Annotated in this window: 65 protein-coding genes and 6 pseudogenes (1 of these 71 running past the window's edge); 18 read left to right on the forward strand and 53 right to left on the reverse strand. The window is 41.8% G+C overall.

The genetic code is table 11. The features are described 5' to 3' along the window. Positions 1-155: 155 nt before the first annotated feature. The 5 genes from BSCG_RS14515 to BSCG_RS14495 all read left to right on the forward strand — a co-directional run bounded on the left by BSCG_RS14515 (position 156) and on the right by BSCG_RS14495 (position 9,830). Positions 156-1,046, forward strand: a complete 891-nt coding sequence (locus tag BSCG_RS14515) for a carbohydrate kinase family protein (protein ID WP_008775984.1) — start codon at positions 156-158, stop codon at positions 1,044-1,046. A gap of 247 nt (positions 1,047-1,293) precedes the next feature. Beyond that, positions 1,294-4,359, forward strand: a complete 3,066-nt coding sequence (locus BSCG_RS14510) for a SusC/RagA family TonB-linked outer membrane protein (protein WP_008775985.1) — start codon at positions 1,294-1,296, stop codon at positions 4,357-4,359. 64 nt (positions 4,360-4,423) lie between these two features. Continuing rightward, positions 4,424-5,956, forward strand: a complete 1,533-nt coding sequence (locus BSCG_RS14505) for a RagB/SusD family nutrient uptake outer membrane protein (RefSeq protein WP_008775986.1) — start codon at positions 4,424-4,426, stop codon at positions 5,954-5,956. 142 nt (positions 5,957-6,098) lie between these two features. Continuing rightward, entirely contained in the window at positions 6,099-8,408 is a 2,310-nt protein-coding gene (gene bglX, locus BSCG_RS14500) for a beta-glucosidase BglX (protein ID WP_008775987.1), read from the forward strand. A 48-nt stretch (positions 8,409-8,456) separates the two neighbouring features. Beyond that, positions 8,457-9,830 carry a glucoamylase family protein gene (locus BSCG_RS14495; RefSeq protein WP_008775988.1) on the forward strand — a complete coding sequence of 458 codons (1,374 nt, stop codon included), beginning with the start codon at positions 8,457-8,459 and terminating at the stop codon, positions 9,828-9,830. A 27-nt stretch (positions 9,831-9,857) separates the two neighbouring features. On the opposite strand, the gene BSCG_RS14490 is transcribed toward BSCG_RS14495, so the two are convergent. The 10 genes from BSCG_RS14490 to BSCG_RS14445 all read right to left on the reverse strand — a co-directional run bounded on the left by BSCG_RS14490 (position 9,858) and on the right by BSCG_RS14445 (position 29,692). Beyond that, positions 9,858-12,422: an outer membrane beta-barrel family protein gene (locus BSCG_RS14490; protein WP_008775989.1), complete on the reverse strand. Its 2,565-nt coding sequence runs from the start codon at positions 12,420-12,422 to the stop codon at positions 9,858-9,860. 213 nt (positions 12,423-12,635) lie between these two features. Further along, complete coding sequence (locus BSCG_RS14485; RefSeq protein WP_008775990.1) at positions 12,636-16,616, reverse strand: two-component regulator propeller domain-containing protein; 3,981 nt, start codon at positions 16,614-16,616, stop codon at positions 12,636-12,638. A 175-nt stretch (positions 16,617-16,791) separates the two neighbouring features. Further along, positions 16,792-17,694, reverse strand: coding sequence for a glycerophosphodiester phosphodiesterase family protein (locus BSCG_RS14480; RefSeq protein WP_004322301.1), 903 nt, complete (start codon positions 17,692-17,694; stop codon positions 16,792-16,794). 27 nt (positions 17,695-17,721) lie between these two features. Beyond that, complete coding sequence (locus tag BSCG_RS14475) at positions 17,722-19,950, reverse strand: fimbrillin family protein (protein WP_008775991.1); 2,229 nt, start codon at positions 19,948-19,950, stop codon at positions 17,722-17,724. Positions 19,951-19,967: 17 nt separating this feature from the next. Continuing rightward, a complete protein-coding gene (locus tag BSCG_RS14470) occupies positions 19,968-20,867 on the reverse strand; it encodes a fimbrillin family protein (RefSeq protein WP_008775992.1) in 900 nt (299 codons plus the stop codon). 22 nt (positions 20,868-20,889) lie between these two features. Then, positions 20,890-22,350 carry a right-handed parallel beta-helix repeat-containing protein gene (locus tag BSCG_RS14465; protein WP_004322305.1) on the reverse strand — a complete coding sequence of 487 codons (1,461 nt, stop codon included), beginning with the start codon at positions 22,348-22,350 and terminating at the stop codon, positions 20,890-20,892. A 52-nt stretch (positions 22,351-22,402) separates the two neighbouring features. After that, a complete protein-coding gene (locus tag BSCG_RS14460) occupies positions 22,403-24,178 on the reverse strand; it encodes a RagB/SusD family nutrient uptake outer membrane protein (protein ID WP_032849516.1) in 1,776 nt (591 codons plus the stop codon). A gap of 12 nt (positions 24,179-24,190) precedes the next feature. After that, on the reverse strand, positions 24,191-27,187 hold the full coding sequence (locus BSCG_RS14455; RefSeq protein WP_008775994.1) for a SusC/RagA family TonB-linked outer membrane protein: 2,997 nt from the start codon (positions 27,185-27,187) through the stop codon (positions 24,191-24,193). Between the two features lie 30 nt (positions 27,188-27,217). Further along, entirely contained in the window at positions 27,218-28,393 is a 1,176-nt protein-coding gene (locus BSCG_RS14450; protein ID WP_032849517.1) for a glycerophosphodiester phosphodiesterase family protein, read from the reverse strand. Positions 28,394-28,594: 201 nt separating this feature from the next. Continuing rightward, complete coding sequence (locus tag BSCG_RS14445; protein WP_008775997.1) at positions 28,595-29,692, reverse strand: family 43 glycosylhydrolase; 1,098 nt, start codon at positions 29,690-29,692, stop codon at positions 28,595-28,597. A gap of 282 nt (positions 29,693-29,974) precedes the next feature. Between BSCG_RS14445 and BSCG_RS14440 the strand changes: the two genes are divergently transcribed. The 3 genes from BSCG_RS14440 to bglX (BSCG_RS14430) are packed head-to-tail and all read left to right on the forward strand — an operon-like array spanning position 29,975 to position 35,415. Then, positions 29,975-30,967, forward strand: a complete 993-nt coding sequence (locus tag BSCG_RS14440) for a glycoside hydrolase family 43 protein (RefSeq protein ID WP_004322309.1) — start codon at positions 29,975-29,977, stop codon at positions 30,965-30,967. A gap of 40 nt (positions 30,968-31,007) precedes the next feature. Then, positions 31,008-33,119 carry a beta-galactosidase gene (locus BSCG_RS14435; protein ID WP_032849518.1) on the forward strand — a complete coding sequence of 704 codons (2,112 nt, stop codon included), beginning with the start codon at positions 31,008-31,010 and terminating at the stop codon, positions 33,117-33,119. A gap of 16 nt (positions 33,120-33,135) precedes the next feature. Then, positions 33,136-35,415 (forward strand): beta-glucosidase BglX, encoded by a 2,280-nt coding sequence (bglX, locus tag BSCG_RS14430; protein ID WP_008775999.1) that lies wholly within the window; start codon positions 33,136-33,138, stop codon positions 35,413-35,415. 147 nt (positions 35,416-35,562) lie between these two features. On the opposite strand, the gene BSCG_RS14425 is transcribed toward bglX (BSCG_RS14430), so the two are convergent. After that, entirely contained in the window at positions 35,563-36,000 is a 438-nt protein-coding gene (locus BSCG_RS14425) for a hypothetical protein (RefSeq protein WP_008776000.1), read from the reverse strand. A 977-nt stretch (positions 36,001-36,977) separates the two neighbouring features. On the opposite strand from BSCG_RS14425, the gene BSCG_RS14420 reads away from it, so the two are divergent. Beyond that, on the forward strand, positions 36,978-38,531 hold the full coding sequence (locus BSCG_RS14420; protein WP_004322320.1) for an ATP-binding protein: 1,554 nt from the start codon (positions 36,978-36,980) through the stop codon (positions 38,529-38,531). 47 nt (positions 38,532-38,578) lie between these two features. Here BSCG_RS14420 and BSCG_RS14415 read toward each other — a convergent pair whose 3' ends face one another. The 4 genes from BSCG_RS14415 to BSCG_RS14405 all read right to left on the reverse strand — a co-directional run bounded on the left by BSCG_RS14415 (position 38,579) and on the right by BSCG_RS14405 (position 45,152). Further along, a complete protein-coding gene (locus tag BSCG_RS14415) occupies positions 38,579-39,430 on the reverse strand; it encodes a DNA/RNA non-specific endonuclease (protein ID WP_032849519.1) in 852 nt (283 codons plus the stop codon). A gap of 210 nt (positions 39,431-39,640) precedes the next feature. Further along, positions 39,641-41,713, reverse strand: a complete 2,073-nt coding sequence (locus BSCG_RS30245; protein WP_032849520.1) for a DUF6359 domain-containing protein — start codon at positions 41,711-41,713, stop codon at positions 39,641-39,643. A gap of 20 nt (positions 41,714-41,733) precedes the next feature. Then, entirely contained in the window at positions 41,734-42,576 is an 843-nt protein-coding gene (locus tag BSCG_RS14410) for a DUF5689 domain-containing protein (RefSeq protein ID WP_008776004.1), read from the reverse strand. Positions 42,577-42,623: 47 nt separating this feature from the next. Further along, positions 42,624-45,152, reverse strand: coding sequence for a TonB-dependent receptor (locus tag BSCG_RS14405; RefSeq protein WP_004299561.1), 2,529 nt, complete (start codon positions 45,150-45,152; stop codon positions 42,624-42,626). 200 nt (positions 45,153-45,352) lie between these two features. Between BSCG_RS14405 and BSCG_RS14400 the strand changes: the two genes are divergently transcribed. After that, on the forward strand, positions 45,353-46,378 hold the full coding sequence (locus BSCG_RS14400) for an endonuclease/exonuclease/phosphatase family protein (protein WP_004299560.1): 1,026 nt from the start codon (positions 45,353-45,355) through the stop codon (positions 46,376-46,378). Continuing rightward, positions 46,375-47,535 carry a DNA/RNA non-specific endonuclease gene (locus BSCG_RS14395; protein WP_004299559.1) on the forward strand — a complete coding sequence of 387 codons (1,161 nt, stop codon included), beginning with the start codon at positions 46,375-46,377 and terminating at the stop codon, positions 47,533-47,535. The genes BSCG_RS14400 and BSCG_RS14395 overlap by 4 nt, the downstream gene beginning before the upstream one ends. A gap of 160 nt (positions 47,536-47,695) precedes the next feature. Here BSCG_RS14395 and BSCG_RS14390 read toward each other — a convergent pair. The 6 genes and pseudogenes from BSCG_RS14390 to prfB all read right to left on the reverse strand — a co-directional run bounded on the left by BSCG_RS14390 (position 47,696) and on the right by prfB (position 53,658). Then, positions 47,696-48,957: pseudogene (locus BSCG_RS14390) on the reverse strand (ATP-binding protein). Positions 48,958-49,104: 147 nt separating this feature from the next. After that, on the reverse strand, positions 49,105-50,397 hold the full coding sequence (locus BSCG_RS14385; RefSeq protein ID WP_008776007.1) for an MgtC/SapB family protein: 1,293 nt from the start codon (positions 50,395-50,397) through the stop codon (positions 49,105-49,107). Between the two features lie 58 nt (positions 50,398-50,455). Further along, entirely contained in the window at positions 50,456-50,923 is a 468-nt protein-coding gene (locus tag BSCG_RS14380) for a CYTH domain-containing protein (RefSeq protein ID WP_008776008.1), read from the reverse strand. 111 nt (positions 50,924-51,034) lie between these two features. Continuing rightward, positions 51,035-52,087, reverse strand: coding sequence for a porin (locus BSCG_RS14375; RefSeq protein WP_008776009.1), 1,053 nt, complete (start codon positions 52,085-52,087; stop codon positions 51,035-51,037). A gap of 235 nt (positions 52,088-52,322) precedes the next feature. Next, a complete protein-coding gene (locus BSCG_RS30760) occupies positions 52,323-52,457 on the reverse strand; it encodes a hypothetical protein (RefSeq protein WP_004299554.1) in 135 nt (44 codons plus the stop codon). Between the two features lie 84 nt (positions 52,458-52,541). After that, positions 52,542-53,658, reverse strand: a protein-coding gene (prfB, locus tag BSCG_RS14370; RefSeq protein ID WP_143256892.1) for a peptide chain release factor 2 whose coding sequence is annotated in 2 segments (ribosomal slippage) — positions 52,542-53,594 and positions 53,596-53,658 — 1,116 coding nt in all. Because the reading frame shifts where the segments join, the coding sequence is not laid out codon by codon here. Between the two features lie 99 nt (positions 53,659-53,757). On the opposite strand from prfB, the gene BSCG_RS14365 reads away from it, so the two are divergent. After that, complete coding sequence (locus BSCG_RS14365) at positions 53,758-56,676, forward strand: M16 family metallopeptidase (RefSeq protein ID WP_032849521.1); 2,919 nt, start codon at positions 53,758-53,760, stop codon at positions 56,674-56,676. Between the two features lie 188 nt (positions 56,677-56,864). Here BSCG_RS14365 and BSCG_RS14360 read toward each other — a convergent pair whose 3' ends face one another. Then, entirely contained in the window at positions 56,865-58,679 is a 1,815-nt protein-coding gene (locus BSCG_RS14360) for an AMP-dependent synthetase/ligase (RefSeq protein ID WP_004305211.1), read from the reverse strand. A gap of 109 nt (positions 58,680-58,788) precedes the next feature. On the opposite strand from BSCG_RS14360, the gene BSCG_RS14355 reads away from it, so the two are divergent. After that, entirely contained in the window at positions 58,789-59,856 is a 1,068-nt protein-coding gene (locus BSCG_RS14355) for a M20 family metallo-hydrolase (protein WP_004299550.1), read from the forward strand. Between the two features lie 88 nt (positions 59,857-59,944). Here BSCG_RS14355 and BSCG_RS14350 read toward each other — a convergent pair whose 3' ends face one another. Continuing rightward, a complete protein-coding gene (locus tag BSCG_RS14350; protein ID WP_008997308.1) occupies positions 59,945-61,135 on the reverse strand; it encodes a TlpA disulfide reductase family protein in 1,191 nt (396 codons plus the stop codon). Between the two features lie 384 nt (positions 61,136-61,519). Here BSCG_RS14350 and BSCG_RS14345 point away from each other — a divergent pair, with 384 nt between their 5' ends. Beyond that, a complete protein-coding gene (locus tag BSCG_RS14345; protein ID WP_008776013.1) occupies positions 61,520-61,906 on the forward strand; it encodes a lipocalin family protein in 387 nt (128 codons plus the stop codon). 57 nt (positions 61,907-61,963) lie between these two features. Here BSCG_RS14345 and BSCG_RS14340 read toward each other — a convergent pair whose 3' ends face one another. The 3 genes and pseudogenes from BSCG_RS14340 to BSCG_RS14335 all read right to left on the reverse strand — a co-directional run bounded on the left by BSCG_RS14340 (position 61,964) and on the right by BSCG_RS14335 (position 65,074). Next, positions 61,964-62,938 carry a P63C domain-containing protein gene (locus BSCG_RS14340; RefSeq protein ID WP_004309561.1) on the reverse strand — a complete coding sequence of 325 codons (975 nt, stop codon included), beginning with the start codon at positions 62,936-62,938 and terminating at the stop codon, positions 61,964-61,966. Continuing rightward, a pseudogene (locus BSCG_RS28775) lies at positions 62,928-63,876 on the reverse strand (IS1595 family transposase). The gene BSCG_RS14340 and the pseudogene BSCG_RS28775 overlap by 11 nt, the downstream one beginning before the upstream one ends. 178 nt (positions 63,877-64,054) lie before the next feature. Then, positions 64,055-65,074, reverse strand: a complete 1,020-nt coding sequence (locus BSCG_RS14335) for a DUF2059 domain-containing protein (RefSeq protein ID WP_004309559.1) — start codon at positions 65,072-65,074, stop codon at positions 64,055-64,057. A 337-nt stretch (positions 65,075-65,411) separates the two neighbouring features. Between BSCG_RS14335 and BSCG_RS14330 the strand changes: the two genes are divergently transcribed. Continuing rightward, entirely contained in the window at positions 65,412-65,879 is a 468-nt protein-coding gene (locus BSCG_RS14330) for a hypothetical protein (RefSeq protein ID WP_004299546.1), read from the forward strand. Positions 65,880-66,100: 221 nt separating this feature from the next. On the opposite strand, the gene BSCG_RS14325 is transcribed toward BSCG_RS14330, so the two are convergent. Beyond that, the gene (locus BSCG_RS14325) at positions 66,101-66,736 is read right to left on the reverse strand and encodes an HU family DNA-binding protein (RefSeq protein ID WP_004309558.1); all 636 of its coding nucleotides are present in this window, start codon (positions 66,734-66,736) and stop codon (positions 66,101-66,103) included. A 333-nt stretch (positions 66,737-67,069) separates the two neighbouring features. On the opposite strand from BSCG_RS14325, the gene BSCG_RS14320 reads away from it, so the two are divergent. Beyond that, the gene (locus BSCG_RS14320; protein ID WP_032849523.1) at positions 67,070-68,413 is read left to right on the forward strand and encodes a VapE domain-containing protein; all 1,344 of its coding nucleotides are present in this window, start codon (positions 67,070-67,072) and stop codon (positions 68,411-68,413) included. Positions 68,414-68,596: 183 nt separating this feature from the next. Here the strand turns inward: BSCG_RS14320 and BSCG_RS14315 are convergent, their stop codons facing one another. From BSCG_RS14315 to BSCG_RS14245, 15 genes and pseudogenes are all read right to left on the reverse strand, one after another. After that, positions 68,597-69,685 carry an acyltransferase gene (locus BSCG_RS14315; RefSeq protein WP_008776017.1) on the reverse strand — a complete coding sequence of 363 codons (1,089 nt, stop codon included), beginning with the start codon at positions 69,683-69,685 and terminating at the stop codon, positions 68,597-68,599. Between the two features lie 26 nt (positions 69,686-69,711). Beyond that, positions 69,712-71,766: a beta-L-arabinofuranosidase domain-containing protein gene (locus BSCG_RS14310; RefSeq protein ID WP_008776018.1), complete on the reverse strand. Its 2,055-nt coding sequence runs from the start codon at positions 71,764-71,766 to the stop codon at positions 69,712-69,714. Positions 71,767-71,908: 142 nt separating this feature from the next. Next, positions 71,909-73,039, reverse strand: a complete 1,131-nt coding sequence (locus BSCG_RS14305) for an aldose epimerase family protein (protein ID WP_004305220.1) — start codon at positions 73,037-73,039, stop codon at positions 71,909-71,911. Between the two features lie 143 nt (positions 73,040-73,182). Then, a pseudogene (locus BSCG_RS14300) lies at positions 73,183-74,544 on the reverse strand (glycoside hydrolase family 125 protein); the annotation flags it as partial. 104 nt (positions 74,545-74,648) lie between these two features. Continuing rightward, positions 74,649-76,940 carry a GH92 family glycosyl hydrolase gene (locus BSCG_RS14295; RefSeq protein ID WP_004309552.1) on the reverse strand — a complete coding sequence of 764 codons (2,292 nt, stop codon included), beginning with the start codon at positions 76,938-76,940 and terminating at the stop codon, positions 74,649-74,651. 12 nt (positions 76,941-76,952) lie between these two features. After that, positions 76,953-79,430, reverse strand: coding sequence for a glutaminase domain-containing protein (locus BSCG_RS14290; protein WP_008776019.1), 2,478 nt, complete (start codon positions 79,428-79,430; stop codon positions 76,953-76,955). A 55-nt stretch (positions 79,431-79,485) separates the two neighbouring features. Further along, positions 79,486-80,745: a glycoside hydrolase family 76 protein gene (locus BSCG_RS14285; protein ID WP_008776020.1), complete on the reverse strand. Its 1,260-nt coding sequence runs from the start codon at positions 80,743-80,745 to the stop codon at positions 79,486-79,488. A gap of 232 nt (positions 80,746-80,977) precedes the next feature. Then, positions 80,978-82,447 (reverse strand): annotated as a pseudogene (locus BSCG_RS14280) (DUF4972 domain-containing protein). A gap of 22 nt (positions 82,448-82,469) precedes the next feature. Continuing rightward, on the reverse strand, positions 82,470-83,612 hold the full coding sequence (locus tag BSCG_RS14275) for a DUF4972 domain-containing protein (RefSeq protein ID WP_004322386.1): 1,143 nt from the start codon (positions 83,610-83,612) through the stop codon (positions 82,470-82,472). 25 nt (positions 83,613-83,637) lie between these two features. Further along, positions 83,638-84,960 carry a glycoside hydrolase family 76 protein gene (locus BSCG_RS14270; RefSeq protein WP_032849524.1) on the reverse strand — a complete coding sequence of 441 codons (1,323 nt, stop codon included), beginning with the start codon at positions 84,958-84,960 and terminating at the stop codon, positions 83,638-83,640. Between the two features lie 23 nt (positions 84,961-84,983). Further along, positions 84,984-86,903, reverse strand: coding sequence for a RagB/SusD family nutrient uptake outer membrane protein (locus BSCG_RS14265; protein ID WP_032849525.1), 1,920 nt, complete (start codon positions 86,901-86,903; stop codon positions 84,984-84,986). An 11-nt stretch (positions 86,904-86,914) separates the two neighbouring features. Continuing rightward, on the reverse strand, positions 86,915-90,346 hold the full coding sequence (locus tag BSCG_RS14260; RefSeq protein ID WP_032849544.1) for a TonB-dependent receptor: 3,432 nt from the start codon (positions 90,344-90,346) through the stop codon (positions 86,915-86,917). 159 nt (positions 90,347-90,505) lie between these two features. After that, positions 90,506-91,708, reverse strand: a complete 1,203-nt coding sequence (locus tag BSCG_RS14255) for a FecR family protein (protein WP_032849546.1) — start codon at positions 91,706-91,708, stop codon at positions 90,506-90,508. A 113-nt stretch (positions 91,709-91,821) separates the two neighbouring features. Beyond that, entirely contained in the window at positions 91,822-92,394 is a 573-nt protein-coding gene (locus BSCG_RS14250; RefSeq protein WP_008776026.1) for an RNA polymerase sigma factor, read from the reverse strand. 105 nt (positions 92,395-92,499) lie between these two features. Further along, a complete protein-coding gene (locus BSCG_RS14245; RefSeq protein WP_008024227.1) occupies positions 92,500-93,489 on the reverse strand; it encodes a glycoside hydrolase family 43 protein in 990 nt (329 codons plus the stop codon). Positions 93,490-93,901: 412 nt separating this feature from the next. Here BSCG_RS14245 and BSCG_RS14240 point away from each other — a divergent pair, with 412 nt between their 5' ends. Then, positions 93,902-95,716 (forward strand): glycoside hydrolase family 2 protein, encoded by a 1,815-nt coding sequence (locus tag BSCG_RS14240; RefSeq protein WP_008776027.1) that lies wholly within the window; start codon positions 93,902-93,904, stop codon positions 95,714-95,716. 539 nt (positions 95,717-96,255) lie between these two features. Continuing rightward, positions 96,256-98,817: a hypothetical protein gene (locus tag BSCG_RS14235; protein ID WP_008776030.1), complete on the forward strand. Its 2,562-nt coding sequence runs from the start codon at positions 96,256-96,258 to the stop codon at positions 98,815-98,817. Positions 98,818-98,941: 124 nt separating this feature from the next. Here BSCG_RS14235 and BSCG_RS14230 read toward each other — a convergent pair. The 11 genes and pseudogenes from BSCG_RS14230 to BSCG_RS14180 all read right to left on the reverse strand — a co-directional run. Continuing rightward, positions 98,942-99,178: pseudogene (locus tag BSCG_RS14230) on the reverse strand (two-component regulator propeller domain-containing protein); the annotation flags it as partial. 20 nt (positions 99,179-99,198) lie between these two features. After that, positions 99,199-100,500, reverse strand: coding sequence for a murein hydrolase activator EnvC family protein (locus tag BSCG_RS14225; protein ID WP_008776032.1), 1,302 nt, complete (start codon positions 100,498-100,500; stop codon positions 99,199-99,201). Next, positions 100,497-101,075 carry a DUF4292 domain-containing protein gene (locus tag BSCG_RS14220; RefSeq protein WP_008776033.1) on the reverse strand — a complete coding sequence of 193 codons (579 nt, stop codon included), beginning with the start codon at positions 101,073-101,075 and terminating at the stop codon, positions 100,497-100,499. The genes BSCG_RS14225 and BSCG_RS14220 overlap by 4 nt, the downstream gene beginning before the upstream one ends. After that, on the reverse strand, positions 101,072-102,844 hold the full coding sequence (locus tag BSCG_RS14215) for a tetratricopeptide repeat protein (RefSeq protein ID WP_008776034.1): 1,773 nt from the start codon (positions 102,842-102,844) through the stop codon (positions 101,072-101,074). Before BSCG_RS14215 ends, BSCG_RS14220 begins: the two co-directional genes overlap by 4 nt. A gap of 24 nt (positions 102,845-102,868) precedes the next feature. Next, complete coding sequence (gene dut, locus BSCG_RS14210) at positions 102,869-103,300, reverse strand: dUTP diphosphatase (protein ID WP_032849526.1); 432 nt, start codon at positions 103,298-103,300, stop codon at positions 102,869-102,871. Positions 103,301-103,594: 294 nt separating this feature from the next. After that, a pseudogene (gene bglX / locus BSCG_RS14205) lies at positions 103,595-105,873 on the reverse strand (beta-glucosidase BglX). Positions 105,874-105,918: 45 nt separating this feature from the next. Continuing rightward, positions 105,919-107,487, reverse strand: a complete 1,569-nt coding sequence (locus tag BSCG_RS14200; protein ID WP_032845068.1) for a hypothetical protein — start codon at positions 107,485-107,487, stop codon at positions 105,919-105,921. 19 nt (positions 107,488-107,506) lie between these two features. After that, positions 107,507-109,408, reverse strand: coding sequence for a sialate O-acetylesterase (locus tag BSCG_RS14195; protein WP_083793663.1), 1,902 nt, complete (start codon positions 109,406-109,408; stop codon positions 107,507-107,509). Between the two features lie 42 nt (positions 109,409-109,450). Continuing rightward, on the reverse strand, positions 109,451-110,437 hold the full coding sequence (locus BSCG_RS14190) for a DUF4973 domain-containing protein (RefSeq protein WP_032849547.1): 987 nt from the start codon (positions 110,435-110,437) through the stop codon (positions 109,451-109,453). Between the two features lie 19 nt (positions 110,438-110,456). Further along, entirely contained in the window at positions 110,457-112,562 is a 2,106-nt protein-coding gene (locus BSCG_RS14185; RefSeq protein WP_008776040.1) for a RagB/SusD family nutrient uptake outer membrane protein, read from the reverse strand. Between the two features lie 13 nt (positions 112,563-112,575). Beyond that, positions 112,576-115,343, reverse strand: the 3' portion of a protein-coding gene (locus BSCG_RS14180) for a SusC/RagA family TonB-linked outer membrane protein (RefSeq protein ID WP_032849527.1). 400 nt of this gene lie beyond the right edge of the window; 2,768 of the gene's 3,168 nt are visible here — the last part of the coding sequence; its start codon lies off the right edge, out of view — the gene reads right to left on this strand; the stop codon is at positions 112,576-112,578.

The following is a 115,343-nucleotide window of genomic DNA, read 5'->3' on the forward strand; positions in this document are numbered from 1 at the left end:
GGTGGCTAATTCGGTGGCATTGACTAAAATGAAGGCTCTGTAAATAACTGATAATAAGTGCGAAATAGCCAAAATGTTTTACGGCTATCAGCCGCACTAAAAATAAACTAGAAGCCTTCAAGATACTATCTTGGAGGCTTTTTAATTGGTTAGACATGAATAAACATCAACTTTGCTGCATCGGTCACATCACATTAGACAAAGTAGTCACTCCCCAAAACACTGTCTATATGCCGGGAGGAACGGCTTTTTATTGTTCACATGCCATCCGCCATTTTAACGACATCGATTACGCTTTAGTAACAGCAGTTGGTGCCACTGAAATGAACGTCGTGGAGCAACTACGTGAAATGGGTATTCATGTAACCGCCCTGCCAAGCAAATATTCCGTATACTTCGAGAATATCTATGGCGCCAATCCGGACGACCGTACTCAACGTGTATTAGCGAAAGCCGATCCGTTCACTGCCGGTCAGCTGAAAGATATAGATGCGCAAATCTACCATCTCGGCTCTCTGCTGGCAGACGACTTCTCGTTGGAAGTAATCAAAGAACTATCTCAAAAAGGGTTGATTGCAGTAGACTCACAAGGCTATTTACGTGAAGTGCGTGACACCCACGTCTATCCGGTGGATTGGATAGATAAGCGGGAGGCTCTGCAATATATCCATTTCCTGAAAGTCAACGAGCACGAGATGGAAGTGCTGACAGGTCTTTCCGATCCGCATGAAGCTGCCCGTCAATTATATGAATGGGGCGTGAAAGAAGTGCTTGTCACCTTGGGAAGCATGGGATCACTCATTTTCGACGGAAAAGACTTCTATCGTATTCCGGCTTATAAACCCAAAGAAGTGGTAGATGCAACAGGGTGTGGAGACACTTACACCATCGGGTATCTATACCAACGGGTATCGGGTGCCGGCATCGAAGAAGCAGGACGTTTTGCAGCAGCCATGTCAACTTTAAAAATAGAGAAATCAGGTCCTTTCAATGGCAGCAAAGAAGATGTCATTCAATGTATGACCACTGCGGAACAGATGTTTTAAAACAGGAAATCATAAAACGAACAGCGTATATATAGGATATACCTCCCCCGACGGGTAATCCTCATCCCATTATTCAGGCACGAACAACACCGGTTCGTGCCTGACTTTTTTCAACAGTCACCTCTCTTTTAGTGTTAAAATCAACCATTCCCTCTTTTTTCCAAAATCTTTTTTGAATTTCGTTTGTTTCCTTTGTTACTCTTGCCAAAAGACGGCAGAAAAAAGACTTCAACCTAAATAATAACAAATGGAAAAATTTAATGCAATGAGGACTAGACTTTTACAACATCTTCAGAAAAAAGCCATCAGGTCAAAGAGCATCATGACGCTTGTTTGCCTGCTACTGGCCTCTGCATCAGCCTTTGCACAGACAAAGACGGTGACAGGAACAGTGACGGACGCTGCCAATGAACCATTGATCGGCGCATCGGTACTCGTACAAGGAACTTCCACCGGAACCATCACGGACATGGACGGTAAATATTCAATCTCTGTCACTCCGGAGGACGTACTGGCATTTTCATACGTGGGGATGACTTCGCAAACCATTAAAGTGGGGACACAGAACGTCATCAATGTCACTTTAAAAGAAGATTCACAAGTACTAGCCGAAACAGTCGTTATCGGATACGGTAGTGCAAAGAAAAGAGACTTGACAGGTTCTATCACCAATATCAAAGGAGAAGAGTTAGCCAACAAACCGGCAATGAATCCGCTGTCTTCCCTTCAGGGGAAAGTGGCAGGTGTGCAGATTGTAAACTCCGGACGAGCCGGATCGGACCCGGAAATCCGTATTCGCGGAACAAACTCCATCAACGGATATAAACCGCTGTACATTGTCGACGGATTATTCAATGACAACATCAATTTCCTGAATCCGGAGGACATCGAATCCATGGAAATCCTGAAAGACCCGTCATCTCTGGCTATCTTCGGTGTTCGCGGTGCGAATGGTGTTATCATCATTACCACAAAGAAAGCCAAAGAGGGACAGACACTAGTCAATATTAATACTTCTTTCGGTTTCAAGAAAGTGGTAGATAAAGTGAAACTGGTGAATGGTTCACAATTCAAGGAACTATATAACGAACAGCTTGCCAATCAGAAAGATGACCCTTTCGATTATACCGGCTGGGATGCCAATACCGACTGGCAAGACGAAATTTTCCAGACTGCTTTCATTACAAACAATAACATCAGTATTACAGGGGCTTCGCCCAAACATAGTTTCTATCTGGGTGTAGGCTACTCTTACGAACAAGGCAACATCGAGCATGAGAAATTCAGTAAGGTAACCATCAACGCAAGTAATGATTATAAGATTACGGACTTTTTGAAAGTCGGTTTCCAATTCAACGGTGCACGTATGCTTCCTGCTGATTCCAAACAGGTATTGAATGCCCTGCGTGCAACTCCTATCGCTCCGGTGTATAACAACGAATACGGATTATATACGGCTCTGCCCGAATTCCAGAAAGCGCAGATCAACAACCCGATGGTAGACGTCGAATTAAAAGCGAATACTACCAAAGCGGAAAACTACCGGGCATCCGGTAACATTTATGGTGAGGTAGACTTCCTGAAACATTTCACGTTCAAAGCGATGTTCTCCATGGATTATGCGTCGAACAACGGACGGACATATACACCGATCGTAAAAGTATACGATGCCGCTGTCAACGGAGGGATCTCTACTTTGGGAACAGGCAAGACCGAGGTCAGCCAGTTTAAAGAGAATGAAACAAAAGTTCAGAGTGACTACCTGTTGACATACACCAACAGCTTTGATAATGGAAATCATAACCTGACAGCTACCGCCGGTTTTACTACCTATTATAATTCGTTGAGCCGATTGGACGGAGCACGCAAGCAGGGGGTCGGACTGGTTATTCCGGATAATCCGGACAAATGGTTTGTCAGCATCGGCGATGCAGCTACCGCTACCAATGGAAGTACTCAATGGGAACGCAGTACATTATCCGTACTTGCACGCGTGATCTACAACTATAAAGGTAAATACTTGTTCAACGGTTCTTTCCGCCGGGATGGTTCTTCCGCTTTCTCCTACACAGGCAATGAATGGCAGAACTTCTTCTCACTGGGTGGAGGTTGGTTGATGTCCGAAGAAGAATTTATGAAAGACATCAAATGGCTGGATATGTTGAAAATCAAAGCATCTTACGGTACGTTAGGAAACCAGAACCTGGATAAAGCCTATCCTGCCGAACCCTTATTGACCAATGCTTATTCGGCTGTATTCGGTAAACCGTCCATCATTTATCCCGGATACCAGCTTGCCTATCTTCCTAATCCTAACCTGCGTTGGGAAAAAGTAGAAGCCTGGGAAGCCGGATTTGAAACGAACCTGCTTCGCAACCGCTTGCATTTTGAGGGTGTTTACTATAAGAAGAATACCAAAGATTTGTTAGCCGAAGTTCCCGGAATTTCCGGAACTATCCCCGGTATCGGAAACTTGGGAGAGATCCAGAATAAAGGAGTGGAAATGGCTGTAACCTGGCGCGATCAGATTGGTGACTGGGGATATTCCGTCAGTGCCAACCTGACTACTATCAAGAATGAGGTAAAAAGTCTTGTTCAGGAAGGATATTCCATCATTGCCGGAGATAAGCAGCAAAGTTACACAATGGCAGGTTATCCTATCGGATATTTCTATGGTTATAAAGTGGCAGGCGTTTATCAGTCACAAGCAGATATTGACGCATCACCCAAAAATACACTGGCTACCGTTACCCCCGGTGACCTAAAATTCGCCGATGTGAACGGTGACGGAGAAATCACCCCGGAAGACCGTACCATGATAGGCAACCCGACTCCAAAGGTCACTTACGGTTTTTCTCTCGGAGTAGACTACAAGAATTGGTCGTTAGGCATCGACATGATGGGACAAGGTGGAAACAAGATTTTCCGTACATGGGATAACTACAATTTTGCCCAGTTCAACTACCTGGAACAACGCTTGGACCGCTGGCACGGAGAAGGTACGTCCAACACCCAACCGTTGCTGAACACCAAACATTCCATCAACAACCTCAACTCCGACTATTACATTGAGGACGGCAAATTCTTCCGTATCCGCAACGTACAGTTAGCGTATACGTTCGACAAGAGCTTAATTGCCAAAATACGTCTGCAAGCTCTGAAAGTCTATGTCAACATACAGAACTTGAAGACATGGAAACATAACACCGGATATACTCCCGAACTTGGAGGAACTGCCACCGCATTCGGAGTAGATAACGGCAGTTATCCTGTACCTGCAGTCTATACCTTCGGTATCAACCTAACATTCTAGTGACAAGGTGCCACTGCCAGTTTTCCATGCGGAACACAACTTTAATCTTTAAAACTATCATTATATGAAACTGAATAAATATATATTTGCAACCCTTATTACTTCAACTACATTATTTCTAGGCAGCTGTAGTGACTTTCTGGATCGTAGTCCACAAGGACAGTTTACGGAAGATGATAATCCGAACGCTCTGGTCAACGGGAAGATTTATAATGTCTATACGATGATGCGTAACTATAATGTGACAGCCGGCCCTCCTGCTTTTGCCATCCACTGTTTCCGTTCGGAAGATTCGGAAAAAGGAAGTATTGCCAGCGATGGCTCTGATGTAGCCGAAATGTATGATGATTTTGTGTATACACCGACCAACGGCCTACTGGGTGCTTATTGGGGACAGAATTATGCCATCATCTACCAATGTAATGAGATTCTTGATGCCATTGCAGAAAAAGAAACAGCCGGACAAACAGAAACTGAAGACATCATCAATAAGGGAGAGGCCTCTTTCTTCCGTGCTTATTGCTACTTCAATCTGGTAAGAGCTTTCGGCGAAGTTCCTTTGGTGACTTATAAAATCAACGATGCTTCGGAAGCCAATATCCCGAAGACAAGTGCTGATAAAATCTATGAGCAAATCGACAAGGACCTGAAAACAGCAGAAGAGTCATTGCCGGAAACATGGAGCAGCGAATACACCGGACGACTGACTTGGGGAGCTGCCCGTTCCTTACACGCGCGTACTTATATGATGCGCAACGACTGGAACAATATGTACACAGCCTCCACCGATGTCATCAAAAAGGGGCTCTACAACTTAAAGACTCCGTATAATGAGATTTTCACGGATGATGGTGAAAATAACGGAGGTTCCATATTCGAGTTGCAATGTACAGCTACTGCCGCTCTTCCTCAAAGTACCGTTATCGGTAGCCAGTTCTGTGAAGTACAAGGTGTACGCGGAGCAGGTCAATGGGACTTGGGCTGGGGATGGCACATGGCAACAGAATACATGGCGGAAGCATACGAACAGGGTGATCCACGCAAAAACTCCACCCTACTCTACTTCCGCCACTCGGACAGCGATCCTATCACTCCGGAAAATACCAACGAGCCATACGGTGAATCTCCGGTTTCTCCGGCAATAGGTGCTTACTTTAACAAGAAAGCCTATACCGACCCGGCTTTGCGTAAAGAATATACCAACAAAGGATTCTGGGTAAACATTCGTCTGATCCGCTACGCAGATGTACTGCTGATGGGAGCCGAATCAGCTAATGAAAAAGGTATTCCGGGTGAAGCAATCGACTATTTGGAACAAGTACGCGCACGCGCCAGAGGCACCAATACCAATATATTACCTAAAGTGACGACTACCGATCAGGGAGAATTGCGTGAAGCCATCCGCCACGAACGCCGTGTGGAATTAGGGTTGGAATTCGACCGTTTCTATGACCTCGTTCGTTGGGGCATTGCAAAAGAAGTGTTGCACGCAGCCGGTAAAACCAATTATCAGGACAAAAACGCACTGCTTCCACTGCCGCAGACAGAGATCGACAAGTCTAAAGGAGTGTTAGTACAGAACCCCGACTACCAATAAGAAAGTTCCTCGGTGCCGAACGGTTGTTTCCTCGGTGCCGAAACTACTGTTCCTCGGTGTCGAACAATGTCCTCCTCGGTGCCGAACATTCAACGCATCAGGAGGACTTTATATGAATAGAGATAAAATTAACTATAATAATATGATATACAAAAAGTTAAGTCTATCCGTCCTGTTGTTTGCTGCAGGTTTTCTAACCGCGTCGGCACAAAAGTCGCCACAGGATATGGATCGTTTCATCGACGTATTGATGAATAAAATGACGCTGGAAGAAAAAATCGGACAGTTAAACCTTCCCGTCACCGGAGAGATCACTACGGGACAAGCTAAAAGCAGCGACATTGCCGCAAAAATCAAGAAAGGCGAAGTGGGAGGATTGTTCAATCTGAAAGGAGTAGAGAAAATACGTGAAGTACAGAAACAAGCTGTGGAAGATTCACGGCTAGGCATTCCGTTATTGTTCGGGATGGACGTTATTCACGGATACGAAACGATGTTCCCTATCCCGCTCGGTTTGTCTTGCACCTGGGACATGACAGCCATTGAAGAGTCTGCCCGCATTGCAGCCGTAGAGGCAAGTGCTGATGGAATCTCATGGACTTTCAGCCCGATGGTGGATATTTCACGTGACCCTCGTTGGGGACGCGTATCCGAAGGTAGTGGCGAAGACCCGTTTCTCGGTGCCATGATTGCCGAAGCGATGGTGCGCGGCTATCAGGGGAAAAACATGGAACGGAATGACGAAATCATGGCCTGCGTAAAACACTTTGCGTTATATGGGGCAGGCGAAGCCGGCCGCGACTATAACACCGTGGATATGAGCCGCCAACGAATGTTCAATGATTATATGCTACCGTATGAAGCAGCCGTTGAAGCGGGTGTAGGTAGCGTGATGGCTTCTTTTAATGAAGTAGACGGTATTCCGGCCACTGCCAATAAATGGCTGATGACGGATATTCTCCGCGGACAGTGGGGATTCAACGGTTTTGTGGTAACTGATTATACCGGCATTTCAGAAATGATCGACCACGGTATCGGTGATCTTCAGACAGTATCCGCCCGTGCCATCAACGCCGGAGTGGATATGGATATGGTAAGCGAGGGTTTTGTAGGGACACTGAAGAAATCCGTTCAGGAAGGAAAAGTCTCTATGGAAACATTGAATACGGCTTGCCGTCGTATTCTGGAAGCCAAATATAAACTGGGATTGTTTGATAATCCTTATAAATATTGCGATCCGAAACGTCCGGCACGCGACATCTTTACCAAAGCCCATCGTGATGCAGCCCGCAGAATTGCAGCAGAAAGTTTCGTTCTTCTGAAGAATGACAGTCCCGACGGTAATCCGAACGGAAATCCGTTGTTGCCTTTCAACCCTAAAGGAAATATTGCAGTAATCGGTCCGTTGGCAAACAGCCGTAGCAATATGCCGGGTACATGGAGCGTAGCAGCTGTGCTCGACCGTTGCCCTTCTTTGGTAGAAGGATTGAAAGAGATGACAGCCGGAAAAGCGAATATCATGTACGCTAAAGGAAGCAACCTGATTAGTGATGCAAGTTACGAAGAACGGGCAACGATGTTCGGCCGTTCCCTGAACCGTGACAACCGCACCGACCAGCAGTTGTTGGACGAAGCATTGAACGTAGCCCGTCGGTCGGATATCATCATCGCAGCGCTAGGCGAATCTTCTGAAATGAGTGGTGAAAGCAGCAGCCGTACGGACTTGAATATTCCCGACGTACAACAGAATCTGTTGAAAGAGCTTTTAAAGACAGGCAAACCGGTGGTACTGGTGTTATTCACCGGACGTCCGCTTACGCTGAACTGGGAACAGGAGCATGTGCCTGCCATTCTGAATGTATGGTTCGGAGGTAGTGAAGCCGCTTACGCCATTGGTGACGCCCTCTTCGGTTACGTCAATCCGGGTGGAAAACTGACCATGACTTTCCCGAAGAATGTCGGCCAGATACCTCTTTATTATGCGCACAAAAATACCGGACGCCCATTGAAAGAAGGCAAATGGTTTGAGAAATTCCGCAGCAACTATCTCGATGTGGATAATGATCCGCTTTATCCGTTCGGTTACGGTCTTTCTTATACGACGTTCTCTTACAGCGACATCGACTTGAGTCATTCTTCCATGGACATGAACGGTTCGTTGACCGCGGCAGTGGAGGTTACCAATACCGGAACATGGCCCGGCTCGGAAGTGGTACAGCTTTATATCCGCGACGTTGTGGGTAGCAGTACCCGTCCCGTCAAAGAGCTGAAAGGTTTCCAAAAGATATTCCTCGAACCGGGAGAAATGAAGATTGTCCGTTTCAAGATTGCTCCGGAAATGCTTCGATACTATAATTATGACTTGCAACTGGTTGCCGAACCGGGCGACTTTGAAGTGATGATCGGTACGAACAGCCGTGATGTGAAAACCGCGAAGTTCACGTTAAACTAAACTTTTATGACCTTGATTATGAACGATAAATATAAAAGAATAATAGAAATGAGCGCACTTCCGCTCATGTTACTATTTCTATCCGCCGTTGCCCTGACTTTCCAGAGCTGTAAAGGGAAAAGCAAAAGCAACAACCTTTCCGCAGCCACCGACTCGTTATCGGACGACGCCCTGATGGATACCGTCCAGCGACGGACTTTCCTTTATTTCTGGGAAGGTGCCGAGCCGAATAGCGGCTTGGCTCCCGAACGTTATCATGTGGACGGCGTTTATCCTGAAAACGATGCCAACGTAGTCACTTCTGGTGGCAGCGGCTTCGGCATCATGGCTATCCTTGCAGGAATCGACCGCGGTTACGTCACCCGCGAAGAGGGACTGGCACGAATGGAACGCATCGTTTCTTTCCTCGAAAAAGCAGACCGTTTCCACGGAGCCTACCCTCATTGGTGGTATGGTGATACGGGCAAGGTGAAACCATTCGGCCAGAAAGATAATGGGGGCGATCTGGTAGAGACAGCCTTCCTCATCCAAGGTCTGCTGGCTGTACACCAATATTACGTCAACGGAAATGAGAAAGAGAAAGTCCTCGCCCAACGTATCGACCAGATTTGGCGGGATGTCGACTGGAACTGGTATCGGCAAGGCGGGCAAAACGTTCTTTACTGGCATTGGAGTCCGACGTATGGCTGGGAAATGAATTTCCCTGTACACGGCTACAACGAATGTATGATTATGTATATTCTTGCCGCCGCTTCTCCTACACACGGAGTACCTGCGGCTGTCTATCATGACGGTTGGGCACAGAACGGAGCCATCGTTTCTCCGCATAAAGTGGAAGGAATCGAGTTGCACCTCCGCTATCAGGGCACCGAAGCCGGACCGCTTTTCTGGGCTCAATACTCTTTTCTCGGACTTGATCCGGTGGGACTGAAAGATGAATACTGCCCCAGCTACTTCCACGAGATGCGCAACCTGACACTGGTGAATCGTGCTTACTGCATCCGCAACCCTAAACATTACAAAGGTTTCGGACCGGATTGTTGGGGACTGACCGCCAGCTACTCCGTCGATGGATATGCGGCTCACTCACCCAATGAACAAGACGACAAAGGAGTGATCTCCCCCACTGCCGCACTTTCATCCATTGTCTATACACCGGAATATTCCATGCAAGTGATGCGCCATCTGTATGGTATGGGAGATAAAGTGTTCGGTCCTTTCGGATTCTACGATGCTTTCAGCGAAACGGACAATTGGTATCCGCAACGTTATCTGGCCATCGACCAGGGTCCTATTGCTGTCATGATCGAAAACTACCGGACCGGATTATTATGGAAACTCTTCATGAGCCATCCTGATGTACAGGCCGGATTAACCAAACTTGGTTTTAACACCAACAAGCAAGACGTGAGACAGAAATAAAAGGGAATCCCGGTGTGCGGAAGTGGTCTACTGACCACCTCCACCACCGGTGTTTCCACCTCCTCCGCCGCCACCTTTCACATCGTCATTGTCGATGCTTCGTGCAGCCTTCTTCACACTGGCTTTCAACTCTCCAAGCCGATAGCTGATACTGAAACCGTAATACCTGCTCGGATATTTGCTCGAACTCTTCGAAATAAAGTTAGCTCCTTCTGTGTGATTATTGTAAGTTCTGTATTTCTCCAGAACATTGCTGCAATAAATATTCAAAGAAAGACGTTCTTCTTTCAGGAAAGAACGGCTCAATCCCAAACTATAATAACTATATCCTGAACCTTTTCCCTGCAAACTGATTCGGGGTGTGCTACCTCCGCCGTTCAGACTCAAACGTACTTTTCCCGGTAAGGTCTGCTGAATTCCTCCATAAGCAGAAGCATTCCATCCATAATTGTGCAGCTCTTGGGCAGGACTCCGCAAATCGCTATAATTGCCACGTCCATTGACGTAAATTCTCGTTTTAGGAGAAGCGTTCCAGTTCAAATAAAAGTTCAATCCTGTTTCCCGGCTCTTTCCGATATTACCGTATGTGCTATACAGTGCACCGTAGGGAGCTTTATGCCCACCTTCAAAGATTTCTCCGTCTTTATCAGTAATCAAGCGACTGATTCTTTCAATTCCATTGTTATTGAAAGAATGACGCAAAGAAAGATTGATGTTGAACTTGGACGTAAAACTGCTGTAAGACAAGTCGAACGAATGACTTTTCTCACTCTTCAAGTTCGGATTTCCCTGATTAATAAACATCGGATTCTGATTATCGAAATAAGGATTCAAATTCCAGATACCCGGACGCCAGATACGCATATTATATCCACCACGCAAATTCTGCATCTTTCCTAGTTTTATTCCCAAGGAAACGGAAGGAACCAGATCACTAAAATTCGAATCAAAGTTCTCGCCCGGACCCACCAGATACTTCACCTCTTGTATGGTTTGCTCATAACGTAATCCCGGTTTGAAAGTAAATCCCTTGTATTTCAGCGTATATCCGGCATAAGCAGAGAGAATATGATTCAAATGACGGTACTCGCTACTACGATTCTCATTATATGCATAGTTTTCACTTGCTCCCTCGGCTTCATAAAACCGATTATCACTGGAGTTACGTCGGAAAATATATTTGGCACCGGTTTCAATTGTATGCAGCTTTCCAATCGGAGTAGTATAGTCCACCTGGAAAGTCTGCTCCATCGTATTTGTCTTTCCGTCCGAATGGAAATTCTTTAATGACAATTCTTTAATGATATCCAGTTTATTCTCTTCAGGCTCGATGTCCAGATAAGTATTATATGAATCATTCGTTTGGGGTTGGGAATTGATTTTATAAGAAAACGTAATCATCCGTTCTTTATTCTTTCGGGAAGTACGTTGATAGTCTATATTTCCGTTGATAGAATACCATGACCCTTTTCCATGATTGTCGGTTCTATAACGGTACGCAAAATCCTGTCGGTCAGCTCCGTGCATAATCGTATTTCCGTCACTGTTACTTTTGTCACTACTGCCGTACATTCCGAAAGCCACGGTCAGCAGCCTCAACGTATCAATCTCGTAACTGGCTTCCAAATTGCCATACTGGAAATTCCCTTTCGACTTGGAGCTACTTTCCGATTCCAGATATTTTTCATTCTCTTTATCCGGTTCGTAGTTTTCGCGATAACTATCGGAATAGCTGCGCGGGCTATTATTATAATTGTAGTTATAGTTGGCAGAAACAGTCAGTTTACCTTGTTTCACCATTGCGTAAGTGCCGGCACCTACTCCGTTATTATTAGCATTTCCTCTGAAAGTAGCCGTGTATCCTTCAAATCCGGAACCTACTGTGACGATATTCAGAATACCTCCGATACCTTCCGCATCATATTTAGCTCCCGGTGAAGTTATCACCTCAATATATTTGATCGTGTTTGCCGGCATACTTTTCAGTACTTCCTTCGGATTATTACTCATCATATTATTGGGCTTTCCATTTACATGTATCTTGAAACTGCTACTGCCGTTCACCTGTACATTGTCTTCTCCATCCACCGTTACCAAAGGCACTTTCCGAAGCATCTCCAATATACTGTTCGATTTTGAGTCCGGGTCATCTTCAATATTATATTCAATCTTATCCACATCTACCTTTACCAAAGGTTTTTGTGCAACTACCTCCACTCCTTTCAATACGTTATTGGCCTCTGAAGAAATCATTGTGCCCAAGTCAACCTCCTTCACGGACGGTTTTAGAGTAAATTCCTTTACTATCGGCGCTTTACCAATCGAAGAAATAGTGATGATGTAATTGCCCGCAGCGACATTCAGTTTCTCCTGAAATTTACCATTCGCCCCAGTCACCGCCATCTTGACTGCTTTATCCGGAGCATTTTTCTTTGCTATTTTGATGGTAGCATACGGTTCTCCCTCTTGTGTTAAAGAATCAATAAGTACTCCTTTGACTGTATAAGAAGGAGCTGTGGATTTTTGTGCCCACCCCGCCGCCACGGAGGTAGCGAATACGAATAGAATTAGTAGTAACAGTCTGTGTTTCATGACTAGAAATATATTAGTTTATGTTTATTAGACGCAAGACATTCAAAAATGCTGTAAATTCGAGAGCCAAAAGTAGTTGGTTTATCTACACTTACGAATTTTTCGGAGTTAAGAATATAAAACGAATGGATAAAAAATCTTACTACAGTATATTTCTTGCATTTTTAAACTTCATTTACCCTCCCCTTATTTTTCCCATCATGAAAAGACTTGTTATCTATAATCTTTTGGCAACATTCCGAATTTCTCTTTAAAACATTTTGCAAAATGGGAAGAAGAAGCAAAGCCTAACCGTTCTGCAGCTTCAGCTATTCGAACACCATTTGCTATTAATTCAGCTGCTTTGTTTAAGCGGAAATTCTTAACATAGTTATTAGGAGGCATACCAAACAAACTTTTCATCTTCCGGTAAAGATTAGAATGACTCATATTCATTTGATCTGCCAATGTTTCAATTGAATAATTTTCATTAACAACCTGCTCCAATAAAATTGCATTGATCTTGTCTATAAATTCTACATCTTTTTGAGAAATGGCAAAATCCGAAAGTGAAGAGGATGAACCAATTGTGATGTCCGTCATCTGTTTATGAAACGCCAATCGCAGTTTTAATAAATTTTCGATCTGTTTATGGAGCTGCTTAATAGAAAACGGTTTCTCTAGATATACATCAGCACCACTTTCAAGTCCTTCCACTTTAGATTCCAATGTCGTTTTTGCAGTCAGCAAAACAACAGGAATATGAGAATAAGCCATATCGGATTTTACATGATTACAAAGTTCAAGTCCATCCATTTCAGGCATCATAATATCACTGACAATAACATCTACACCCTGGTGTGCAAGTATTTCCAGTGCTTCTTTTCCATTACCGGCACGTATCACCTTGAACCAAACACTTAAAGCTTCTCGAGTTAAATTTAACAATTCAATATTATCCTCCACCAATAAAACTGTGAATTTCCTATTACCGAATTCAGAAACAGAAGTCACTTCTTCTCCAACACCTACAACATCCGTTTCAGTCAATCCATCAGATGCATCTTCCGTTTCTACAACTCCCAATGGTAAAGATAACACAAATGAAGCCCCCTCCTCGGAACTATCTTCCAGAAACAAATTCCCATGATGGGCTTCTGCCAAGGATCTTGCAAATGCCAAACCAATTCCGGTACCCTTAGATGATGCCACCGGATCGTCAGGCAGTTGATAAAAAGCTTGAAATATTTTATCGTGTTGGTCCTCCGGGATGCCGGGGTCATCATCAGTAACCACTATCCTCACCTCGTCATCTACTGATAATACTTTCAATTCAATCCTGGATTTCGCATATTTCATCGCATTTCCCATCAGATTTACGAGAATCTTACTTATCTTCTCCGAATCAATCATCGTATTAATTTCTTCACGAGGCAAGCAAAGATGTAATGTCAGTCCTCTCAACTCCGCAGAACCGCTGAATTGATTAAAAATATCACTTACCAATGCATTAACATTGCATTTCCTCAAATTCAACTGCAAAGCACTACTTTCCAACTTCTGAAAATCAAGTAACTGATTGATGATTCCCAATAGATAATCTACATTCTTTTCTATCACAGAAATATACTTGTTCTCTTTCCCTTTGATTTCCTCTTCTCTCAATTTCTCCAACGGCAAACGAATCAAACTTAGCGGAGTACGTATTTCATGTACCAGATTAATAAAAAAATTGATTTTCGATTTATACATTTCTTTTTCTTTGGTAGTCTGATACTCCTCCATCCGACGTTTATACTTACGCCTGACATACAAATTCCAACGCCAACCAAGAAATACGATGACGGCAAGTAACAACAATGCATATACGACATAAGCAATAGTAGTCCGCCACCAGGGAGGAGTAACCACAATCCATAAAGAAATTGCCTTTTCATTCCAATAATGGTCATTATTCGAACCACGAACCAAAAACTCATACTCCCCCGGAGGAAGATTGGTATAGGAAGCCGTATTATTAGAAGAGTTGTTAATCCATTCCTTATCCACTCCGTTCAAAATATACGCATAACGGTTTCTAAGAGGATCTTCATAGCTAAGTGTCGCAAAACGGATGGTAAGACTGTTATTCTTATAAGGTAATCTTATCTTATCAACTGTATAAAAAGGCTTATCCAGCTGGAGCAGCCGCCTCACTTCCCGCTCATTATTCAAATTAGGAAAACTGATATCCATAACATAAACAGGAGGAAGGTAGGTGTTATCTGCAAATTCTTTCGGTTCAAAAACATTAAAGCCGTTCACTCCTCCCAAATACAACTTCCCCGTCGATGAAGCCAATGAAGATTGCGCCGTGAACTGATTCCCCTGCAAACCGTCATTTATAGTAAAAAGCCGGTTCTTATTCTTATCTGTAGGATTAAACTGATATAACCCGGAATTACAGGAAATCCAAAAATTGCCTGCCTGATCCTGCTCTATCGAATAAATAACCTTATCCGGCAACCAGACATTTTCCGGATCAAAATCAACAAAAGTTTCTGTTTCTTTGGAAAAAGAGCATAATCCTCCACCATTGGTCCCAAACCACATCGTACCTTTCCTATCTTCAAATAATGTTATCACAGAGTTACTCGTAATAGTAGTCAGGTCCTCCCGGATATGTTCAAAATGCTTCCACTCTTCACCAACTGTATTATAACAGAAAACGCCACGATTTGAGGTCGCAATCCAAAGATTATTGTACATATCCTCATAGATATCAGTTACAGAAGCCATAGCACCGACATTAATCACAGTTATAAAATTATCCGATTGCGGATTATAGCGACATAATCCCCAGCTTGTTCCGATAAAGATTTCTCCTTTACGGTCTTTAAAAAGGCTTAGTACATCATTACTGCAAAGCGTATTCGGGATATTACGGGAATAAGTATAACTTTTAATATTCCCGGTTTTCAGATTCAATACATGCAATCCTTCAGCATAAGTTCCCACCCAAAGATTATCGCCCTCCAACAACAAGCTACGTACATCGTATCTTATATTCGATTTCTTCAAAGAATACTCATAAAAAGAATGAGTTTGTGAATTGAAAAACCACAATCCATTCCGGGTTCCCACCCAAACATTCTTCTCCCGATCTTCACAGAAAGGTCCTATCCCCCTATCTGCTTTTTCCATCCCCGTCAAAGACAGGGAATAAGTAGAAAAACGCTTCGACTGTTTAGACATATAATTTATTCCGCCGGAATTAGTCATTACCCAAAGCGTGCCTTCATTATCCCACATCATCGCGTGTACAGTCGGATCACTCAAAGTCCATAAACCAAACGGAGAGTCTCCCCTACGAAATGTTTTACGCTCACGGTCAAACAAATAAACGCCATTGTCCGTACCAACCAGCATTTCTTTCTCGCTATAGTCCATCAGACAAAGAATAGAACTGAAACTCTCTGCAGATGTATCATATATTTTTAATTCCCAACTTCCTTCCTGATAACACCCTAACGAATTCGTCCCCACGCCACACCAAATCTCATGTTCAATACTATGGAGACAGTTAATCCTTTGATTGCCAATACTCAATTCGGATAAAACCGGATAGTTCTGCAGAAAAGTTCCCTCTTCATCAAAGCAAAGTAACCCCTCCTGCATAGAAGAAACATAGACAAGAGAATCCGTACCCTGGCAAATATCCCAAGCAAAAAAAGTCCGAATACTATTTTGAGTCAAAACATCTTTTGCCGGATCATAAATAAAGATGCCTTGCCCCAAGGTAGCGATCCAGATCAAGCCATTTTTCGTTTTTACAATTTTCTTGACTTCGCAACTAATAAACACTCCATATTTGGTTGTCTTATCAAAATACAAGAAATGATCGTCAGAGCGATCATAAATGTATAGTCCGGAACTTGTTCCTATCCAAAGGTCTTCACCCTCTTCCATCAGAGAACTGACAAAGTTGTTCCCTAAAGAATATTTGTCATTTAAAACATTCCGATAAATTTTATTTCCGCTACCATAATAGCAGTTCAGCCCGTTACTTGTCCCTATCCATAAAAAGCCATAGCTATCTTGAATTGCACACCAGGTTGTGTTATGAGACAGTCCGTTTTCTACCTGATATTTCTTAAAGGAAAACTCGGCAGATGCCATTAATGGCTCAATACAAAGAGTAATAAAACTGATAAATGCTATTATTGACTTTTTCATATTATATACCCATGTCGATTCAGTGAGCCAAATATAGCTATTTTAGTAACCTAAGCCAAATCTCAAATTTATTTTCATTTGGAGAATAGATAAAGCAACACAGATAACGTCTGTTTATATCATCGACGTTATCTGTGTGCCAAACAATACATTTTACCTCATTGTCTTCAGACGATTAATCATGCAATCCCTTTTTTCTCAAATAATCCAGCATGAATCCCGGGCGATCAGTCTGGAGAATCCGTGCCCCTAGCTCTTCAATCAGATATCCATAGTTTCCATCCGGATCTTTTAAAGCCTGATCGTCTTCATGCCCTCCCGCAAGAGAAGCCCACAACGTATTGTACCAGATCCGACTCTTTCCCAAAATAATCGATTTCACTTTTCGAGGCAAAGGACTGGAAGAATCCGAATAAACCAATTCGAAGGCAGCAGGATGCAGCTGTGTCATATAGTCCCTGACCTTCTTTTCGCCATCCTTTCCGTCAAGTCCTATCACCGGTATGTAAATCACTTTATCCAGATAATCTCCAAACTCACTTTTGACAGTTTCCACCGGCTGGCCTCCTTTCATTATCACCAAACTGGCAGTTCCGGTTTTCTCGAGCACAGCGTATACCTCGTCAAACACAGAATACGCCTTATCCAAGTTAAACATAATCTGACCTTTGCCTGCCAACAATGCCTCTTCCAATGTTGGAACAATATGTTCTGTCAGATTTCCATCCTTATCTTTCAGTTTCAACTTCTTGATTTCTGCCAATGTATAATCCTTAATCAATCCTTTACCATTGGTTGTCCGGTCTACACGGTCATCGTGCATCAATATTAATTGTCCGTCTTTAGTCTTGTGAATATCAATCTCCACAATATCCACTCCCATTTGTATGGCACTATCAATTGCCGCTACGGAATTTTCCGGTGCACTCCGCCAGTTCCCCCGATGTGCCACGACTAACACCTGATCGGACTTCGGATCTAAAAATGCCTTACGGATCGTTTCTCCCCGTTGTGCAAACAATATAAGAGGTTGCAAACAACAGAATATCCCTAACCATATCAGTTTGTAGTTTTTCATTGTCATTCGTTTAAATAAATTGTATCATTATTCTTGATAAGCTCCCGGCCACATCGCATTTTTATCACGCGGATTCCCCAACTGGTCAGTGGAAAAAGCATCCATCTCTTCCAACCATTTTCCAAACTCCTCACCTAAATTCTGGAAAGGACAACTATCCGGTTTAAAGCCGGTTGTGATCGCATTCTTAACAGCGTCGGAAGCAGTCCGGGTAAACTCATTCACATTCCCGTCCCAAGTATAGACAGAACGATTGGCATCCCATACGACATTTAAAGAGCTAATCGTACTGTTATACTTATCAAACTCTGATGTTGTAAACTTGTTGGTTGATGCAGGCATGATCGTACCGCCCATCAGATTATACCCTTTGGATGTCAAATGGCGAGTATCATCACCGGACATTTCAACAACCGGATTAGCTGCATTTTTATTCAGGATGATATTATTCATCAAGAATGATTGCCGGGCCGGCCAGGATTCACAACGAATAACAGCCCCGCTATTTTGAGCACCATCCTCGATAATGGTAGAGTTTACAATCAACATACTCCCCGCGCCGTTAATGGTTCCATCTCTACCACTATTATTGGTAACAGTTGTATTATTCATACATAAATGACCGTTTGACATTTGAATAGCATAACCGAACTGTCCGCCTTCATTGCCTGTAATGGAGCAATTATTCATAAAAAGAATACTCCCACTGTCATTGACGCGAATTGCGCCTCCACGCGAAGATGCCTTGTTGTTTCTCAACTGCACATGATTTAGTTTGGCTGTCCCCTTATACATGAATATACCGGAACCACCAGCCTCACCTGAACCATTTACTCCCGCATTATAGCACTTTTCAATGATACAATGATTCAACTGTAATGTTGCATTGCCACTGCTACCATTCGCAATCAGGAATCCACCGCTATAGCCATTTATTTTCTCATTGGGATGATAACCGCAAGAGAACGTACAACCTTCAAATGTAATATCTATCTGGTTTCCTAATGTAAACAAGGAATAATCACCCGCATCCGCAATGCCGTTATTATTTGCATCTCCTGTGAAAGTAGTCAGATACCGGACAGGATCACGCTTGCTTAAATCCTTACGGGTACTTTGAGGATCATATCCACCCACAACCTTTATTTCGACTTGTTTGCTATATCCGCTATACTCTATTTTCAGACCGGCTTCCTGATCTGCTATCAAATAGGTACCGCCTGCCACATAGATATTCTTACCATCCAATTTCTTAGCATTCGCAGTCGTGATCGCACTGTTAGTGTTAGTTCTCAATAGATTGCGTAACCCGTCTACTCCCATTGCATTATCCCAATCCATACCGGTAGCATTCCCTGTAGCATGCTCTTTCACATAATAAGCGTCCAATTGCAATTCCGTTGCATCTCCCCCATTGATTGTACCAGTCTCCCATGGAGTGACAATCGGTTCACTCAATATAATGACCGAACCTTCTACTTTCAAAGTAAATTCATAACAAAATCCGGCCTTTATTGCAGGAATGCCCGGCAATACCAGATCTTCCCCCTTGTAATTTAAAGAAACGAAAGTACTATTAGGATTTGCAGCTCCCGGAGCTACGATCGCCGTATATTTACATCCGCTTTGTCCGGCTTTCCCTCCTTCAGGAATAGTGACATACGGTGTAACAAGTGCAGTTCCCGATGAAACATTTCCGTCCGTATATCCCTGATAGGAACCGATTTTAACTCCTAGAGCTTTACTTTGTGAGTCTATATCGTCCAATGTCATGATAACTTTCGCCATTCTCCGGTTCATATTCAGATGAAGGACACTTGATCCCTCATTTATAGCATCTTCTACTGTGCAAGTCATGTAGTCTGCGCTCGCCAGATTTTCCAAACTCTGCTGATTAATAGGAAGAGAGAAGTTGGCTACGCTTGTTCCTTCAGTCACCGGATAAAAGGCAGAATAAGTAACAGGTTCATTTCCCCACCTAAGATAATAGTTATCCGTAGGAGCCCATTGCCCTCCAGACAACATATAAGTCACACTACCATCTTCGCAACTCAACAGAATCTGGTCTCCATTATTAAATTGCATTTGCTGTTCATTTGTTCCTGTAGGATTACTACGGGTATATGCAGCATCAATAACAGCATTGATCTTGATTGCACCGGAGTCTTCATTGAACACGGCTATCTCTTTATCCGTATCACAAGCTGCCATACCCGTTAATATACATGCAGCCAATATATGTTTAGTAATTTTCATAACTCATCTCCTCCTTTTTATTTCTGATAGATAATCTGACCGGTTGCCCGATATTTCATTTGCATGGTAGCCAACCGTGCCGTTTCATTTACATTCAATGCCAGCGTATGCTCTACTCCCTTTTGCAACTCAATGGGCTCTTCGGCAGTCCATATATACAATTTTCCGTCATAACTGAAATTGACAGAAAAGCCTTCTATTATTGTTTGCGGGAGAAGAATACATTCATACCCATCCGTACCCTTATAAGGGGCGATAGTTGTAGCTACAGCATCTTCCCGTGGAATGACTACCGGTTCCGGCACTGACAAATCACAAATACCACCCACTATTGTACCATTTACAGCCATATCGCCCAATTTACTGATCGCCGCATCTTCCATACCATTATTTACCGTCACTTTTATAATCAGCTTGCTCATGGCATGATCCAAAGTAACTTTCAATCTACCATCTGCGGTGAGATCCTGTTTCGGATCAACCATTGATTTAGTCAACAGGAAATCAGAAGCAATCACATTTTCTTCAGTAGTTTGGTTGCTTTGTATGTTGATAGCTAACGGAGTGTCCAAACTAGCTTCCGAAATGTAAGGAGCATACGCCACTACTGTTACCGGAGTTCTTGCATTATCCCAAAGCATTTGTTGCCCGTCCGCCGTATTCCAGTCATTATTAGATTTTACCATTTGCGAATTATAATCATAAGCAATGTTTTCACTGTTATGAATGATCAGTCCGAAACTCTCCAGATTACTTGCATCATATCCGGCACGCGACACAGGAGCCTTCACTTCTGTTACAACACGGATTATATGATCTTCGGGAAAGTTGCCGGTCGGCTGCGTCCCGTCTTCAATGTTTGAACAGCCTGTCAGACTAATGACCAAAGCGGTCATTATATAAAATTTGTTTTTCATATCACAATTACTTTTTAAAGATTCAGTTGGACAATACAGCATCATAAGCTCCCATTTGCATCTTATCAGGATTGCGTGTCACGCCACGCTGATCCAATCCGAAAGCATCTTCACCCATCCATTCCACGAATACCTCACCTAAATTAACCATAGGAGAAGCAGCAGGATTGAAACTTTTCACAGCATTGATTACAGCTTGTTTGGTAGCATAACCACCCACCTGTCCGATCTGGTCAATATTCCACTTATAAACACCCTCTTCCGTCAGGTTGCCATTCACAAGGGTAGGATAAGCAGTATCAGAAACGCCCATTGTGAAATTATTAACTCGCTGATACAAGTTATATCCCATGGAGTAAGCTTCTTTATTCGCTCCGTTCAAAATGAAGCTTGGAGCGGTAGAATTCTCGGAAATCAACAGGTTATTAATAAACTTAGTATCACCATCAATAGAGGTTTCACATCGAAAGGCGCCATACTCCTGATCAATATCATGCCCTACAATCGTACTATTAGCGAGCATGAAACTACCTCCCCCGTTTAAAGCAGCACCTTTTCCCGGATTTCCGACAATGGTTGTGTTATTCATACAAATATGTCCCGATGATATCTGAATACCGACCCCAAAAAGTTCTCTTACTGAATTGCCAGTTATCAGGCAATTATTCATAAACACAACAGCCTTATTGCTGTTACACCGTATTGCTCCGCCACGGCTATCCGCCGCATTATCCAGGAACTTCACATTGTTCAGTTTCGAGCTCCCGGAAGCAATAAGAATAGCTGTACCTCCCGCTACTCCTCCTTGCCCGTTGACAGCTTCCGTTTTACAATCCCTGATAATACAATCCGTTAATTCGACAGAGGTGCTATTGACGTTACCATTGATATAAATTCCGCTACCACACTCGTTAGACTTGGCATCATTATTAGAAAGGTACCCATATTGAAAAGTAACTCCTTCAATCCCAATAATCCCTCCTTTCACCAACAATAGTCCGCAATCACCGGAATCAGCCTGATTATTACCGTTTACATCTCCGCTGATCACTGTCTTATACGTATCAATACGACGATTAGTCAGATCTGTCCCTTCGCTCAACAAACTATATCCTCCTTTGATCGCTTTAATGTCTTTGCGGATAATCACCCCGAGTCCTCCGGTCTCGGACATCACATATTTTCCCTGGCTCATGTAAATAGTACTCTTGGACAGATCGATAGATCCACTCAATAATTTGCGAAAACCAGCTACATCCATTGCCTGATCCCATGAAGTACCATCCATGTCCCCTTCACCGAATTGAGTTACAAAATAACTTTCCAGTCCTTTTTGCAAGACAACTTCTTCATCCAGATCATCATCATAATCAGTAATCATCGGAGGATCAACCATCTCATAATCTTCCTGACACGCCTGGCTCACTAAAATAGTGAAGGCCAAAAGCCCAATCTTTGATATTGTGAGCAACTTATTTTTCATTTTTCTTCATTTTAAACTTGTACACTAAATTGAAATAATTACAGTTCACCGCTTAACGGGCAATATCCGGATAACCGGGATTCTGTTTCAGATATTCATTCTGCTCCAATTGGGTCTGTGAAAACGGGAACAATTCATAATGAGTATCTGCATCCCGTTTCTTGTCCCACCATGCATCCTGAAATCTTCCGAAGCGGATCAAATCCGTACGACGACGGCTCTCCGCAAGAAATTCCCGCCCCCATTCATCAAGCATTTCTTTTAGATCAAGTACCACGTTACCTTCCGGCTGATAAGCGATATCTGCAGTAAAGTTCTCATAGTTGCGTTTACGCACGCTGTTCAACAGCTTGCCGGCCTCGCCTGCCTGTCCGAGACGAAGAAGGCATTCCGCCTGCGAATAAATAATCTCCGCCAAACGGATTTCCGTATAATCCGACTCTATAAAATATCCTCCATCAAACGGATAGAAAGGATACTTCACACAGTAAAGCCCCGAGTTGAAATCTCCGTTTCCCAGTTTAGACTCCTGATAATTCGGGTTGGCAATATAACCGGATTCTGCGTTACCTTCAAAACGTCCCACTTGATCAAGTAGGTAAAGGACATATTGATTATCCGGATTCTTGGCATATCCCCCACTAATACTGGAATTAGCTATTTTCCCTTCCATGAAGAACATACCTTCCCGTGTATTATTACTCGTATTTACATATTGTTTATAACGTTTATCGCCTGCATATTTGACGAATTTCTGCGTAACCATGCCCAATTCATAATCAAACAATGCACGTGGTTGCTGGTTATTATAACTTGGCGAAAGTGCATATTTGGGATTTCGGCTGCCATTTCCTTCAATTTTCAGGTATTTCTCACAACCATAAGGAAGGGCCCGTCCGTAAACAGTTCTCTTGTCATTTTGCAGATGCCAGCTAGTCAATCCATAAGAACCGGGAAAACCGAGAATTACTTCATTACACATTTCATTATTCCAGTCAAAAGGTTCGTACCAATTATTAGCGATTGCATAATAGCCGAATTCTCCTCCGGTGATACGCTCACACATATCGATACATTCCTGCCATTTGGGCTGTCCAATCCACTTTTCCGCATTCAAATAAAGACGTACCAGCAATGCAGCAGCTCCCGCCTTGGTAAATTGTCCTTGTTGACCGCCATTACCAGATTGTCCGATTTTGGAAGGTAAAGCTACCAGACAGACATCTCTCAACTCACTTTCGATAAAATCAAACATAACCTGTGGAGATACCTGCTTCCGGTTTTCCGGCTGTTCATTGACCGCTTGGTCAGAAGTCGTAGTTAAGATACAATTACGGTAACTATTAAGCAGGCGAAGATAACAATAAGCTCTCATACAACGTAGTTGCGCTTTAAAACTATCAAACTCACTGTCACTTAAATTAAATTTAGAAGGATTCAATTGAGACAAATCATCCAACACCAGATTGCATTGACCGATACCGCCATACATGCCTTCCCACTCGTTTGTCCAGTCTTCCTGATTAATGTCATCGTATTGATGATAATGATATTTTTCCCATTTACCGCCATCATACCACCAAGTTCCCCGAGTAGGCGTTATCAACTGATCCCCTGTCAGTTCTTCGTGTTCATGACGTCTGACAATGGATTCATAGATATGCTCAAACGGACGAAAAACGGCGTTGATAACATCCTGTTTGGTATTATAATAGTTTTGAGACATGACCTGATCATACACCGTTTCCGACAGATCTGTACAGGATGGCAAACTAATGACTGTACCTGCCATTATCCCTAATCCAATGATATATTTTGTTATTTTCATAATCGTCTTTTATTAGAAACTTACTTGTAATCCTAAAATAAACTGAAAAGCAGACGGATAATAGTTATATCCTCCTCCGAAAGTACCCGGTGTCAGTCCGTTCACTTCGTAGGTAGAAGGATCTACACCGGTAAACTTCGTAAACGTATAAAGATTGTTGGCCGTACCGAACAAACGTATCTTTTCAATATATTTCTTATTCAGGTTCATGGTATATCCTAAAGTGACGTTGTCTATCTTCAGATAATCACCCGGTTCAATGAAGTAGTCGGTAATCACATTCTTACCTGTCGTGATATGTGCATTCTTCGAATAAGCGGTCGTCAACTGGTTGGTAGTCATGCTCTGCAATCCGAAATAGAAATCATGCACGTTGAATATGTCAAACCCGGCAGCACCACGGAGGGCAACAGACAAATCAAAGTTCTTATAAGTGAAGTTATGCGTCATAGAGCCGGTGAATTTCGGCAAACCGTTTCCGGTCACAGACTTATCCTCTTCCGTACCTTGGGCTACAGGAATCACATTCCCCTTTTTATCATAAATCAGCCAGTCACCTTTTTTATCCACTCCTGCATAACGATATGTAAAGTAGTTACCAATACGTTCCCCTTCTTCAATCCGCTGCAAATATCCCGGATTATTCGGATTCGCCATGCTACAGGTGGAGTAATATTTTTGTCCTTTATATATATCGTTGGAAAAACTGACAAACTTATTGTTATTAGTAGCCCCCACTAATGTGAAACTATAAGTGAAATCCTTTGTCCGGACAGCATTTACTGTAACATCAAGTTCGAAACCGGTATTACGCAATGTACCTACATTGGTATAGATGGTGGAGAACAAGTTAGGTGGTACCGGTACAGAATAATCTCCGAGCAAATCACTTTGTTTACGATGGAAATAGTTAAATGAACCGTTCACTTTGTGTGAGAAGAGTGAGAAGTCCAAACCCACATTCTGATTATGTCCTTTCTCCCAGCGCAATTCCGAGTTCGTATTTTTGCTCGGTCCCCATACATGAAAACGGTTACCATTGTATTGATACCAACCGAAAGCCCGGTAAGTAGCCAGAGAATTATAATTTCCTATTTCCTGATTACCTGTCACCCCATAATCATAACGTACTTTCAAGTCATCAATCCATGAAAGTCCTTTCATAAACTTCTCATCCGAGATACGCCAACCGACAGATACAGCCGGGAAATTACCCCATTTATGATTCTCGCCAAAGCGGGAAGACCCTTCGTGGCGTAAAGAGAAAGTAAACAGGTAGCGCTCTTTCCAATCATAATTAACACGTCCGAAGAAGCTGATTAACTTATGGTCATTCTTATAGGAGCCCATCATTGTTTTTCCATCTTTTGCCGCTTCCAGCCCGGAACCCAGATTATTATACGTCAATCCATCCGAAGAGAAATTCCAGTTTTCAGCAGACATTCCGGAATTTACACCATAATTATAGCTATACCCCACCATTGCACGGATCTGATGATTCTTGATACGTGTAGAGAAATTTGTTACCCATTCCAGATTGTTAGTCGTACTTTTGTCGAAGTCACGGCTGGCTTTTCCGGTGACACCATCATTTACGTTAGAACCATAAGTAGACGGTGTAAACCATCCGTTAAATTTATCAACTTGATATTGAGAAATAGTGACCTGCGACTTCAATACCATGTCCGGATTCTTCGGATTAAACAGAGGCAGCAGATTAACGGCAGCCGTAGCATTCCATTCCAGCAACTTAATTTCCGTACCATTCTCTTCTTCATTCAATTGCTCTACGATATTAGAACCTTCCGTTCCACTGGGAAAACGATAGTACCCATTAGCCGATTCCGAATCATAAATAGGCATTGTCGGATTGTTTTTAATAGCATTGCTATATACATTGGCTGATTTGTTCCGGTCGATAACACGAGGAGTTATATTAGCAGAGAACGTGAATAGCCCGTCTTTGGTTGTATGGTTAATATTGGCACGTGCTCCATATTCACGACGGTCGGAACGCAAATCAATACCACGGGCATTACGATAGTCGGCGGTCACCCGATAGTTGGTTCTCGCATTACCGCCGGAAAATGTCAATGTATGCATGTGAGTCACCCCCAATTGAGTAACGGCATCAAACCAGTCTGAATCAGCTCCCATATCGGAAAGCGGATTAGACACTGTGCGATAAGCACGGTATTCTTCCGCATTCATTATGTCGAGTTCTTTTTTAGCTTTATTAAAAGTAACGGAAGTACTATAGGTTGTATGAACCTGTCCATCTTTGGTCCCTTTCTTTAGATTAATCAGGATAACCCCGTTACTACCCCGCGTACCATAGATCGCAGAAGCAGCACCGTCTTTCAATACATCAATCGATTCAATATCGGCAGGGTTAATATTCGTCATATCACCTCCCGGCACTCCGTCTACCACAATTAACGGTCCTAAACCTGCATTACGGGAAGAGACACCACGAATCTGAATACTTCCTTGATTGTTCGGATCGGCCAGAGCTGTGTTAGAAACCGAAACGCTGGAAACTTTCCCCTGCAAAAGCATGGAGGCATCGAGGCTGGATATCTGATTCAGATCTTTCGCACCTATATGCGAAATAGCCGAAGTCATTTCTTTCCGTTTCATCGTACCGTAACCCACCACTACCACTTCATTCAAAGCGGTCGATTCTTCTTTCAATATGATCTTCAATAACTGGCGGTTTTTAACAGCCACTTCTTGTGTTTCATAACCGATATAAGACACTTTCAGGTGTCCATTCTTAGGTACGTTCACCAGAAATTTACCGTCTATATCTGTAATAGTACCCTGTTTCGATTCTACGACTACTACGGAAGCGCCAATAACTGGTTCGCCCTTTTCGTCCGTCACCGTACCTGATACCTTACTTTCCTGCTGAACTTCCAAAGAAGCTCCCTTTACCTGTATACCGGAAAACAGTATCAGCAATATACCTAACAGACAGGTACACGTTTTGAAATGAATATTCTTCATAAATAAATGATTTTATGTTAGATGATAAAGTTAACGCAATCCTCTTGCTTGTAAAGCGGAGATTAATACTTCCGGTGCATCTGTCTGTATCATACGTACTTCAGGATAAATCTGAAGAAGCTCATCCAGATAAGTCGCATTTATATCATATTCAGGTATTAATCCGGATAATACATGAAGCATATTGACTGTAGGAATCATCCCCTCACTGATAGCAGTCCCTATGGGAGTACTTTGTCCGTCGGGAGCATAAGAATATTGCACGAAGTAATTACCCGGAAGTCCTACCAGAGGTTTATAAGCGCTTTGTGCCCATGTGTACACGTGTGCCTTTTTAGAAATAGACAACACTTCTTCTGCTTTCTGGCTACTGTTACAATAGAAAAAGACTTGTTCCATCATATCCAGTTCCTTGACAACATTCATCACCTCTTGGGTAGAGGCTGTACGTGGAGAATAATCCAGATTGAAATATATTTTTCCACGCCCTGCTTTCAGAAACTCTTCCAATGTGGGCATCTTCTCATCGGTCACCCTTCCATTCCGGTCCAACAGATTATATTGCTGAATTTCAGCATAAGTCATTTTCGTAATATCCCCTGTGCCGTTAGTCGTAGCATTGATTGTCTGGTCATGGCACACCATAACTACTCCATCGCTTGTGAGATGAGTGTCACATTCAATCACATCCGCTCCTGCATTGATGGCAGCTTCTACAGCAGATATCGAATTTTCGGGAATAGTCTTGTCTGTTGTATGAGAGCGATGCGTCATAGCCCATACCATTTTGTTATCTGCATCCCTGAATTGCTTCATGGCTTCTGTCAGTGCCAATAAGTCGTAAATACGGATCCTTTTCTGTACTGCATGCTCACCCGCTGTCACTAACATCGTGTAGTCACCACTTTGTGTATAAGCATGAGTGATAGGCGTAGCTGCTTTCCCTTCCTTGACTGTTCCGTCACCAAAGTCGACAGTAACGTCAGTATTACTGTCGATATTGTTAAACACCACTTCCACTACCTCTTTCAGCATAGCACGGGTGCTCGTTTGCAGATAAGGATTCTTTTTTACGGGATCATCATCTGAACATGCCATAAAACTAATTCCGCATAAAACAATTAAACTGTATGCATATTTTATAGCCAGTAGTTTTAAGATTCTTCTCTTTATAAGAAGAATGGACAATAGATTTTCATTTCTCATTGCGCGTTTTACATTAGTTGATTTATTTAATAGATTACGTTGCAAACATAAGTAATACGCACTAAAAAAAAGGAAAAAAAACATTCAATAAAAGATGAGAATTTTTCTTTTTGTGAAAAAGAAGACCGTTTGAATAAGAAAAGAAAGAAATGGGCTCTTTTTGAATAAAACGGGCGTATTGCAAAAATACACCCCCTATTTTCACTTGCGTTCAGGAGTGCCTGACGGTTTGCGAAGCGGGACTCCTTCTTTCTGCGGAACTCCTAAAACAGGGATTCCTTCCTTATCCCACTCTATTTTCTGCATACGTGGCGTCCGGCTATCCAAAACAAGCATATCATACAAACTCTTGCGGGCGTGATAAAGCATATACCATTCCTTGCCGTCAGGTGAAGGAATAAAACAGATACTACCGGGCCCATATACATGATTCTCCGGTGCTTGTTTAAACAGAGGTTCCGGTGCCTTTTTCCAGGAAGCCGGATTAAGCAAATCACTGTCAGCATCGGCAGTCAGCAGTCCTACACAGTAGTAAGGAGTCCAATTACCACTTGCCGAATAATAAATCAACAACTTATCTTTCTTTAAAGAATAGAAGAATTGCGGCGCTTCATTGACGCGAATCGGATAAGCGGTTTTATTACCATCTATACTGATCCACTGGCATTCCCATTCATATTCTGGTTCGGAAATCAAAATACGGTCAGAAGCCAGAGTCCATGGATTTTCCATTTCGGCAATATAAATACATTGATTTTCCTGATAAACTCTACGTTTCTGCCATCCACACCAGATTAAATAACGCTTTCCTCCATGTTCAAAAGTACTGGCATGAATTGCCCAATTATTATCTTCATCAGTTGATATTCTTCCCTTCATGACAAATTCCCCTTTCATCGGGTCAGCCGACTCATTCTCAAGCACATAAATCTGACGATTATCAATATTTCCATCATCCGCACAACAATAAATATACCATTTATTATTAATGTAATGTATTTCAGGTCCCCAAAGATGAAATGCGTTTGACGAATTTTGAGGTACCCACACATCTTTCTGGGATGCTTCCGCCAACCGGGTTATATCATCTGTTGCCCATAAAGTGATGCGGTCGCTCATACTTTGGGTATAATAATATATTCCGTTATGGAATACCGCCCATGGGTCTCCTCCTCTTGACAAAAGCGGATTCGTATAAACAGGTACGGAATCGAGGTCTACCCGCTCATGTGTTTTTTTATTCTGACCGGATGAGCAACCCACTAAAAGAATAAGGAGAAAATACAATAAAATTCGCATAGTAATACTTATAATATATATAAATAATAGCCTGTTAAATGACCAATTAAGAAATTCAAGACAGATACAACGAAAATGGGACGGCAATATATAACAAAAGTGTTGAACCTGCAAACAAAGAAAGTGAAAAAACAAATCAAAACAGCCCTTTACAAGCAGCAATATATGAAATAATTATTTTTCCGGCAATTTGGTTGATTCTCGCTATTTATTGGCAAATAATCAACCTTTATTTCATTGATTTTTCATCATTTTTGTGGCATAACTTTAATATTTATAGACATGAATTCCAAAATAGTATTCTTTTTCATGATTATGTGTTGCTGTTCAGTAACCTTATTTGCTCAAACAAATACGGGCAAAAAACAGACAAGTACTAATCCGGTTTTTGACGGTTGGTATGCAGATCCCGAAGGAGTCGTTTTCGGTGATAAATACTGGATTTATCCGACTTATTCAGCTCCTTTCGAACAACAATTGTACATGGATGCCTTTTCTTCCCCAGATTTGGTACACTGGAGAAAACACCCGAAAGTCCTTTCTGTCGAAAATATCAGCTGGTTAAGGAATGCTTTATGGGCACCTGCCGTGATAGAAGCAAATGGGAAATATTATTTCTATTTTGGAGCAAACAACATATATCATGAGAGTGAAGTGGGAGGTATAGGTGTGGCTGTAGCCGATCGTCCGGAAGGTCCTTTCAAGGATGCGCTCGGAAAGCCGCTGATTGGCAAGATCGTGAACGGAGCGCAACCTATTGACCAGTTTGTTTTCAAGGACGATGACGGTCAGTATTATATGTATTACGGCGGTTGGGGACATTGCAATATGGTGAAGATGGGATCTGATCTAATCAGTATCGTACCTTTTGAAGACGGAACAACTTATAAAGAAGTGACTCCGGAAAATTATATAGAAGGACCTTTTATGCTTAAACACAATGGCAAATATTATTTCATGTGGTCAGAAGGCGACTGGACAGGCCCCGATTATTGTGTAGCGTATGCCATTGCGGATTCGCCTTTTGGTCCGTTCAAAAGAGTCGGAAAGATTCTGGAGCAGGACACTAAAATAGCTAATGGTGCCGGACATCATTCCATTATCAAAGGTCCGGGAAAGGATGAATGGTATATTGTCTATCATCGCCGCCCTTTGGGTGAAACCGATGGGAACTACCGCATTACTTGCATTGACCGAATGTATTTTAATAAAAACGGTACTATCAAACCTGTAAAAATGACCTCCGGCGGAATAAAAGCCAGACCATTGCGCTAACCAGTTATTTATTATAGCGATGAAACTTAAAATAATATCCATGAAAAAGTCCTTATTAGTCTTAGCTTTATTGTTTTCATTGGTATCCTTTGCTCAATCTCCGGTCGATAAATCTTTTCCTCCGGAAGAGTTGTTTGCTCTAGGATCTTACTATTACCCCGAGCAATGGGATTCCTCCCAATGGGAACGTGATTTGAAGAAAATGTCGGAGATGGGAATCAAGTTCACCCATTTTGCGGAGTTCGCCTGGGCCATGATGGAGCCGGAAGAAGGAAAGTATGATTTTGAGTGGCTGGATCGTGCCGTCTCTTTAGCAGAGAAATATGGTCTGAAGGTAATTATGTGTACTCCTACTCCCACACCTCCCGTCTGGCTGTCAAAAAAGTACCCCGACATACTGATTCAGCGGGATAATGGAGTTTCTATTCAACACGGACGGCGTCAGCATGCTTCCTGGAGTAGCGACCGTTACCGTCGTTATGTAGAAAACATCGTTTCCCGTCTGGCAATGCACTATGGCAACCATCCCGCTGTTATCGGCTGGCAGATTGACAACGAGCCGGGACATTACGGAGTAGTGGATTACAGTGAAAATGCACAAGCCAAATTCCGTGTCTGGTTACAGAAGAAATACGCTACTATTGATAAACTAAATGATACTTGGGGAGCCTCTTTCTGGAGTGAAACTTATCAGAACTTCGACCAAGTGCGTCTTCCCAGTCAGCAGGAAGTACCCGATAAGCCCAATCCTCATGCCATGCTCGACCTGAACCGTTTCATGGCGGACGAATTGGCGGGCTTTGTTAATATGCAGGCAGATATACTCCGGCAGCATATCAGCAGAGACCAATGGATCACTACCAACCTGATTCCTGTTTTCAATCCGGTTGATCCGGTACGGATCGATCATACGGACTTCCTGACCTACACCCGCTATCTGGTGACTGGACATAATCAGGGAATAGGTAGCCAAGGTTTCCGGATGGGGATTCCCGAAGATCTCGGATTTTCAAATGACCAGTTTCGTAACCGTGTCGGCAAAACATTCGGAGTGATGGAACTACAGCCCGGTCAAGTAAACTGGGGAGTGTATAACCCTCAACCCTTACCCGGCGCTGTGCGTATGTGGGTGTATCACGTTTTTGCAGGTGGTGGGAAGTTTGTGTGCAATTACCGTTTCCGTCAACCTCTGAAAGGCAGTGAGCAATACCATTACGGCATGATAATGACCGATGGGGTGACTCTTTCTCCGGGCGGTGAAGAATATGTACGTATTACGCAGGAGATGAAAAAGCTTCGTGCCGCCTACGATAAGAAAAGCCGTATGCCCAAACAGCTGGCTTCCCGACGCATTGGACTGCTTTTCGATATGAACAACTATTGGGAAATGGAGTTCCAGCGTCAGACAGACCAGTGGCGGACGATGCCGCACATACATAAGTATTACAACCTGTTGAAATCCTTTGCCGCTCCCGTCGATGTGATCTCGGAGAAGGAGGATTTTTCGGGTTATCCCTTCCTAATTGCGCCGGCTTATCAGTTGCTTGATAACAATTTGGTAGAACGTTGGACTGAATACGTGAAGAATGGAGGACATCTGATTCTGACCTGCCGTACCGGGCAGAAAGACCGTAATGCCAAACTGTGGGAGGCTCCTTTAGCTGCTCCCATCCACCAACTGGCCGGAATAAACAGCCTGTACTATGACCATCTACCTCACAATCTGTATGGAAAGGTAGATTTCGGGGGCATGAAATACGCCTGGAACAATTGGGCGGACGTACTAACTCCGTCTGTCGGAACAGATGTTTGGGCTGTGTATGCGGACCAGTTTTATAAGGGAGCTGCTTCTGTGATACACCGTAGACTGGGTAGAGGAACGGCCACCTATATCGGAACGGATACCGATGACGGCAAATTGGAGAAAGAAGTAGTACGTCGTGTATATACAGAAGCCGGCGTACCGACTGAAGATTTACCGTACGGAGTGGTGAAGGAATGGCGTGACGGTTTTTACATCGCCTTGAATTATACGTCGGACATTCAGGAAATAGTCATTCCCGATGAGGCAGAAGTACTGATTGGCAGTGCACGCCTTGAACCTGCGGGAGTAGTGGTGTGGAAAGAAAAATCGGACAACAAGTATAAATAACCCAATAACAAGAAAAATGAAGATAAGAAATCTTATATCTTGCGCCCTTTGCGGGCTTACTCTCTTTGCCTGCTCACCATCCGGGGGAGGGAAAGATAGGGAAATGGACCGTTTCATTACCGACTTAATGGACCGGATGACTCTCCGTGAGAAACTCGGACAATTAAACCTGCCTTCGGGCGGTGATCTCGTGACAGGTTCGGTGATGAACGGTGAACTTAGCGATATGATTCGCAAACAGGAAATAGGCGGCTTCTTCAATGTCAAGGGGATCCAGAAAATTAATGCCCTGCAACACCTTGCGGTAGAAGAAAGCCGGTTGAAAATACCTCTACTTGTAGGTGCAGACGTTATCCACGGTTACGAAACTATTTTTCCAATCCCATTGGCACTATCCTGTAGTTGGGATACGCTGGCCGTCGAACGTATGGCACGCATCTCCGCCATTGAGGCCAGCGCAGACGGTATTAACTGGACATTCAGCCCGATGGTCGATATTTGTCGTGATGCCCGTTGGGGACGTATCGCAGAAGGGAACGGAGAAGATCCTTACCTGGGTTCTTTAATGGCAAAAGCGTATGTGCGTGGTTATCAGGGAAACAATATGCAAGGCAACGATGAAATTCTTGCCTGCGTGAAACATTTCGCACTTTATGGGGCGTCCGAATCGGGACGCGATTACAATACAGTGGATATGAGCCGACTACGTATGTATAACGAATATCTGGCTCCTTATAAAGCTGCCGTTGACGCTGGTGTAGGCAGCATCATGAGCTCGTTTAATATCGTTGACGGTATTCCAGCCACAGCCAACAAATGGTTACTGACCGACCTGCTCCGAAATGAATGGGGCTTCGGAGGGCTATTGGTAACAGATTACAATTCGATAGCCGAAATGTCCTCCCATGGTGTCGCCCCTCTGAAGGAAGCCTCCATTCGCGCTTTACAGGCAGGAACGGATATGGATATGGTTTCATGCGGGTTCCTCAATACATTGGAGGAATCCCTGAAAGAAGCGAAGGTAACGGAAGAACAGATTAATATGGCTTGTCGCCGTGTATTGGAAGCCAAATATAAACTGGGACTGTTCTCCAATCCGTATAAATATTGCGATGCCCTACGTGCCAAAGAGAAACTTTATACGCCTGAACACCGTTCTGCTGCACGTGCGATTGCAGCTGAAACATTTGTTCTGTTGAAGAATGACAACAACCTGCTTCCACTTGAACAAAAAGGCAGGATTGCCCTGATCGGTCCAATGGCAGACGCACGTAATAATATGTGCGGTATGTGGAGCATGACATGTACGCCGTCTCGTCACAGAACATTGTTGGAAGGAATTCGTGCGGCAGCGGGTGACAAGGCTGAAATTCTATATGCGAAAGGCAGCAACATATATTATGATGCGGAAACAGAAAAAGCAGCTACGGGCATTCGCCCGCTGGAACGTGGAGACAACCGGGAACTGTTGGACGAGGCTTTACGCATGGCTTCCCGTTCAGACATCATTGTTGCCGCTTTGGGTGAATGTGCGGAAATGAGCGGTGAATCGGCTTCACGCACCAGTCTTGAGATACCCGATGCACAACAGGATTTATTGAAGGCTTTAGTGAAGACGGGCAAACCTGTCGTACTTCTTCTGTTCACGGGACGTCCTTTAGTCTTAAACTGGGAGGATGCGAATGTTCATTCCATATTGAATGTCTGGTTTGGCGGTAGCGAAACAGGGGACGCGGTTGCCGATGTATTGTTTGGCAAGATCACTCCAAGTGGCAAACTGACAACTACCTTCCCGCGTTCGGTGGGACAGCTGCCGTTATTCTACAATCATTTGAATACAGGTCGTCCTGATCCCGACAGTCATATATTCAACCGCTATGCCAGCAATTATCTGGATGAGAGCAATGAACCTCTGTATCCGTTCGGATATGGTTTGAGTTATACGGACTTTGTTTATGGTGAGTTGCAGATTAGCTCGGAAACCTTGCTTAAAAATGGTGAGTTGACTGTGTCTGTCACTGTAACAAACAAGGGGAACTACGATGGTTACGAAACTGTACAACTGTATCTTCGTGATATTTATGCGGAGATCGCCCGTCCGGTGAAGGAGCTGAAAGGTTTTGAACGCGTCTTCCTGAAGAGCGGGGAAAGTCGCGATGTTAAGTTTGTTATTACGGAAGATGACTTGAAATTCTATAATTCCGAATTACATTATGTTTACGAACCCGGAGAATTTGATGTTATGGTAGGACCGAACTCCCGTGATGTACAAACAAAAAGTTTCCAAGCAAAATAAAATAACATCTGATAAGTTACACCTGATACGGATTACACGGTCTTTTGATTGGCTAAAACTGTGTAATCCGTACCTAAAAAATAGTTATTGAGTACTTCTGTCACAGTCTCGATATACTTTCCATCAGATACTTGCCTCCATTCTTTATCATCGCATCAGCCGCCTCAAGCCGGCGCAAATTCTTCCAATCCAACAAACACTAAAGTTCTTCTCATATTTTGCGAAAATTTTCTCGCAATCCCGAAGTCGGTTATTTTGTCTTTTCATGACTGTTTGTATCTCTTTCATTCGAGCGATTTGCTCCCTTTGATACAAGAGTTCCTTGTCTTGACAGCCAATAATTTCAGCATATAAGTTACAGATATTTGCTTTTTCAATACATAGGTCTTCCAATGTGTCGATATACTCGGCTGTAACTCGATCCTTATTCTGATGCAGGAATCCGATAAGGCTTTCTTCATCGACAGTGGTGATACCTTTCTCATACGACATCGGGAATCTTTTCATATCCGCCCAAAGCCAGATTACTTCTTTGTTGATTCCATACTTGGCCGCCGCTTCTTCTACGCTAATCCATTTTGGCATAATGCTTTTGTTTTAATGTGTTCCACAATAAAGATTGAATATTATTTTGTTTATATGGAGCAACGGGCATTCACGTTTTCTGTATTTCGGGCGGACGGGAAATTGTTTAGGTTAGACTTTTTGGGGTAATCATAACCGACCGGACACAAAAAAGACGTGGATGCTGTTGCACCATTATCTACCTCCTAAGGCTAGCAATACCCTTGTACTAGACAATGATAACAACAGACACCCACGTCAATCGTTTATATATAACACATCTTTACCGGATATGTTGATATACAGTCGTTAACGTGGAGTATCTGTCGAATCATCTCTCCGTACAAAAGTTGCTAATTTTAGGAAGAGAGAGATAATACACATATACTCAATTAAGTAATATATAGCGCCTTCTACTAGTTCCATCACGCTGATGAGCAGAAAGCGTACGACAAAGATATACATATTTTTTTTAATGTGGTGGAAATATGGGAATAAATGCTAGAAGTTATGTATATTCAGCAAACCGGCCCAATTGTAATTCCTGGGAGATTTGGTTCAGGACAGCCATATCCCTGAAATTTGATTCATTCCAGACTGTTTTGAATAAAATAATGGAGTATTCTGAAAACGTTGTGATAAATCTGAAAAAGACGATTGAGTTTTTAAGATTCCCCGTTATCTTTTTATTATAAGATATGGGTCAAAGGTGAGGGATGGTGAGGGTAGATTTATAACTTTCGTATTTTTTTATAGATAAAAAAGGAGATAGTATAGAAAATAATAAAATAAAAGGTTATAAATCTACTCTCACCATCCCTCACCCTTGACCCATTCATTAGCGTACCGTTTAACTCGTTTCTGCACAAACAGTACGTACTGTTTTCTACACCTCATTCAGTTAAAAGCAACTATACTTATACTTTCCTTTTTTTAAAAGCTATGAAGTACCCGGAAATTTATTACCTTTGTGTAATTGATTTATAAAACCGGAGTATATGAGCACTAAAATTTATCCCATTGGTATACAGAATTTCGAAAAGATTCGTAATGACGGTTATTTCTATATTGATAAAACGGCATTGATGTATCAAATGGTAAAAACCGGTAGTTATTATTTCTTAAGCCGCCCGCGCCGCTTCGGAAAGAGTCTGCTCATCTCTACTCTTGAAGCCTATTTTCAAGGAAAAAAAGAACTGTTTGCAGGACTGGCTGTAGAAAGGTTGGAAAAGGATTGGATTAAATATCCGATACTACATCTGGACCTTAATATCGAGAAATATGACACTCTGGAGAGCCTGGATAATATACTCGAAAAATCGCTGACTGCTTGGGAAAAGCTCTATGGAGCCGAGCCATCCGAACGGTCATTTTCCCTGCGTTTCGCCGGCATCATTGAACGCGCCTGCAAGCAGGCAGGACAGCGCGTAGTCATTCTGGTAGATGAATATGATAAACCTATGCTGCAAGCCATCGGTAACGAAGAGCTACAAAAGAAATTCCGGGATACTTTAAAACCTTTTTATGGGGCACTTAAAACAATGGATGGGTGCATAAAGTTCGCGTTCTTGACCGGTGTCACCAAGTTCGGCAAAGTCAGCGTGTTCAGCGACTTGAATAATCTGGATGACATATCAATGCGGAAGGATTATGTTGAAATCTGCGGTGTCAGCGACCAGGAAATTCACGAAAATCTGGAAACAGAACTTCATGAATTCGCAGATGCACGCGGAATAACATATGATAGGCTCTGTACAGAATTAAAAGACTGTTATGACGGTTATCACTTTACGCATAATTCTATCGGCATATATAATCCGTTTAGTCTGCTCAATGCTTTCAAATATAAAGAGTTCGGTAGCTATTGGTTTGAAACGGGCACACCTACCTATCTGGTTAAGTTACTAAAAAAGCATCATTATGATCTGGAACGGATGGCACACGAAGAAACTGATGCACAAGTACTGAATAGCATCGACTCCGAATCAACCAACCCGATTCCAGTGATTTACCAAAGCGGATACCTCACCATTAAAGGATATGACGAACGTTTTGGCATATACCGTTTAGGTTTCCCCAACCGTGAAGTAGAAGAAGGATTCATTCGCTTTCTGCTTCCTTTTTACGCGAATGTGAATAAGGTGGAATCCCCATTTGAAGTTCAAAAATTCGTCCGTGAAGTAGAAACGGGAGATTATGATTCTTTCTTCCACCGCCTGCAGAGTTTCTTTGCCGATACGACTTACGAAGTAATCCGGGAGCAGGAACTACATTATGAGAACGTACTTTTCATCGTTTTCAAGCTGGTTGGCTTCTATACCAAGGTGGAATACCACACTAATGACGGGCGTATAGATCTCGTGCTACAGACAGAGAAGTTCATTTATATAATGGAATTCAAGCTAAACGGAACAGCAGAAGAGGCTTTGCAGCAAATTAATGACAAACGCTATGCGCTACCTTTCGAAGCGGATGGACGGAAACTATTCAAGATAGGAATTAACTTCAGTGAGAAAACCCGTAATATCGAAAAATGGGTGGTAGAATCCTGAAGTATACCCCGCCTTGAAAAGAGACTGTTATTATTAACGTGGTGATCTTATTCCAATCCCGGCCACGCTTTTGTTGAATACGTAGACTCAAGCGCATTTTCTAAATTATCATTCAGATTTGGGAAGAAATCAATTCCTGTCTTTTCTTCCAGTTCATCTATTGATAATGCATAGTCAACAAGTTTTATTGTTTTTGACGGTTTGCTGTCCGTATGTTCCATCCAGAAAGCAATTGCTTTGAAAGAATCTCCCTTTTTAAACAACAAAGCCATATAATAATATTTAGGAACAGGCTTGCTACGGTCGCCACCTATATATTCTTTGACTTGTTCTTCCTTATCAATCGTTCCGCCTTTTACTACATACAAGGTATCTGAAGCTGTACAGCTACGCCCCCATGACTGTACTTGCCCTTCCAATGCCAACCAAACACCTGTATTAAAATTGTTCCGTTGCGGACTCATATTCGTGTAATAAAAGGTTTGGTCGTTAGCTTCTTGTCGATAAAGTCTGTCGGCAGAAGCACAAAGATGCCCTCTATCATAACCTTTTTTCCCAAAATCTACTTGAGTACGCTGATATTCCGTATCAAGAGAAGGGTCCGGAATAAAATTATCGCCACGAGTTGCCCCTTGCAGTCTAGTTTGATTATCGAATCGAAAAGCAACCCAACGGGAATGCTTCTTACTCTTATCGTATTCCATACTGAAAGAGGTTACTTTCTGCCCATTGAAAGTGGTGTAGTGTGTTACAAACACATCGTTTGCACCATTGCGAAGTGCAGGTAGTTCTACGATGCCAGTGGCAAAATTATTGGAGTCGTTATTATCATCTTTATCACAAGCACAGAAACTTATACATAACAGACTCAACCCCCAATATAAAAATCTATAATTCATATATTGTATTATTATAATCAAACAAAATGGACGAAATTATATCTATCAAATAAATTCATTTAAATAAGCCATACAAGCTTCACGAACAAATATGAGAAACTCATAAAATTAGCATCTCTCTCATTCTTCTTTCCAGGATAAGAATAGAACAAGAGAGATGTTAAACTTAGATTAAAAGATTGCAATTAACTTATTGTCATAAAATGTATGTCATTCCTTCACTTCAACAACTTCAAAGTCATCAAAATAAATAAATCCAGAATTATCGCCTTCTTTATAAGTTCTCACTTCAAAACGTAATTTATTTGCTGTAGCTGGTGCTAGCAATGTTTTAGAATACAGTTGCCACTCTACATTATCAACAGAATAAGTACTAGGACGTAAATCATTAACATGATCATTCAAAGTAGTAGTTCCATCTACCCAGAATATCCACGGATGAGTTCTTGCATTTGGAGTATTATCCAAATACCAATATGATATTCGATAAGTTTTTCCTCCTTCAATTGTTATTTCCTGTTGAAGTTTATTGGTAGCTGTTGCATCCTGTTTCACGGAAAAGTTACCTCCGTGCACTATTGATGCTTCTTTGGTGATACCTGTATTGTAAGTTGCATTATCCCATGCCGTAGGTAAAGCCGCAGTCCAATTTTCAAATCCTGGATTAATCACCAAATTACCTTGTTCTGGCTCCGGGTCTACTCCTCCACCTCCTACAATACCTCCATCTTCAGTTTTCAAACTTGCATCATCTATCAACAAATCTTTTCCCGGACTTTTAGGATTCATAACAACCAAACATATCTTCTTTTCTTCTGTCAAAGAAAATGTGTAACTTTTTGTAACCCAATCCGCATTAGTGATCTCATTTACATATTCATCATATACATAACTTCCAGGTTTACCAGCTTCATCAATTGGAACATACCCCAAACGAGCACTAGTCTTATCAGCTGTAGCAGCCTTAAAATAAGCAGAAAACACATAAGTACCAGCCTTCAATGTCATTTCTATGCTACCTAGTCGCTTATTGCTTGATGGGTCTCCCTTTACTAAAACAGACGATGTACCACTCCGCTTATCAGTAGACTGTTCTAGAGTTGCACTGCTTGCTGTAGATACAGACTTCCAACCCGTCGGATATCCATCAGCCCAGTTTTCAAAACCTCCATTAGTTAACAATTCAGTACCTTCTCCCGGTCCAGGAACTTCTCCGCCTCCTTCACCATACAAAATATCATCAATTCCATAAGTCTGTACCTCTTCACCTCGCATTGCCATATACTGGAAACCAACAAAACCATTCTGCCCCGCATAAGTACTTAAATCTACCTTTAAATCACTTGTCCATTGATATGTACCAGAAGTAGGGATACCAGTAACAGATATTTCATGGCGTTCCATTTTACCATCTTTCATCTGCAAGAAGAATACCTTCAGAGACATTGTTTCAGAATACTTATTTACAGTAGCTTTAAAAGTAAATTGCTTATCGGCATTAACTGTAAAATAAGGAGTCACAAACCAATATTCTGCTGTCTCACCACTATTTACCCCATAAGTTGAAGCTGCCAAATATTTTTGAGGATCATAAATAGCACCTTGCCAAATTCTATTTCCTTTAACAGCCTTATTAATCCAACCAGCTTTTGAATAATCTGCCTGATGTTGAACATCGTCAAAATTATTAGATAAATCTACTAATGGAGCTACTGAAGTATCTAATCCCAGAGGATTATCAGGATCTAAATCTTCTCCACCTTGTTCTTCGCCAATCTCTTTATTATTAAATACTGCAGCTGTTGTATTTATCAATGCTGCTTTTCCAAAACCAGCACTTAACTCACCTTGAATCAACAAGATTCCTCCTTTATTTTCAGGATGGTCTTTCAAGTTTAAAGCAGTAGACAGTTCACTTCCATTCTTTATTTTAACCGGCAAGCATTTACTTTCATTGGTTTCATCTGGACTTTCAGCAATCAGCACATTAGATGTTATAGTAAAAGGAGCTGTAAAGCTGGCCTTATTGCCTGCAAATTCCCCTTTATCATCATATACATTTTCTATAGCACCCACAATATATCCTTGCACCCAAGCTATGGAACCGTCTTGTTTCTGTTGTGCAGCTTCTATATTATATGGATTCTCTTTCGTACCATCACCCGTCAGTCCCGGAACATCACCTTCTCCCAATATATCATAAGGAGCCGGTACATCACTACATGAACTAAATGTGAACACTGTAAGCAGCGTCAAGAATAAAGCATTTAGAATCTTTTTCATAATTATATGTGTTAATTGAATTAATTATTTCGTTTGATATCGTTTAAAGTACGAACAACAACCTCCCATTGGTTATTGTAACGCAATAAAATACCTGTAATATTTACACTGCCCTGTGGCATCACTTCCATTGAAAAATTAGCATAAGCGCTGGTATAAAGGAATAAGTTACTTCCACTCTCCGTACCATCGGCATAAGTAAAATAACGTTTTACCGATCCCTCATCACCCGGAGCGTAAGTCGCAATTCCATCTGCTTCGGTAAGTTTCACATTTTTGAAGGTAACCAATACCGGAGCTTCTTTCAAGTTTATAGCAGCAAGTTCGGCAGGAGTAGTAATTTCAATCGGTGTCAATTCCGAATAGTATAACTTAGGTTCGTTTATCAAACGTACATGTTGTTTCCATACATATTCCGGCATACGTCCTACTGCATTATTATAAACAGTTCCGATCTGCGCCTGTTTACGATAGCTACCTATCTGCAAACCCTTACAGTCAATCACTACTTTCTGACCTACCGGGCAGAATGCATACAATCCGGTTGCATTAACACCAATAACGATCGCTCCTGTTTCATCTGCCACCACGAGCTTCTTATACAAGTTTCCACTTTCATCATCGCAGGTAATTACTCCTTCAATACGCGTTTCACCTTCGATAGTCGTATAAGTATCTTTGCTTGTATCGATGAAATCATTGTATTTCTCTTTCAACGCCGCTATTGAAATCGTACGTCCTTCCGGGATCGAGTTATTGCCATAAGCATTTCCCGTCACCGGATTATCATAGTTCTCACAGGAAGTGAGGCCTGCGCCACATAGCAGTAATCCGGTACATAATATAGATAGTAATTTCTTCATAATTGTTTCTTCCTTTCTTTTTGTTTTGGATTGATAACTACACATTCTTAAAATCTATAACCAATGTTCAAGAAAGCATTGAACGGGAATGCGTAGAAATACTTAGAATTCTTGGAAAACTTGTAAACACGTGCGTCACCGTCTTTGTAATTATCATCACGGTTTTGTTCGAAACCACCTGTACGCAAATCTGTATTGTTCAGGATATTAGTCAAACTTAAATTGAGACTAATGCTCTTTCCATTGCGCAAACGGATATATTTTCCAATAGAAGCATCCAACATAAATCCGCCATCCAGTTTCTCCTGACCCGGTACATTGAGAACCGGATTTCCGTTAGCATCTACACCAGCACCATTCTTATCCAATACACTGCCAAGACGACGATAGCTTGAGAAATCGATATATACACGATCATAATAATTTCCTGTCAAATTGAAGAACCAACCTTTTACGTTATAATCCAAAGCAAGACTATAAGCAGAAAGCGGAGTGCCATTGGCACGCATACCTTTAGCATAAACACGGTCGAGGTTTGACTCATTCTCACTTTCATACGTCAACACAGCATCCGGATTATTGGTATACTTAGCTTCGCTCCAAGTACCGATAGCTGTTAATGACAGCTCACTTGTCAATTTAAAGGTAGCAGCAGCTTCTATTCCCCAATGTTCCTTTTCAATACCGTTCATAGAAAGATAAGTGAAACGTGCTTCGCTATCGTTATAGAAAGCATCCATTTCTACTTGATTCTGGAAACGAGTGTAATAACCCGTCAAACGTCCCATCACCCAAGGAGTATTGAAGTTGTAAGTCAAATCACCACCAATGATACGCTCTGTTTTCAAATCTCTCACAAAATCGTTCTTAATACGCGGAGCGATGAAAGAATTGTAAGCCAGCGGTGCACGTTCTTCATATCCGGCATTCAACGTAAAGGAATGATTGCCATTGATAGCCCAATTCAGACCAGCTTTTATACCGCCTTCCAGGAACTTCGCCGTACCGCTACTACCTAGTGATTTCAATGGCGCACGTCCGTTTCTCATCAAGCCATCACGGAACATTTGTGTAGATCCGATTTTACCGGAAGCAAAATAATTTAATGATCCACCATTATTACCCTGATAACGTACCCATGCGCTCTGCTTATTCACATAGATGTTATAGTCATAACCAAATTTATCACCTTCACCAATACGACGGTTAGGATTATCGAGGTCATTCTGCACCATGCTGGAACTAGCGCCATGGTCACGTACTGCGAACTTGTCGACATCCGTATAAAGTTGTCCACCCAGCAAGTCTTTCATTTTCTTATAATGCATACCTTTGGTTGTATTCACTGCAATTCCGGCAACATAGCTATTGCGCTCATTCCATTGATGATTGAATACAGAACTTAAGTTGAAAGCTAACTGGTCGTCGTGACGTTCTTCCACATAATAAAGCGTCTCTTTACCTAATGCATTCGCTTGTTTATTGGCAAAATAAAGAGCATCCCAATCCAACTGACGATAAGCTTTATTATTCTTCCAATTATCAGTAACCTCATTAAACTGCTGCAGTTCATCGGCAGTAGGAACGGATTCCCACACGTCGAAGATAGAGCTAGGCAACTTTTTATAATAATCCGGACGCGGATCGGCTGCATTACCATTCCAGCCCAAAGCACTTTTGCCATAATTGGAATATTTGAATCCGGCACTCGTCACCAGTTTCTTATTATCATCAATGGTGAAATTCCATGAAGCGATGGCTGATGGCTCGAACTGGCGTACAATACGCGCATTTCTTTTTTCTCCATTCTGATATCCCCAGTTCGGATTATAATAATGACTGTTTGCTAAATAATAGGCTTCTTCAGTTGCCGCCATTTGCTGCCCTCTCTCTGTAGGTGTTCCCCAAGTTGCCAAAGAAAGACTATGGCGATCATTGAATACTTTCTCTGCACCGAGGAAGTAAGAAAAAGAGTTGTACTTGATTCCTTCAATATTTCCCTCGTTACCCCAACGATATCCCAATGAACCGGTAAAGGCCCATCCATTATTCATCAGACCTGTAGAATAAGTATACATTCCACGCAAGATATAGTTGCGGTTACTACCTGATAAGGTTAGTTTTGAACCGGCCGCATATTGGCTGGCGCGTAAATTGATATTGGAAGCTCCCCCTATGGCTCCGAAAGTAAAGTTGTTAATTTCAAAAGGACCGATCCCCTCCTTATTACGGGTAGCATCGTTCAATCCTCCTATTAATCCGTAACTGAAACGTCCTGTTTCTGCATCATTAAACTGTACCCCATTGATATACATGTCACTATACTGGGAATCATATCCCCTCACACGAAATCTCATTGGGCTAAACAGATAACCTACATTTGACAGATAAACATCATTGTTAGAAGTGACCAATGCAGATGTGCTCTGTGCTGCATCATCATCCTCATTCAATTGTGATTCTGTAAACATGAAAGAAGCATTGTCCTCACGGGCGTTTTGCTTTGCCTTTTGCTGAGCAAAAAGTGCTGGCATTAAGCAAAATAGCACGATCGCTAACCCTAGTCGTTGTTTCATAATTTAATTTATATTAATGTTAATTGGTCTTTCGCTTTGCAATACAAATGAAATAAGCTGTTACGCAAAATAACAAAGAATTTTATAAATAACAATGTTTTTTACAAAAAAAGTAACTCGTAAGGGTGGGTTTTTCGTTTTCTTTTTAGATATTTGTCATACAAATGACAAATTACCCACTTTTAAAATCAATTTCAAAGATGAAAAAAAGCTTAATGACTTTAGGTGTACTCGCTCTTTTCGTCCTCATGGCCTATGGACAGGAAAAGAAATTTGCCCTCTACAGTGTAGCGTTCTACAATATGGAGAATTTGTTTGATACCATTCACGATGAAGGTAAGAATGACTACGAGTATCTTCCTAACGGTACTAATCAGTGGAATACGATGAAGTATAAGGCTAAGCTGAAAAACATGTCGGAAATATTAAGCCTGTTAAGTACCGACAAGTTGCCAATGGGTCCCGCCATTATCGGCGTTTCTGAAATCGAAAATTACAGAGTATTGGAAGACATACTGAAGCAACCGGCTTTAGCAGACAGAGGGTACCGATATGTTCACTACGAAGGAGAAGATCAACGTGGTGTGGACTGTGCTTTCTTCTATAATCCCAAATTGTTTGAACTGACAAATAGTAAACTCGTACCTTATGTATATATCAATGATACAGTGCATAAGACACGTGGTTTCCTGATTGCCAGCGGCAATATCGCAGATGAGAAAATGCACTTTATCGTCAATCACTGGCCTTCGAGAGCTGCCGCTTCTCCAGCACGTGAACGCGCAGGAGAACAAGTTAGAGCTATCAAAGATTCACTGTTAAGGGAAGACTCCGCAGCCAAAATTGTTATCATGGGGGATATGAACGATGACCCGATGGATAAAAGTATGGCTGTAGCACTTGGAGCTAAACGGAAACCTGTTGATGCAGGTCCTACAGACTTGTACAATCCATGGTGGGATACTTTGAAGAAAGGATATGGAACTCTGATGTACAAAGGTAAATGGAATTTGTTCGATCAAATTGTATTCACCGGAAATTTGTTGGGCACTGACCGCAGTACACTGAAATTCTATAAACATGAAATCTTCAGCCGTGATTTTATGTTCCAAAAAGAAGGAAAATATAAAGGATATCCTAAACGGACACAGGCAGGTGGTGTATGGCTAAACGGATATAGCGATCACTTGCCTACTATTATTTATCTAATTAAAGAAGTGAAATGACAAAAGCATTATTTAAACTATTCATCCTGTTCATAACTTGTAGCACTGCAATCTCATGTAGTGAACAGGATTCGCCTGAACTTCCAGACAACTCAGGCAATACCAATCAAGGAATTGCCTCTATTGACCAAACACAAATCAATGCCAATGGAGGCGGATTTATCATTCGTGTAAAAGCTGATGGCACATGGCAGGCTTCAAGTAGTGAGACTTGGTGTACATTGAGTAGAACATCCGGCAATGGAAATGGCTCTATCAGTGGATATATGAAAGCAAATACCGGAGCTGAACGAAGTGTCATTATTACAATCACAGCCGGAAAAGAGGAGGCCAAATTCACACTCAAACAATTAGCAGGCAATGGTTCAAATCCTGTTCCAGATCCGGAAAAACCTTCGGGATATGCAAGCATGCTTGAGATTCCAGCGTTAAAAGGTGGAAGTATGAACCAATTTATCACTCATACAACTAAACGGAATGGCAAAGATTACCCAACTTATAGTTTGGAATACAGTTACAAGTATAAACATTCTTATTGGATAGCTTATCGTTTCGACAATACAACAGGCGGAAATGTTGGACGTAATGAAGCATACAAACCCGATCCTGAATTACCATCACAATATGCGGCAAAGCACAACGACTATACAAATTCCGGATATACTAGAGGGCATTTATGCGCATCATCAGACAGACAGTACTCCAAAGAGGCCAATCAACAAACATTCTATATGTCAAACATAAGCCCGCAATCTGGTAACGGATTCAATCAAAGTGGAAGTGCCTGGAATACGGGAGAAGACAAAGTACAAGCATGGGGATATAACATTTCAAGATCAACAGATACACTATATGTTGTAAAAGGAGGAACTATTGGAGAAGGCATGATAAAAGGATATATAAAAAATGAGATAGCTATTCCAAAATATTTCTTTATGGCAGTACTTTTCCGTAGCGGAGATAATTATAAAGCAATAGGATTTTATATGCCTCACGAAAATCTTAAAGATGATCCTGACAAAAAAGACCCAAAGAAATATCTCATGTCGATTGATGCTTTGGAACAAGAAACTGGCATAGATTTCTTCCATAATCTACCCGACAATATCGAAAATACAGTAGAAGCAACTTATAATGTAAATGATTGGCAGTGGTAAAAAACAAGACACGTTACTAGCAATCATTAGATAAAAGATTTCATGTGATTTTTAAATATAATAAAAAAGAGGGGTGCACATTAATCTGGCATACCCTCTTTTAATATTTAGTCCTGAATTTTTATTATCCAGGCATCTTTACAAATCAGGAATAGCTTATTCATCCTTCATCATCCAGCAACCACCTCCACACCGGCACAACCCGAATCGTCTTCTCTCCTTCTACGATCATTTCCTCTTCGTCTCTGGTAATAATACACAGATCATCCACTGCCACATTTTCTGCAAGTTTCAGTAAGGCATTCACTTCTCGTTTTCGAGTCTCCGGATCTTTTAAACTATATGATACTTGTATGGCCTTATGCCCTTCATCCAGATAAAAGTCTACTTCTATATTCCGATGATAGAAATATAAAGCATCACCATACCGTTTCTTTAATGTAACTGCCACGAGATTTTCCTATAAAGAAGTTTCCGGATCCATTAAAAACAGACTAAGTATTCCATTATCCATAAAATAATATTTTTTATTGGACACTTTATCGGCTAACTTACTAGCGTAGTTTTCTAAAGAAAACATGATCCAGGTATCTTCCAGATAATTCAAATAGTCTATAATAGTATCAGTGGTAATCTTCTTGCCTGTGGAAGATACTAAATTAGCCAGACGAGTGAAAGAAGAAGGCTGCTTCACGCTTTCAGCCAGTTTTCGAATGAGTACCTTTAACGCCATATCATTTCGAATAGAATAACGAGCCACTAAATCACCGAAGAATATCTTATTAAAAAGACTACTCAGCCATTGTCGCTTCTCTTGTCCCTCGGCCACTAACAGTTCAGGCAAACCACCAAAACGAAAGTAAGTATCGAAATGTCGGACTACCTCCGAACGGTTCTTATAAATCCAAAGCTTATCTAATTGAACACCGTTAGATGACAAATACTCACGGAATGAGAAAGGATAGACGTATTGAATCATAAAACGTCCCCTAGAGTAGTAGCTATATCCTTACTCAACATCTTAGCATTGCTCCCTGTTACATAAACCCTGTACTTCTGATCGGCAAGCCGTCGGACAAATTGTTCCCAATGCGGTACAATCTGTATTTCATCTAAAAAAAATATAGGACGATGAGAATACATCTCTTCATAACATCTCTTTATCATATCAAGATGTTCTGTATCCATACCAGCTATTCGCTCATCCTCAAAATTAAAGAAAAGAATCTCTTCCGGTGAAATACCTATCTCTATTAAATGATGTATCTGCTGATACATCAAATAAGACTTCCCAACCCGACGTAAACCTACAAAGACATAATTGAAGTTATCAGATAGAGTCACCGCACGTTTCACGAATGACACGCTCTTTACAAACTGCTGATATTCAGCTATCAATCCTTTTATCAGTTCCTTATTCATTTTACATTATCGATTATATTCGACAAATATAGATTATTTTTATCGAATATAGTCGACAAAAACACATCTATTTCATCGATTATATTCGACAAAATAGTAAATTACTAGAACTAGGACTAATGAAAAACGATCAATTGCTCCCCTTTCTTAAATATAAAAGAACAGCAACAAAACGAGATTACAAGCAATTACCACACCGAATCCTCCCAAAATCCAAGGACGAAGTTTACTCCCCTTCCCTGCAAAGAATAGAGCATAGAACATGTTTACCATTATATTGCTAATAATAGCCTGCATACTACAAGCAGTAATTATCAATGCAGCCACACTACCTGTATTTTGCAACAAGTTTAAGATGAAAGGAGTTATATCACTAAAACCGGAAACAAAAGACAAGAGATTTAATCCGCCTGTGCCCGCATACACTAACGTATAGTGAGTTAAGAAAGTAAATATCACAAAGAGTACGGCAAAAATCAAAGCAACTTTAAATTCCAACGGGTTGCTACTATCATCCTCTTCTGTTTCAGCAGGCTGGTCTTCCGGTCGTTTTTGTCGGGAATGGATAAACCAAGCAACAATAGCCGCCACCACCGCCATAGTCAACAGATACGGATAAATAGACAGGAAGATTTCTCTACTGAAAATAAGTATCAGTATCATAAATCGCAGAAACATCATGCTGACAGCCAACAACATGGCAGCAACATAATCAGTAGCTTCCTGTTCAGAGGCTTTCCGGCTTTTACGGGCAAGTACCGAGATCGTAGCCGTACTGCTGTATAATCCACCAATAATACCGGAAACTAACGTTCCGGATTCATGGAATACATATCTCTTTAATAGATAAGAGAGATAGGAAATGCCGGATACTACTACCGTTGCCAACCAGATAGAATAAGGAGTAAGATTAATATCCGGAATCAGATTCTTATGCGGAAGCATCGGTAATATGATACCGCTGATAGCCAAGAACTTGGCTAACGTAATCATTTCATCATTCTTCATCCGTTGCGCAAACTCTGTAAAAGTATGTTTGAGTTCTGTCAGCAGGAGCACAGTCACAACTACCATAACATAAAACCAGGAAGGTTGGGTAGCTACGATAGGAGCCATACAATAAGTAATCAGGGCAATAATGATGGTAGTTACACCAAAAACATGAAATTGTGATTGCTTTACATAATAGTTTAATCCCAACAGCAATCCCAATACCGCTCCACCTCCCATAAACAGACGCATATCCGTAGGGTCTAAGATATAAAGCAAGTAACCCAGTATACCAATAAAGGTAAAGGTGCGGTCGGTTCCGAAAAGAGTAGTTTCCCCCTCACGCTTCAGACTGATTCGACGTTGCGAAAGTCCGATTAATAAAGAAAACAAGGTTACTAAAACAAAAGTAACCAATTCACGCGGCACATAGCTGTACAACTGTTCCATATCCATACACTGCTCTCTTTTTTATATAAGAACAAATATACGGTTTATTTGTTAACGCTCACCACGTTTTATACGGTTTTTTCATTAGCTGTGAATTATAGTAGCGTATGTCGCCCGTTACCTCCTCACCAATAAAGTCGGGTTTTACAAAAGCCTCATCTTCCGATTCCAACTCTACTTCTGCCACAATAAGTCCTTCATTCTCACCATAAAACTCGTCGACTTCAAATACATGTTTGCCACTACGTACCAAATAACGGGTCTTGTCAATAATCCTCGGTTCGCAAAGCCTCATCAATTCTTCTGCTTCTGATAAGGCCAGCTCCTTTTCCCATTCATAACGACTGGTACCGGAAGCATTAGAAGCTCCCTTTATTGTCAGATAACCTTTTTCATCCCGAATACGAACCCGGACAGTACGCCCGCGAGCACTACTGATATACCCCTGCACAATATGACTCTGCGCAAAAGCCGAAGACTTGAATTCACCGATAACTAAAAATTTACGTTCTATTTCCTGTGCCATGGCACAAAGATAAATTAAAAATTGAAAATTGAGAATTAAAAAATGATAGTTTGACATCTCACATCATGTATCAGAAAACTACAATTCTCAATTTTCAAGTCTCAATTTATTTCAGAATCTCGTCATAAACTCAATCACGATTTTGTCCCGTTCCGATTCTTTTGGAACGCCGGAGTTCTTATAGAAATATTTCTCGAAGTTCAATCGGAGGTCGGCAATGAAAGCTTTGGAAAGACTTAGCGTGATTCCACCCGTCACACGATGTCGGGCATAATCATTTATAATCAGAGCTTTTGTCGTTTCATCCATCTTGCCATCACTATGATCGGTCATCATATCATAGCGAGCCAGGAAAGAGATTTTATTGAACACTTTCTTTAATGGTAAATCGTAATTAATAAAACTATTCACCGCATGAACATCTTTAAATGCTTCGTGGCCGTACATTTTATATAAATATTCCGCCTCAATATGAAAACGGTCATTCTGATAATAGATACCGGCATCGTACATATTAATCCGTACATTTTCCGGTTTTATCATTTGGGTGCTAAGTGTCAGATTCCAGTTCTTATTAGGCAGTAACTGTGCTTTTATGGAGTAATTCAGCGTTTTATGCCATTCTTTCTGATTGGTCAAACCGGAGCCGTTGAATAATCCTCCTTCAAGGATAAAAGGGAAGCCACCTTTATTCGTATAGCCAGCCGTAAAACCAACGTCACGCACATTTCCTACTTGCTTGGCAATGAATGAACGGTTGGCAAAATACTGCTGATGTGGTGAGCGGTGAGCGTCTATTGTGAAAGGAACGCGCATCTGACCAATCGTAAAATTCAGGTCTTTCACCGGAAAAACACGTGCATACGCATCAAGCATCTTGATAGAGCCTTCATCGGAAAGGTCGATTTCCGCTTTATAAGCAACTATCGGATGCACATTTCCCGAAACACTGAAGCGTGCATTACGTACTTCAAAACGGCTTTCACTTGTTTCTGTCTGATATTCGTACTTTCCCCGGATTGTTCCGTGAATCTCCGGCAGATAATCCTTAAACTCCATGGTCTGTTTATCCAGCATCTTACCATCCCCTGCATCTTCTTTTGCCTGTCCAAAGGCCATTGTCGCCAGCAAAAGCATAACGACGGTTGTTCTGATTCTACTCATTTCAGTTGTCTGCTACTAAATTCACGGCAAAAGTACAACTGTGAGGATACACGGAGATGACAAATTAACTACGGGAAAATGACAGAAAAGTTACATTTATATTACAGAGAACACAAATGCATTACAAAACAAAGAGTTCGCCACAAATTACGCAGATTAACACAGATCGGATTTGATATTTATCCTATCAATAACCAAACAATCTGGGTTAACCGTATAATTTGTGGCGAACTTATCAGCCGAAAAAGGAAAATGCGATCAGCATAATCAATGCCAAAATAATTAATGAGACGAACACTATTTTGACAACCTTCTGGGCTTGTTCTTCTTCTTTCTTACTAATTGCTACTTTTTTCTTCACCTTACCCATAATAGTTAGCTTTAAAGTTCAACGCTAACAAAGTAAGTACAAATCTATTAACTTTCCAAAAATAATTCTTGCTAATTTTATTTTTTATGATTCTTGTGAAGAAAACTCCATCAAATAAGCTTTGATAAAACCATCTATTTTGCCATCCATCACGCCGTTCACATCCGAGGTTTGATAGTTGGTACGGTGGTCTTTCACACGACGGTCATCAAATACGTAGCTTCGGATTTGAGAACCCCATTCGATTTTCTTCTTACCGGCTTCCACCTTCGCCTGTTCTGCCATACGGTGCTGCAATTCCTTATCATATAAGATAGAACGTAACTGACGCATTGCATTCTCACGATTCTTCGGTTGGTCACGGGTTTCGGTATTCTCGATCAGGATTTCTTCTTCCTCACCGGTATAAGGGTCTTTATACTGATAACGCAAACGGACACCGGACTCCACCTTATTCACATTCTGTCCACCGGCACCACCGCTTCGAAACGTATCCCAAGAGATATTGGCAGGCAAAATATTAACTTCAATACTGTCATCTACCAACGGAGTAACAAACACAGAAGCAAAAGAGGTCATACGTTTACCCTGCGCATTGTAGGGAGAAACACGAACCAAACGGTGCACACCGTTCTCTCCTTTCAAATAACCATAAGCAAAGTCACCTTCGATATTGATAGTACAAGTCTTGATTCCGGCTTCATCCCCTTCCTGAAGGTTGGCAATGGTAGCTTTATAACCATTCGTCTCGGCATAACGCAGATACATACGCATCAACATGGAAGCCCAGTCCTGACTTTCCGTACCACCGGCACCTGAATTGATTTTCAGCACACAATCCATCTGGTCGGCTTCATCACGAAGCATATTTTTGAGTTCGAGTGCCTCTACCGCCTCACTGGCTTTTGCATAAGCAGCATCTACATCTTCCTCAGTCACCAGTTCTTCTTTATAGAAATCAAATGCCAGTTCGAGTTCGTCTGCCAGCGTTTTGAGTTCGTTGTAACCCTCAATCCACTTTTGCAGGTCTTTCACCAGTTTCATTTGAGCTTCGGCTCTCTTCTGGTCATCCCAGAATCCCGGAGCTTGTGTTCTTAATTGCTCTTCTTCGACTTGAATTTTCTTCCCGTCGATGTCAAAGATACCTCCTCAGCGCATCAGTGCGCTCTTTCACGTCTTTAAGTTGTTCAATAGTAATCATTTGATTTACAATTTTATTATTTACAAATTTCAGATATCGGGGACAAAGATAAGCAAAATTCTGCTACCTTTGTTTTTGTTATTAAAATGTTGTCATATTATGAACAAACGATTGAAACTTTCTTGCTTGTCACTCTTCCTGGCATTAGTGATTTGCAGCTGTAGCTCACAAAAGAAGTATAGCTACGAAACAGTGCCCAATGACCCGCTAAAAGCCCGCATTTACACACTGGATAACGGACTAAAGGTTTACCTCACCGTAAACAAGGAAACTCCGCGCATACAAACATTTATCGCAGTAAGAGTGGGCGGGAAGAATGACCCGGCAGAAACGACGGGACTTGCCCATTATTTCGAACATCTCATGTTTAAAGGCACCGACAAGTTTGGCACACAAGACTACGCGGCCGAAAAGCCTCTGCTGGATGCAATCGAACAACAGTTCGAAATTTATCGTAAGACTACGGATGAAGCGGAACGTAAGGCGATCTACCACACCATCGACAGCCTTTCTTACGAAGCTTCCAAGTATGCTATCCCTAATGAATATGACAAATTAATGGCAGCCATCGGATCTACCGGCAGCAATGCTTATACCTGGTATGACCAGACGGTCTATCAGGAAGACATTCCTTCCAACCAGATAGACAACTGGGCGAAGATTCAGGCAGATCGTTTTGAAAACAATGTAATTCGTGGTTTCCATACTGAATTGGAAGCTGTATATGAAGAGAAAAATATGTCACTCACCCGTGACAACAGCAAAGTGCAGGAAGCTATTTTTTCTTCTCTTTTTCCCAAGCATCCTTATGGAACGCAGACTGTGTTAGGTACACAGGAGAACCTAAAGAATCCTTCTATCACGAATATCAAGAACTACTATAAACAATGGTATGTGCCCAACAATATGGCAATCTGTATGTCTGGCGATTTAGACCCGGATGCAACAATTGCATTAATCGATAAATATTTTGGTGGATTGAAACCCAATCCGGAACTCCCGAAACTGGACCTTCCGAAAGAGGCGCCAATCACGCAACCTGTTGTAAAAGAGGTGTTAGGTCCGGATGCCGAAAGCGTTGCATTGGCTTGGAGATTCCCCGGTGTATCCGACAAAGACTTTGAAATCCTGCAAGTCGTTTCGCAAGTATTGTACAATGGAAAGGCAGGACTTATCGACCTTGATCTGAACCAGCAACAGAAGGTCTTGAATAGTTACGGTTACCCGATGGGACTGGCAGATTACTCTGCATTGCTGTTAGGAGGACTTCCTAAACAAGGACAAACACTGGAAGAGGTAAAAGACTTGCTACTCAGCGAAATCAAGAAGCTCCGTGCCGGAGAGTTCGACGAGAAAATGCTGGAAGCGAACATCAACAATTTCAAACTCGGTGAACTGCAAAACATGGAAAGCAACGAAGGACGTGCCGATATGTTTGTCAACTCATTTATTAACGGCACAGACTGGAAAAATGAAGTTACTGCCATCGACCGTATGGCCAAACTGACCAAAGAAGACATCGTAGCGTTCGCCAACAAATACCTGAAAGAAGATAATTATGCCGTTATCTACAAAAAGCAAGGAAAAGACCCGAACGAAAAGAAGATGACGAAACCGGAGATTACTCCTATCATAACCAATCGTGATGTAGCCAGTCCGTTCCTTGTGGAGGTACAGGAAAGCGCAGTCAAACCGATTGAGCCTGTGTTCCTCGACTATCAAAAGGATATGAGCCAATTAAAGGCAAAATCGGATATTCCGGTTCTTTACAAACAGAATGTAGCCAATGACCTGTTCCAATTGATTTATGTCTTTGATATGGGAAACAACCATGACAAAGCTTTGGGAACAGCATTCGATTATCTCGAATATCTCGGTACTTCGGACATGACACCGGAAGAACTGAAAAGTGAATTCTATCGCCTGGCTTGTACTTTCTATGTTTCTCCGGGTAACGAACGCACGTATGTCGTACTTTCCGGACTGAATGAGAATATGCCTGCTGCCGTACAATTATTCGAAAAGCTACTGGCAGATGCGCAGGTTAATAAGGAAGCCTATACTAATATGACCAGCGATATACTGAAAGCCCGTTCGGACGCCAAACTGAATCAGGGACAGAACTTCTCCCGTTTGATGAGCTTTGCCATGTACGGTCCCAAATCCCCTGCCACCAATCTACTGACGGAGGCGGAACTGACAAATATGAATCCACAGGAACTGGTAGACCGGATTCACAATCAGAACAGCTACAAGCACCGTATTTTATACTACGGCCCAAGCAGCAGCAAAGATTTACTGGCTACCATCAACCAATATCATCAGGTTCCGGCAACCCTGAAGGATATTCCTGCCGGAAACGAGTATGCTTATCTCGAAACTCCCGTTACTAAAGTTCTAGTAGCTCCTTATGACGCCAAGCAAATATACATGGCACAGATATCCAATCTCGATAAGAAGTATGATCCTGCCATTGAACCTATCCGCGCATTATATGATGAATACTTCGGAGGGGGCATGAACTCTATCGTCTTCCAGGAAATGCGTGAAACACGTGGATTGGCTTATTCCGCCTGGGCTAGCATAATGCCGCCGAGCTACTTGAAGTATCCCTATGTACTACGTACACAGATTGCCACGCAAAACGACAAAATGATTGATGCCGTCACTACATTTAATGACATCATCAATAATATGCCGGAATCCGAAGCTGCTTTCAAACTGGCTAAAGACGGATTAACCAACCGTCTGCGCACCGAACGTATCATCAAAGGTGACATTATCTGGAGTTATATCAATGCACAAGATTTAGGGCAAAACGTAGACCCGCGCATCAAGCTCTACAACGACATACAGAACATGTCGCTAAAAGATATTGTCGATTTCCAAAAGCAATGGGTAAAAGGACGTACGTATGTTTATTGCATCCTGGGAGATAAGAAAGATTTGGAGCTGGATAAATTGAAAGCTGTAGGTCCTATTGAAGAATTGACCCAAGAACAGATTTTCGGATACTAAAAAGAAACGAGCCGGCCATAAATAATTAGCAGGTGTCAAAGCCCCCCTAAACACAAAGTTTACCCCTGTTACAAATTGAACTGTAACAGGGGTAATACTTTTAAAGAGAGCTCCAATACACTCTTTATTGTTTCCGATTTATCATTTACGGTTTATCGTTTCATTTTTAACGATAAACCGCTTATCGCCTATTTCTCACTTTCTTCGTACATCTTCTCTATCTGCTCACTATAATTCTTGGCAACCACCGCCCGTTTCAGTTTCAGTGTATTAGTCAATTCTCCACGTTCCATGCTGAATGGCTCAGGCAGTAAAGTGAAACGTTTGATTTGTTCATAGTGCGCAAATTGTTGCTGAAGTGTATCGATCCGGGCACGGAACAATCCTACAATCTTCGGATGCTGCAACAGTTCCGTCATATCCTTATATTCAATACCCTTTTCTTTGGCATACTCTTTCACAAATCCATATACAGGAACAATCAGAGCCGAGACAAACTTACGTTGATCGGCGATAATGGCAATCTGGTCGATATAACGGTCAATGACCAACTTCGTTTCCAAAGCTTGCGGAGCGACGTATTTGCCGTTTGATGTTTTGAATAAATCTTTAATACGTTCCGTCAGGAAAAGCTGTCCATTTTTAAAGTAACCGGCATCACCTGTATGGAACCAGCCATCCGGCTCAATAGCGGCAGCTGTGGCTTCCGCTTTTTTGTAATAGCCTTTTGTGATCGTCTTACCCCGAAGCAGGATTTCATTGTCTTCACCGATTTTCACTTCAATCCCCGGCAGTACAACACCTACCGAACCGATATCATAGCCAACCGGCAGTGTACAAGATACAGTAGCCGTAGATTCCGTCAGTCCATATCCTACCACCATATTGATTCCTACCGAATGAACGAATTCATTAATCTCATCGGGAACGGCAGCACCGGCAGTCGGGAAAAAGTTACCATTCTCAATACCGATTGTTTTTTTCAGCAAAGAATAGATAGTCTTTTCGTAAAACTTATATTTCAGTTGATTCATCACCGGAGGAGTCTTTCCCAGACGCAGATAATCCAGATTATGGATTCTACCTACCCGGATAGCATCCAGCATCAGTGCCTTCTTCAACCCGGTTGTTTCGTTTATTTTTTCCTGTACCCCTGCATACACCTTCTCCCAAAAACGGGGAACACTGCACATCAGTGTCGGGCGAATTTCCTTAATGGTTGTTTGTATATCTGCCGGACGGAGATTGATACAAATCTGCACTCCTTTATGAATACAGAGATAACACCATGCTTTCTCAAACACGTGTGTTAATGGAAGGAAGTTCATCGATACATCCTTATCCGACATCGTCGTCAAACGGTCATCATGTGTATGAAACTGTTCCAGATAACAAGAATGATGAAGCATAACCCCTTTCGGTTCCCCCGTTGTGCCGGAAGTATAGAGAATATTTGCCAAGTCATCATAAGAAGCCCGCTCCGTACGTTCTTCTACCGTATCATTATGAGGCAATCCCTCTCCCGTCGCCATAAATTCATCAAAATAGATAGATGATACGTCACGAGGGTCTTTTACCACCGAACGGTCAAAGATTATCAGTTGTTGCAAAGAAGAACAGAAACCAAAGATACTGAAAGCGGCATCATACTGGTATTGCTCACCGACAAAAAGAAAACGAATCTGCGCATCATTAATGATATATTGCGCCTGCGCAGGTGAACTCGTTGCATAAAACGGAATGGTAACCGCCCGGTTGGCAAATGCACCAAAGTCTACATAGAACCATTCGGGTTTATTCTGTGAAAATATACCGATATTCTCTTGTTCTTCCACTCCCAATGCCACGAAAGCATTAGCTGCTTGCCGTACTGTTCCGGAGAACTGCTTCCATGAAATAGGAATCCATTGAGCTGTCTCATAGTCACGGTATTTTAAGGCTACCTTGTCGCCATATTTTTCGGCCTGACGATGGACCAGGACAGATAAATGATGATAAGTCATACTCTTTGTATTAGTAAATATGGTACAAAGGTATTAGTTTTATTTGAAACTATTGCTCAAAACGACTATCTTTGTGCAAAGATTAAGATATAGATAAAAGATTTGCACTATGAAATATGATATTCCATATATGACAACAGAGGCTGTAAGCCTGCTTAAATCACTGATTAGTATTCCTTCAATCAGCCGGGAAGAAACCCAAGCTGCGGATTTCCTGCAAAACTATATTGAAATGGCAGGTATGCAGACGGGACGTAAAGGAAATAATGTGTGGTGCTTTAGTCCTATGTTTGATCTGAAGAAGCCGACTATTTTACTTAACTCCCACATAGACACAGTGAAACCTGTTAACGGTTGGCGGAAAGATCCGTTCACTCCACGTGAAGAAAACGGTAAGTTATATGGATTAGGAAGTAACGATGCCGGTGCCAGCGTTGTTTCGTTATTACAGGTGTTCCTGCAACTATGTCGCACTTCGCAGAAGTATAATCTGATTTATCTGGCCTCTTGTGAAGAAGAAGTTTCTGGAAAAGACGGAATTGAGAGCGTATTGCCGGGACTTCCTCCAGTCTCATTTGCCATAGTGGGCGAACCGACAGAGATGCAACCCGCCATTGCCGAAAAGGGATTAATGGTATTGGATGTTACTGCCACAGGTAAGGCGGGACACGCAGCGCGTAATGAAGGAGACAATGCTATTTACAAAGTATTAGATGATATTGCCTGGTTCCGTGACTATCGTTTTGAGAAAGAGTCACCCTTGTTGGGTCCCGTAAAGATGAGTGTCACTGTCATCAATGCCGGTACACAACACAATGTGATTCCCGACAAATGTACTTTCATCGTCGATGTCCGGAGTAACGAGCTTTACTCAAATGAAGAACTGTTTGCTGAAATCAAAAAGCATATTTCCTGTGAAGCCCAAGCCCGTTCATTCCGTCTCAATTCTTCACGAATTGACGAAAAGCACCCATTTGTACAGAAAGCTATGAAGTTAGGACGCGTTCCTTTTGGTTCTCCAACATTGTCCGACCAGGCCTTAATGTCCTTCCCATCGGTAAAAATTGGTCCGGGACGTTCGTCACGTTCACACACGGCAGAAGAATATATCATGTTAAAAGAAATAGAAGAAGCGATCGGACTTTATTTAGAGCTATTGGACGGACTTCTGATTTAATAAAAGTCATTGGTGAATTGATAGTGGTTATCCTATTATATAGTTTCTCAACTATCAATTCACCCATACAATAAAAACAAAGCAACGATTATTCAAACAACTTCGATAAAGCTTCCTCCAGTTTTTCACCCCTTAAATTTTTGTCTATAACAATTCCCGTAGGATCTACAAGAAAAGTTCTGGGTATAGCATGGATACCATATATATCAGAAGCATCCACATCCAACAATTGTACCCAATTCATTCCAAGTTCTTCAACAGCAGCCCTCCAAGGTTTCAGTTTCCGATCTGTGGATATGCTAATCACCTCAAATCCCTTAGAAGCATATTTTTCATAAGCAGCTTTCACATTGGGCATTTCATGCCGACAAGGTCCACACCATGAAGCCCAAAAGTCAATCAAGACATATTTTCCTTTACCCACATAATCAGACAAGAGCTTCATGTTGCCAGCATTGTCTTTCACTTTAGCATCCGGGAAACGTTCGCCAATCTTTATCTTGGCATCCATTTCCTGCCGTTTCTTTTGTTCTTCACGCTGTTCCGGAGTCATTTTATTTTCAAGTTCCGCCTTCATTCGGAGCTCTGCTTGGTTCTTCTTTTCCACAATATTTCTCACCAAATTATTTTGTGAAAACAGAGGCGAAGCTTCTTTCATCAGAATCTTCATATCATCAAAAGGCATCATCATACCTCCAACGGAGAAAAGATATACACCCACTATACTATTCTTATAATCCTTTATACAATGTGATACTGAATCCATTTGTGCAAGAAATAATTTATTATTCCGATCAAATTCCGCTTTAAATACAGTATCATTCCTCATCTTATCCGAAAATACTTCCGGTTTCATCCCAAGCATTAACTTATAAATATCATTCGATGTTTTCAACATATTATCCATTATTAGCTGCATACGATTTAAAGCTATATTCAATGAATCATTTAAAGGCGTTCCCCCTCTCTTATTCGCAGCAATATTTACTGATATTTCTCCTTTTTCGAAAATCAACGGATAGGTTTCTCCATCCATATCCTTGATGATTGCAATATCCGGCATCTGATGTACACCAGAAAAAGAGAACTTACCTTTTTCCACTGTTGTACTGTCCAAAACGACTTCTTTGGCTTTCTCTCCATCTCCCATCAGGCATAAATACAACAATTGATTATTCAATTCCTCATTAGCAATACCTCGGATAGAGAATTTCTCTTGGGCAGAAGAAAATATAGCAATAGCACAAAAAGTGCATAAAATCATAATTCGATTTCTCATATAGAATAAATTTAGGCAACTATACCTTGTTTACATTAATATTTAAAAAATTCACGTTTATGATTATAACATTTAAACTATTTGTTATATTTGCACCAAATATACAAATAAGATTGGACTTTTCCAATCATTGTAACGACATAAAATAGCTCAATCGCCTTCTGAATCACCACCTCGGAAATTAAACGAGCTATAAATGAACCAATACATATTGGGCGAGTTGAAACCTTTAGGCGTAGACTTCCCCATAATGTATTGTGGCTTGTGGTGAGCCAAGAAGGCGTATGGGTGATAGTCTGCGCTTTCTTGTATACTTGTAATGCGTGGTTATCGCTGAAATTGGCGACCCTTTATTTTTAGTATTAACCATAAAATTTCAAGTTTATGAAAAAGTTTTTAAGTATGACGCTGTTACTTACAGCTATGTTTTTAACGTTCTCTGCGTGTTCAAGTGATGACGACGAAACAAATTACCCAGACATCACAGGCTCTTGGAGTGAAATAAGTGAAACTCCCGGAGAGTACATATCTAGTTATATGGAAGTGATGTGGACTTTCAATTCCGATAATACGGCTACTCAAAGAGTTATTCTGAAATTCAACAATGTTACTTCTAGGGACACAAGTACTAATTTTACTTATGAATATAAAGGTAGTACTATTACTTTGAAGAATGATAAGGTAACATTAGATTATGAAATAAGCATTTCAGGTAACAACATGAAATTAGGGAATGAAAAAGATGGTTACTTCAATCTAACTAAAAAGTAACAATGTTATTTAGCAACTGATTAAACGACCGGAGCGATAAACTCCGGTCATTCTATTTCAATCCTCTTTTGGCTCATATCCTAATATATCATCTATTCCTTTGTCGAATTCATCGTTAGGTGAATCTTCTTTTATTTCTTCTGCTTCTACATCTATTATCTTTTGTGGTTGTTTAGGGAAAGCCCTATCTAAAAGTTCCATAAAAATATTCCAGTTGTAATTAGCTGCTCTTCCCAATGCTTCGACACTTGCTAAATATTCTTTTAGTTTAGGTTTACCAATATCTTGAGTAAAAAATTGATGATGTTTATCTTTTCTATATCCTTTATCATTTTTAGGATTTTTCTCATTTAAAGTTGAAAGAGTTAATGGGGCTATTCTTTCATAAACAATATTGTTTATCCATTGTCCAACAACTCCCGGTCTTTTATTAGTCATAGTCCAATTCCATCCCCGCATTTTATATATCATTTCAAAAAAACTATCCTCAAATGTTTTTATCCATTTAGATGCTTCATCAGACAAAAATTGATTTAAGAACTTTTGCAATTCATCCTTTGCTCTTTTTTTCTCTTTATCATAGCCTGTTACTGCATCTACAAGAGCTATGATTCCGACTTTTGAAACAGCTCTAGTTATTATACGTGCTGCTTTGTAATATTCCTCACTTACTTGATATACTCGGGAATCATAAGCGTCAATTATTGCATAGCACAAGTCTATCAATAATGTTACTTCATATCCGTATGTATCTGATTGAGAACCACTTGCGGTGGGTCTTTTAAATTTAATAGGATGAGATAACTTATCATAAATCCCGGGAGGCAAATTAGTAGATATAGGTTTACTATTAATAAACTTAGATAGCCATGTACCCGAATAATTTGGGTTTGCACCAATTGCATTTTGGATTCCCCGCCCTGAAAATACGCGAGTTCCATCTTCTAACACATAACAAGGGATAGATAATTCACCTAAATATAATGGTGTTTTATCAGAGCCAAACTTTGCTTTTAAAACTTTATTTTCCATATATCAATTCTTTATACGTTAATCTATACTCTAAGTTCTCTAAAAGTCGGTCAAATTTTTCTCGATTAGTAAGTTCTCGATTGTTTGCCCTATATACAAATTCATCTATGTATTTCTGCATGTGTCTCCTAGACCAATAATGATATACACCGATAACACCTCGTTTAACTACCGACCAAAAGTTTTCTATATGATTAGTAGTGAATGCCCCTTTTCCGTAGAATCCTTTCTTATGGTTTACGTTTTGATGATTATATAACGTATCAGCTTTCTTTCCATAATTCCATTCATCAGTATAAAGATCACTTCCTAACTTGACATATCTTAGGATTAATGGCGAAAGATTTTTAACCTGTGTATTAGGAACGACCTTCGCTATCACCCTTCCACCTTGTTGTATTAATCCAAACACTGGCGTTTTATCTTTGAAAGACCTACCTTGACTTCTTGGAACTTTCTTGTTCCAATGCCTGTTCTTGTTCTTTCCTCCAATTAAAAGTCTCATCGATCTCTACAGTTCCGCTTAATTTACCACCTCCACCCTCATCTTCACTTCCAACGTCATTGTCTATTCCTAATGCTTTCCGAATTCGGTGCATCATAAACCATGCTGTCTTTTGTGACACTTTGATGTTTTCTCCTAGCTGAACGGAAGAAATACCTTTTTTGTAGGATAAAATCGTCCATATTGCTTCAAACCAACTAATCAAAGGAATCCTTGTTCCTTGAAAAATAGTTTTTGTTTTAACATCGAAGTATTTTCCTGTGTTTTTACAACGATATTTATTATCTTTGCACTTGTAGACTTTGGAAGTTTTATCGAATGGGGAAATTACGTTTCCATGCCACCGTCTTTCTTCCAAATAATCTATGCAGGATTGCTCTGTTGGAAAAGCCTTCCGCAAATCTGACAGGGAGGTGAATCTACTATTAAACATAAGAACACTTTTTTATATCACAAATATAGTAGTTATTTACATAATATCCAAATAATATTCGGGAAAATTTTCCTATTTTGTGTAATCAAGGTATAGTTGCCTAAATTTATATCAAAAACAGTAAACACTCATGTTCAATACCTGCTATTATCATTTCAAATTCTGATAATCATTTAAACTAATAATAGATCTTCTTATTTTTCTTATCGGAAATGGTCTGATAATCTTTCACCTTTATATTAAAATATGATTTAGACTTTCCATCATCATTAGAAGGCAACTGTTCTTTATCTTTTTTGTGTGGCAACTCAAGAATATCTATTTCTTTCACACTCTTCTTCAGTTTCGGGAATAAAAGACTGATATAAATATATTTATGATTAAATCCTTTGACAGCCAACAGCCTACCTATCGGAGCTCCACCATCATATCCTCGTACATTATACTCATCGCCACTTTTCTTATCGATAATCTTAAATCCCGGACTATAATACAACCATTGCCAGTCCCAATAAATAGGTTGTATAAATGTCACTTTAGTATCATTCTTTCTCCTTTCAATCGAATATAAAGAAGGACTTGTAGACATCCCATTTTCATACGCTTTCTCATACACTTCTTCAGGAACTATAACTATACTATCGCTTGGAAGCATATAGGCTTGTGCATATAATTCTTTATCACGTTTCTTCTTTTGCTCATATTCTTTCAACCGCTGTTCACCTCTTTTTACTCGTTCACTTTTCTCTGATCTAACCACTTTGAATGTCTCTGTCTGGAGTTGCTTCACTAACAACGGCATTGTCTCACGCATAACAATCAATGAAGCCTCTTTATATTTCTTACCTACGGGAGATTCATAAAATGCAGCAACAGCTTTTAATTCTTCCAAAGTTAAATGCTTCTCATAAACAGGCATATACATTTCAAACACCTTACTTTCTATTTTCTCTTTCCAGTTTTTAGAAAACTCATTCCAATAAGCCTCATCCTTTTCCGGCGCATTTAATTTCATCACAGATGTGATTTTTTGGAAGAAGTCATCCGTAGTAGCCGAAGCACCGGAAAGTACCATAATCTTTTTCAACGTTTCTTTGTACTCATCTGTCGCATTTGTATTTTGTGCAGAAGCTGGTAAAATTAAAGTAAACAGTGCAATTATGCACATCATTACTTTGGGAAGGAAAATGTTTTTCATAATTATCTGATTTTATTTATTTTGATTCCATATTTTATTTTGCATTTCCTACAAAGATACACATTAAATCTATATCATTTAATAGAATAGTACAATCAATGAGGCTACTATCCGGCTGCCCTGCAATGTATAGATAAACGAAATACCCCCTATTCATCCCTAATTATAACATTCATCCCCCTCTCTTATCAAAATGGCTTTGGACAATTCATTTCATCTTTTGATATGATATTATTATCTTTTTCTCACATACTTCGTTCATTTTTCGTAATTAACGCTATCTTTGCAATAGGTCGCTAAATCTAAATAAGACTTTCAAAATACATAATATACAAATATGAAAAAGATTTTATTTTTATATATCATTCATCTAGGATTTGCCCTACAACCCATACAAATTCAAGCTTGTTGTCTCGACAATGAGGCTGTTCTCGCCAATGGGACTGCCATTATTCTACAATCACCTAAAGTGGACAATACCAAAACCATTCAGTTCATCAAAGATTTCTACGCAAACTACGTTTTTGGAGCAAAGAATTATGTTCCGGCAGTAAAAAAGCATTGTACAGCCAAATTGCAAAAGCAGCTGAAAGATAACTACGAGTATGACGGCGAAGGATATGCGATATGGAACTTCCGAACAGGTATGCAAGACGGACCAAGCGACATATCTAAAGTAACATCAGTAACTGCATTGGGAAATGGTTTATACAAGGTCAATTTCATTGATATGGGAATAAAGGGTAACCGTACTTTAAAAATTATCGACGTAAACGGAACACTGAAGTTCGATGCTATTAAATAATCCTCTCTAAACAGATATATTATCAATTTAGCAGATAACTAAAAAAGCCTTACTATTCAATCAAATAATGAAAGTAAATCATCTATAAGACTACATCTTTCACCACTTTCACCTTCTTCCCGAAGCCTCCATCCAGAGCAGGAAAGCGGGTGAAAGCGACCATGCAAAGCCCTTCTATCCTACTTTCAAAGGTTTCACCTACACAATTCAAATCGTTCCGCTTACCGCCGGAGCACATCACGAGATACCCCGTAATAACCCGCTGCCGCCACATAAATCGGCTGCATACGTTTGCCGATATTTTTCAATTTACCTTCTTCCAGCAATCGCCGGAGATGACGATTCGCCGTAGTCCGTGTCATGCAACATACTTCCTGAAAATCATAACGAAGCATTACGTCATGATCGGCGAAATATTCCTTCAGCCGCATATCTATCTCCACCTCCGACAAAGACTCCGAATGGCGCGCATACTTACTCCGGCTGGCTTTGACACCTACCAATTCACCCCGCAGGCGAGCATCCGGACGGAAACCGATTGTTTTCAGTTCCATCTTCGACCATTTGTTTTTAGTACTGCGGGTCACCTTTTGCGTGCTCCTCAAAATAGGGGCAAAATAGCCTAGCCCCTCGATATGTACCTCGCGTCCTTCACGTAGTTCTTCACCACAAATTTGGGCAAGCATCTCGAACGCATTTTTTACATCACCTACGGAAAGCGAACTGCGTCCGTGAATCATCCGGCACAGTTTATCCGTTCCCACCTTACCATTCAAAAAAATGCGGGGATGCAAACCTTTCTCTTCCGAATCGTCGGACTCACCGGGATTCTCATACCAATCGTAAAGTATAGCCATTAGTCGTTAATGTTTTGATAGTGAATACATTTCATGTAAAAACTTTAAGTTTATCATCAAACCACTACCGTGGTTCATTTAAATCACAGTTGTTATCCAAGTAGATCACTCTTGTCATTTGATTGAACCACGAAAGTGAATCAACAATAACTCTTCGTCAAAGATACGATAAATAATAGAGAAAAGGACGATAAGAAGCCGACTTCCTCAGTCAAGTAGAAATTAATATTTTTTCCGGAGAAATACTTGCAAACCGGTATCATCCTATAGTACATTCGCAGTATCAGCGCTGAACAATAAACCGATTTTAATCACTTAAAAATAGAAAAAATAATGAATGCAATAACATTGATATGGAGACAGGTATTGAAGGAACTAAAATTGTTTCAAATGAAGGAAAACAAAGAAGATGCAGTTGAGAAAACAGACAAAGAGCCACAGAAAACGCTAAAATGTCATGAAGATAAATATACCGTTCCCCTACCGGACACTGCACCGCCTACTGAAAGGGAGAAAGAGACAGAACGAAAACAACCGGTCCGATTAACCCAAGAGGTACGTACATTCCTGCAAAAACAGTATGATTTTCGTTACAACCTATTGACGGAAGAAACGGAATATCGTCCTGCCAACAAGCGTGCCGTTCCTTTCGAACCTGTAAGTAAGCGGGAACTGAACACTTTCTGCATGGAAGCACACGACCAGGGCATATCCTGCTGGGATAAAGACTTGAGCCGTTACATTTATTCCACTTGTATTCCTGAATACCATCCTTTCCGGCTTTACATGGAAGAACTGCCCGACTGGGATGGGACAGACAGACTGGAAGCTTTGGCGCAGCGTGTCTCTGACAATCAGCTCTGGATAAAAAGCTTCCATACCTGGATGCTGGGACTCACCGCCCAATGGTTAGGCATGACGGGAATACATGCCAACAGCGTAGCCCCCATACTTGTCAGCAGCGAGCAGGGACGACAAAAATCCACATTTTGCAAGGCACTGATGCCGCCGGCACTGTCACGTTATTACATGGACAACCTGAAACTGTCTGCACAAGGAAAACCCGAAAGGTTACTTGCCGAAATGGGACTTCTGAACATGGATGAATTTGACAAATACGGAACGCAGCAAATGCCATTATTGAAGAATCTGATGCAAATGGCAAACCTGAATATCTGCAAAGCTTATCAAAAGAATTTCCGCAACTTGCCACGCATCGCTTCTTTCATCGGTACAAGCAACCGTTTTGACTTGCTCACCGATCCCACCGGTAGCCGGCGATTCATCTGCATTGAAGCAGAACATCTGATCGATTGCGAAGGTATCATACACGATCAGATCTATGCCCAACTGAAAGCTGAACTGCTCTCCGGCATCCGTTACTGGTTCACAAAAGAAGAGGAACGGGAACTGCAACGCCACAATGCTGCTTTTTATCATCCGTGTCCGGCAGAGGAAGTCTTTCATGCCTGCTTCCGGATAGCTAAAGATGATGAAGAGGGAAGCGAACGGCTCTCGGCTTCGGATATATTCAGGAGACTGAAAATGTATAACCCTGCTGCCATGCGTGGAAGTAATCCGGCTACATTCGCGCAAGTTTTACTTGCGGCAGGGGTCACCCGCAAACATACCAAATATGGGAATGTGTATCTGGTGAAACCGATGAAAGCGGCATAAAGCTCCAAACAGAGGGAGGGTTCACCCGTAAGAGGCTGGAGAGTAATGGTTTATAATAGGAGTGAAAGAGGTGAAAAGAGAAAGAGGACATTAAGAGGGAAATAGGCTATAAACAGTAAGATTTTGAATAGAAAATCAGGAAAAACTTGATTATCTATTCAAAATCTTATTGTTTCCGGATATTTATCCTACTATCCATTTACTGCCCGGTATAAACGAGATTATCTTAGTTGTTACAAAACAACAGATAAACGTAACCACTGCGATACATGGTATAGCGGCAACAGTGGGAAGCGCCAATGTATCTTTGAACACAGTCACCCACAGTCCGAGCCAGAATATGTGCATAAGATACATACCATAGCTAAGTTTCGATGTTTCCGTCACCAACTTGGGAGCTTGCGGACGTTTGATACATGTAAACATAAGGAATGTACCCGTTGTGAGAAGCACACAGTTAATGGTACAGAAAGCCCATCCTATTTCTATTACAGGTGTGGAATGGAGTTCGCCGGGTATAGCCTGCACATAGAATGAATAAATAGTCCATACAGCACCGATCACCATTAAAATAGTTCCTATAATAAAACGTTTGGAACGGTTCCAGGTAAGGTGTACACGAATGTAATGTGCCAGAACAAGATAGCCCAGATAACCGGAGAAGTACCACAACATGTGGTATTCATTCCAGAAACATTGTCCCCACACTTCACCGCACCAACGATTGAGATAAGGCATACAGGTTGACAACACGAACAGCCCTATAAAGAAACGCTCTTCTTTAGCCGTGGCTTTTCTCAACCATGGGGATATAATTGGGATAAACAAATAAAGGCTTATCAGAGGATACATAAACCACAAGTGTCCGGCTAGCGTCGGGAAATTCAAGAATATCCGCGACAAGTCCTTCATAGATGTTTCTCCGTCTATCTGTCCCCACAACATAGGTAGAGTGCTGTACAGTATCATGAATATGAAAAACGGTGGAAGGATGCGAAGACAGCGCTGGCGATAGAATTGCCACATAGACTGCTCTTCCTTCATCGGTGCAAGCAGGAAGGCGGAGACTATCATGAACAGGGGTACTGCCATACGTGAAAAACCGTCGTACACTGATACCCATAGCCGGTCTGCTTCATTCGCTAGAAAAGACTGCGGACCTGCCATATCAGTGGCTCCGGGAGCACAGTAGAAGTTTTCACTGGCATGAACAAGGATGACGAGAAAGCATGCAAACACACGGATGTAATCTAAAAAAACAATACGTTTCATTTATTCTAAGTTTTCTAGTTATTAATTTATTCTTTTGTGTTCGGGAACGCAGAGATTCTCAACCGTGACGCACCCATAGGGATCAATGTTATTTCTTCTTTATCACCTTTCACCGCATCTTCTTCCGGCAATACGCCACACAGTCCTGTTTCGTCTATCTTCCATTCAGGAACCGGACGACCGATAGCTTTTACTTCTAAAGGTACACTGGCTACTGTGAAAGGATAGTTGTCAGCCGGCCAGGATTTACGGATGACCTTGAAATTTTTCAAAGGTTCTTTCTTATCCAATACCAACGAATAATTCCAGGGGCTATCCGGATAGATTTCAGTAGTAGGCCATTTCTGGGGATCAGCACCTTTCTGCCATTTTGAATCACCGATAGCAGTCTCGCGACTGTCTTTCTCTACATATTTCTCTGCAATCTTGAGAGACAAAGTCAAAGGTCCGTAATCTACGCTTACGCTGTTTTTATTAACCTGCCAGGTACGCATAGACAAAGACATCGGAAGAGTCAATTCCACACGATCACCATTCGCCCACTCGCGATTGATGCAAAGATATTTTCCCGCTACAGGAGTTACACTTACCTTCTTGCCATTCACCCGAACTTCCGCCTTTTGAGTCCATGAAGGAATACGAAGATAAAATGGAAAAGCAACCTTTTCATCGGTAGAAACAGTGAAGGCAATAGCTTCTTCAAAAGGATAATTTGTCTCTTCGTGAAGAGTGATTTCCTTGCCGTCACCCACTTTCACTGTAGCTTTGCAAGCTGCATAAATAGCTGTTGCCACTCCGTTGTCGGGAGTTGCCAATACCAGATGTTCGGTGAAGTAAGGCCAGCCCTGTGCATGATTATGTTGGCAGCAACGACTGCTGAAAGGATTCATCGAAAGGAACGGGCCACGATTGTCAATGCCCGGATGATGATTCTTCGAATCACTGATGGCATGGTTCGGACAAGTGATATAACGCAATGCCTTGAAGTCCGGCATCACGGCAGCCGGATAAGAGTTGAACGCTACTTCTTCGCAGTGTTCCGCCCACATGGGATCTCCTGTCATGCAAAGCATGATTTCATCGGAAGCCATTTGTTCTACCAAACCGCAGGTTTCCACTCCCTGTCGGGGATCGATATATCCCAGACGGGCATTTTCGTCCGCACCGAACATACCTCCGGGAACCTGACCAAAAGTACGCCGTATCAGATGATGGACATTATAAGAGGCTTTCAGCATCGCTGAATCTCCGGTCTGCATATAATAAGTGGCAGGTTCACGGAAACATTGGGCGATATTTACATTGTGCCAGTTAGGTAAGGAGGTGGATTTCGTCCAGTCGGCTGTGTTACGGTGAATCTTCTCGGCTAATTCGAGTAGGAAAGCATCCCCAGTATGGTTGTAAAGCCAGTAGATACTGATGATGTTATCACCGCCACGGCTTTTCTCCCAATAATCTTCCAGAAGTTGGTCATCGGGAACAGTCATCTGCCACTTGAAGTAATTCGTCATCAGGTCAATGACACGCTGATCTTGAGAATACTCATAATAAGATTGCAGACACCAGAGCATAATCATCTGTGCCCAAAGTTCGCGTTTGCCGTTACGTTCATTGACCGGACCGAAATAGCCATCCGGCTGGCGACTGGCAAATACACCTTCAATCCAATATTTGGTTTCTTCAATCATCTTCGGGTCATTCAGGATATATGCCAGATTGCCATACCCTTTGAGCCAGTAAGGGACTTCCTCCCAGCCGTGATCGCCACCAGTTGTCAACCAGGCATTATTATCCTTTTCCAGCCAAGCGCTGATTTCTCCCAAGTGTCCGGTCAGACCGTCACGTTGCAACTCCAGATACTTCTTCACCCAGCCTTCAGGCTGAATACTACCTACCGGCAACTTTATAAAATTCAACGGTCGAAGCGGAGCGCGATACCCGATATAATTGGTATTGACGGACTGTATGTCCGATCGGTCCACTACCGTCACCGTACCACTAGAAGAAGCAGACGCACAAGCTGTAACCGCCACTCCAAGCACTATCGATGCAAAAAGTCCTTTCGTTTTATTTTTCTTCATTTCGTCTATTCTACTACTTCCGGAAATCATCCTAATTTCCCTATGATCCCTATTGAGCACCAACAAATTACATTCGAAGCAAAGAACGGATAATCTCTAATCAGACAACCCGTTCTTCAATGGTATGAACTGCCTTTATAACCTATTTATCAACAGAGAATTTGAAGATACATTGGCTTGTATACTTTTCGCCCGGGCGAAGTACAGCCGACGGCCATTCCGGTTTGTTCGGAGTATCCGGATATTTCTGTGTTTCGAGACATACGGAAGCACGTTGGTTGTAAGTAATGCCTTTCTTTCCTGTCAGTGAACCATCGAGGAAGTTACCTGCATATACCTGAATACCCGGTTCGTTAGTATAAACGTCGAGTACGATACCAGTCTTCGGTGATTTCAAAGAAGCGCATTTACGGGTTACGTCGCCTTTCGTGTTCAACACCCAGTTGTGATCGTAACCATTGCCGTTTTTCAGCTGTACGAAATCATAGTCGTTAATACGTTCGCCTACCGGAGTCGGGGTGCGGAAATCCATCGGAGTTCCTTCTACCGGAACGATCTCGCCAGTTGTCATGAAAGTACTGTCCACCGGAGTATAATAGTCCGCATCCACCATCAACAAATGACCGGAGTTGTTGCCGGCATCGCCTTCAAGATTAAAATAAGAGTGGTTGGTCATATTTACAATCGTCGGTTTGTCTGTTTCCGCTTCGTATTGAATATCGATGGCATTATCGTCCGTCAGTTTCATCAACACTTTACAAGTGATGTTTCCCGGAAAACCTTCTTCACCGTCTTCTGCACGGTAAGTCAACTGCAATTCCTGCGGATTCAACAATTCTGCATCAAACACCCGGTATTGGAATCCTTGCGGTCCGCCGTGCAGACAATGACCGTAGTTATTGCGGGGAAGCTGATATTCTACACCATCCAAGGTGAACTGTCCCTGATTGATACGATTGGCATAACGTCCGATAGTCGCACCGAAATCCGAAGGCTTGCTGATATAGTCCTGAATAGAATCGAAACCGAGAACAACATCACGCATCTGTCCGTCTTTGTCGGGAACCATCACTGAAACAATACGTCCACCGAAGTTCGTGATACAAACTTCCATGTTGTTCTTGTTACGCAGAGTGAACAAATCAGTCTTCTTTCCATCTACTTCTGTCTGGAATTTACTCTGCAATAAACCGGAATCTGTAGCCTTTTCAGCTTTCGGAGTACAAGCTGCCATTAAAAGGGCGGCAACTGCCCATACACATAACTTTTTCATGATACAATTGTTTTTTTAATATTAGTTTTCAGCTATTCATATTTAGATGCAGACGACGCGGATAACGCGTTTTTTCTAATTTTGCATCAGAAAAAGAGCCGCATCATCCGCGTTATCCGCGTTCAATTTACTATGTCAGCATATTACTGTATACTATTCAATAAATCTACCTTTCCTTCATTAACCAGCTTCAAAATCAACTCACCGAAAAGAGTATTCTGCCAGGCAAACCATGCACGGGTAAATTTCTTCGGATTATCCTTATGGAAAGATTCGTGCATAAAGCCGGTGTCAGCATCCGTGTCCATCAACATCTTAATGCAAGTCTTGATTTCAGCATCATTCTGACTTGTGAAGGCTTTCATCATAATACTCATCGGCCACACCATATCGTAACCGATATGCGGTCCGCCGATTCCTTCGCCTGCCTTGCCTTTAAAGAAATAAGGATTGTCCTCACTCCACACAAAACGGCGGGTATTCTGATAAATCGGATCGTTTACATTCACATCACCCAAATAAGGCATCGCAAGCAAACTCGGCACATTGGCATCATCCATCAGATGATGATTTCCAAAACCATCTACCTCGAATGCATAGATTTTACCATATTTAGGATGGTTATACACCGCATATTTCTTTAAAGCTGTTTCCACCTCCTGCGCCAAGTCCTTACATTCTTTAGACAAAGCTGTCTTCTTGTTTACCTTCTCCAAAATCTCGGCTGCCTTACGCAAAGAAGATACGGCAAAGAAATTGGAAGGAACCAGGAATTGAAGCGTAGTAGCATCGTCCGAAGGACGGAAACTGGAGACAATCAAACCGACTGGTTTCACCGGTGCTCCCAGACCGTCATTGCTCACAGTATCCAGTGCACGTTCCGTCTTACGTTGGAATTTATAAGGACCTACTCCGTCTTTGCGTTGTTGCTCTTTGAATGTTTTCAGTACATTAGTGATTGCCTGAATCCATTCTTCGTTGAATATGCTTGCATCTCCGGTAGTCTTCCAGTAATGATAAGCCAAACGCAACGGATAACACAAGGAGTCTATTTCCCATTTACGTTCGTGCAACTCAGGTTTCATATCTGTAAGGTCACTCATCCAATGACCGTCAGGAATAGCGCCGTCATTAAAAGCATTTGCATACGGATCGATATTGATACATTTGAACTGGCGGAGAATAACACCTGCCAGCATTTCTTTCAGTTCAGGATCCGAATTAGCCAATTGTACGTAAGGCCATACCTGTGCACCGGAGTCGCGTAGCCACATGGCGTGAATATCACCCGTATATACGAACGTATCCGGTTTGCCATCGCTTCCTTTACGGAAATGTACGGTCGTATCCAGTGTATTCGGGAAACAGTTGGTAAACATCCATGCCAACTTCGCATTCTTCAACAGTTTCTGTACACGGAGAATCTCCTTCTCTACCGCATTAGAACGGAACAAACGATTGGATATTTCCGGGCGGTTATCTTTCTGAATAGCATCCGCCAGACATACATGCATTTCCGTCATACGGTTGGAGGCTTGCAGCTCCCCGCCACAGAGAAGCATACCTGCCAGCATACCTGCGCTAATATATTTGATCTGTTTCTTCATGATTACTTCTTCTTTTTAAATTCGTTAGAGAAAGAATAAGGGAAATCGGACTCTTTGGTACCACGTTGCTGATTGGGTTTCGCATCCATTTTGTAAGAAATGCTAGCGCCATTCAACAGGTCCTGATGGGTCAGATAGTTTTTGGTATATTCTTTACCGTTCAATGTCATTGATGAAATGTAACGCTTGTCGTCTCCGTTATTCGGAGCAGAGATAGTCACCGTCTTTCCGTTTTCCAGATGTAGCTTCATCTCCTTGAAGTAAGGAGTACCCAAGACATATTCATCCGTACCCGGACATACCGGATAGAATCCCATTGCCGAGAATACATACCAAGCAGAAGTCTGGCCGTTGTCCTCATCACCGCAATAACCGTCGGGAGCAGGAGTATAAAGTTTGTCCATCACTTCACGAATCCAATGTTGCGCTTTCCAGGGTTGGCCGGAATAGTTGTACATATAGAGCATGTGCTGAATCGGCTGGTTGCCATGTGCATAATTGCCCATGTTCATAATCTGCATTTCACGGATTTCATGAATAACGGCTCGATAATAACTTTCATCGAAAATCGGAGGAAGGATAAATACAGAATCCATCATTTGGTTGAATCCGTCTTTACCACCCATCAAATCGATCAGACCTTGAGGATCGTGGAATACCGACCAGGTATAATGCCAGCTATTACCTTCCGTAAAGGCATCCCCCCACTTCAACGGATTGAACGGAGACTGGAACGTACCGTCTTCATTCTTACCACGCATCAGTTTGTGCTCGGGATCGTAGAGATTCTTATAATTCATTGCACGCTTTGCAAAGATTTCAATCTCTTTTTTCGGTTTCTTCAAGGCTTTACCCAATTGATAGATACACCAGTCATCGTATGCATATTCCAGTGTACGGGCTGCATTCTCGTTAATACCTACATTATAAGGTACATATCCCAACTTATTATAATACTCATGTCCTAATCGTCCGGTAGAACGAACATTCGGATGCACTGCATTCGCTCCATGTTTCACGGCTTCCCACAATGTCTCGATATCGTATCCTTTCAATCCTTTCAGGTAGGCATCGGCAACTACGGAAGCGGAGTTGTTTCCAACCATACAACCTCTGTGTCCCGGACTTGCCCATTCCGGCAGGAATCCGCTTTCTTTATAAGTGTTTACCAATCCTTCCTGCATCTTTGTATTCATAGATGGATACATCAGGTTAAGGAATGGGAACAGACAACGGAACGTATCCCAGAAACCGGTATCGGTAAACATATATCCCGGAAGTACTTCACCATTATAAGGGCTGTAGTGCATCACGTTTCCTTTAGCATCTATCTCGTAGAAACTTCTGGGAAATAATACTGAACGATACAGACAAGAGTAGAAGGTACGCAAATGATCGATATCATCGTCTTTCACTTCAATACGTCCTAAAACATCGTTCCATACCTTGCGGCCTTTCGCTGCAATCTGTTCAATGTTGTCCGTACCCAGCTCTTTCAGGTTCAGTTCCGCCTGTTCAGGGCTGATAAAAGAGGAAGCTACACGCACATTTACCTGTTCGCCCTTTCGGGTTTTGAAACCGATCAGTGCACCGGCATGATTGTCTGTCGCTTCCAGTTTGTTGGTGTCAATCACACCACTGGCTACGGCAGCCGTATAAGTAAACGGTTTGTCGAATACCAGTACAAAGTAGTTTTTAAAGTTGGCAGGAACACCACCGCTGTTTTTAGTGGTATAACCGATAATCTTGTTCTCCGAAGGGATTACTTTCACAAACGAGCCTTTATCAAAAGCGTCTACCACTACATAAGAGTGGTCGTTTTCGGGGAAAGTGAAACGGAAAGCAGCCGCTCTCTCTGTCGGAGCAATTTCGGTCACTACATCATGATCGGCAAGATATACTTTATAATAATAAGGAGTAGCCGTTTCAGCTTTATGAGAGAACCAACTGGCACGCTCATCCTGATTAAATACTGCCTTACCGGTTACCGGCATGATGGCAAATTGACCGTAATCATTGATCCAGGGACTTGGCTGATGGGTTTGTTTGAATCCTCTGATCTTGTCAGCGTCATACGTATACGCCCATCCATCGCCCATTTTACCAGTCTGCGGAACCCAAAAGTTCATTCCCCAGGGCAGCGCAATGGCAGGGTAAGTATTTCCGGTAGATAATGCGTGCTTTGACTGCGTACCAACCAGCGGACTAACGTAGTCCACCGGTCCGGTAATTGTTTTTGCAGTCATAGCCCATGCACTAAGTAACGTAAAAGCGAATAGAGCTAGTTTCTTCATGGTATTTTTGTTTTATTTAATCAGTTTTCCTTCAAGCATTTTGATATAATATCCACCTACAACGGAACGTGCCTGGAAGCCTCTTTGATTCGGTTCGTCTGTAAATACCCAGTCGGACATCGGAACACGGTTAGGTGTAACGTTCATAAACAGATATACGGGTTCGATAAATTTCTCAAAGGTAGCTTTGTCATTTGCCAATGTAGCTGTCCACATGATCCAGTCGGTCTTTGTGTATGTTTCACGGTTATCCAACGGAAGACCATATTTATTTTGCTTCGAAAGATAGTAAGCTATTTCCGTTTCTGCAACATTTTTAGGGAAGATTTGCAGATTCAACAGTTTATCCCACACCAGGTTATACTTCTGGCTCCATGTTCCCGGTTTGTCAAATGTAAGACGATAGTGGTCACCATCATCAGCCATTTTCACCCATTCGGCAGCCATTTCTTTCGCTTTCTGTGTGTACTTTTCAGCCACATCTTTTTTACCCAGCATATCTGCCAGATAACCGTATGAAGCAACACCCATGATTGCTTTGATAGAAAGGTTGGCATTGTGTGCAAAGTGACCTGCAAAGTCATCGGTACAAAGTTGGTTGGCCGGATCAAGTCCGTTCTCTACCAGATAGTCTGTCCACGTAGTCAGGGTTTCCCAGTGTTTCTGTGCGTAATCTGCATTACCTTCTACCTTGGCAATGGCAGCAGCCAACACTACCATATTACCCGATTCTTCTACCGGCATATCACCGCCATAAGTCTGGCCGTTAGCCAATGGATAAGTACCGACATCATGTGCAGCAAATGGTTTCGCCCATTTTCCGCTTTCGCTATAATAGAAGATATGGTTCATGGTAGCCTTCACCAACTCCGGATTGTAGTATAAGAGCAACGGAGCTCCCGGATAAGTCAGGTCGACTGTTCCGATGGAACCATTACTGAAGTTCTCCTTAGAAAGGAATACCAAGTCGCCATTCGGAGCCTGTACCAGTTTATGTGCAGCCAATGCCTGACGATAAGCCAATGCACAAAGTTCGGCATATTTACGTCCACCGGCAGCAGTAGCTTCTTCCATCAGTTTCTTGTCGAAAGCAGCGCTGTTCTTCATTTGTGTCTTGTATTCTTTCTCTGCTTTCTGGAATTGGGAAACAATCGTTTCATTACCCTCACGATTCCAGTAAGGACGCAGGTTATCACCAAAGTATTGGATAGAATAAATATCATCATATCCGATCAACAGGTGGCCATCAGCTTTTTGTGTTTCGCCCAATGAACGCACCAAAGCCAGTTTATCATAACCGTTTGTGGTAGGAGCTTCCAGTTTATTGGCTACGAAGTTCTTGCGCAGCTCTCTGCCGTCGCCGATTGCAGATGTGCTGTTTTCCTTTTCAGCTGCCAGATAGAAATGTCCCCAATCGATACGTACATCGTCGCCTTTCTTCTTCAGGATTTCCTGATTACGGCTTCCGGTACGAAGGAATAACAAATCACCGTCAGTAAAGCTGTCGGCCACAGATTCCTGGTGAGGTTGGTCGATTGCCCATTGCGGAGATGCTTCGAAATACAGTTCAACCTGATGTTTCTTTCCGTCATTGGAGGCTACTTCATAAGAAATATAGTTGACCGGACGTGACAACAAATCCAGATTATCCATAAACATAGGAGCAGTAAATGTCAGTTTCAAATCTACCGGACCGCAAGTAAATGTATAATAAGTCTGCATAGGTTGTACGTCTACAGAAGTTTGTTGTGCTGTTTGATGGAAAGAACGGTAACCGTCCAATTCTACCAGCAATCCGAAATCCAACAGTCCGTTTCCTACCCGGTTATGACAATAACCTGCAATCAGATTTTCACCCGGTTTCAAAGAAGCTACTACTTCTTCCGACAGTTTCACCCGTTCGTTCTTTTTACAAGCATTACCAGTATCTACCACTTTGATGCCGTTGATATAAATAATAGCATCATCGTCGTGAGAGAATTCAAGATATACATTCTTTCCTGTCAAGTCTTCCTGAATATCAGCTACCCGGCGTACCCAGATAAATTCTTCTCCCCATTGGGTTTTGGCTGTATGTTCATTTTCCATCGTTCCGAAGGCAGCTTCGCCTTCTTTCCATGCTTTATCATTGAATCCGGCATTCTGCCATCCGTCAGCAGGCTGTTGAGTGGTATACTTTCCTGTCCAGCTACCTTGTTCAGATGTCTTTACCAAAGGACGTAGTTCCAGTTCTTCCGTTCCCATGAAACGGTAGGTTTGTCCGTCTACTTTTGCAACACCAAGTAAAGAAAAATCCTTGCCTGTCCAATGTTTTACAGGACTGTCGTATAGATTGTCCGTAGTAGACCATGCACTAGTATAAGGATCAATTGTCACCAGCGGATATGCCGGAGCACGTAATTCATTCTTCTCGTGCTGTTCTACCTGGGTCTCACAGCTACAAAATACAGAAGCTGTTCCCAGTAACAGCATCATCAGTTGTTGTTTCATAATTTAAATCACCTGTTTATTTAATCTATTTTACGCAAATTCCGTCGTTTTCTATTTATTTCTTAGCCGGAAACAAAAGCATCAATGCCGGTATACCGGAAGCAGAATAACTATCGATTTCCGCACCTTCCGGCAACTTTTTATAGTATTCGCCTCCACATACGTTCCGTGTCTTATCTCTGTTTGCCCAACCTGTTTTGATGGTACGTTTCAGGAACGGGAGATATTGGGTTTGTCCGCAATCATACACCAACCATGCCATATATTCCGCAAAGATGGCAGTATAGATACCCTGTTCAATACCACCTTCGAAAGGTAGCACTTTATGTTCTGCAGACATATCTTTCACTGTATAGTCTGCCGCCAGAATAGCATTGTCCAGATAACGTTTCTCTCCGGTCGCCTTATAAAGCAGTATGGACGCTCCGATAAAGGTTGCCTGGTTGTATACATGTGCTTTCCATGCGGGATTGCCATTTCCATGACGGCTATCGGCAATCTTTCCTGTTGCTTTATCCAAGAGATTTTCCACTCCCCATTCATAGATTTCTTTACCTTTGGCAAGATATTGAGCTTTCGTCTGATAATCAGGCCGTTTGTCGGTCGATTCTTTTCTATTTTCAGGCACGTTATTGTAGAGGGTTAATGCTGCAACAACTGTCGGAAAGTTGATACATGCCATCTTTCCATCACCGAATTTATTCGGTTTCGGATTTTGAATGGGTTGCCATTGCCAGAACATACCTCCGTTTTCTTTGTCATACGAACCGGTATCACCCACTTTTTCCGAGCCATACCATACCCGTTTGAAACTGGCTTCCGAGAGTTTCAGATATTCATCCACTCCAAAAAGTTCATAGCCGCGTGCCAGGCTGATAGTCCACCACATGATGTCATCGTAGATGAACCAACCGGTATTTTCATTGTTATCATCAAAATCAAACTGACAATATTGCGCTTTGTTCCCTGCGAATATTTTCTCGCAGAGTGTTTTATAATAACTTGTCTTCTTTCTGTCTTTCTGTGCCTTTGCCAGTTTATAGGCATTCATTGCCATATCCCAATAAATAGGCTGACACCAGATAGCCGCTGCTCCATTGCCACGGTCAACAGCACTCGGATAGGACGAATTTGTCTTGTAAATATATTTATTGGAGTCTAGTAGTGTATTATTAAATCCTTCATAAGCTGCCCATACATCTTCGTTCGTATACGCATGCTTCTTCTGGTTTGCTTTTCCTAAATTACCGACTGCCCATGTGGTAGTTGATACTCCCAATAGTAGTGTCAGAGCCAAAAGAATTTTGCCTTTCATGATAGTTTATAAGTTTATAGTATTTTTCCTGTTACAAAGATTGCAGAAATAGCTGAAAAAAAACGATAATATTTATTCAATAAAGAACAAATACAGACCAAAACACTTTTCTACAATAAAAATAAAGGATTAATAAAGGGTTATTGGAGAATAATTTCCCCTCACTCTGTCCTTATGACAGAGATAAGGGGAATATTTAATCTACCTATTGAAAACTCATCCCGGTAAACAATTATTTGTTATCTGTAATGTCTGTGGATTCAATCCATTGCCAGTTATCGCCAACTAATGTTGCTGTATGACCTTTCAAACCTGTAATTGTTCTGGTAGCACTTTGAGTAGGCTGATCACCTTTCACTTCAAAATCCCAGGCTTCTACCAAATTCGGATTATCGGCACTTACACCTTCTTCATTCCCCATATAAGAAGCATATACCTGATTTTCTGTCCGGTTTGTTTTCCAGATACGGATCTTCTTTATGTAACCGGAGAACCATTCGTTACGGTTTCTATTATTGTCCATCGTACAGAATCCGGTCATGTGAATCTGATTGGAAATAGAGTTGTTATTTACATAAGTCTTATAAGATTCACCAATACGAACTACTGTTCCATCTCGCCTTACACCATTAACCATAGAATAGCTCTTAATATCAGTTGGTGTATCAAATCCCGGCAAACCTTTATCACTAAATAAATAGGCATAATGTGTCCAACGATCTTTAGTCCAGTTATCTGAGTTCTTCCACCCCGGTTCCCATATACCTGCCGCTGTATGATTCTCATTTTCCCAGTGAGCAACCATTGTTCTCAACAATCCCTTTGTACGATCCTGGGCACGCCATCCGCTCTAATGAGGATCGTTTGTCATGGTAGAAAGGAAAGTACAGTTGTCTTCTCCCTGCTTATTGCAATATTCTTTAATATTCACCCAAAGTTCAATCGTAAATGCCTGATTGTCATCCTCTCCAAACTTCACATAATCCTCGCTATAACCAAAGTCTATATAAGAACCGGCATTTCCGTCTACAAACAGATTCCAGGTAATCTGACTGTTGTCCGGCCATGCAGAATCTTCTACTTCTTCTACTTTCTTATCGGCAGCAGCAATAGCCTCATCATAAATCTCCTGCGTCATATCTGTGATGGAACCGGATTTGATTCTTTCAGCCAGACTTTCCAAGTCTTTAGCTGCACTCTCCAAAACCGACTTATTTTCTACCGGATATTGTCCCTGATGATTTCCCCACTTCGTTTCATCATTAACGATTGCAAGTATTTCATCCGCCTTAGCCAGTAAATTATTGATATATTGCTGTGCTTCCGGAGACAGATTATAATATTTTGAATTTTTAAACTCGTCAATCGCTTGATTTACCTTTGCTACAGCAGCTTCCAAAGTTGTTTCATCCAGTTCTTCGCCAACTTCTACCCGTGTTATCAGTGCATCCAACTCGGCAATAGCAGCATTTAATATATCCTTTCCGGCTTCAGGATATGTTCCGGGAGCAGTTCCGTAGGTTGAATTTTTCAATAAATAGTTCAATGACGTACGACTTTCCTGTAAGATACTTAATTGTGTATCTGTTATATACTCGTCTTCAATATCGTCACAAGCGGTAAATATCCCTGCCAGACTAGAAATCAGGAGGAAAGAGAGGAGCATTGCTCCCTCTCTCCATTTATTAGTTAAACGTTTCATGTTTTTCATCGTTTTTACATTATTATTCAACAATACGTTGCCACTCGTAAGTACCGATAATCTTAGCAGTATGACGGCCTGTCAGGTCTATTACTTCATTACCCGAGCCGGAAGGTTTGGTCATGAAATCCCATGCTGCCGCCAAGTCTGCTTCTTTACCCGTCACTTCAGCCGTTCCATTATAAGAATTCTGAACATATTCGTTATCCTTTGCGCTTTTCCAGATACGGATTTTCTTCATATAACCGGCAAAACCTTCTTCAAACAGATTATCACTGGTACGCATATAACGTCCGAAAGCGGTCATCGGTGCATTATAGTTGGCATAGTTGCTCGAATTATAGAATCTGCTACCCACGCTTCCCTCGGTTGTTTTCACTTCTCCGTTCACATACAATTTCGCACGAAGCTCCGGACTGCCCGGCAAGCCTTTATCACTGTACACAAACAAGAAATGTTGCCATTCTCCATCTTCCGGTGCCTTTAGTGACGGTTCACAGATATTTCCTCCTGTTTCGCCCCAAGTTGCACGATAAATACCACCGTCCGCATTACGCCAGTACATCATCCAGCCGTTACGCCATCCGTCACCGCCCATGTAAGTTGACAGGAACACATTCTGGTCTTTTCCACCACCTTTGGTTACTTTCACCCAAAACTCAACAGTAAAGGCTTGGTTTCCTTCGGTTCCGAAATTGACATATTCTTCGCTACGTCCGAAATCGATATAAGAACCACCATCACCACGTCCGTCCACAAACAGTTCAGCCGGTGTTGTTTCAGCGTCTTCTGTACGGATCGTACTCTTGAACTGTTCTATAGACGCCTTGGCTTCTGCCACATAGCGTTGTTTCTCACTTTCCGACGGAGAGGGTTGCTGATATTTGATTAAAAGTACCGCACGATTGGCATCATCTATCGCATCTGTCAGAATTGCCCGGCTTTCGGTGGGGTACTGTCCTTTCTTATCTCCGTAGTCTGAATTTTGCTGCAAATCGGTCATTTCAGCAATCAATGCATCCAGTTGGTCGATATAGGTATCTTCTATTTCAGGAGCCGCAGTATACTCGTCATGCGTTTCTTCAGAACAAGCCGCCAATTGAAGTGTCAGTACCATGCATAACACATAATACCACATTTTCCAATTTGAATATTTCGTATTCATTATTCTTCTTTTTTATGGGTTACAATTATTTATCTGCCGGAAACAACAACATCAATGCCGGTATTCCGGATGCACTATAGCTGTCAATAGTAGCGCCTTCTATCTGTACCTTATGATATTCACCACCACACAAATTACGTGTCCGGTCGCGATTAGCCCAGCCGTAATTAATGTTACGTTTCAAGAACGGTACGTACTGGGTCTGGCCACAATCATTCACCAGCATGGCCATGTATTCCGCAAAGATAGCGGTATAAATACCCTGTTCCACGCCACTCTCGAACGGCAGTAAATCGTACGTTCCAGACATGGTATTCATTGTATAGTCAGCTCCCAAAATTGCATTGTCCAAATATGTTTTCTCACCGGTAGCTTTATAAAGCAATAACGAAGCTCCGATAAAAGTGGCCTGATTGTATACATGGTCCGACCATGCCGGATTGCCTTCGCCATGCTTGCTGTCGGCAACCTCTCCGGTATTGCTGTCTACCAGATTCTTCACAGCCCATTCATAGATTTCTTTTCCTTTTGCCAGATAAGCTTCCTTCGTTTCATAATGCGGACGGGTAAAATCACCGTACTTATTACTCCAATTTTCCGGATTCGGATCAGCCACACGATCGGCAGGAACATTGTTGTAAAGGGTCAATGCAGCTACCACTGTCGGAAAATTGATACAAGCCATCTTACCATCACCGGCGGCATTTTCATTCGGATTGCCGATAGGCTGCCATTGCCAGAACATACCTCCACCCAAATTCTTTTCAGGATCTGCATAAGAACCCGTATCACCTACGCGGGGAGAACCGTACCATACACGTGCAAAACTTGCTTCTGCCAGACTGCGATACTCTTCCACTTTAAATAATTCGTAAGCACGTGCCAAAGTAATGGTCCACCACTGTATATCATCATAGATAAACCAGCCGGTATTCTCATTATTATTGTCGAAATCAAAGTTTACATAATGTGCTTTATTTCCGGCAAACAAATCATCACACAACTGCTTGTATTTGTTTTCTCTTTCCGTATCCCCTTCCGCTTTTGCACGTTTATATGCGTTCATGGCCATATCCCAATAGATCGGCTGGCACCAGATAGCGGCAGCTCCGTTATTACGGTCGGTAGCAGCAGTATAAGCGGTACTTGTTTTATAAATGTTCTTATCGGGATCCAGCAAGTTATCATTAAATGCTTCATAGGCAGTCCAGGTATCCGCATTGGTATACTCCGGAACAATCTCGTAATCCGGGGTATATGGCTTTGCCTGTTTATCCTCATTGCAAGAGGACATACAAAGGACACCGGACATGAGACAAACTGCAGAGAAAATATATTGTTTCATCATAATTTCTATTTTATAATCAGTATTTAGAATCCTGTATTCTGAACCAAGTTTTTATCAATATCAATTTCGCCCTGTGGTATGGGGAAGAAGTACTGACGGTCAAAAATACGCTTCACAATCTCCGTACGTTTGAAGAATTCATTTCCGTCATAATTGACATTCATACCGTGAATTGCTTTGTTGAAATACTCATTTACCAATCCCCAGCGACGTACATCAAAATAACGGCAGTTTTCGAAACTCAACTCAATGCGTTTCTCTTTACGAATCAGCTCCATGACTTCTTCCGTTGTAGTCGGTTTAGGCAGATTGACTGTTTCACCGTATCCCGGAATACCCGCACGCTTACGGATCATGTTCATATACGTCCAGATGTCTTCATGAGTCGGGCTGACATGCGCAAGCGCTTCGATATAGTCAAAATAAATATTAGTCAGACGCAAGAGCACACAAACCAGGTTCTGGTTACGGTCGCCGGAATCCATTCCTTTGCGCACCAAATAACCTATACTTGTATAGTCATTGCTACCTTGTTCTTTACCACAACTTCCGCTATAAGTGAAATCTACTATATAATCGCCTTCTGTTCCATCAAACCATTTTGAATTACTAAAGGTAATGTCTACATAAAAACGAGGTTCACGATTAACATACATCATTCTGGTTCCTGTCGGTGCATATAAGGTACCGTCTGTTCCTTTGTATTCTGTTGTAGAGACTCCCTCTTCTACATAATCGGATTTTTCGTTGATAATCGGAGTGACTCCGTCAGCACTATAACCGGAAATAGGAGATTCTCCGTTTGACATGAAATAGGCATCTACCATTTCTTGGGTTGCTCCCAACAAGCTACCACCTCTATAATTAGTCGTATTACCGGATCTATTCGGCATACGGTCGTACTGCATGGTTCCGGCAGCATTATCCAAACGATAGAAAATCATTTCTTTATTGTTACCCATTTCAGAAAACAGGGTTCTTACTGCACGGCGATAAGATTCTGTCGGGCTGAAGCCTTCCGAGTCCGGACCGGAAACAGAAACACCGTCCTTATTGGTATACATCAAATGATAACGACTTCCGTAATTAGAGAAGAAAGTGTTACATTCATTAATCACTTTCTGCCAATTAGCACGTTTGGTAGCTTCGTCCGGTTTGTTAGGGAACAGTTTTGTTCCGTCCGTATTAGCCAGGTCAGAATAGTAATTGCACTCTCCATTAAACAACCAGCTGGCACGATAAGTCAATGCCTCAATGATAAACGCCTGTGCAATCGCCTTATCAATACGGCCATATCCGGACACTTTGTCGGTAGAAGCATCATCCAGTAAACCATCGTTTTGCGCACCTTTCAACTCTGATACGATAAAATCGAAACACTCGTCTACCGTATTACGCGGGAGTTGCAACTCATCACTCGGAGTATCCATCGGGAAGTCCTTTTCAAGCAAAGGAACCGGGCCATAAGTACGTACTAGATAAAAATAGTAGATCGCCCGCAAAGCTCTTGCTTCCGCTTTCCATTGATTTCTTTCTGTAACAGTCAGCGGTGCCTGATCTACATTTTCTGTAAATACTGCCGCTTCATGAATACCTGAAAACCAGCTCTTCCAGCGATACAATACCATCGTTCCTTCGGTAGCATCGATTGAGTTGTTATTTATCAATTTCCCTTTATTGTCATTTGTCCACTCTGCTTCGTCGCTGGAGCCTGTCCAGGGACCGGGAGTACGGTACAGACTTGTTTCATGCACCTGACGTTGGTTAAATTCATCCGGTAAGAATGTGTATACGTTCGAAAGATACCGCAAGGCTCCATCTCTGGTTGTGAAAATCTCCTTGAGTGATAAACGGTCATCAGGCACCTGGTCAAAATAGTCATTACAAGATGTCGTCAAGAGACACGCCAGCAAACTAACGATTATATAATTATATTTTTTCATTATCTTTTTGTTTAGAATGTGAAATTAATACCAACTGAATAAGAAGTCGTATTCGGATAAGAAGCACCATTATCGGTATTCAACTCCGGATCCCACAATTTGAAACGACTCAAAGTGAACAGGTTAGTTCCCATTACATATACAGCCGCATTCTTCAGATGAACTTTATTCACCCAGGGTTTAGGCAGATTATAAGAGATCTGCAATGTCTTCAAACGCAGGAAGTTCATGTTACGTACCCACCAGGTACTTTTCTGGAAGTTATTAATATTACTGGTTGTTTCACTTCCATAAGACAAACGCGGATAAAAGGCATTCTGATCCGGATTTTCCTCTGTCCAACGGTCGCCAATGTTAGAGTAGAGGTTACCACTACCACCACCGCCATTAAACGGATTAACACTGCTACCGTTCAAAACACGTTCGGCTCCTGCTACGCCCTGGAACATCATACCCACAGACAAGTCTTTCCAACCTACTGTAAATCCGAAACCATAGACAGTTGTCGGCACATCCCCACGAGAAATGTAAGTCTGGTCGTATGCGTCTATCTGACCGTCATTGTTTAAATCCTTGTATTTGATATCTCCGGCTTTCACTGTTCCAAACTGTGATGCAAACGGTTTGGGGGTAATGGCTTTATTGGCATCCGACAAAGATTCCCAGCGTGCCATATCATCTATTTCAGTTTGAGTGAACAACCCCTCGGCAACATATCCTTTCACTCCATTGATGTTGTGCCCATATTGGTTCATCCATTCGTATTTCTGTTCCGGCAATTCTCCCTGAATCCATTTATCCTTATTAAAGGTGACATTACCACGAAGCGCAATTACCCAGTCTTTATTGATACGCTTGTTATACTCGATCGTTCCGTCAAACCCCTTATTTTCTATGATACCGATGTTTCCGTAAGGAGCAGATGTGTTGTATCCCAAGAATGAAGGTATAGAATGTTCACGCTTCAACAAGATGTTTTCACGACGTTCTTTAAACAAGTCGAATACAATAGACAGATCGTCATTAAATAGCTTAAGGTCAATACCCAGGTCTTGTTTGCGAGATTCTTCCCAAATCAAGTCAACAGCCATATTCACTGTTTCATAACCGGACCACTTAGTTCCATTCGGTCCGAATTTATAACCATAGTCTCCATTTTCTTTCATCTGATCCAGATACATGAAACGACGGTCGGAAACTTCGCTATTACCCACTTTACCATCCGTATAACGTATCTTCAAGAAAGAAACTGCCTTTGACAGAGGTTGCCAGAATTTCTCATTTGAAACAACCCATCCTACACCAAATGCAGGGAAAGTTCCGAAACGATGTTTAGGCGAAAAGTTCTCGGCACCGTTATAACCGATGTTGAACTCTGCGAAGTAACGGTCTTTCCATGAATAAGTGGCACGACCGGCAATACCCATCATACGATACGGAATCGCATCTTCCAGTGTTCCTTTCGGATATAATAGTTTGGATTGCTGATTGAACAGGAATAAAGCACTAACACGATGATCGTCGTTGAATGTCCGGTCATAGTTCAAGGAAGCCTCCAAATAGGTCTTTTTGTTACCACTCGTTTCCTGTTTATAGCTTAACACGTTACTTCCTTCATAAATACGTTGCAGAATAGGTTGTCCATTCATATCGTAAGGAACACTAGTGTCCAGGAAGTTGTAGGTAGACTCTGCACGGTCCTGATGTACATGTATCTCATTGTATACGTCGAATGCATACATCGCAGTCAGTTTCAGTCCTTTCGTGAGCATATCCAAATCCTGTGTGACGCGCAAATTAGAGTAAATCTGATTTTTCGTCAGGTTGTCATAGCCACGACGTGTAGCCTGTGAATAAGGGTTATTAAAGTTGTTATTGGTTGAAGTTCCCGGCACAAAGGCTTCTCCGTTAACAAAGAACATCTTCGGATATTCAACCGGTGAGATAGACATTGCCGCATTATACAAATCGGCAGAAGAGATGGCCGGATAGTTTCCTTCTCCCAGATAACCTTGCGCACCGATCTCGACCTTAGTAGTAGGAGTTACGTCGATATTCAAATTGGTAGTAAAGTTATAACGACTATATTTCATTTTAGAATCATAGGTGTCGATATTCTTATCAGTCACCGTCATACCTGTCTCATTAAAGTAGCTGACTGATGCATAATAAGCGACTTTCTCGCTACCACCGCGTACATTTACATTCACACGGCGATTATGTCCCCAATCATTAAAGATTTCTTTCAACCAATCCACATTCGGATATAGATAAGGATCCTTACCGGCAATCGTGTTACGTATCTGATCTTCTGTATATTTCGTAGCAATACCGTCATTACGCATTGCCTCGTTGGCTGCATTCATATAAGTGATACCATCTGCCAAATCGACCATTTTCGTGAAACGAGTAAACGATTCATAATAATCCGCGCTCACTGTCGGTTTTCCTACCTTTCCCGGTTTGGTTTTAATCAAAATTACGCCATTGGCACCACGTACACCATACACAGCTGTTGCTGATGCATCTTTCAACGTTGTCAACGATTCAATATCTTCCGGATCAATGTCATTGAACGAACGTTCCACTCCATCCACCAATACCAGCGGAGAAGAAGTGTTGGGAGTGGAAATACCACGAATCCAGATATCAGCAGCATCTTTTCCCGGTTCTCCTGTACGTTGTACAGCCACAACACCCGCCAAACGACCTGCCAATGTAGTTGTCAAACTGGCAGAAGGCGTCTTAATATCTTCCATCTTCATGGAAGACTGTGCACCGATATTACTTATTTTACGCTGGGTACCATACCCCACAATAACAGTCTCTTCCAATTCGTTCACCTGTTCTTCCAAGGTGACATCATAAATGTTGGTCGAGGCATTGGTTCGTATTTCAGAAGTTTTAAACCCGATATAGGTAAACTTAAGCACTACGCTCTTCTTGGTTACGAATATCTCATACAAACCATCCATATTTGTAATCGAACCGTTTGCATCTCCATCCACAGTGACGTTCACCCCAATAAGCGGCTCTCCTTTTATATCAGTGACACGTCCGGATATTTTCCGCTTATTCTGTTGCTGTTCGGTTGAAGCAGGGGCTTTTCCGGAAATAAATATTTGCCTGTCAGAGATCCGATAAGTACACGAAGTACCTTCGAAAAGTTCAGAAAGGATTTCTTCTATATTTTTATTCTTACTGTCGATAGATACCTTACGTTCTAAGTTGACAGCGTCATCTAAATAGAAGAAAACAAATTGACTACTTTTCTCTATTGTTTTAAGCACTTCTCTCAACGTCGAGTTACTCATGCTGACCGAAAGAGTCTTAAATTGAGAATAATTGTTGTAACTTGCGAAAGAGTAGTCTATTCCGAGAAGTAAAAAGCACAGGAATAGCCCGAGAACCTTACTCTTTCGTTCTCTAATTGCATTTTTCATATTAAACATGTTAAAAATTTCTCATAATATTATTTTCTGTATATAAACATTCATAGGCACACAAGTCCCATCTGGATGATAGTTCGTATCATCCACTCTCTTCAATAATTACCATAAAATACGGGAGTTAGATTAGTTTATTATCTTATTTTTTTATATCTATTTCTTTACTACTCGATACGTTTTATATTGTTCATCATAGGCATAAGAAATTGGTGCAACAAAGGTTAATCCATTAATAACTGTTTCAAAGTTGTCTTTCAAATCGATTTTTCCGGAACATTTTATTTTACTTAGCGCTGGGTCAAATTCAACATTCACACCATAATAGGTAGACAGGCGTTGCAAGACTATTCCCAAATCGGCACTTTGGAAACAATATAGTCCATTTATCCACGATATTGCCTGTTCTACATCTACTTGTGATATATTTTCCTTTCCATCGGCAGAACTGAACATCTGATTAGGAGCCAAAATCGCTTTCGGAGTCCGGGCTGTCTCTACCTGAACACATCCTTGCGCCAGCACTACACTTCTAATTGCTTCCGACTCATACGCCGTTACATTAAATTTAGTACCAAGCACCCTGACATTCATATCTTTGGTCCGCACATAGAAAGGGCGGTTTTCATCTCTGGCTACTTCTATGTAGATTTCTCCGTCCACATAGATTTCACGTTTATCTTTTTCAAACTCTACCGGATAAATCACTCTCGTGCCGGCATTCACCCAGACTTTAGATCCATCGGCAAACGTCAATACCGATCGCTTTCCACGCGGAATGACCAATTGATTGTAAGCTGCCGATTTTTCCTTTTGTATACTTTCCTGATTTGTTTTGATTTCTACGGAATCATACGTAATCTCCGTTTCTTTTTCTTTCAGGCTCACTACGTTATCTTCCGCCAAAATCAACAGTGTTTCTTCCGTCAGAGGCAAATCAGCTTTGGTATTCACTGCAAAAGTGGCAATATCCGGATCCAGCACCGAAGAATAACTCTTTAATAAGAAGAAACATCCCACAAGAATAGCAACACTGGCCGCTGAGCTCAATCCTATTAAGAAATAGTTCTTACGTTTCGCCTTCTCCTTATTTATATTGGTTGCCTGTATACGAGTCCATAAATCATCCGTTTCCTCATTTGAAAGTACTTCTTCTTTCTCTTCTGAAAAAACCTCCAAATATCTTTTTGCTGCTATATATTCATCTATATTAGAAGGATTCATCTGTTCAAATTCATCCCAGAACTTCTGTGTTTCTTCCGTAGGATGATTCATGGAAGAAATAAAGAAATCATTCTGAAGGAATTCTTCAAAAGTATATAGGGAAAAATCTGTATGTTTTTGTTCAGAGTTCATCATTTTCATTGTCTTTACGTATGAATAACAGTTGTACTTTCATTTTATACTCACCTTTTCCGAAGTTTTTTCCACTTTTTTTTGATAGGCAGAAAAAATAGGTTGATTATTCTCTCTTATTTTCTCTTAAATAAGTCCCGGATACGTCCCAAAGCCCGTTGAATAGAATTAGAAACAGATTGATTATTCATGTCTGTCACCTTACTTATTTCATCGATACTCATCTCTTTGATATATCGATAATAAATAATTTCACGCTGTCTGTCCGTCAATACAGACATCATAGTATGCACGGTTGCCTGAACTTGTTTTTCCTGTTCATTATTAATATATATAGTTTCCGGAGTGGAGGGGAATTCGTCAACCGTCTCTTCTCTCTCACCTATTTCATCAAACGAAAGAGAATCTGTTGTTTTTTTTAGCGCATTAAAAAGAGTGTTTTTCAACGCTACCGTCAAATAAGCTGCAATATTATCTGTTGGGGCTAACTTTGCACGATTCATGTGGATTTTCACAAACACATCATGTATGCAATCTTTAATTAATTCTTTGTCTGAAGTATATAATAGTCCGAATCGAAACAGATCTTGCACCGTTCGATTATAGATTTGGGTATACGCACTCGAATCTCCCTCGAGAAACCTTTTCCACAAAAGGGAGTCAGAAAGAGTGTGTATATCTGGTTCCATTATAATAAGTATGTTTGATTTACAAGGACAAAAATAAAACAATAAATCAAAAAAAGCCCATCTTTATTAAAATATTAATTACGGATGGGCTGAACTTTTCAGATTTTACTTCAATGGGCTTGCCTTTACTCCCTCGAAAGTCATCTTTATGGGTTTTATTTTTCCATCTTTATCAAAGTACATACGGTCAACGCAGGTCACACGAGCGTTTCCATCCGTTTCACCCAATGGATGGCGATGATAAATGATGTACCATTCATCCTCTCCCGGCCCTTTTACAACTGAATGATGGCCGGCCCCTGTTCCAATATTGGGATCTCTCTGTAATATTTTTGCTTCTCTTTTGAAGGGTCCGAACGGTGAGTCGGCAATGGCATAAGCAACACAATAATCCGGTCCGGTCCAACCGCCTTCCGACCACATAAAATAGTATTTTCCGTTACGTTTCAACATAAAAGGTCCCTCTACATATTTTTCGGGGGTTACTTCCTTATAAAGGGTACCATCTTCAAACGGTACGATACTCAACAAGTCCGGGGCCAGTTTCACCATATTACAATGTCCCCAGCCACCATAATACATATAATACTGTCCGTCATCATCTTTGTAAACAAACTGATCGATCGGTTGCGCACCATTTACAAATTTATCAATTAGAGGTTTGCCTAATGCATCTTTAAATGGTCCGGCAGGATTGTCGGCTACAGCTACACCAATACCGCCCAGTTCATTATTGCTTTGGATATCATTCGCACCGAAGAATATATAATATTTATCATTCGCATGAATCACGGCAGGTGCCCACAAAGCACGTTTAAACCAACTAATATTCTCTTTTGATAACACTTTCGGGTGCTTTGTCCAGTTCACCAGGTCTTTAGACGAGAAGGCATCCATGAAAGTCTGTTCGTCATAAGGCGCCGAATACGTAGGATAAATCCAGTATTCATCTCCAAATACAACTCCTTCCGGATCAGCATACCATCCCGGGAATACAGGATTGCCACTCGTCTTCGGTTGTTGATTGGCTTTTTGTCCAAATACAGACTGGGAACAGCAAATAATACTAAGAAGGATAAGGTGCTTCAGTTTCATACAATATCAATTTTAAAGTTCGTGCTGCAAAGATGAGAAAAAACAACTAGAAATTCAATACATACAAACCAATTAAGGATAAATACTAACCAATCTGCAAAAAAGATGGTTTATCAAAATTTCACATTTCCTTTAAAACGTCTTATTGGCAGAAACTTTTCATAAAAAGAAAATCTCTTTTATCATCAACCATTCTACTAATTTATATATCATATAATTCCAATGATATTTTACCTAACAAAGGGACAATGGTGACTATTCCTTTAGCTATTTCTTCTATCCGTGTATATAATGAAGAGAATTTGCTATTTATTGAGCAGAAAATATTCTTCTTTTTTTCTATTTTTTCCGTTCTTTGTAACATTCCTCACAAAGGAATAAAATCATTAATCTAACACAAGAAACATTTATCATGAAAAAGAATTTTCTAACAATACTGTTTGTATTGGCTCTATGCAGTTCGACTTTTGCTCAATGGAAACCTGCCGGTGACAAAATCAAGACATCGTGGGGAGAACAGCTTGATCCTAAAAACGTATTACCGGAATATCCGCGTCCTATCATGGAACGCAGTGACTGGAAAAACCTGAACGGGCTTTGGAAATATGCAATCACTCCCAAAGGTACTCCTGCACCTGCCACTTACCAGGGTGATATTCTTGTTCCTTTTGCCGTAGAATCGTCTTTATCAGGCGTAGGCAAAATGATAAACGAGAAAGAAGAACTGTGGTACCAACGTACTTTCGACGTTCCTTCTGCCTGGCGTGGTAAACAAATCCTGTTGCATTTCGGAGCAGTAGACTGGAAAGCAGAAGTTTGGGTGAATGATGTAAAAGTAGGCGAACACACAGGCGGATTTACTCCTTTCTATTTCGATATTACTTCTGTACTTAATAAAGGAAATAATGACCTGGTGGTAAAAGTATGGGACCCTTCAGATCGTGGCGAACAACCCAGAGGAAAACAAATAGCAAATCCTCATGGCATTTGGTACACTCCGGTTACAGGTATCTGGCAAACAGTGTGGTTGGAACCGGTTGCAACACAATACATCACCAATCTGAAAACTACTCCTGATATTGACAATAATTCTGTTAAGGTAGAAGTTGCTGCCAATACGACTTCCGCAGATAAAGTGGAAGTAAAAGTATTCGATGGCAAGAACCTTGTAGCCAAAGGTGCAGCGTTGAACGGAGTACCCGTTGAACTGGCAATGCCTGCCAATGCCAAACTGTGGTCTCCGGACTCTCCTTTCCTCTACAATATGGAAGTGACTCTGTATAAAGACGGGAAAGCAATAGACCAGGTAAAGAGTTATACGGCTATGCGTAAATATTCTATCCGCAAAGGTCAGAATGGCATCACTCGCCTGCAATTGAACAACAAAGACTATTTCCAGTTCGGTCCGCTCGACCAGGGATGGTGGCCTGACGGTTTGTATACTGCACCGACAGATGAAGCATTGGTTTATGACTTGAAGAAGACGAAAGACTTCGGCTACAACATGGTACGTAAGCACGTCAAAGTAGAACCTGCACGCTGGTACACTCATTGCGACCAATTAGGATTGATCGTATGGCAAGATATGCCGAACGGTGGTCCTAGCCCACAGTGGCAAGCACGCAATTATTTCAACGGTACGGAAGTGATTCGTTCTGCTGCTTCCGAAGCTAACTACCGCAAAGAGTGGAAAGAAATCATCGACTGTCTGTATTCTTATCCGAGTATCGCCGTATGGGTTCCTTTCAATGAAGCATGGGGACAATTCAAGACTCCGGAAATCGTAGCATGGACTAAAGAATACGATCCTAGCCGCCTGGTGAATCCTGCCAGCGGTGGTAATCACTATACTTGTGGCGATATTCTCGACCTTCACCACTATCCGGACCCGAACATGTTCCTTTACGATCCGAGACGCGCTACCGTATTGGGTGAATATGGAGGTATCGGCTTGGTAGTAGAAGGAAACACTTGGGTGAATGACAAGAAAAACTGGGGTTATGTGAAGTTCAATACATCGGATGAAGTAACGAACGAATACATTAAATATGGCAAACATCTGTTGGAATTGATCCGGAAAGGATTCTCTGCTGCCGTATATACCCAGACAACAGACGTAGAAGGTGAGATCAACGGTCTGATGACTTATGACCGTAAAGTTATCAAGATGAATGAAGCTAAAGTCAGAGAAATCAACCAACAGATCTGTAACTCTCTGAATAAATAATAAATAGAATAATACTCTTTTCCTTGTTGAACTAAAAACAGCACCTCTGAAAGTCTATTCAGGGTGCTGTTTTCTTATATCTTATTTCCTCTTCTGACAGGTTTATTTTTCTTGCATAAAGATCTCTACTTAATTCCAGTTATTCTTCGTATCATTCGATACTTTTTCACTGGAAGTAGAACGTCCTTGTTCCACATATTGCTTCATAGTCCGCTTCATCTCTTTCACCTCATTTTCGTAACGCTTATCACCAATAATGTTTTCTTTTTCTAACCAAAGGGACAGTTATTAAGTAATTCTTCTTTTCCATAGTATTATCAATTATCTGGAAAAACAAAATTGAGAAGTTTGTGGAAAAAGAAGGAAAATGATAACCAATAAAGAACAAAATAAGGTATATATGATACTAAACAGACATATAACGTTTTTGTGAACTTTTGTTTTACTGTGAATAGTTTTTTTCGTTTATTGAACAATTCGTTTTCTATTTTTAGGCCAATATATTCTAACTTTGTATTTTAGTTAAAAAAACTACTGAGATGAAAAACCAACGAATTACTTTTCTTCTTTCTTTTTGCTTATCATTAGCAATAGCATGGGGAGAAACACCTCCTGCTAAAACTGTATTTGCGCAATACATGAACCAAGCCCAGACATTTGCCAACAACTTTCCACGGGAAAAAGCGTATTTACATTTTGACAACACGAGTTATTATGTCGGAGATACGATCTGGTTTAAGGCTTATGTCACTCTTGCCGAACAACAGATTTTCAGTCAGATCAGCCGTCCTCTGTATGTAGAACTGGTGGATCAGACAGGACATATAGCAGATAAACAAATCATCAAACTGACGCAGGGAGAAGGAAACGGACAATTCGTTCTTCCCCGTTCCATGTTATCCGGCTATTATGAGGTACGTGCCTATACCCGCTGGATGCTAGCTTTCAACGAACCGCAGTATTTCTCACGTACTTTCCCTATTTATCAACTTGCGAATAGTGATAAGCTGGAACGTAGTATCACAACTTACGAACTTAGTCCGTCGATGGAAAACCGTCCGTCAAAAACAAAGGAGAAGTTGAGTGTGCGCTTTTTTCCTGAAGGAGGGCAATTAGTGGAAGGAGTGACTTCGCAAGTGGCTTTCAAGGCGGAGAGTAAAGATGAAGGGAATATAAAATTGTCGGGAACGATTTATACCAAAGAAGGAGCAGAAATCACTTCTTTCGAGACTTTACACGATGGAATGGGGCATTTTGAATATACGCCTTCTGCACAACCGGCTGTTGCCAAAGTCGATTTTCAAGGAAAGAAATATGAATTTACCCTTCCACAGGCGTTGCCTAACGGGTATGTGTTGAGTACTGTCAACAATGCCGGTGCCCTTTTGGTGAAAGTATCCTGCAATGCCGCTACTCCTCAAGATACATTGGCTGTATTTATCAGTCATCAGGGGCGGCCGTATGTTCATCAATTGATTAGTTGCCGGGCGGACGCACCACAGGAGTTCATTCTGCCTACCCGCAAACTACCGGCAGGCGTACTGCAAGTCAGCCTCATTAACCGGGCTGGTAATACGTTATGCGAGCGTTTTGTCTTTTCCAATCCACGTGCTCCTCTACAACTATCTGCAGAGGGCCTGAAAGAGGTGTATACTCCCTACGCTCCTATTCGTTGTGAGTTACAGGTAAAGAATGCCAAAGGAGAACCGATATCGGGAGATGTATCAGTCAGCATCCGGGATGCCGTCCGGTCAGATTATCTGGAGTATGACAATAACATCTTCACTGATTTGCTGTTAACATCTGATTTAAAAGGATATATCCATCAGCCCGGTTATTATTTTGCATCGCCGTCTCCCCGGAAGCAAACGGAACTGGATATATTATTAATGGTGCATGGATGGCGTAAATATGACATGAGCCAAGCCATTTCTACTGCTCCTTTCACTCCGTTGCAGTTACCGGAAGCTCAATTAGTGTTGAACGGACAGGTTAAATCAACGATCCTCAAAAATAAACTGAAAGATATAGCGCTTAGTGTGATAGTGAAGAAAGATGACCAATTTATCACTGGAGGAACCGTGACCGATGAAAACGGTCGTTTCACCATTCCGGTGGAAGATTTTGAAGGAACGACAGAAGCGGTGATCCAAACCCGGAAAGTCGGTAAAGAACGCAACAAGGATGCATCCATCCTGATCGACCGTAATTTCTCACCTGCTCCCCGGGCCTATGGTTACAAGGAGCTTCATCCTGAATGGAAGGACTTGACCCACTGGCAACAAAAAGCCGAGAATTTTGATTCTCTATACATGGATTCTATCCGGAAAGTAGAAGGACTTTATGTATTAGATGAAGTGGAAATCAAAAGCAAACGCCGGCAAGAAAGTAATATGGCTACTAAAATCAATGAGAAAAGCATCGACGCTTATTACGATGTACGCCGCTCGGTAGATTTATTACGTGACAATGGGAAGATTGTCACAACTATTCCGGAATTAATGGAAAAGTTGAGTCCGCAATTCGATTGGGATCGTAGCAATGACAAGCTTACTTATCGGCAGAAACCGATCTGCTATATCATGGATAACCACATTTTATCCGAGACAGAGACTCAAATGATGTTGACCGAAGTGGATGGATTGGCTTCTATCATCATCAGCAAAGGAACAGGAGGCATTGATGACGAGATTATCCAAAACACCAAAATGTCCGAAGTTACGGATAGTACAGGAGTGGATATCAGCAAACTGGATAAATACAGTGTTTTCTATCTGATTCCCCTACCCAGACGTGATGTATTGAACAAAAGTCAGACTGCCGTACTTGGTACCCGGCAAACGGTCATTCAGGGATATACTCATGCACTGGAATATTATTCACCTGCCTACCCGACCAAAGAATTGTATATGGACAAAGTGGATAAAAGACGGACGCTCTACTGGAATCCGTCTGTACGGACAGATGAAAATGGAAAAGTTGTGATTGAATGTTACAATAACCAATATTCCACTCCGGTGATTATTCAGGCGGAAACGATGAGTAAGGATGGGCAAATAGGAAGTATGAAGTATTCTACAATCGGGCAAGCGGAGCAATAGTTCTTGTTGTAGGATAAATAACCCAATATTCAAATATTATTAATGGGGATGAAGTTATTCCTGATCCGGAATCCTTCATCCCCATTATTCATTTAATTTTCTATTAATTCCATTTTAAACGGAATGACAGTTTATCGTTGAGAACATTTCGGTACACTTTATTGCCCCGCCTGTCATAACGGTTCAATCCGTCACTGGTGCCCAACCAGATAAAACCATAACTATCTTGAAGGGCGCACCACACGGTATTATGAGACAATCCATCTTCTACCTGATATTTCTTGAACGAAAAATAAGGAGACGCGGATAGTGTTCCGATCCAGAAGATCAGCAAGCATATTAGTATTTTAGTTAACTTCATTCTACGTGTTTTTTATTCAATTATCGGTTCAGCCAAGGTTCAGGATTCAACTTTTCTTTCTCCCTACGCAACTGGAAGTGCAATACCGTCCGTCCATTATCCGTGCCGTCAGAAAAGACCTGACCGATAGATTGCTTCGTCTTCACCGTATCACCGGCTTTGACAGAGGCAGAAGAAAGATTGCAATAAACAGAAATATAATTGCCATGACGAATGAGGACATTAAATAATCCGTTCAATTGGAACACAGCCGCCACCTTCCCATCAAAAATGGCACGCGCCTGTGCACCCGGTTTTCCCTGAATATCAATACCCTTGTTATCCAGTTTCACGTTGCGCAACCCCTCTACGGCATATTGTCCGTAACGGCTGGTGATAATATAAGCGCCGGATATAGGCATTGGCAATTTCCCGCGATTCGCGGCAAAGTTACCCGATAATTCCCGATCCGCCTTACTCATGGTATAAGCTTCAAGAGGTTTCGATTTGGCGGCCGTTTCCGTTGCAGTAGATTTTCCCTCCTTGTTTTCCTCTTTCTTACGGGCAGCCGCTTCACGACGAGCTTCTTCCTGCGCACGCTTACGGGCACGCTCTATTTCTTCCGCAATTAATTTATCGATGCGGGCATTCAGCTGATTGGCTTCCCTGCGTTTTTTATTTATCTCATTCTGCAATCCTTTCTGCTTCTTTTGCAAATTAGCCACCAACGTGCGTTTCTCTTTTTCCTGCTCTTCCAACTTCACCTTTTCGCTCTCACGTTCTTGTAGCAGGTTCTCTTTGGCAATTTTCACCTGTTGAAGTTCCGCTTTCTTCTTGCGTATCTGATCCTGTTTCTTTAGGATTTCTTCCCCTTGCAGACGTTGATAAGTGGCATATTCACGAACGTATCGCATACGCCGATAAGTCTGCCCCAGATTCTTTGCCGAAAAAATAAACATGAGCTTCTCCTCTATCGACTTATTCTTATACAAGTACTGGACAGAAGCTTCATATTTCTTCTTTTTATCTTTCAAATCCTTCTCCAACCCGTGCAACTGGCGCTCCAATGAAGCCAACTCACGCTGGATAGCCTCCACATCATTGTTGATAGCCATGATATAGCGTTTCCGCTCTTCAATCTGTCCGGTTAACACAGCCAGACTATTCAACTGGCTTCCCACATCTTTCTTTGTATCCTTCAATATAGATTCCGATTCGGCAATCTGCTTTTGGAGCGCACCGCGTTTACTTTCCAGCTCACGAATCAACTTGTTCGATTGAGCGAAAAGAGGAACTGCCAACCAAAGGCAACTGATTAGAATAACAAAGAAACGTTTCATCATAATAAAGCTACCAGCATTTTTACTAATTCTTCCAAGGGAATCTGGTTGTATTTGGACGTCAGTTCCGTCGGAGTCATTGAAAACTCTTGTGTGGAAAACTCATAAAGTTGGACTTTAGCCTTTTCTAATGAAGGAATTCCTATATCTTTTCCTGTCAGTTCTGTCTTTCCACCAGGAAGAGAGGCATCCATCAATATCTTTTCCAAACGGGAAAACTCCACATTCTTCGACAATACATTTTTCAATTCAGCTTTAGTGGCACGAACAAAGCGTTTATTCATCCTGTCTACCAACAAAACTTCATCGGGAGTAACTTCTATACGCGCCACTTCCGTACGCAGAATAGGCATCAATAAGGAGATTTGTACCCGCTCATGAGTTTTCATCTTCATGGTTCCCCCTACAGACATGCTTCCCTTCTTGCCGGGAATAGTCAACTGAAGCTTGGAAGCCAGGTAACTGGATGTCGGAGCCTTTGTTGAAGTCTTAGTTTCCGAAGTTGCCAAGTGTTTCGAACTCTTACAACCGGCCAATACCACTACCACCAACAACAGTAGATAAACGATTCTTTTCATTCCGCAATATATTTCTTCTTCTCTATTTTCTGTTTCAACGTTTTCGACTCGCTACCCATTTCCAGTGCCTTCTTCCAATATTTCAACGCACTTTCCACATCGCCGGTCATAAAATAAATATCTCCGCAATGCTCCACAATCACATCGCTCTTCTCGCCGTCGTTCTTCATTGCATTATCAATATAGATACGGGCTTCGGCATAGTTTCCCTTTTCAAAAAGAATCCATGCATAAGTATCGAGATAGGTAGAATTATTAGGTTCGGCTTTCACCGTTTTATAACTCATCTCCTCCGCCTTGTCCAAATCACGACGTTCCACAGACAGATAATAAGCATAATTGTTCAATGCACCAATATTGGAAGGATTGTACACCAAAGACGAATCGTAAGCAGCGTATGCCTCCGCCATCTGTTTCTTGGTATGATAAATGTCTCCCATAATTGAATAGAAATCCGAAATGACTTCTTTTCTGGTATCGGCAGTTACATGTTCCAATGCCCTGCTGCAAACACTCAATACACTATCCGTCTGTTCTGCCTGATGATAAGCAATAGCCAGATAATAATAAAGTTCCAACGCATCGGGAGTGGCTTCAATACCCGGTTCACAGACTTTGATAATTTGCTTGTAGTCTTCCTTCTTCACCGCCGCACTAACCAGCATCAATCGGGCAGCCTTATTGGTAGGGTCCAGATCAACCACCTGCTCCAATACCGGCACAGCCTCTTGTTCCATATTCTTCGACAACAAGTATTGAGAATAAAGCATCGGAATCTGCGGATCATCTATATCCTGCTTCATCATCCGGTCGAACAAGGCAATCACTTGAGTACTATCTTTGGCAGACGACTGTTCGTTTTCCACAATCACCTGTCTCATAACACTGATTTTGGTATCCGAAGTCACCTTCTTATTCAGCAATAAAGTATCCAACTGCTGTTGATACAACTCTTTCTGTCCGGTCTGTTCATAATAAGAAGCCATTGAAAAAAGAGCCATCGGATTGTCAGGCTCTACCGCCAGGACCTTCTGATATGCATCGTATGCTTCCTGCTTTTTTCCATTCTGAAGATACACATCTCCCAATATCACCTGATAACGCATATCCATCGGATATTCCTGTACCAGACTTTCTATTTCCTGAAATGCCTTCTTATCATCTTTCATCTGAAGATAAATACGGAATTTCTCCATAGAAAGCTGCTCATTCTTACCCAAGCGTTTCTCTAAGCGGTTCAATGTAGAAATGACATCATTATATTTCTCCTGACGACTGTAAATATCAAGAAGACTGAACAAAGGCTCCTGCTTTGACGGGAAACGGGTTACCATTTTCTCAAGCAACGTTACAGCCTTATCCAACTCGTTCTGTTGCTGATACAGGCTAACCAGCCCCTGGCTATACCAGAAATTATCAGGAGCAAAAGCCACCGCCTGCTCCAAAGCCGCCTGACCTTGCGGCACCTGGCGGAGGAACATATAATACTGCGATATTTCATAAAGCGCCGAAGAAGCGTTCGGATTGATATCCAGACAATGCTGTAACAAACCAAATGCCGCATCATACTCATTCTTTTCTTTCATCCGCATGGCTTCCAAAAAGAAGTAGTCATATTTACGCTGTTGTTCAGCAGGAAGCAATGATTCTTTTACCGAAAAGGATGCATCTGCCTTCACTGCTGTTTTTGCTGTACGCATAGAACGAGTTCCCCCACACGAAGTGAGTACTAACACCGTCACGAACAGCCATCCTATTTTTATCTTCATTCTATTTTTTCGATTAAGCATTCATCATACTCCGGTATGTCCGAAGCCACCGGCTCCGCGTTCCGTTTCATCCAGCACCTCCACTTCCTGCCATACAGGCTGTTCGTGCTTTGCTATCACCATCTGCGCGATACGTTCGCCATCTTCAATAACAAAAGCCTGGGACGAGAGATTGACTAAAATGACACAAACTTCTCCACGATAATCCGCATCAATCGTACCCGGAGAATTAAGTACTGTGATACCTTTCTTTATCGCCAGCCCGCTACGCGGACGAACTTGCGCCTCAAATCCCTTCGGCAGAGCGATATACAATCCTGTCGGCACCAGACAACGTTGCAACGGTTCCAATGTGATAGGTTCAGAAAGATTAGCACGGATATCCATTCCTGCGGACAATTCGGTGGCATAAGCCGGAAGCGGATGCTTCGATTTATTGATAACTTGAATATTCATAAATGCATGTTTACTATTTAACGGGCGAAAATACACATTTTGAACTGAAAAATAGTTAAGTTTGCAGTTAAATAATGTACCTGCAACCAAATTGCGAATGGTAAACAACTAAATCCTAAATAAAAAGATAAGTCAAGCATCTTTAAGTTCAAATGATAAACGGAACTTCCAATCACAACGTTGCCGCCTTTAGCTACAACCGAAAGTTTCTGTTTTGTAGTCCAAAGCGGCAACCATAATTTAGTTATAATCAAAAGAATATTTACATCTTAGAAAAAGAAAGTTTATATACGATCAATCTGCCCTAAAACGTTCAGTCTGCACATCACGAGAGTTTGCTCCTACCATGACATCAAATTCTCCCGGTTCATAAACGTATTGTAATCCTGAATTATAAAATCTCAAATCGTCTTCCGTGATAACAAACTTAACTTCACGACTCTCTCCTTTTTTCAAGAAGATACGCTCAAAGCCTTTCAGCTCTTTCACTGGACGAGATATTTCAGCGTAAATATCATGCAGATACATTTGTACGATCTCATATCCGTCAAAATCTCCGTCATTGGTTACAGTCACAGACACTGTCAACTCCCCATTTCTGGACAGTACATCCGAACTAAGTTGCAAATTCCCATAAGAGAAATTTGTATAACTCAAACCGTACCCAAAAGGATAAAGAGGTTCGTTACTCATATCCAGATAGTTACTGGAGTAACGGTTAAAAGAATGACTGTCAGGATCGGGACGACCTGTATTCAAATGATTATAGTACAGAGGAAGCTGTCCCACTGAACGGGGAAAAGTCGTAGTCAGCTTGCCGCCCGGAGTCACTTTACCGAACAATACATCAGCAATAGCATCGCCTGTTTCACTTCCACCGAACCAGACATTCAAGATAGAATGAACATTGGCATCCTCCCAGTTCAGAACTAACGGACGCCCTGTAAAAAGAAGCAACACTACGGGCTTACCCGTCTTCACCAGCGCCTTCAACAAATCCTGTTGAGCATCAGGAATCCCTAGTTCCGTACGTGAAGCCGATTCACCACTCATTTCAGCACATTCTCCCAAAGCCGCAACAATCACATCTGCACGGGCAGCCGTATGCAAAGCTTCATCCAACAATTGCAGTTCATTGCCGCGTTCTAACGGACGGATACCAGCTCCTCCTTTTTCAAGTTCCGCATCATGATATATATTGCTACCTCTCGCATACAGTATTTCAGCCTTATCACCTGCTGCCGAACGAATTCCCTCCAATAATGTCCCGTGACGGGAAGGAGTACACGTCATACTCCACATCCCACACATATTATTACGGGCATCAGCCATAGGACCAATTAAAGCAATCTTACCTTTCCGTTCGAGCGGAAGCAGATGATCCTCATTCTTCAACAGAACAAATGTTTCAGCTGCGATTTCACGCGCCACCGCGCGATGAGCAGTCGTATAAAGTTCTTTTTCCACACGCAGGGTATCACAGTATTTATACGGGGCAGAGAACAAGCCCAATTTATATTTTGCTTCCAATACACGGCGACAAGCGGCATTAATCTGTTCTTCCGTAACTTTCCCTTCTTTCAGAGATTCTTCCAATGTATTCAGAAAACCGCAAGAAACCATATCCATATCCGTACCCGCCTGTAAAGCACGTACAGAAGCCTCTTTCAAAGGAGCAACCCCATGTGAGGACATTTCAGCGATAGAATTATAATCCGTCACTAACAACCCACAAAAGCCCCATTCATTCCGGAGCAAATCGGTCAGTAACCATTTATTAGCCGTAGCCGGAATGCCGTCCACCAAATTGAAAGAACTCATCACACTACCCACACCTGCCTCAACAGCTGCCTTGTATGGGGCAAGATATTCATTATACATACGTTGGCGACTCATATCAACCACATTATAGTCCTTCCCTGATTCGGATGCGCCATATAATGCAAAGTGTTTTACACAGGAAAGAATTTCGTTTTTCCCTGCATATTATTTCCCTGATAACCGCGTACATAGGCTTTTGCTAACAGAGAACCCAAATAAGGGTCTTCACCACTACCTTCTGCAATACGCCCCCAACGACTGTCGCGACAAATGTCAACCATCGGGCTGAATGTCCAGCAAATACCATCCGCACTGGCTTCTACAGCAGAAATGCGTGCCATACGTTCAACAGCTAGTGTGTCCCAGCTACAAGAAAGCGCTAAAGGAATCGGGAAAATGGTTTCATAACCGTGAATAACATCAGCTCCTACCAGCAAAGGAATTCCCAAACGGGTAGAATCAATGGCTATACGCTGCAAATCAACAATCTTTCTTATTCCTTTCACATTAAAAAAACCTCCAATCTCCTGGTTACGAACCATTTTCGTAAGTTCGGCACTATTTACATTACCAGTAACCAAATCACCCCCGGAAGGAAGATTCAATTGGCCCAACTTCTCGTGCAGTGTCATCTTTCCCATCAGATTGGCAATATATCGATCCATCTCTTTATCTCCTTCTTCAGCCGACAATGAACAGGAAGACAATAACAACCCATATAGAACGCCTAATAACAAGTATTGATATTTCATGTTTATTACTTATTATATAATCACTTCATTATTTAGATACTTACATTAATGAGATAAAATCTTAATATCCGAATCACTTAACCCATAATCAACAAGTGTATATTTTTTGCCTTTATACGGAGTCGGCATAAACCGCCCGGAACCTAATGTATCGTAAATGATCGGATTGAAAGAAGCATTCCTTTTTGCCCTGAACAGCAACACACAGAACTGACCGGAAACAGCATATCCAAATTCAATATCCTCTACTCCCTCTCCCAGCACTTCATAACCTTGCAAGAGAGGTTCAACACCTTTAAACATAAAATTAAGTTTTACAGTCAAATTATCGGCTAAATCTATCTCAAGGGTATTCCGCATTGGAGAAGAAATGACAGCCCCTAATACATTCCAATTCATATCATAATTAGCTAAAGTTGTCCATATTATCCCGTCAGAACTTACCCCTCTAAGCTTCTGCATCAAAGTCGTTTCGTAAGGATACAAACGCTGTGAATTAGCAACTACACAATTCAGGAAAGAAAACTTATCCGCAATATCCCATCCCACCAAATCAACAGGACAATCTAGAATCTTAAAATTATCATTTAATACAGTAAAAGTAGAATTGGATAACTTCACTTTCAAATTGGGGTTATTCCCTTCTGCCTGAATAAAGCTGGTTCCAAAATTATTCAAATATGAAAAAGAAATCTGTTGGTCCAGCATCAAATCCGGACTATAACCCTCATTCACGACGATTCCTCTATCAATCGTATCATAATAGACTTGATTGAAAACAAAAAATCCGCCACTAGCTATACGTATTCCGACTGTTGAACGGTAATTCTTACCATCCTCAAGATGGGTCCCTCCGGTAGTATCCCAAGAAAGAATATGTACATTGTTCAATATATGACCGGCAGATTTCGTAACTAAAGCTTCTTTTGTACAATAAATAAAAGTGTCGGATATCTTACAATCACAACAAGATTCATCTATATAGATACCGTATACATTATCATTCGAAGAGATGCCTTGAATTGTTACATTATCTATCTTTGTATCCGAGCTACCCGTTCCACCAGTTCCAATACCTTCAGGAACGTGTATGCGGATATGTGTATTACGTCCTCGCACCAGACTCATCGTACGTATCTGCACCAACTGCTTCCTTCCGTTTACTAGAATTCCATTATCTGCATTATAACAGTCTAGTATTCCTCCTTCGATATAAGAGAATCGCCGGTGTGAAACATCGGTAAAATAGGTTTCTGAATAACCTACTTTAATCAATGCTTCCAAATGGACATCACTTTTAACCGTTGCATTCTTATCAAAAATAAGGTTTACATTTTTGGTATATTCCAATGGCAGAACGATAGGCTCCGTCAAGTTATAAGTTCCGGCAGGAAAATAAAGCGTTTTCCCATAAGACTGACCGACCAAATTATTAAGTTGAGAACCAATCAGTGTTCCATCATTCTTAATATCATAATCAATGACTGATACAATATCTTCATTATGCCCTTCCTTGACTTCAACAACAGCCTCCGGTAATGAATCATCATCGTTACATCCCCAGATTGGCATAAAAGATAATAAGCCTAAAAATAAAAAGTTAAGTTTCTTCATTTTTCTTGTTTTTTTTAAGTTAACGTAAAGTTTGAAATGAAGAGGCCGGTAATCCTGCACCGTTAATTAAGTTACATGTAGGATTATCTCCCCATCCATAGCGAACAGCCAAAGGATGTTTTACCATTTCCGATGATACAATGATTTCATTTCCACAGATTTCAGCTTCCGCCCAATGATATTTTCCGTCTATCCCTGCTATGGCAAACCCTGTCATTTTTTTTCCATCAGACGTTTTTAATCCTCCGTCTGCACACTCAAAAGAGAGAATAACCCTGTCTCCTTTCACACGGTAAGTCTGATAAACCGGACCACTACAAACAATCCGCTCACCATAGGTATCGGCACGTGCTAATAAGGCAAGTCTACGCCCTACTTCCTGTTTGTTTTTGGGATGAATATCATTCATATCGCCGATGTCTATGGTAACGGCCATACCCACATTGTCATAATACAAAGCTGTCTGGCGCTGCGCTTCTCGTAATTCAGCCCACTGTGAGTCTCCCGGTTCATCTGCTCTCTCTAAATAATTAGCCAATTGCACAAGGTAGAAAGGAAAATCATTCCCCCATTCCTCACGCCAGCTCTGAATAAGTAATGGAAGCAATATCCTATATTGTGTAGCACGCCCTACATTATTCTCTCCCTGATACCAAATAACCCCACGAAATTTGTAAGGTGCCAATGGATGAATCATCCCATTATAAAGCACAGTTTGCACATTCGGATTCATCTCAAACACTGGGTCAATATGAGATTGAGCGGCAACTTTACACTTCCATTCACCAGATATAAGAATCCAGTCTCCGACATCTTTGCTTAACTTCATTTCACCTCCGATGCCACACCCTCCTCCAGTATCCACGATACGAACAGTAATTACAGCTTTGCCCGCTTTTACTAAATTACCCGGTATTTCATAAGTACGGGAACGAGTATATCCTTTCGTGCTCCCTATCTCGATTCCGTTAAAATAAGTAATATCCTCGTCATCCACATACCCCATGTGTAAACTCAACGTTTTTCCCTCCCATTGTTCTGGAATATCCACCGTCTTTCGCCCCCAAACAATACCATCAAAATCAGGAAAAGTCTTTTCGATATTTCCGGGGAAAGAATGAGATATCCATCCTTCATCATTATAAGAAAGAGTATTCCAAAAAGGCTTTCCATTTCTCATTCCTTTATCTAACGACAAAATCTTTGCCTGCCTTTGTTCTTCCTCCGCCTGTAAATCACAATCCTTGTTTCCCAACCTTCGGATAAGCTTCAATTGCTCAACAAAATCGGGAACTTCGCCCAATGCTTGAGCACTTATCCACGACTCTATATTAGTACCGCCCCAATGGGCACAGATAAGTCCTACCGGTACCTGCTGCGTGCGTGCTATTTCCCTACCGAAAAAATAGGCTGTTGCTGAAAACTCCCGGATAGTAACCGATGAACACACTTGCCATCCTCCTCCGACAGCAGTAAACTCCTGCGACGGACTTAGACTAATAGTATTACTCACAGTCATCAAGCGTATATCCGGGTAATTGGCCTGTGCCACCTCTTGTTGATAGTTTTTCACTTTGCCCCATCCTTCTACTGGCATTTGCATATTCGACTGACCGGAACAAAGCCATACTTCACCAATCATTACATTCTCCAATCTTACTTTTTCTCCATCCGTTATTTCTAAATGATAAGGTCCCCCGGCTTTTGGAGTTTTGATGTTTACTTTCCAATTACCCGTCCTGTCAGCTATATTCTCATATTTCTCCCCACTCCATGAAGGAATCACTATAACTCGCATTTCTGGAGATGCTTTTCCCCAAACAGGTACTTCAGCCTCTTGCTGAAGTACCATATTATCGGAAAATAAAGGAGATAACTTAACTTTGGCACAAGCGGTCAGTGACGCAAATAATCCCGACATTAATATAATCCATTTATACATATCACTCCGACTTACAAATTATTACCATTCGATTGCTTGATCTTCATCCGGAATCTGAATATTAATTTTACGTTCCATATTCACAGTCCCTTCAACTACATATCTTATAGGAGTACCAGGAACAGATGTGACATCATCAAATTCATATTTAAATCCTTCTATAGTAATCGTTTTATGTTTTAGATATGGCAACGAAACGTCCATTTTTTCCGCCAATTTCCAAGTTGGATTTTTTATCGGATTGAAATGAATGTCCGGATCAGGTGCAGAAAGCGTAACCGTCCCGTCATCGTTAAACCTGAAGATTATCTTATACTTTCCACGTTCCAGTTCTTCTTCATTCATCAAGCCTGCATAGAAGAAAACAGAATGTTCGTCCACTACAAATGCCGTACGCGTATTAGTAGTCATTTTAGTCCCCGAATCAGTAAAACCAACTTCCATTGTGGTTGTTGAATAAATACCGGAATAATCATTAAAAGGAACAACACGCAACAATGCTTTCTTGTAGTTCTTTCTAGGATGAGGAGTATAACTGCCGATAGGACTTTCTCTAATCGTAAGCGGCAATACCCACTTATCTACCAAGTCTATCCCACCTAATTTAAAATTGACATTCAACAATCCCACACAATCATCTGCCGGAATTACCACATTCATGTTCTCCACCTCATAATAATCGGAGGTAAGCTCCTTATAATATAGATCTGTCCGATTGTGAAAATACTCCCAATTGATACTTTTCAACGTGTCCGAGTCTATCGCTATCTGCACTTCTGTATCGTGCCCGGGCAATGTAGAGCCACTCATAATAACCGGCAGTTGATAAGTCACCGCACCATTCAGCTTGTATTTCACATAAATATCAGTTACACCTCTCGCATAATCCATCGGTGCCTTAAACGAAACATAATGCTCATATTGTTCATCGGTCCATTCTTCATTACAAGCCGTGCAAAACAAAGCCATCAACACGGCAAATAACAGATTATATATTTTTTCTTTCATATTCATTGTCATATAAAGATTAATCATAATAAGTCCATCCCGGGTTTTGCGTCAGACGCTTGTTACGTTGCAACTGTTCATGACTAAATGGCCAGAAATAGCTTTTCTCCACAAAGCGAACAGGCAATGACATAATAGCCACAGGTGTATGGAATAGATCTTTATGACCGTCATCCATCAGCATATTACATCCGTAAATCAACGTTTCTTCCTCTAAAGGAGCGTCTATCTTCCAGCGTCTCAAATCATAATAACGATGATTCTCGCCCATCAACTCAATCTGACGTTCGCGTTTCAGCTTCTTTCGGAAAACATCCTGATTCTGATATTCTGTAGGTGAATAATCAGGAACACCGGCCCGAATACGAACAGGCTGAATACCTTTCTTCATCTCTTCCACATCACGTCTAACTGTATAGGTGATACTTCCATCCCAAGAAGGGATGTCGTAGCTTGCTCCCTCTCCCAATTCATTCAACGCTTCGGCATAAATCAATAAAATTTCTGCATAACGAATAGCCGGTTCTGCTTTTTGTCTGTACAAAAGCTCATTCTGATATTTGGCATCATAAGGATTCACATATTTCTTGATGCCGATACCTGTAAATATACGATTACCACCATTATATCCTTCTGAAGTCCCTCGATAGTACCAAACTTGCTGATTAGGCTGGGTAGCTCCTTGCTTGTTACCTAATGAAGTCATATTCCATACACTGCCATTAAAACCAACTGACGCATAGAAACGAGGCTCACGGTTAGCATATTGCAAAGACACACCTGCACGCAGCGGTTTGTAACGACCGGCATCCACATCATCAGAAGTCACGTAACCGGTTAGCCGGCTGCTTCCATCTCCTCTTCCAATCTCTTTATCCTTACCCGGACAATCCGTACCATCATTCATATAATACGCGTCACACTGCTTTTGAGTCATTCCGTGAACACCCCAACCTCCGGCCAGTGTAGGCAATTGGTGAAGCACCATATTTGCAATAGCATCCGGTGAAGTGATTCCTCCTGATGAATTATCAACAGTTATATTATCCACACGCGAAAAAATCAACTCCGGATTTTCATAAGCAGAGAGTTCGCCATTGAAGACGGAACGATATGACTCAAACGGATCAATGTCCGCATATCCGTATGGCCAGTTGTTTTCCGAGAAATTTCTATCCTTAAACGGTTCTATTGTTTCCGGATAATCTTCGGTTCCGCTTGTAATGCGGCTCTTTACATACAATTGGTAGCGATGACCATCATTATTTCCCGGTAATTCCATTACGTCTCGGGCGGCAGCGGCAGCTTTAGCCCATTTCGATTCATCGTATTCAGCAGCAAGAAGTCTGTTACCTTTGTCGTCTACCATTTGCTGCGCATAAGAGTCAGTATTGCCATTCATTAGCGGACTGGCGGCATACAAGAGGACTTTAGCACGAGCAGCCAAAGCAGCACCCCGGGTGGGACGTGCGATGTTGTTGGTTCCACGTTCCAACGGAAGATCTTGTGCCGCTTTCACCAATTCGGAAGTGATGTATTCCACACACTCATCGTAGGTGTTGCGCGGACGAGCCAAGCCATCATAGTCCTGCATATAGTTTTCACCTTCATCAGGAATCAAAGGGATTGGACCGTATTTGCGTAACAGCAACCAATAGTAATAGGCGCGGACAAAACGTGCCTGTGCCGCATAATCAGCCCGTTCTTCGTCTGTGAGTTGTTGGTTCATGTGGATATTATTCAAGAAAACACAGGCCTTGTTGATTCCTAAATAACTCGCTTTATAAGAATCCTGATACCAATTTTCATTGTATTCCACATTTCTGAAAAAAGAATAATAACTACCATTAGTATATTTACCATTTCCCTCATTATTCCAATCCGCCCAATAAATGTCATCGGCAAAATTCGTAGGCACGCTCTCTTTTCCACCCACATCTTGATTTTGGCCTCGCAAATAAGAATAAGTATTGGAAAGCCACGCATCCGTATAATCCTTATCAGTAAATACTTTTTCAATTGTCAAGCGGTCTTTGAAATTGGAATCTACCTCCAAATAATCACTACATGCCGTCAAACAGCCAGCAGCAAAAAACGTGATAACCATATTATATAACCATTTCATATCTTTCATTTTGTTATAAGTTAACATTTAATCCCACAGTGACAGACTTGGCCAACGGATAGGTTGCACCATTACTGCTGTTCATTTCCGGATCCCACATCTTGAACTTCGACCACGTAATCAGATTGGTGCCAATCATGTAGATACGAATGTTGTTGAAGTGGATTCTATTTACGATCTTTTTGGGCAGTGTGTAGCCCACTTCCAGCGTTTTCAAACGCAGATAAGACCCATTGCGCAACCAGTAAGATGAGTTGCGGTTGTTGTTGTCGTTGTAGCCATAGCTCAAGCGAGGATATTTGGCATGCGGATTTTCCGTAGCTATTGTGCCCGATTCTTCTTTTGAAATCCAACGTCCGTCTATTACTTCCTGATAAAAATTACCCCGGTTGCCACTAGCAAAAGGACGCACCCCCTCTCCATCAATAAAGAAAGAAGACTTCCCGGCTCCTTGGAAATGGACATTCACATCCAAACCTTTCCACTGTGCGGAGACACCTATACCATATACCAAGTTGGGTACAGTAGTAGCCCCCACAGCCACTTGATCTTGGTCGTCGATGATACCATCGCCATTGACATCCTTATACTTGATGTCGCCCGGCATATAATTGCCAAAAGTCTGTTTAGGGCTATTACGGATGTCATCGTAATCCTTGAACAAGCCCAATGCAATAAGTCCCTTAGCCTGGTTGACACGGTAGCCACGCTCCATCCTATAAGGATAAATGTTCTCTTGTTCATCTTTTTCCTTCACTTCGTTCTTTGAGAGCGTGGCATTAGCACGTGCAGTCAAAAGCACTTTGCCAATCTGTTGCTTGTAGGTCATGTTACCGTCGACACCTTTAGAGAATACTGCGCCCACATTAGCTCTCGGATTGGTCATCCCGCCCTCAATACCGGCGGTAGCAGGCAAGAAATTACGATACATAAAGATGCCTTTACGCTTTTCCTGGAAATAATCCACAGTCAGCATGAATTTGTCATCAAAGATGCTCATGTCCAAACCTACATCATGTTTGGTGGCGATCTCCCAAGTCACACCCGGGTTAGCATACGATGTATAGCGCAAACCTTGAAAAAGAGTAGTACCAAGACTTCCATAGCCATAATCCGCCCAGTTATATCCTCCAAACGCAGAATAATATCCGTTATTATCTCCCCAAATATTAGCAGGGGCACCTCCATAACCTATTGTGTAGAGATAAGGGAAACGTATCTGTACACCATTGGGCTCATACATTTTATCGTTGCCTACTTTACCCCACGAATAGCGCACTTTAAACATATTCATCCACTTCAGGTTCTTCTTGACAAAGGGTTCTTCGGCGATGTTCCAGGCAGTCGAATAGGCGGGAAAGAAACCAAACTGATGACCAGAAGCAAAGTTTTCTGAACCAGTATAGCCAAAGTTAAAGTTCAAGAAATAACGATAGTTCCAGTTGTAGGCAATACGACCGGCCAACCCTTGATGACGGAAAGGAAGCGAATTGACGATTTCTTTACCGATTTCCTGTGTTCTCACTTTGGAGTCTTGCGAGTATTTCAATGTTCCGTTCAGCATATGCCCCTTGAAATTGCGGGCATACTGAAGTTCCGCTTCAAAATATTCTTTGCGCTCTCCACTATTGCCTGAAGTCTGATCCATCACCTGCTCTTTCTTTTGGCGGGTGAAGTTGATGGAACCGTCATCCTTTCTATAACGGTCAGCACTCCATAACTCAGGACATTTGAAACGGCGGATATAATTGTAGTTATCTGTATCAAAGCCGAAACGTCCCACAAAATTCAATCCTTTGGTGATGAAGTCCAATTTTTGATTCAAAGTGACGTTGGTCTGAATATTGTTCCACCACTGTTCGTTGTATCCACATTGAGTAGATGCCACCCAAGGATTAAGGTTACCATCCGCATCAGTTGGCACGTAACCGTTGGAATACATTTTGGGCATACTAGTGGGAGTCTGAAACAACAGACTGGTCCAAATTTGATCCGAAGTCAAGCCCGATTCGTTCATCTTCTTCAACGCACCACCGATACCCACCTGCAAAAGGGTAGTCTTGGTTATATTGATATCCGCATTCATACGATAGTTCCAACGTTTGGCGTTACTGTTGGTGTTATAGTCTTTCAAAGATTTGTCCACCTTATACATACCGCCTTCATCGAGATAACTGGCAGAAACGAAATAGCGTGCATTCTGTCCACCACCACTCAAATTCAACGAGGCACGATAACTCATAGCGCCTTTCTTCAGCAATTCGTCCATCCAGTCTACATTGGGTAGCAAGTCGGGGTCGAGACCCTGTTTCAAGATTTTCAGCTCGTTGCCGGTGTAGATAGGATCGAGATTGCGCGTACGGCGTGCCTCGTTCGCCATATAGGCGTAGGTAATGCCATCCACAAAGTCAGGCGTAAAAGTACGGGTGTTGTACATGGTCTCTACCTTGGCATCAATGGTAATTTTGTCTACCTTACCACGGCGAGTGGTAATCAATACCACACCGTTAGCACCGCGCGAACCGTAAATGGCAGTTTCGGAAGCATCTTTCAACACGGTGAACGATTCAATATCTTCGTAGTTCAGTTCATTCATGTCACGTTCAAATCCGTCCACCAAAACTAATGCACCTGCCCCGGCCCCAAAGGTAGAGATACCGCGAATCCAAAATTCAGAAACATTCTTTCCCGGCTGACCAGTAGTCTGACGGGCTATCACACCCGCTACGTTTCCTGCCAGTGAGTTGGAAATGCTACCCGAAGGTGACGCCTTCAACCGGT

It is taken from the genome of Bacteroides sp. 2_2_4 (assembly GCF_000157055.1).
GTDB lineage: Bacteria > Bacteroidota > Bacteroidia > Bacteroidales > Bacteroidaceae > Bacteroides > Bacteroides ovatus.

What these genes read in the sequence shown, in the direction of transcription:
- BSCG_RS14235 (WP_008776030.1), top strand. Translation starts at nt 96,256, where the DNA reads ATGAAAAACCAACGAATTACTTTTCTTCTTTCTTTTTGCTTATCATTA.
- BSCG_RS14325 (WP_004309558.1), bottom strand. Translation starts at nt 66,736, where the DNA reads ATGGCTATACTTTACGATTGGTATGAGAATCCCGGTGAGTCCGACGAT.
- BSCG_RS14515 (WP_008775984.1), top strand. Translation starts at nt 156, where the DNA reads ATGAATAAACATCAACTTTGCTGCATCGGTCACATCACATTAGACAAA.
- BSCG_RS14265 (WP_032849525.1), bottom strand. Translation starts at nt 86,903, where the DNA reads ATGAAAAAATATAATTATATAATCGTTAGTTTGCTGGCGTGTCTCTTG.
- BSCG_RS14305 (WP_004305220.1), bottom strand. Translation starts at nt 73,039, where the DNA reads ATGAAAAAGTTATGTGTATGGGCAGTTGCCGCCCTTTTAATGGCAGCT.
- BSCG_RS14310 (WP_008776018.1), bottom strand. Translation starts at nt 71,766, where the DNA reads ATGAAGAAAAATAAAACGAAAGGACTTTTTGCATCGATAGTGCTTGGA.
- BSCG_RS14385 (WP_008776007.1), bottom strand. Translation starts at nt 50,397, where the DNA reads ATGGAACAGTTGTACAGCTATGTGCCGCGTGAATTGGTTACTTTTGTT.
- BSCG_RS14270 (WP_032849524.1), bottom strand. Translation starts at nt 84,960, where the DNA reads ATGATGAAACAATATATTTTCTCTGCAGTTTGTCTCATGTCCGGTGTC.
- BSCG_RS14375 (WP_008776009.1), bottom strand. Translation starts at nt 52,087, where the DNA reads ATGAGTAGAATCAGAACAACCGTCGTTATGCTTTTGCTGGCGACAATG.
- BSCG_RS14410 (WP_008776004.1), bottom strand. Translation starts at nt 42,576, where the DNA reads ATGAAGAAATTACTATCTATATTATGTACCGGATTACTGCTATGTGGC.
- BSCG_RS14260 (WP_032849544.1), bottom strand. Translation starts at nt 90,346, where the DNA reads ATGAAAAATGCAATTAGAGAACGAAAGAGTAAGGTTCTCGGGCTATTC.
- BSCG_RS14480 (WP_004322301.1), bottom strand. Translation starts at nt 17,694, where the DNA reads ATGAAAAACTACAAACTGATATGGTTAGGGATATTCTGTTGTTTGCAA.
- BSCG_RS14450 (WP_032849517.1), bottom strand. Translation starts at nt 28,393, where the DNA reads ATGAGAAATGAAAATCTATTGTCCATTCTTCTTATAAAGAGAAGAATC.
- BSCG_RS14285 (WP_008776020.1), bottom strand. Translation starts at nt 80,745, where the DNA reads ATGAAAGGCAAAATTCTTTTGGCTCTGACACTACTATTGGGAGTATCA.
- BSCG_RS14395 (WP_004299559.1), top strand. Translation starts at nt 46,375, where the DNA reads ATGACAAAAGCATTATTTAAACTATTCATCCTGTTCATAACTTGTAGC.
- BSCG_RS14360 (WP_004305211.1), bottom strand. Translation starts at nt 58,679, where the DNA reads ATGACTTATCATCATTTATCTGTCCTGGTCCATCGTCAGGCCGAAAAA.
- BSCG_RS14495 (WP_008775988.1), top strand. Translation starts at nt 8,457, where the DNA reads ATGAGCGCACTTCCGCTCATGTTACTATTTCTATCCGCCGTTGCCCTG.
- BSCG_RS14470 (WP_008775992.1), bottom strand. Translation starts at nt 20,867, where the DNA reads ATGAAAAACAAATTTTATATAATGACCGCTTTGGTCATTAGTCTGACA.
- BSCG_RS14345 (WP_008776013.1), top strand. Translation starts at nt 61,520, where the DNA reads ATGAAAAAGTTTTTAAGTATGACGCTGTTACTTACAGCTATGTTTTTA.
- BSCG_RS14425 (WP_008776000.1), bottom strand. Translation starts at nt 36,000, where the DNA reads ATGCCAAAATGGATTAGCGTAGAAGAAGCGGCGGCCAAGTATGGAATC.
- BSCG_RS30760 (WP_004299554.1), bottom strand. Translation starts at nt 52,457, where the DNA reads ATGGGTAAGGTGAAGAAAAAAGTAGCAATTAGTAAGAAAGAAGAAGAA.
- BSCG_RS14465 (WP_004322305.1), bottom strand. Translation starts at nt 22,350, where the DNA reads ATGAAAAATAAGTTGCTCACAATATCAAAGATTGGGCTTTTGGCCTTC.
- BSCG_RS14440 (WP_004322309.1), top strand. Translation starts at nt 29,975, where the DNA reads ATGAATTCCAAAATAGTATTCTTTTTCATGATTATGTGTTGCTGTTCA.
- BSCG_RS14320 (WP_032849523.1), top strand. Translation starts at nt 67,070, where the DNA reads ATGAATGCAATAACATTGATATGGAGACAGGTATTGAAGGAACTAAAA.
- BSCG_RS14190 (WP_032849547.1), bottom strand. Translation starts at nt 110,437, where the DNA reads ATGAAAGAAAAAATATATAATCTGTTATTTGCCGTGTTGATGGCTTTG.
- BSCG_RS14405 (WP_004299561.1), bottom strand. Translation starts at nt 45,152, where the DNA reads ATGAAACAACGACTAGGGTTAGCGATCGTGCTATTTTGCTTAATGCCA.
- BSCG_RS14350 (WP_008997308.1), bottom strand. Translation starts at nt 61,135, where the DNA reads ATGAGAAATCGAATTATGATTTTATGCACTTTTTGTGCTATTGCTATA.
- BSCG_RS14475 (WP_008775991.1), bottom strand. Translation starts at nt 19,950, where the DNA reads ATGAAAATTACTAAACATATATTGGCTGCATGTATATTAACGGGTATG.
- BSCG_RS14275 (WP_004322386.1), bottom strand. Translation starts at nt 83,612, where the DNA reads ATGAATACGAAATATTCAAATTGGAAAATGTGGTATTATGTGTTATGC.
- bglX (WP_008775999.1), top strand. Translation starts at nt 33,136, where the DNA reads ATGAAGATAAGAAATCTTATATCTTGCGCCCTTTGCGGGCTTACTCTC.
- dut (WP_032849526.1), bottom strand. Translation starts at nt 103,300, where the DNA reads ATGAATATTCAAGTTATCAATAAATCGAAGCATCCGCTTCCGGCTTAT.
- BSCG_RS14490 (WP_008775989.1), bottom strand. Translation starts at nt 12,422, where the DNA reads ATGAAACACAGACTGTTACTACTAATTCTATTCGTATTCGCTACCTCC.
- BSCG_RS14295 (WP_004309552.1), bottom strand. Translation starts at nt 76,940, where the DNA reads ATGAAGAAACTAGCTCTATTCGCTTTTACGTTACTTAGTGCATGGGCT.
- BSCG_RS14435 (WP_032849518.1), top strand. Translation starts at nt 31,008, where the DNA reads ATGAAAAAGTCCTTATTAGTCTTAGCTTTATTGTTTTCATTGGTATCC.
- BSCG_RS14340 (WP_004309561.1), bottom strand. Translation starts at nt 62,938, where the DNA reads ATGGAAAATAAAGTTTTAAAAGCAAAGTTTGGCTCTGATAAAACACCA.
- BSCG_RS14460 (WP_032849516.1), bottom strand. Translation starts at nt 24,178, where the DNA reads ATGAAAATAACAAAATATATCATTGGATTAGGGATAATGGCAGGTACA.
- BSCG_RS14330 (WP_004299546.1), top strand. Translation starts at nt 65,412, where the DNA reads ATGAAAAAGATTTTATTTTTATATATCATTCATCTAGGATTTGCCCTA.
- BSCG_RS14315 (WP_008776017.1), bottom strand. Translation starts at nt 69,685, where the DNA reads ATGAAACGTATTGTTTTTTTAGATTACATCCGTGTGTTTGCATGCTTT.
- BSCG_RS14255 (WP_032849546.1), bottom strand. Translation starts at nt 91,708, where the DNA reads ATGATGAACTCTGAACAAAAACATACAGATTTTTCCCTATATACTTTT.
- BSCG_RS14380 (WP_008776008.1), bottom strand. Translation starts at nt 50,923, where the DNA reads ATGGCACAGGAAATAGAACGTAAATTTTTAGTTATCGGTGAATTCAAG.
- BSCG_RS14485 (WP_008775990.1), bottom strand. Translation starts at nt 16,616, where the DNA reads ATGAAAAAGTCAATAATAGCATTTATCAGTTTTATTACTCTTTGTATT.
- bglX (WP_008775987.1), top strand. Translation starts at nt 6,099, where the DNA reads ATGATATACAAAAAGTTAAGTCTATCCGTCCTGTTGTTTGCTGCAGGT.
- BSCG_RS14225 (WP_008776032.1), bottom strand. Translation starts at nt 100,500, where the DNA reads ATGATGAAACGTTTCTTTGTTATTCTAATCAGTTGCCTTTGGTTGGCA.
- BSCG_RS14505 (WP_008775986.1), top strand. Translation starts at nt 4,424, where the DNA reads ATGAAACTGAATAAATATATATTTGCAACCCTTATTACTTCAACTACA.
- BSCG_RS30245 (WP_032849520.1), bottom strand. Translation starts at nt 41,713, where the DNA reads ATGAAAAAGATTCTAAATGCTTTATTCTTGACGCTGCTTACAGTGTTC.
- BSCG_RS14400 (WP_004299560.1), top strand. Translation starts at nt 45,353, where the DNA reads ATGAAAAAAAGCTTAATGACTTTAGGTGTACTCGCTCTTTTCGTCCTC.
- BSCG_RS14250 (WP_008776026.1), bottom strand. Translation starts at nt 92,394, where the DNA reads ATGGAACCAGATATACACACTCTTTCTGACTCCCTTTTGTGGAAAAGG.
- BSCG_RS14415 (WP_032849519.1), bottom strand. Translation starts at nt 39,430, where the DNA reads ATGAATTATAGATTTTTATATTGGGGGTTGAGTCTGTTATGTATAAGT.
- BSCG_RS14420 (WP_004322320.1), top strand. Translation starts at nt 36,978, where the DNA reads ATGAGCACTAAAATTTATCCCATTGGTATACAGAATTTCGAAAAGATT.
- BSCG_RS14365 (WP_032849521.1), top strand. Translation starts at nt 53,758, where the DNA reads ATGAACAAACGATTGAAACTTTCTTGCTTGTCACTCTTCCTGGCATTA.
- BSCG_RS14200 (WP_032845068.1), bottom strand. Translation starts at nt 107,487, where the DNA reads ATGAAGAAACTTAACTTTTTATTTTTAGGCTTATTATCTTTTATGCCA.
- BSCG_RS14215 (WP_008776034.1), bottom strand. Translation starts at nt 102,844, where the DNA reads ATGAAGATAAAAATAGGATGGCTGTTCGTGACGGTGTTAGTACTCACT.
- BSCG_RS14240 (WP_008776027.1), top strand. Translation starts at nt 93,902, where the DNA reads ATGAAAAAGAATTTTCTAACAATACTGTTTGTATTGGCTCTATGCAGT.
- BSCG_RS14185 (WP_008776040.1), bottom strand. Translation starts at nt 112,562, where the DNA reads ATGAAATGGTTATATAATATGGTTATCACGTTTTTTGCTGCTGGCTGT.
- BSCG_RS14290 (WP_008776019.1), bottom strand. Translation starts at nt 79,430, where the DNA reads ATGAAACAACAACTGATGATGCTGTTACTGGGAACAGCTTCTGTATTT.
- BSCG_RS14455 (WP_008775994.1), bottom strand. Translation starts at nt 27,187, where the DNA reads ATGAAGAATATTCATTTCAAAACGTGTACCTGTCTGTTAGGTATATTG.
- BSCG_RS14445 (WP_008775997.1), bottom strand. Translation starts at nt 29,692, where the DNA reads ATGCGAATTTTATTGTATTTTCTCCTTATTCTTTTAGTGGGTTGCTCA.
- BSCG_RS14510 (WP_008775985.1), top strand. Translation starts at nt 1,294, where the DNA reads ATGGAAAAATTTAATGCAATGAGGACTAGACTTTTACAACATCTTCAG.
- BSCG_RS14355 (WP_004299550.1), top strand. Translation starts at nt 58,789, where the DNA reads ATGAAATATGATATTCCATATATGACAACAGAGGCTGTAAGCCTGCTT.
- BSCG_RS14335 (WP_004309559.1), bottom strand. Translation starts at nt 65,074, where the DNA reads ATGAAAAACATTTTCCTTCCCAAAGTAATGATGTGCATAATTGCACTG.
- BSCG_RS14245 (WP_008024227.1), bottom strand. Translation starts at nt 93,489, where the DNA reads ATGAAACTGAAGCACCTTATCCTTCTTAGTATTATTTGCTGTTCCCAG.
- BSCG_RS14220 (WP_008776033.1), bottom strand. Translation starts at nt 101,075, where the DNA reads ATGAAAAGAATCGTTTATCTACTGTTGTTGGTGGTAGTGGTATTGGCC.
- BSCG_RS14195 (WP_083793663.1), bottom strand. Translation starts at nt 109,408, where the DNA reads ATGTCGGGATTATTTGCGTCACTGACCGCTTGTGCCAAAGTTAAGTTA.